Annotated in this window: 85 protein-coding genes and 1 pseudogene (1 of these 86 only partly in view); 50 read left to right on the top strand and 36 right to left on the bottom strand. The window is 41.8% G+C overall.

Annotated features, from left to right (window positions below; translation table 11 throughout):
* Nucleotides 1–201 precede the first annotated feature (201 nt).
* Complete coding sequence (locus ABMY41_RS03465) at nt 202–1,434, top strand: divalent metal cation transporter (RefSeq protein WP_349274141.1); 1,233 nt, start codon at nt 202–204, stop codon at nt 1,432–1,434.
* Between the two features lie 120 nt (nt 1,435–1,554).
* On the opposite strand, the gene ABMY41_RS03460 is transcribed toward ABMY41_RS03465, so the two are convergent.
* From ABMY41_RS03460 to ABMY41_RS03450, 3 genes are read right to left on the bottom strand one after another with little or no spacing between them, the layout of a single operon-like run.
* Nucleotides 1,555–2,742, bottom strand: coding sequence for a VWA domain-containing protein (locus ABMY41_RS03460; RefSeq protein WP_349274140.1), 1,188 nt, complete (start codon nt 2,740–2,742; stop codon nt 1,555–1,557).
* Between the two features lies 1 nt (nt 2,743).
* Complete coding sequence (locus ABMY41_RS03455) at nt 2,744–3,592, bottom strand: MoxR family ATPase (RefSeq protein WP_135926022.1); 849 nt, start codon at nt 3,590–3,592, stop codon at nt 2,744–2,746.
* Nucleotides 3,593–3,644: 52 nt separating this feature from the next.
* Nucleotides 3,645–3,863, bottom strand: coding sequence for a DUF1653 domain-containing protein (locus ABMY41_RS03450; protein ID WP_055021017.1), 219 nt, complete (start codon nt 3,861–3,863; stop codon nt 3,645–3,647).
* Between the two features lie 78 nt (nt 3,864–3,941).
* On the opposite strand from ABMY41_RS03450, the gene ABMY41_RS03445 reads away from it, so the two are divergent.
* Genes ABMY41_RS03445 through rpoS form a run of 11 tightly spaced genes read left to right on the top strand, consistent with a single transcriptional unit; the run spans nt 3,942 to nt 11,518 of the window.
* A complete protein-coding gene (locus ABMY41_RS03445; protein ID WP_062564834.1) occupies nt 3,942–4,424 on the top strand; it encodes a DUF2947 domain-containing protein in 483 nt (160 codons plus the stop codon).
* 59 nt (nt 4,425–4,483) lie between these two features.
* Nucleotides 4,484–5,116, top strand: coding sequence for a hypothetical protein (locus ABMY41_RS03440; protein ID WP_054560904.1), 633 nt, complete (start codon nt 4,484–4,486; stop codon nt 5,114–5,116).
* 22 nt (nt 5,117–5,138) lie between these two features.
* Nucleotides 5,139–5,429 carry a cell division protein FtsB gene (ftsB, locus tag ABMY41_RS03435; protein ID WP_054560903.1) on the top strand — a complete coding sequence of 97 codons (291 nt, stop codon included), beginning with the start codon at nt 5,139–5,141 and terminating at the stop codon, nt 5,427–5,429.
* Nucleotides 5,419–6,120, top strand: coding sequence for a 2-C-methyl-D-erythritol 4-phosphate cytidylyltransferase (ispD, locus tag ABMY41_RS03430; protein ID WP_289097834.1), 702 nt, complete (start codon nt 5,419–5,421; stop codon nt 6,118–6,120). Before ftsB ends, ispD begins: the two co-directional genes overlap by 11 nt.
* Nucleotides 6,117–6,599 (top strand): 2-C-methyl-D-erythritol 2,4-cyclodiphosphate synthase, encoded by a 483-nt coding sequence (gene ispF / locus ABMY41_RS03425; RefSeq protein WP_055198208.1) that lies wholly within the window; start codon nt 6,117–6,119, stop codon nt 6,597–6,599. The genes ispD and ispF overlap by 4 nt, the downstream gene beginning before the upstream one ends.
* Complete coding sequence (locus ABMY41_RS03420; RefSeq protein ID WP_349274139.1) at nt 6,596–7,624, top strand: tRNA pseudouridine(13) synthase TruD; 1,029 nt, start codon at nt 6,596–6,598, stop codon at nt 7,622–7,624. The genes ispF and ABMY41_RS03420 overlap by 4 nt, the downstream gene beginning before the upstream one ends.
* On the top strand, nt 7,625–8,389 hold the full coding sequence (gene surE, locus ABMY41_RS03415; protein ID WP_287245921.1) for a 5'/3'-nucleotidase SurE: 765 nt from the start codon (nt 7,625–7,627) through the stop codon (nt 8,387–8,389). It abuts the gene before it with no gap.
* Nucleotides 8,379–9,017 carry a protein-L-isoaspartate(D-aspartate) O-methyltransferase gene (locus ABMY41_RS03410; protein ID WP_054551144.1) on the top strand — a complete coding sequence of 213 codons (639 nt, stop codon included), beginning with the start codon at nt 8,379–8,381 and terminating at the stop codon, nt 9,015–9,017. The genes surE and ABMY41_RS03410 overlap by 11 nt, the downstream gene beginning before the upstream one ends.
* Nucleotides 9,018–9,028: 11 nt before the next feature.
* A complete protein-coding gene (locus ABMY41_RS03405; RefSeq protein WP_054551145.1) occupies nt 9,029–9,607 on the top strand; it encodes a YqaA family protein in 579 nt (192 codons plus the stop codon).
* A gap of 42 nt (nt 9,608–9,649) precedes the next feature.
* Nucleotides 9,650–10,474 (top strand): peptidoglycan DD-metalloendopeptidase family protein, encoded by an 825-nt coding sequence (locus tag ABMY41_RS03400; protein ID WP_251600956.1) that lies wholly within the window; start codon nt 9,650–9,652, stop codon nt 10,472–10,474.
* 60 nt (nt 10,475–10,534) lie between these two features.
* A complete protein-coding gene (rpoS, locus tag ABMY41_RS03395) occupies nt 10,535–11,518 on the top strand; it encodes an RNA polymerase sigma factor RpoS (RefSeq protein ID WP_054551147.1) in 984 nt (327 codons plus the stop codon).
* 104 nt (nt 11,519–11,622) lie between these two features.
* On the opposite strand, the gene mutS is transcribed toward rpoS, so the two are convergent.
* On the bottom strand, nt 11,623–14,196 hold the full coding sequence (mutS, locus tag ABMY41_RS03390) for a DNA mismatch repair protein MutS (RefSeq protein ID WP_349274137.1): 2,574 nt from the start codon (nt 14,194–14,196) through the stop codon (nt 11,623–11,625).
* A gap of 21 nt (nt 14,197–14,217) precedes the next feature.
* Here mutS and ABMY41_RS03385 point away from each other — a divergent pair, with 21 nt between their 5' ends.
* Together ABMY41_RS03385 and recA are read left to right on the top strand one after the other, a co-directional pair.
* A complete protein-coding gene (locus ABMY41_RS03385) occupies nt 14,218–14,715 on the top strand; it encodes a nicotinamide-nucleotide amidohydrolase family protein (protein ID WP_054560895.1) in 498 nt (165 codons plus the stop codon).
* Between the two features lie 58 nt (nt 14,716–14,773).
* Nucleotides 14,774–15,820 carry a recombinase RecA gene (recA, locus tag ABMY41_RS03380; RefSeq protein WP_054560894.1) on the top strand — a complete coding sequence of 349 codons (1,047 nt, stop codon included), beginning with the start codon at nt 14,774–14,776 and terminating at the stop codon, nt 15,818–15,820.
* A 243-nt stretch (nt 15,821–16,063) separates the two neighbouring features.
* On the opposite strand, the gene ABMY41_RS03375 is transcribed toward recA, so the two are convergent.
* Both ABMY41_RS03375 and ABMY41_RS03370 read right to left on the bottom strand, forming a co-directional pair.
* Nucleotides 16,064–18,187, bottom strand: coding sequence for a TonB-dependent siderophore receptor (locus ABMY41_RS03375; RefSeq protein WP_175078419.1), 2,124 nt, complete (start codon nt 18,185–18,187; stop codon nt 16,064–16,066).
* A gap of 191 nt (nt 18,188–18,378) precedes the next feature.
* The gene (locus ABMY41_RS03370; RefSeq protein WP_130050708.1) at nt 18,379–19,545 is read right to left on the bottom strand and encodes a DcaP family trimeric outer membrane transporter; all 1,167 of its coding nucleotides are present in this window, start codon (nt 19,543–19,545) and stop codon (nt 18,379–18,381) included.
* Nucleotides 19,546–19,827: 282 nt separating this feature from the next.
* Between ABMY41_RS03370 and acs the strand changes: the two genes are divergently transcribed.
* Together acs and ABMY41_RS03360 are read left to right on the top strand one after the other, a co-directional pair.
* Nucleotides 19,828–21,768, top strand: a complete 1,941-nt coding sequence (gene acs / locus ABMY41_RS03365; RefSeq protein WP_175078418.1) for an acetate--CoA ligase — start codon at nt 19,828–19,830, stop codon at nt 21,766–21,768.
* Between the two features lie 96 nt (nt 21,769–21,864).
* On the top strand, nt 21,865–22,515 hold the full coding sequence (locus ABMY41_RS03360; protein ID WP_054551155.1) for a response regulator transcription factor: 651 nt from the start codon (nt 21,865–21,867) through the stop codon (nt 22,513–22,515).
* Between the two features lie 52 nt (nt 22,516–22,567).
* Here ABMY41_RS03360 and purU read toward each other — a convergent pair whose 3' ends face one another.
* Nucleotides 22,568–23,398 (bottom strand): formyltetrahydrofolate deformylase, encoded by an 831-nt coding sequence (purU, locus tag ABMY41_RS03355; protein ID WP_055021009.1) that lies wholly within the window; start codon nt 23,396–23,398, stop codon nt 22,568–22,570.
* Between the two features lie 340 nt (nt 23,399–23,738).
* Between purU and ABMY41_RS03350 the strand changes: the two genes are divergently transcribed.
* The 3 genes from ABMY41_RS03350 to ABMY41_RS03340 all read left to right on the top strand — a co-directional run bounded on the left by ABMY41_RS03350 (nt 23,739) and on the right by ABMY41_RS03340 (nt 27,257).
* Complete coding sequence (locus ABMY41_RS03350) at nt 23,739–24,173, top strand: hypothetical protein (RefSeq protein WP_289097822.1); 435 nt, start codon at nt 23,739–23,741, stop codon at nt 24,171–24,173.
* Nucleotides 24,170–24,547: a hypothetical protein gene (locus ABMY41_RS03345; protein ID WP_289097818.1), complete on the top strand. Its 378-nt coding sequence runs from the start codon at nt 24,170–24,172 to the stop codon at nt 24,545–24,547. The genes ABMY41_RS03350 and ABMY41_RS03345 overlap by 4 nt, the downstream gene beginning before the upstream one ends.
* 106 nt (nt 24,548–24,653) lie before the next feature.
* A complete protein-coding gene (locus tag ABMY41_RS03340; RefSeq protein ID WP_349274135.1) occupies nt 24,654–27,257 on the top strand; it encodes a DUF2339 domain-containing protein in 2,604 nt (867 codons plus the stop codon).
* Nucleotides 27,258–27,293: 36 nt separating this feature from the next.
* Here the strand turns inward: ABMY41_RS03340 and ABMY41_RS03335 are convergent, their stop codons facing one another.
* Nucleotides 27,294–30,734: a PAS-domain containing protein gene (locus tag ABMY41_RS03335; RefSeq protein ID WP_175078415.1), complete on the bottom strand. Its 3,441-nt coding sequence runs from the start codon at nt 30,732–30,734 to the stop codon at nt 27,294–27,296.
* 387 nt (nt 30,735–31,121) lie between these two features.
* Between ABMY41_RS03335 and ABMY41_RS03330 the strand changes: the two genes are divergently transcribed.
* The 12 genes from ABMY41_RS03330 (at nt 31,122) to ABMY41_RS03275 (ending at nt 44,750) form a co-directional block, all read left to right on the top strand.
* Nucleotides 31,122–31,385 (top strand): DUF4212 domain-containing protein, encoded by a 264-nt coding sequence (locus ABMY41_RS03330; protein ID WP_054551160.1) that lies wholly within the window; start codon nt 31,122–31,124, stop codon nt 31,383–31,385.
* Nucleotides 31,386–31,395: 10 nt separating this feature from the next.
* A complete protein-coding gene (locus ABMY41_RS03325; protein ID WP_251600946.1) occupies nt 31,396–33,120 on the top strand; it encodes a sodium:solute symporter family protein in 1,725 nt (574 codons plus the stop codon).
* A gap of 119 nt (nt 33,121–33,239) precedes the next feature.
* A complete protein-coding gene (locus ABMY41_RS03320) occupies nt 33,240–35,078 on the top strand; it encodes a DUF294 nucleotidyltransferase-like domain-containing protein (protein ID WP_349274134.1) in 1,839 nt (612 codons plus the stop codon).
* A gap of 8 nt (nt 35,079–35,086) precedes the next feature.
* Entirely contained in the window at nt 35,087–35,710 is a 624-nt protein-coding gene (locus ABMY41_RS03315; RefSeq protein WP_349274133.1) for a 3'-5' exonuclease, read from the top strand.
* Entirely contained in the window at nt 35,707–36,168 is a 462-nt protein-coding gene (locus ABMY41_RS03310; protein ID WP_252949012.1) for an isoprenylcysteine carboxylmethyltransferase family protein, read from the top strand. Before ABMY41_RS03315 ends, ABMY41_RS03310 begins: the two co-directional genes overlap by 4 nt.
* 451 nt (nt 36,169–36,619) lie before the next feature.
* Entirely contained in the window at nt 36,620–37,636 is a 1,017-nt protein-coding gene (gene epd, locus ABMY41_RS03305) for an erythrose-4-phosphate dehydrogenase (RefSeq protein ID WP_054551164.1), read from the top strand.
* 42 nt (nt 37,637–37,678) lie between these two features.
* Nucleotides 37,679–38,854: a phosphoglycerate kinase gene (locus tag ABMY41_RS03300; protein ID WP_349274132.1), complete on the top strand. Its 1,176-nt coding sequence runs from the start codon at nt 37,679–37,681 to the stop codon at nt 38,852–38,854.
* A 197-nt stretch (nt 38,855–39,051) separates the two neighbouring features.
* Nucleotides 39,052–40,116 carry a class II fructose-bisphosphate aldolase gene (gene fba / locus ABMY41_RS03295; RefSeq protein ID WP_252949010.1) on the top strand — a complete coding sequence of 355 codons (1,065 nt, stop codon included), beginning with the start codon at nt 39,052–39,054 and terminating at the stop codon, nt 40,114–40,116.
* A 399-nt stretch (nt 40,117–40,515) separates the two neighbouring features.
* Nucleotides 40,516–41,466, top strand: a complete 951-nt coding sequence (locus tag ABMY41_RS03290; protein ID WP_287243528.1) for a porin — start codon at nt 40,516–40,518, stop codon at nt 41,464–41,466.
* A gap of 146 nt (nt 41,467–41,612) precedes the next feature.
* Nucleotides 41,613–42,302 carry a phosphate regulon transcriptional regulator PhoB gene (gene phoB, locus ABMY41_RS03285; protein ID WP_054551169.1) on the top strand — a complete coding sequence of 230 codons (690 nt, stop codon included), beginning with the start codon at nt 41,613–41,615 and terminating at the stop codon, nt 42,300–42,302.
* A 56-nt stretch (nt 42,303–42,358) separates the two neighbouring features.
* Entirely contained in the window at nt 42,359–43,690 is a 1,332-nt protein-coding gene (gene phoR / locus ABMY41_RS03280) for a phosphate regulon sensor histidine kinase PhoR (protein WP_287243527.1), read from the top strand.
* 91 nt (nt 43,691–43,781) lie between these two features.
* Nucleotides 43,782–44,750 carry a phosphate ABC transporter substrate-binding protein PstS family protein gene (locus ABMY41_RS03275; protein WP_054560880.1) on the top strand — a complete coding sequence of 323 codons (969 nt, stop codon included), beginning with the start codon at nt 43,782–43,784 and terminating at the stop codon, nt 44,748–44,750.
* 52 nt (nt 44,751–44,802) lie between these two features.
* Here ABMY41_RS03275 and mdoH read toward each other — a convergent pair whose 3' ends face one another.
* From mdoH to sfsA, 10 genes are all read right to left on the bottom strand, one after another.
* On the bottom strand, nt 44,803–46,785 hold the full coding sequence (gene mdoH, locus ABMY41_RS03270) for a glucans biosynthesis glucosyltransferase MdoH (RefSeq protein ID WP_252949007.1): 1,983 nt from the start codon (nt 46,783–46,785) through the stop codon (nt 44,803–44,805).
* A complete protein-coding gene (locus ABMY41_RS03265) occupies nt 46,757–48,475 on the bottom strand; it encodes a glucan biosynthesis protein G (RefSeq protein ID WP_349274129.1) in 1,719 nt (572 codons plus the stop codon). Before ABMY41_RS03265 ends, mdoH begins: the two co-directional genes overlap by 29 nt.
* A gap of 346 nt (nt 48,476–48,821) precedes the next feature.
* On the bottom strand, nt 48,822–49,061 hold the full coding sequence (locus tag ABMY41_RS03260; protein ID WP_058585751.1) for a hypothetical protein: 240 nt from the start codon (nt 49,059–49,061) through the stop codon (nt 48,822–48,824).
* 57 nt (nt 49,062–49,118) lie between these two features.
* Nucleotides 49,119–49,970: a pantoate--beta-alanine ligase gene (gene panC, locus ABMY41_RS03255; protein ID WP_175082962.1), complete on the bottom strand. Its 852-nt coding sequence runs from the start codon at nt 49,968–49,970 to the stop codon at nt 49,119–49,121.
* Nucleotides 49,971–50,765 carry a 3-methyl-2-oxobutanoate hydroxymethyltransferase gene (gene panB / locus ABMY41_RS03250; protein ID WP_063530220.1) on the bottom strand — a complete coding sequence of 265 codons (795 nt, stop codon included), beginning with the start codon at nt 50,763–50,765 and terminating at the stop codon, nt 49,971–49,973. It lies immediately after the preceding gene.
* A gap of 29 nt (nt 50,766–50,794) precedes the next feature.
* Nucleotides 50,795–51,283, bottom strand: coding sequence for a 2-amino-4-hydroxy-6-hydroxymethyldihydropteridine diphosphokinase (gene folK / locus ABMY41_RS03245; RefSeq protein ID WP_251600927.1), 489 nt, complete (start codon nt 51,281–51,283; stop codon nt 50,795–50,797).
* A gap of 2 nt (nt 51,284–51,285) precedes the next feature.
* Nucleotides 51,286–52,572, bottom strand: coding sequence for a polynucleotide adenylyltransferase PcnB (pcnB, locus tag ABMY41_RS03240; protein WP_287243535.1), 1,287 nt, complete (start codon nt 52,570–52,572; stop codon nt 51,286–51,288).
* Nucleotides 52,573–52,864: 292 nt separating this feature from the next.
* Nucleotides 52,865–53,809 carry a tRNA glutamyl-Q(34) synthetase GluQRS gene (gene gluQRS, locus ABMY41_RS03235; RefSeq protein WP_252949002.1) on the bottom strand — a complete coding sequence of 315 codons (945 nt, stop codon included), beginning with the start codon at nt 53,807–53,809 and terminating at the stop codon, nt 52,865–52,867.
* A gap of 20 nt (nt 53,810–53,829) precedes the next feature.
* A complete protein-coding gene (gene dksA, locus ABMY41_RS03230) occupies nt 53,830–54,273 on the bottom strand; it encodes an RNA polymerase-binding protein DksA (protein ID WP_135925983.1) in 444 nt (147 codons plus the stop codon).
* A 240-nt stretch (nt 54,274–54,513) separates the two neighbouring features.
* Nucleotides 54,514–55,233, bottom strand: a complete 720-nt coding sequence (gene sfsA / locus ABMY41_RS03225; protein ID WP_251600923.1) for a DNA/RNA nuclease SfsA — start codon at nt 55,231–55,233, stop codon at nt 54,514–54,516.
* Between the two features lie 149 nt (nt 55,234–55,382).
* On the opposite strand from sfsA, the gene pepB reads away from it, so the two are divergent.
* Nucleotides 55,383–56,678 carry an aminopeptidase PepB gene (gene pepB, locus ABMY41_RS03220; RefSeq protein WP_349274128.1) on the top strand — a complete coding sequence of 432 codons (1,296 nt, stop codon included), beginning with the start codon at nt 55,383–55,385 and terminating at the stop codon, nt 56,676–56,678.
* A 462-nt stretch (nt 56,679–57,140) separates the two neighbouring features.
* On the top strand, nt 57,141–57,707 hold the full coding sequence (locus tag ABMY41_RS03215; protein ID WP_054560872.1) for a phosphoribosyltransferase family protein: 567 nt from the start codon (nt 57,141–57,143) through the stop codon (nt 57,705–57,707).
* A 37-nt stretch (nt 57,708–57,744) separates the two neighbouring features.
* Here ABMY41_RS03215 and ABMY41_RS03210 read toward each other — a convergent pair whose 3' ends face one another.
* On the bottom strand, nt 57,745–58,401 hold the full coding sequence (locus tag ABMY41_RS03210; protein ID WP_054560870.1) for a Crp/Fnr family transcriptional regulator: 657 nt from the start codon (nt 58,399–58,401) through the stop codon (nt 57,745–57,747).
* A 268-nt stretch (nt 58,402–58,669) separates the two neighbouring features.
* On the opposite strand from ABMY41_RS03210, the gene ABMY41_RS03205 reads away from it, so the two are divergent.
* The gene (locus ABMY41_RS03205) at nt 58,670–58,900 is read left to right on the top strand and encodes a YgjV family protein (RefSeq protein ID WP_054560869.1); all 231 of its coding nucleotides are present in this window, start codon (nt 58,670–58,672) and stop codon (nt 58,898–58,900) included.
* Between the two features lie 2 nt (nt 58,901–58,902).
* Here ABMY41_RS03205 and ABMY41_RS03200 read toward each other — a convergent pair whose 3' ends face one another.
* The 5 genes from ABMY41_RS03200 to ABMY41_RS03180 form a co-directional block, all read right to left on the bottom strand.
* Nucleotides 58,903–60,543 (bottom strand): amidohydrolase, encoded by a 1,641-nt coding sequence (locus ABMY41_RS03200; RefSeq protein ID WP_289097790.1) that lies wholly within the window; start codon nt 60,541–60,543, stop codon nt 58,903–58,905.
* 93 nt (nt 60,544–60,636) lie between these two features.
* Entirely contained in the window at nt 60,637–60,870 is a 234-nt protein-coding gene (locus ABMY41_RS03195; RefSeq protein WP_063703288.1) for an EF-hand domain-containing protein, read from the bottom strand.
* Nucleotides 60,871–60,874: 4 nt separating this feature from the next.
* On the bottom strand, nt 60,875–61,108 hold the full coding sequence (locus ABMY41_RS03190) for an EF-hand domain-containing protein (protein WP_063703291.1): 234 nt from the start codon (nt 61,106–61,108) through the stop codon (nt 60,875–60,877).
* Between the two features lie 98 nt (nt 61,109–61,206).
* Nucleotides 61,207–61,434 (bottom strand): hypothetical protein, encoded by a 228-nt coding sequence (locus ABMY41_RS03185; protein ID WP_063703293.1) that lies wholly within the window; start codon nt 61,432–61,434, stop codon nt 61,207–61,209.
* Nucleotides 61,435–61,443: 9 nt separating this feature from the next.
* Entirely contained in the window at nt 61,444–61,671 is a 228-nt protein-coding gene (locus ABMY41_RS03180; RefSeq protein ID WP_349274127.1) for an EF-hand domain-containing protein, read from the bottom strand.
* 312 nt (nt 61,672–61,983) lie between these two features.
* On the opposite strand from ABMY41_RS03180, the gene ABMY41_RS03175 reads away from it, so the two are divergent.
* The 4 genes from ABMY41_RS03175 to ABMY41_RS03160 are packed head-to-tail and all read left to right on the top strand — an operon-like array spanning nt 61,984 to nt 65,825.
* Nucleotides 61,984–63,441 (top strand): HAMP domain-containing sensor histidine kinase, encoded by a 1,458-nt coding sequence (locus tag ABMY41_RS03175; RefSeq protein WP_287242405.1) that lies wholly within the window; start codon nt 61,984–61,986, stop codon nt 63,439–63,441.
* 1 nt (nt 63,442) lies between these two features.
* Nucleotides 63,443–63,970 (top strand): hypothetical protein, encoded by a 528-nt coding sequence (locus ABMY41_RS03170; protein WP_349274126.1) that lies wholly within the window; start codon nt 63,443–63,445, stop codon nt 63,968–63,970.
* 2 nt (nt 63,971–63,972) lie between these two features.
* Nucleotides 63,973–65,316 carry a sigma 54-interacting transcriptional regulator gene (locus ABMY41_RS03165; RefSeq protein ID WP_349274124.1) on the top strand — a complete coding sequence of 448 codons (1,344 nt, stop codon included), beginning with the start codon at nt 63,973–63,975 and terminating at the stop codon, nt 65,314–65,316.
* A gap of 8 nt (nt 65,317–65,324) precedes the next feature.
* Complete coding sequence (locus ABMY41_RS03160; protein ID WP_138558369.1) at nt 65,325–65,825, top strand: DUF1543 domain-containing protein; 501 nt, start codon at nt 65,325–65,327, stop codon at nt 65,823–65,825.
* Nucleotides 65,826–65,989: 164 nt separating this feature from the next.
* Here the strand turns inward: ABMY41_RS03160 and ABMY41_RS03155 are convergent, their stop codons facing one another.
* The 4 genes from ABMY41_RS03155 to pdsR all read right to left on the bottom strand — a co-directional run bounded on the left by ABMY41_RS03155 (nt 65,990) and on the right by pdsR (nt 69,349).
* Nucleotides 65,990–66,199, bottom strand: coding sequence for a hypothetical protein (locus ABMY41_RS03155; protein WP_054560860.1), 210 nt, complete (start codon nt 66,197–66,199; stop codon nt 65,990–65,992).
* A gap of 50 nt (nt 66,200–66,249) precedes the next feature.
* Nucleotides 66,250–66,420: a hypothetical protein gene (locus ABMY41_RS03150; RefSeq protein WP_158685596.1), complete on the bottom strand. Its 171-nt coding sequence runs from the start codon at nt 66,418–66,420 to the stop codon at nt 66,250–66,252.
* Nucleotides 66,421–66,533: 113 nt separating this feature from the next.
* Complete coding sequence (gene pdsS / locus ABMY41_RS03145) at nt 66,534–68,660, bottom strand: proteobacterial dedicated sortase system histidine kinase (RefSeq protein ID WP_349274123.1); 2,127 nt, start codon at nt 68,658–68,660, stop codon at nt 66,534–66,536.
* Nucleotides 68,660–69,349, bottom strand: a complete 690-nt coding sequence (pdsR, locus tag ABMY41_RS03140) for a proteobacterial dedicated sortase system response regulator (RefSeq protein ID WP_063527939.1) — start codon at nt 69,347–69,349, stop codon at nt 68,660–68,662. The genes pdsS and pdsR overlap by 1 nt, the downstream gene beginning before the upstream one ends.
* Nucleotides 69,350–69,568: 219 nt before the next feature.
* Here pdsR and pdsO point away from each other — a divergent pair, with 219 nt between their 5' ends.
* The 3 genes from pdsO to ABMY41_RS03125 are packed head-to-tail and all read left to right on the top strand — an operon-like array spanning nt 69,569 to nt 72,908.
* Nucleotides 69,569–70,306, top strand: a complete 738-nt coding sequence (pdsO, locus tag ABMY41_RS03135) for a sortase-associated OmpA-like protein PdsO (protein WP_199526284.1) — start codon at nt 69,569–69,571, stop codon at nt 70,304–70,306.
* A 26-nt stretch (nt 70,307–70,332) separates the two neighbouring features.
* A complete protein-coding gene (locus ABMY41_RS03130) occupies nt 70,333–72,333 on the top strand; it encodes a marine proteobacterial sortase target protein (protein ID WP_349274120.1) in 2,001 nt (666 codons plus the stop codon).
* Nucleotides 72,321–72,908 carry a class GN sortase gene (locus ABMY41_RS03125; protein ID WP_138558366.1) on the top strand — a complete coding sequence of 196 codons (588 nt, stop codon included), beginning with the start codon at nt 72,321–72,323 and terminating at the stop codon, nt 72,906–72,908. Before ABMY41_RS03130 ends, ABMY41_RS03125 begins: the two co-directional genes overlap by 13 nt.
* Here ABMY41_RS03125 and ABMY41_RS03120 read toward each other — a convergent pair.
* Nucleotides 72,815–73,762, bottom strand: a complete 948-nt coding sequence (locus tag ABMY41_RS03120) for a DMT family transporter (RefSeq protein WP_138558365.1) — start codon at nt 73,760–73,762, stop codon at nt 72,815–72,817. The genes ABMY41_RS03125 and ABMY41_RS03120 overlap by 94 nt on opposite strands.
* A gap of 122 nt (nt 73,763–73,884) precedes the next feature.
* Between ABMY41_RS03120 and proB the strand changes: the two genes are divergently transcribed.
* The 4 genes from proB to gltX all read left to right on the top strand — a co-directional run bounded on the left by proB (nt 73,885) and on the right by gltX (nt 78,016).
* Entirely contained in the window at nt 73,885–74,988 is a 1,104-nt protein-coding gene (gene proB, locus ABMY41_RS03115; protein ID WP_135925964.1) for a glutamate 5-kinase, read from the top strand.
* A gap of 64 nt (nt 74,989–75,052) precedes the next feature.
* Complete coding sequence (locus ABMY41_RS03110) at nt 75,053–76,024, top strand: GGDEF domain-containing protein (protein WP_135925963.1); 972 nt, start codon at nt 75,053–75,055, stop codon at nt 76,022–76,024.
* 66 nt (nt 76,025–76,090) lie between these two features.
* Nucleotides 76,091–76,450, top strand: a complete 360-nt coding sequence (locus tag ABMY41_RS03105; protein WP_349274119.1) for a glutathione S-transferase N-terminal domain-containing protein — start codon at nt 76,091–76,093, stop codon at nt 76,448–76,450.
* An 81-nt stretch (nt 76,451–76,531) separates the two neighbouring features.
* The gene (gene gltX, locus ABMY41_RS03100; protein WP_349274118.1) at nt 76,532–78,016 is read left to right on the top strand and encodes a glutamate--tRNA ligase; all 1,485 of its coding nucleotides are present in this window, start codon (nt 76,532–76,534) and stop codon (nt 78,014–78,016) included.
* A 61-nt stretch (nt 78,017–78,077) separates the two neighbouring features.
* Here the strand turns inward: gltX and ABMY41_RS03095 are convergent.
* Together ABMY41_RS03095 and ABMY41_RS03090 are read right to left on the bottom strand one after the other, a co-directional pair.
* A pseudogene (locus tag ABMY41_RS03095) lies at nt 78,078–78,917 on the bottom strand (IS3 family transposase); the annotation flags it as partial.
* Nucleotides 78,918–78,919: 2 nt separating this feature from the next.
* The gene (locus tag ABMY41_RS03090; protein ID WP_349274117.1) at nt 78,920–79,420 is read right to left on the bottom strand and encodes a transposase; all 501 of its coding nucleotides are present in this window, start codon (nt 79,418–79,420) and stop codon (nt 78,920–78,922) included.
* Between the two features lie 419 nt (nt 79,421–79,839).
* Between ABMY41_RS03090 and ABMY41_RS03085 the strand changes: the two genes are divergently transcribed.
* The gene (locus ABMY41_RS03085) at nt 79,840–80,682 is read left to right on the top strand and encodes a MipA/OmpV family protein (protein WP_349274116.1); all 843 of its coding nucleotides are present in this window, start codon (nt 79,840–79,842) and stop codon (nt 80,680–80,682) included.
* Here ABMY41_RS03085 and ABMY41_RS03080 read toward each other — a convergent pair.
* Genes ABMY41_RS03080 through ABMY41_RS03070 form a run of 3 tightly spaced genes read right to left on the bottom strand, consistent with a single transcriptional unit; the run spans nt 80,666 to nt 82,943 of the window.
* The gene (locus ABMY41_RS03080; RefSeq protein ID WP_287242855.1) at nt 80,666–81,856 is read right to left on the bottom strand and encodes an ATP-binding protein; all 1,191 of its coding nucleotides are present in this window, start codon (nt 81,854–81,856) and stop codon (nt 80,666–80,668) included. The two genes, ABMY41_RS03085 and ABMY41_RS03080, sit on opposite strands and share 17 nt — an antisense overlap.
* Complete coding sequence (locus ABMY41_RS03075; protein WP_054560845.1) at nt 81,853–82,542, bottom strand: response regulator transcription factor; 690 nt, start codon at nt 82,540–82,542, stop codon at nt 81,853–81,855. The genes ABMY41_RS03080 and ABMY41_RS03075 overlap by 4 nt, the downstream gene beginning before the upstream one ends.
* Nucleotides 82,542–82,943: a DUF3019 domain-containing protein gene (locus ABMY41_RS03070; protein WP_289097765.1), complete on the bottom strand. Its 402-nt coding sequence runs from the start codon at nt 82,941–82,943 to the stop codon at nt 82,542–82,544. The genes ABMY41_RS03075 and ABMY41_RS03070 overlap by 1 nt, the downstream gene beginning before the upstream one ends.
* Before the next feature lie 538 nt (nt 82,944–83,481).
* Between ABMY41_RS03070 and ABMY41_RS03065 the strand changes: the two genes are divergently transcribed.
* The 3 genes from ABMY41_RS03065 to ABMY41_RS03055 all read left to right on the top strand — a co-directional run bounded on the left by ABMY41_RS03065 (nt 83,482) and on the right by ABMY41_RS03055 (nt 86,531).
* Complete coding sequence (locus tag ABMY41_RS03065) at nt 83,482–84,183, top strand: DUF3581 domain-containing protein (RefSeq protein ID WP_130166539.1); 702 nt, start codon at nt 83,482–83,484, stop codon at nt 84,181–84,183.
* A gap of 95 nt (nt 84,184–84,278) precedes the next feature.
* Nucleotides 84,279–85,514 carry a DEAD/DEAH box helicase gene (locus ABMY41_RS03060; RefSeq protein ID WP_175082938.1) on the top strand — a complete coding sequence of 412 codons (1,236 nt, stop codon included), beginning with the start codon at nt 84,279–84,281 and terminating at the stop codon, nt 85,512–85,514.
* A gap of 48 nt (nt 85,515–85,562) precedes the next feature.
* Nucleotides 85,563–86,531: a sensor domain-containing diguanylate cyclase gene (locus tag ABMY41_RS03055; protein ID WP_175082937.1), complete on the top strand. Its 969-nt coding sequence runs from the start codon at nt 85,563–85,565 to the stop codon at nt 86,529–86,531.
* On the opposite strand, the gene ABMY41_RS03050 is transcribed toward ABMY41_RS03055, so the two are convergent.
* Complete coding sequence (locus ABMY41_RS03050) at nt 86,528–87,484, bottom strand: hypothetical protein (RefSeq protein WP_175082936.1); 957 nt, start codon at nt 87,482–87,484, stop codon at nt 86,528–86,530. The two genes, ABMY41_RS03055 and ABMY41_RS03050, sit on opposite strands and share 4 nt — an antisense overlap.
* Nucleotides 87,485–87,731: 247 nt before the next feature.
* On the opposite strand from ABMY41_RS03050, the gene ABMY41_RS03045 reads away from it, so the two are divergent.
* Complete coding sequence (locus tag ABMY41_RS03045) at nt 87,732–90,617, top strand: insulinase family protein (protein WP_349274115.1); 2,886 nt, start codon at nt 87,732–87,734, stop codon at nt 90,615–90,617.
* Between the two features lie 35 nt (nt 90,618–90,652).
* Here the strand turns inward: ABMY41_RS03045 and ABMY41_RS03040 are convergent, their stop codons facing one another.
* On the bottom strand, nt 90,653–91,538 hold the 3' portion of the coding sequence (locus tag ABMY41_RS03040; protein ID WP_349274114.1) for a sensor domain-containing diguanylate cyclase. 56 nt of this gene lie beyond the right edge of the window; 886 of the gene's 942 nt are visible here — the last part of the coding sequence; the start codon falls outside the window, past its right edge — the gene reads right to left on this strand; its stop codon occupies nt 90,653–90,655.

Genomic DNA, 91,538 nt, shown 5'->3' with positions numbered 1-91,538 from the left:
CTAACTTGCTAACTTGCTAACTTGCTAACTTGCTAACTTGCTAACTTGCTAACTTGCTAACTTGCTAACTTGCTAACTTGCTAACTTGCTAACTTGCTAACTTGCTAACTTGCTAACTTGCTAACTCTAACTTGCTCAGCTTCCAATCTCACCCAAAACGCTGTAAGTTGCTTGTTACTAAGAATAAAACACACACAACTTATGCAATCAGCAGTATCAAATTGGCAGTCTAAATTAAATGCATTAGGGCCGGGGATTTTAATGGCTACAGCCGCCATTGGTGGCTCACATCTAGTAGCATCAACACAAGCAGGATCGTTATTCGGCTGGCAGCTATTTTGGCTAATCATTGTAGTAAACGTATTGAAGTACCCATTCTTTCGATTTGGCATGGAGTACACGCTCGCGACTAAACAAAGTTTAGTTGAAGGCTACAAGCAAAAAGGGCCGGGGTATTTCTATAGTTTTATTGCGCTTAATATTGTCGCTGCGGTAGTAAATACTGCAGGGGTTTTATTATTAACGGCCAGTCTGCTGCACTATGCATTACCTGTCACTGTCTCTGTAACCTTATTATGTTGGCTGATTTTAGCTGTGTGTTTGCTTATTTTGTTGTTGGGGCACTTTAAGGCGCTCGATAATGTTTCAAAGCTCATTATGGGGCTGCTAACGGTTACAACCGTGGCTGCGTTGGTTGTGGCAATTAATAATGGCCCAATGGCACCGGTTGACTATGTAGGCCCGTCGCCGTATGAACTTGCCATGCTTGGCTTTATGGTCGCGCTCATGGGCTGGATGCCTGCACCCATTGAAATATCAGCAATCAGCTCACTGTGGCTAAAAGAAAAGCAGCATCAACAAGCCGTGACAAAGCAACAAGGCTTGTTTGATTTTAATTTGGGCTACTGGCTTACCGCAGCACTTGCGTTAGTGTTTTTTTCATTAGGTGTGTTAGTGCAATATGGCCAAGCACAAGCTGTGCAATTAGGTGGAGTCGCCTTTGCAAAGCAGCTAATTGATATGTATGCCCTCACTATGGGCGAGTGGGCAAGGCCACTGGTTTCAGGTATCGCTTTCTTATGTATGTTTGGCACCACGCTAACAGTGCTTGATGGCTACGCTAGAACATTAAATGAGTCACATAAACTGCTACCGATTAAACAATCTAAATACAGTTTAAATATGTGGTTATTACTGCAAGCATTTGCTGGCATGGCAGTGATTTTATTCTTTAAATCAGCCCTTGGCCCAATGCTTACTTTTGCTATGACCCTCGCTTTTGTAACCACTCCTGTATTTGCATGGCTTAACTTTAGTTTAGTGCGCTCAGAAGCCAGCATTCATCACTCAACCTTACTTCGCATATTGAGCTGGTTAGGCTTAGCTTATTTGGTGAGCTTTGCGCTAGTGTTTTTGGTTTGGAAGGTAATGTAATGGGAGCTGTCAGCTTTCAGCCGTCAGTTTTTAGCTGATCGAGAAGGTGCTTAGTTATTTGCGTTTATAAACAATTGTAACTTTACATTCATTTCTCAGTTTTTATGCTGTTTGACGGCTCTAACTCAACTCCCTAATCGCATTACTAATCCCATCTAGCGTGAGTGGGTACATGCGGTTGTCCATTAACTGCTTTATAAAATCAATTGATTGATAATAGCGCCAATGTTCAACGGGTTGTGGGTTGAGCCAAGCGACTTTATCAAAGTGATTGGTTATGCGGTTTAACCAAGCGCTGCCGGGTTCTTCATTCCAATGCTCAACGCTGCCACCGGGGTAGGCGATTTCGTAGGGACCCATGGTGGCATCACCAACAAAGATCACCTTGTAGTCGCTGGTGAACTTGTTAATCAAGGTCATGGTATCAATGACGTTAGAGTGACGACGTTCGTTGTCTTGCCAAACATGCTCATACAAACAGTTATGAAAATAGTAAAACTCAAGGTGTTTAAACTCGCTGTGAGCGGCGCTAAATAGCTCTTCGCAGGTATGAATGTAATCATCCATTGAACCGCCAATATCAAACAGCATCAATACTTTTACCGCATTATGGCGCTCTGGTGCCATTTTTACATCGAGCATGCCGCCTTGTTTTGCGGTTGCGCGAATGGTTTCGGTTAAATCGAGAGTATCGCTTGCACCAGTACGGGCAAATTTACGCAGTTTTTTTAGAGCGAGTTTAATGGTGCGCGAGCCGATTTCACGGTCACTATCAAGGTTTCGGTAGCTGCGTTTATCCCATACTTTTACCGCACGGCGATGTCGGTTACCGTCTTGACCAATACGCACACCTTCAGGGTTATAACCATAGGCGCCAAATGGTGAAGTGCCACCGGTGCCCACCCACTTATTACCCCCAGCATGGCGCTTTTGCTGCTCTTCAAGGCGTTGCTTGAGGGTTTCCATGAGTTTATCAAGGCCGCCCATGGCTTGTAATTGCGCTTTTTCTTCTTCGCTTAAGTGTTTTTCAAACTCTTTGCGTAGCCAATCATTAGGCAAGTCGTGTTGCTGTTTTAAGCTTTCGAGCAGATCAAGGTCGGTCACACCACTAAAATAATCTGCAAAGGCTTTATCAAAACGGTCAAAGTGGGTTTCATCCTTGACCATGATGGTACGCGCCAAATAATAAAACGCGTCAACGTCGGCAAAAATAACCCCTTGCTTGAGCGCATTGATCAAATCAAGTAGCTCTCGCAAACTAACAGGTAAGCGGTACTCGCGAAGCTTAAAGAAAAACGCAATTAACATCTTAACGGCGGCTCATAAACGCAAGTTTTTCGATTAAGCTAATGTCTTGCTCGTTCTTTAATAGTGCGCCAAACATGGGCATTAAGCCGCCTTTTTGGCTTTTATCATGCAGTGTTTTAGCGTCTATATCTTCGGCCATCAGTAGCTTTAACCAATCAAGCAATTCGCTGGTTGATGGTTTTTTCTTAATGCCGTTTACTTCACGTAGATTAAAGAACACCTCAAGTGCTTGGCGAACTAGGTCTTGTTTAACGTGAGGGTGATGTACATCGATAATTTGTGCCATTTCTTCACTACTTGGAAAATCAATGTAATGGAAAAAACAACGACGTAAAAAGGCATCTGGCAGCTCTTTTTCGTTATTTGACGTGATGATCACAATCGGACGTTGCTTAGCAACCACGCGCTCGCCGGTTTCATAAACATGAAACTCCATTTTATCGAGCTCTAATAGCAAGTCGTTGGGAAATTCAATATCGGCTTTGTCGATTTCATCAATCAATAGCACAGGGCGCTTGTTATGTTGCTCACCATAGGTAAAGGCTTGCCATAATTTCCCCTTTACAATGTAGTTGCTGATATCGTGCACACGCTCATCACCTAACTGGCTGTCGCGAAGGCGCGATACCGCATCATATTCATACAGGCCTTGCTGCGCCTTAGTGGTTGATTTGATGTGCCATTGAATTAGCGTGGTGTCTAAACTTTTTGCAAGCTCCTCGGCCAGCATGGTTTTACCTGTGCCGGGCTCACCTTTTATTAGCAGCGGCTTTTCGAGCAAGATCGCTGCGTTAACCGCTTGTTTTAATGAGTTACTGGCAATGTAGTTGTCGGTTGAATTAAAAAGCACGATGTCACCTTATCTGGTCTGAGCAGTGATTAATAGCGTCATGATGCCACAGTTAGTCGGCGTCTGAAAGGTATGCAAAACGCGGTATCGTTTTACCCTCGACAGTGACGGTTTCTGTAAACATACTAAGCGGGCGTGCCCACATGCCAAATTCGCCGTATAGCGCTTGATAAATTACCAGTGGCTCATTCGTTTCGCTATGAGTAGCAACATATTCAACTTTGTATTTTGGACCTTTGTAATGTTGGTAAATACCGGGTTTGATTGTCATGTGTTTATCTCGCATCTTGGAGTCATTTGGGTATAATTGCAGTTTGCACATTTTACGCTGAAACAAACTGCCTAAACTATGAATTATATTTCGTTAGATGAATACAAAAAAGCCTGGGTTTTTCGTCATAAAGATATGCCGATAAGCAGCGAAGACGCAGCACAAATTAAACCAATGAGCGCTGAACGCGCTGCGGTTTTATGGACTACTATGGTGAGCCGCGAGCATGATCACCCTGACTTTTTTGATAAAACAGATTGGTGCGGCAAAGACGACAGCTTTTCAGAGACCATTAACTGGGAAAGTGCATGGGAAGCGGGCGATGAGCAGTTGCCAGAAGAAATCCTTAACCACTTAGAGTGGGAAGCAAACACCACTGTTTATTTTTGCATGGCTCGCGACAATATTATTGAAACCAGCTTTGCCGTTTTTAAACGTTGTTGGCAAAACTTTATGTTTTTAGCTGATGGTAGTTTGTTATTAGGTAAAAAGCGTGATGCAGTGGTGCAGTTTTTAGAAACTGGTAACGCAAAATTGGGTAAAAAAGGCGCAGTAAAGTAGCGCTCAATAAACGCTCTATGCTATAAAACAGTCAAGCAATTGTTTTATAAGAGCGCGCATTGTCTAAACCAACTTCACAGAGCGAACACTCGCAACAAGCCGAAATTTGGCAAACTGATGCCGAGCGAGCTTTGTATGCGCAGTTATGTAATGCATTTTATGCTCGTGAGATCCCGCGTTTAGTTGATGAACCTGATACAGCAAGGCTAAAACGTTTATTAGCAAGCCTGCCTTACTATATTGAGCGTTTAGCTATGCGTATTGTCAGTGGTGATGCGCCACTACAGCTCGATTCACAAAATGGCAGTTGGCTTGAAAAACAAAAAACAACGCCGCCTGTTTATAATAAAAAAGACTCAAAAGACTTTTATAGTCAACATGCTAAGCGCGGGTTAATTGTTCCCGTGCTAATTAATGACGAGCAATGTACAACCGTGCGCATAGACAGCTTAGATCAAGTAAGCGACAATAAGGTACATTGCAACGAGCTTGGTTGGTTTGATACTTCCGGTGAATCGCTAGAAAACACGCATATTCAATTGCTTAAGCCTGCAAAGGCGGTGATGGCAGCGGCGTGTTGCGGTCATCAATGGCAATTTAATAAACGCATCACACCTAAGCGTTTGTCATTAAGAGAAATGCTGCTAGCAAGCAATATAAATTGGCGTAATTTAAAACGCCCTTTGACTTAATTTAACCGCGAAGGAGTGTTCAATGCGGGTTTTTCAATTCGCCTTGTTGTGTTTGGCTTTATTTATTCAGTACCGCTTATGGTTTGGCCATAATGGGGTGCAAGATTACACTCGTTTAAAACAAGCGGTTACCTCTCATCAAGACACCAATGCTAAATTGTTAAAGCGCAATAAAGTGCTCAAAGCCGATATTGAAGACTTAAAACTCGGTCAAGAGGGCATCGAAGAGCGGGCGCGTAATGAATTAGGAATGATTAAACCTGGCGAAACCTTTATTCGCGTATTACCAGGTCAACAGCAAAATGAACACTAAGCAAACTATCACCGCCATTGTTCCCGCTGCGGGAGTAGGGAGTCGAATGCAGCATTCGGCGCCAAAGCAGTATATTGAACTTGCGGGTAAAACTATTTTAGAACATACCCTAAGTAAACTTGCAGAACTTAACGAATTAAACACCATCAAAGTAGCAATTAGCGATGATGACGGCTACTTTGCTGATTTACCACACATAGATAAGCGTATTGAGTGTGTGAGTGGTGGTAAAGAGCGCGCTGATTCTGTGCTTAACGCCTTACTATCACTTGCTGACAACCCACCTGATTGGGTACTTGTTCACGATGCGGCAAGGCCGTTAGTGTGTCTGGCAGATATTCAGCGTTTAATGACTGAATGTATTGCTGCCAATGAAGGCGGTATTTTAGCGTCAAAAGTAAAAGACACCATTAAGCGCGGTCATACCCACAGTGAGCAAACGGTGCCACGTGATGATTTATGGCAGGCACTCACCCCTCAGCTTTTCCCTTATCAAGCGCTGACTAATGCGCTATCAAGTGCCCTTAAAAATGGTGTGACTATCACTGATGAGGCATCGGCAATTGAATGGGCTAAGCAACCTGTTAAGCTGGTTGCAGGTCGCAGTGACAACATTAAAATCACCACCCCAGAAGATTTAGATTTAGCAGCATTTTTACTGCAAAAACAACAAAACGAGAGTACTTCATGATTCGAATTGGCCATGGCTTTGATGTACACAAATTTGGCGGCGAAGGCCCGTTGGTAATTTGTGGTGAAAAAATAGATTACCCACAAGGCTTTTTAGCTCATTCAGATGGTGATGTTGCCATTCACGCATTGTGTGATGCCATTTTAGGCGCATTGGCAATGGGTGATATTGGTAAGCATTTCCCTGATACTGCGAGCGAATACGAAAATATTGATAGCCGAATTTTACTACGCCACGTGGTTGGGCTTGCTAAAGAGCAAGGTTATGTACTTGGCAATGCCGATGTGACGATTGTTGCGCAAGCACCAAAAATGTTGCCGCATATTCAAGCTATGCGTGAAAACTTATGCCAAGACCTTGAAGCTGATATTTCACAAGTTAATGTGAAAGCAACAACCACTGAGAAGCTTGGGTTTGAAGGCCGCAAAGAAGGTATCTCAAGCCACGCAGTGGTGATTATGAGCAAACAAAGCGCATGAGTGAGTTAAACTACCTTTACGGTAAACCTCTTTCTAAGGCTGACTTTAAAACTCATGCCGAAGACTTCATGGTTGATGAAGACTTAGGTATTGAGTTTACCGGTTCTGGTGAACATGTTTGCTTGCAGGTTGTAAAAAAAGGCGAAAATACTCAGTTTATTGCGAAACGCATTGCCGAAAAAGCAGGGGTATCTCCACGTGATGTGAGTTATGCAGGCTTAAAAGACCGCCATGGCGTGTGTACCCAATGGTTTAGCGTGCCAGTTCCAATTAAAAAGCATATAGAATTTAGTGAACTGAATAACGAGCAATTTTTTGTAATATCGCAACAGCGCCATAATCGTAAGCTCAGAACTGGCTGCCATAAAGGCAACCGCTTTACCATTACATTACGTAATGTCACTGAGCCGCTGGATATTTTGTGCCGTATCAACGCGGTGCGTGCAGGTGTGCCTAATTACTTTGGTGAGCAGCGCTTTGGCCATGGTGGTCACAACCTTGAAATGGCAAAGCGCATGTTTGCTGGAGAGCGTATCCGCGACAAAAAATTGCGTGGCTTAGTTATTTCAGCTGCACGCTCTTATGTGTTTAATGAAATCGTGAGCATGCGAGTTGCCGAGCATGGCCTTGCGAAAACAATGCACCGCGAAGTGTTTATGCTCAGCGGCAGTAATGCATTTTTTGAAGACAATATTAGTGATGACAATATTGCGCGCTTAGCGTCTGGCGATATTGTGATGTCGGCACCTATGGTTGGTAAAGGCGAAAAAGGCCTGACCGAAACCGAAAAAGTGTGGCTCGAACCTTATCAGTCTTGGATAGAGGGCCTTAGCGAACTTGGCCTTAAGAATGAGCGTAGAATGTTACGACTTATTCCTGATTCATTAGCTGTTGAAACGATTGATGAAACTACTTTAAAGTTAAGTTTTGGTTTACCAAAAGGCTGTTTTGCTACCGCCCTGCTGCGTGAGCTGGTGGACTATCGAGATGCAAGCCCCAGAGAACAAAAACAAAAGGATGCGTAAATGAAAATCTTATTGAGCAATGATGATGGCGTACATGCTAAAGGGATTGCGGTTTTGTATCAAGCATTGACGCAAATAGCAGATGTGACCTTAGTAGCGCCAGATCGTAATTGTAGTGGCGCAAGTAATTCATTAACGCTCATGAACCCATTGCGTGCAACCACCCTTGATAATGGCTTTATTTCGATTAATGGCACGCCGACTGACTGTGTGCATTTGGGAGTTAATGAATTAGTCGAGCAGCAGCCAGATCTAGTGGTTGCAGGAATAAACCACGGCGCCAACCTAGGTGATGATACCTTGTATTCAGGTACAGTAGCAGCGGCCACTGAAGGGCGCCACTTAGGACTGCCGGCGATTGCTGTGTCGTTATGCTCTAAAGAAGGAAATCACTTTGAAACTGCAGCTGCGGTCGCGGTGAGTATTATCAAAGAGTTGGCATCGCACCCATTACCGAAAGATCAAATCATCAACTTAAACGTGCCAGATATTCCGCTTACTGAGCTAAAAGGAGTTAAGGTAACCCGTTTAGGTTCGCGTCATAAAGCTGAAACCATGACGAAACAACAAGACCCATGGGGACGTGACATTTATTGGTATGGTACCCTTGGTGCTGAAAGTGATGCAGGTGAAGGCACTGATTTTTATGCCATTAATAATGGTTATGCATCAGTGACCCCACTTAGTGTTGATATGACGGCGAAAGAGAGCTTACAAGCCGTCGATAGCTGGTTAGCAAATATGGAGATTAATAGTGCTGACTAATTATAATCGCAGTGCACTGGCATTAGCTGAACTATTAAAACGCGAGGGTGTAGAAGATAGTACTGTGCTTGAAGCGATAGCCTCAACGCCCAGACACATTTTTATCGATGATGTTTTGCAACACAAAGCTTATCAAAATACCGCACTGCCAATCGGTCAAGGACAAACGATTTCGCAGCCATATATTGTCGCACGCATGACTGAGCTGCTTCGCTTAGCTGGCGTACGTGATAAAGTGCTCGAAATTGGCACAGGCTCTGGCTACCAAACGGCAATATTGGCAAAAACCTTCACTAAAGTGTGCTCGGTAGAGCGTATTAAAGCATTGCAATGGCAAGCAAAACGCCGTTTGCATAAGCTTGATTTATATAATGTCACCATGAAACACGGTGACGGTTGGCAAGGCTGGCAGTCGCAAGCTCCATTTGAGGGGATTATTGTTACTGCCGCTGCGGCCACTATGCCACAAGGACTTCTGGCACAACTTGCTGATGGGGGCGTTATGATTGCACCTATCGGTGAGCAAGATCAGCAATTAATGATGGTCGTTAGAAATGGCGATACATTTACAGAACATAAAGTTGCACCAGTAAGATTTGTACCTTTGGTACCTGGTGATATTGAATAGGACGTTAAACTTTGAAGTTGTTTACTAAGTTATATGATATGGCGCTGGTATGGGCTAAACATCGTCATGCGGAGCGTTATTTAGCAGGGATGAGTTTTGCTGAATCTGTTTTTTTTCCGGTGCCACCGGATGTCATGCTAGCCCCTATGTCGCTTGCTCAGCCAGATAAAGCATGGCGCTTTGCCAGCTTTACGACTATTGCTTCAGTGATTGGCGGTATTTTAGGTTACTTACTTGGCTTTTGGTTATTCGAACCAGTAGTCGAACCGCTGATTGCGCAAATGGGTTGGCAAGCCAAATTTGACACAGCGCTAAGTTGGTTTGAAAACTATGGTGTATGGGTTGTGTTTTTAGCGGGCTTCTCTCCTATACCTTATAAGGTTTTCACCATAGGTGCAGGTTTGATGCAAATGGCATTCTTGCCATTTTTAATTGCCTCGGCAATAGGTCGTGGCGCGCGTTTCTTCTTAGTGTCGGCTTTAATGAAGTGGGGCGGCGTTAAAATGGAGCAAAAATTACGTCAATATGTTGAAGCGCTTGGCTGGGGATTAGTTGTTTTAGTTGTGGTTGCGTACTTTTTACTGCGATAACCCGCAAAACCATTAAACTAGTACGATAAGGAGCATTTTACGATGAGCAGGCAGTTAACAGTCTATGTTACTTTGTTTCTTAGTATTTTGCTCTTTGGTTGTACTTCTCGCGAAGCACCGGCACCGGTTAGTAGTTTAGATAATAAAGTTAAACCCGCCACACGCAAAGTAAATATCTCTGGCTCAAAATATGTAGTCAAAAAGGGCGATACTTTGTATTCAATTGCTTTTAGCGCTCAGCAAGATTTTCGAACGCTCGCAAAAATAAACGATATTCCAGTACCTTATACCATCTTCCCTGGGCAGAGTATTTCGCTCACAAAATCGGCACAAAAATTAAAAAAGACGAAAAAATATACGAATTCGAGTAAAAAGTCTACTGTTTCTATACAAAAAAATAACAAAAAATTAAAGAAAGGGCTTGATCAGCCAAAACAACGAGAGTATGTTCAGAAACAAGCCAACAAAATAATTAGTGAAAAAAGCAGTAATTCTAATGCCAAAGTTGTATGGGGCTGGCCTGCAAAAGGTAAAGTCACAAAACGCTTCTCTAATAAAGAGAACGGCTTTAAAGGATTACAGATCACTAATAAACAAGGGGCTTCTGTTTTAGCTGCTGCACATGGAACTGTGGTATACGCGGGCAACGCATTGAGGGGGTACGGTAATTTAATCATATTGAAACACAATGATGATTACCTAAGCGCTTACGCGCACAATTCAAAGTTGCTTGTAAAGGAAAAACAGGAAGTAAAGGCAGGGCAGAAAATAGCAGAAATGGGCAGTTCAGACTCTTCGGTTACGGCTTTGAGATTTGAAATTCGTTATCGGGGTCAAGCAGTCAATCCTGCTAAGTATCTACCTTAGCCATTTAGGGTATTGATAAAGTGATTTAGCTCAATCACATATTTGCTCGGGAGGACGCTTATGGGTCACACAGCAAAACTTGAGAAAAAAACTGACGCGATTGACGATAAATTTGATGACACGGTAGTTGAAGAAGAGTCTTCTGAATTACTTGAAGAAGTCGACAACGAAGATGAAATTTTTGCAAAAGAAGAAGTTGCCAAGAATTTAGATGCTACACAGCTGTATCTTGGTGAGATTGGTTTTTCTCCGCTGCTAAGCGCAGAAGAAGAAGTTTATTTTGCTCGAAAAGCACTGAAAGGCTGCGAAGCCTCTCGCAAGCGAATGATTGAAAGTAATTTACGTTTAGTGGTGAAAATTGCCCGCCGCTACAACAACCGTGGCCTCGCGCTACTAGACCTTATTGAAGAAGGTAATTTAGGCCTTATCAGAGCCGTTGAGAAATTTGACCCAGAACGAGGTTTTCGTTTTTCAACTTATGCAACTTGGTGGATACGTCAAACCATTGAACGTGCCATCATGAACCAAACACGTACGATTCGTTTACCTATTCACGTGGTTAAAGAGCTAAATGTTTATTTAAGAACAGCCCGTGAATTAACGCAGAAACTTGACCATGAACCAACCGCAGAAGAAATTGCAGAGTGCTTAGATAAGCCGGTTGAAGATGTTACTAAGATGCTGCGTTTAAACGAAAAAATCACCTCGGTGGATACACCTATCGGCGGTGAAAATGACAAAGCGTTATTAGATATTATCGCCGATGAAAAAGACTATGGTCCAGAAGGCGAAGTACAAAATAATGACATCAACAAGCACATTGTTGATTGGCTTGGAGAGTTAAACCCGAAACAGCGTGAAGTACTTGCTCGTCGTTTTGGTTTACTAGGCTATGAGCCATCAACCCTTGAAGATGTTGGTCGTGAAATAGGCTTAACACGTGAACGTGTAAGACAAATACAAGTGGAAGCATTACGTCGCTTAAAAGACATTTTGCAACACGAAGGGTTAAGTACAGATAGCCTATTCGACCAATTCACCTGATTTGACAACAATGTATACCTGATCAAGGGTATAGAACCCACGGGTTCAGAACACACAAAAAAGCTGACGTTTACGTCAGCTTTTTTTATGCCTCTTTTATTGCACTACAGTAAATCTTTTAATTGATACAGTAGTTGGTGTGCTTGTCTTGGCGTTAAGCTATCTGGATCAAGCTGTTTTAAGGTTAATTCAAGCTCAGAAGGCTCATCATCAAAACTTAATGTTTGCTGTTGTTGCTGAATAGGGGTAGTAACAGGTTGATGGTTCTCAAGCATTTTAAGCTTTTGTTTTGCTTGTTGGATCACCGCTTTTGGTACACCCGCTAAGGCAGCAACTTGTAAGCCAAAGCTCTTGCTTGCTGCGCCTTCAAGCACGGTATGCATAAAGGCAATGGTGTCGTTGTGTTCAATGGCATCTAGGTGCACATTAACCAATCCCGTTTTTTGTTCGGCCAGTTCGGTTAACTCAAAATAGTGAGTTGCAAATAAGGTTTTAGCGGCAATTTTTGATGCTAAATAATCAGCCGTTGCATAGGCAAGCGATAAGCCATCATAAGTCGAAGTACCGCGACCAATTTCATCCATCAGTACCAGTGATTGTGCTGTGGCGTTATTTAAAATAGTTGCTGTTTCGGTCATTTCAACCATGAAGGTTGAGCGTCCTGATGCTAGGTCATCACTTGCGCCAATACGCGTAAAAATACGGTCAATATTACCAATTTCTGCGCTATCAGCAGGAACGTAACAACCAATGTGAGCCATTAGAACAATAAGTGCAGTTTGGCGCATATAGGTCGATTTACCACCCATATTTGGACCTGTGATAATCAGCATTTTACGGTCGTTATTAAGCTCCACAGGGTTAGCTATAAACGGGTCTTTCATTACCTGCTCTACTACCGGGTGGCGACCTTGCTTAATACTGATATTATCGTTATCGCACAGAGTTGGCTTAGCATAATTAAGCGCTTGCGCACGTTCGGCTAAATTGTTCAGTACATCTAAATCTGCTAGGACAGCTGCCATTGTTTGTAGCTGCTCAATGTGCGGAGCAATAAACTCAAAGAGTTGCTCGTAAAGCTGTTTTTCAAGCGCTAGCGCTTTTGACTGGCTACCAAGTACTTTATCTTCGTGCTCTTTAAGCTCAGGGATAATATAGCGCTCATTATTTTTTAGCGTTTGGCGGCGAATATAATCCGCAGGAACCAAGTGCGAGTTCGCGCGGCTTACCTCAATAAAAAAGCCATGCACCTTGTTATAGCCAATTTTTAAGGTGCTAATGCCTGTGCGTTCACGCTCACGTTCTTCAAGCTTTTCGAGAATATCGGTTGCACCTTGGCTTAGGGCACGCCATTCATCAAGCTCGCTGTTGTAACCTGGTGCAATAACACCCCCATCACGAATAAGCACCGGTGGGGTTTCGATTACAGCACGCTCTAGTAAGTCTTGTAGTTCAGGTAACTGTTGCGACTTAGCAATAATTTGACTAATACGCGGATCGTTAGCATCCAGTAATAGTTCGTGAAGTGGCGCGAGAGCTTGCAGTGCGCTACGCAGGCGCGTTAAATCACGCGGGCGTGCTGTGCAAAGCGCTAAACGGGCGATAACACGCTCAATGTCGCCAATTTGCTTTAATGACTCTTGTAGCTCACCACATAATTGCGCATCGATAATTGCGCTAATTGCGTTTAGTCGAGAGTTGAGCTCTGTTTTGCTGCGCACAGGGGTATGAATACGACGCTTTAATAAGCGTGAACCCATAGCTGTGGCTGTTTTATCAAGTACTTGCGCAAGCGTGTTTTCGTAACCACCCGATAAATTAACCGTTAGTTCAAGGTTTTTACGAGTTGCTGCATCTAAGATCACCGCGTGTTCGTTTTGTTCAAGGGTGATTGCACGGATATGCGGCAGGGCAATACGCTGAGTGTCTTTTACGTATTGCATTAAGCAGCCTGCAGCGACTAAAGCTGCGTGTGCTTTGTCTACTCCAAAACCAACTAAATCTTTGGTGCCAAATTGGTCGCAAAGTAAATGCTGCGCAGTATCTAGATCAAATTCCCATTCCGGGCGACGACGCGCGCCTTTGATATGTTCAATTAAGTGCACATTTGCAAATGTTTCACTGTAAAGTAGCTCAGCAGGGGCTAAACGCTGTAATGTTGAGCTAAATGCTTCGTCGGTATTAACTTCTAACACATTGAACCGGCCAGAGTTAATATCTAAATAAGCAATACCATATAGGCCTTGTTTGTTTTGCCATACACTGGTTAGCAGGTTGTCTTGGCGTTCTTGTAATAATGCTTCGTCAGAAATTGTGCCCGGTGTAACAATACGTACAACTTTACGCTCAACAGGGCCTTTGCTAGTCGCTGGGTCACCAACTTGTTCACAAATAGCTACTGACTCACCCATTTGTACAAGGCGAGCTAAATAGTTTTCGACTGCGTGATAGGGTACGCCCGCCATTGGAATGGGGTCGCCACCGGCTTTACCTCGATGGGTTTGAGAAATATCAAGAAGTTGCGCTGCACGCTTGGCATCATCAAAGAAAAGTTCGTAAAAGTCGCCCATACGATAAAACAATAAAATATCCCGATGCTCGGCTTTTATTTTTAGATACTGCTGCATCATAGGGGTTTGTTGTTTTATAGTGTGCGGTGCATAAAGATCAAACGACATGTATTTACCCAAAGGCTGAATATGGAATTACATCAAGAGATTAAAACACTTGCTGCGAAATTAGGAGCTATTTTAACGGATAAACGCTTATGGATCACTACCGCAGAATCATGCACTGGTGGTGGAGTGAGTTATGCACTAACCGATACCCCAGGCAGTTCTAATTATATTGACCGAGCGTTTGTTACTTATAGTAACCAAGCAAAACATGAGCTCATTGGCGTTAGCGAGCAAACCTTAAACAGCTTTGGTGCGGTGAGTGAGCAAACCGTTGTTGAAATGGCATCGGGGGCGGCAAAAGCTGCAAACGCAGATATCGCAATAGCTATTTCGGGGATAGCAGGCCCCGGTGGTGGAACACTGGATAAACCTGTGGGATTAGTATGGTTTTGCATTCATTTTGCTGGTCAAAACTACCCAAGTCAGCAAGTTTTCTCTGGCGATCGAGCTGAAGTTAGACTGCAAGCTATTGTTTACTCATTAAAAAATATAATTGAATTGATAAAATCTGAAAATTAGCTTGATACTGTGATTTCATACAGTATACTGTCTGCATTAGCCGGATTTGGAGAACAGAATGAACGATAACAAACAAAAAGCCTTAGACGCTGCTTTATCACAAATTGAGCGTCAATTTGGTAAAGGCTCAATTATGAAACTGGGCGACAATAAAGCCCTAGATATTGAAGCAATCTCAACAGGTTCACTAGGTATCGATATCGCACTAGGTATTGGTGGTTTACCTACGGGTCGTATTGTTGAAGTGTATGGTCCTGAATCATCAGGTAAAACAACGCTTACTTTACAAGTTATCGCTGAAGCTCAAAAGCAAGGTAAAACGTGTGCATTCGTAGATGCTGAGCACGCTCTAGATCCTGTATACGCACAAAAATTGGGTGTAAACATTGATGACTTACTTGTTTCTCAACCAGATACTGGTGAGCAAGCATTAGAAATCTGTGACATGTTAGTTCGTTCAAGTGCCGTTGATGTTGTGATTGTTGACTCGGTAGCAGCTTTAACACCTAAAGCTGAAATCGAAGGTGACATGGGTGACTCACACATGGGTCTACAAGCTCGTTTAATGTCACAAGCTTTACGTAAGCTTACAGGTAACATCAAGCGTTCAAACACACTATGTATTTTCATCAACCAAATCCGTATGAAAATTGGTGTTATGTTTGGTAACCCTGAAACAACAACAGGTGGTAACGCACTTAAATTCTACTCTTCAGTACGTATCGATATTCGTCGTATTGGTTCTGTGAAAGAAGGCGACGAGGTTGTAGGTAACGAAACCCGCGTTAAAGTTGTTAAGAACAAGGTTGCTCCGCCGTTTAAACAAGCTGAGTTCATCATCATGTATGGTGAAGGTATTTCTAAACAAGGCGAGTTAATTGACCTAGGTGTTAAGCATAAGATTGTTGAAAAATCAGGTGCTTGGTACAGCTACAATGGCAGCAAAGTTGGTCAAGGTAAAGCAAACTCAATTAAGTTCTTAAAAGACAACCCAGAGATCGCAGATGAGATCGAAGGTAAGTTACGTGAGATGCTATTACTTCAGGCAACAGAACAACCAGAAGATGGTGAAGATGCAGGCCTATTAGCTGAAGACGAGCTATAAACACCGAAAAAGAGTACAGTTAAGCGTGATTTGACCCGCACTTAACACAAAAAAGACCGCTACATAGTTAGCGGTTTTTTTATGGGTGAAAGTTAGCAATGGTAAAGTTAGCGAAAGTAAAGTTAGAAAGAGTAAAGTTAGAAAAGGTAAACTTTACTCTTGCAACTCTTTCATGAAAAAGCCGCATATGATGCGGCTTTTCATGTACTTAAAGCTTAAAACTTTCAGCTTCTAGCTCAAAGCTTACAGCTGCCAGTTGAAAGACACTGAGTAGTTACGCGGTGCGCCGTAATAACCTTGAGCCCAGAAAAGACTGTGGATGTACTTTTCGTTGGTCACGTTATTAACGTTCAAGTTAACGCTCATATTGTCGTTAATATCGTACGTTGCCATTAGGTTTAATAGGCCGTACGCATCTTGCGTTGTGGTGATAAGTGCAGTATTCGTAGCCGCATCACGCACTTGTACGCGCTTTGTATCGTCTTGCCAACGATAGTTTAGGCCAAAGGTTAAACCATCAATCTCAGGCACTTTATGAGTTACAGCAAGTTTGAACTGGTTTTCAGGTGTGTAGTCTTTTACTAACTCATCACCATCAATGTTTAGGTTGCTGTAGCTGAAGCTTGCACTTAGTGTTTCGTTGATTTGACCACTAAGTTCTACTTCAATACCATCGCTGTTAATACCATCTGCGCCATAGTAGCGAGTGTCATCAGGTAATGAATCAGGGATAGCAACAGCAAGGCCAACTTGTTTAGCGTCAAAGTAAGCAACTGTTACAAATAAGTCGTCATCAAGTAGCTGTGCTTTCACACCAACTTCGCTGCTTTTACCTGTGATTGGATCTAAGTAATCACCATTGATGTCACGCTCTGTTTGCGGTACGAAGGTTTCTGTGTAGCTTGCGTAAGTTGAGAAGTTTTCGTTGATATCATATACAGCACCGAAGTATGGCACTGTTTGGTCGCTATCTTTGTCTTTTGCAACGCCGTAAGAGGCACCTTCAGTTTCCCAATTTACTTGGCTCACACCTGCTAAAATGCTGAATGCGTCAGTTGCACGAATGCGTGTCGAAATATATGCAGAGCGTTGACGGCTAGTGATATCAGCTCCTGTTAAACCATCAGTAAGTGTTGGTACTGGCGCTACACCGTCCCAACCACCTAGCTCTGGCATTGCAGGGAAACCATTGCCTGTGGTGTAGTCATACAATGATTTATCTTTGTTATCCATATCTGCTTGGTTTACACCAAACGATAGATCATGTTCCATACCAAATAAATCAAATTTACCCGTTGCGTAGATATCTAAAATGTCGTGCTTATCTTTGTGATCATATTCACTGGCATAACCAGTTAGGCCAAGACCTGTTTCTCTATCTGGTGTGCCGTAAACATAGAAAAGCTCAGAATCTTGCTCATTTTCTAAGTGCGCGTAGCTTGCTTTTAAGAACCAAGTATTGGTGATTGCTTGCTCAATTGATAAGAACAGCTGCTCAGTTGTGTTATTCCAGTATGACCAATCAGACGCTGTGCTAGTTGAAGCGTCAAAGTTTGTTGCTGAACCATCGCTGTAATAAAGCGGTAAGGCACCCCAAAGTGGGCTGTCAGCATCTTTCTTTTGATTTACATAGTTTGCAGTTACTACTGTGCTGTCAGTTAGCTGACCTTCGTAGGCTAGGTAATAAATTGTTTTATCTTGCTCGTAACGGTCAAGGTATGACTCGGTTTTGTGCTTGGTGAATACAGCACGTACAGCGTGGTTTTCGTTGATAGCAGTTGAAGCGTCAAGCTCTAAACGCTTGTTGTCCCAAGAACCATACGATACAGACGCATTTACTTGCGTTTGATAAGTAGGGCGCTTTAGAACCATGTTGACGGTTGCAGATGGGTTACCAGCACCTGTCATTAAACCATTGGCACCACGTACAATTTCAACACTATCGAAAATAGAAGTATCAAGAGTACCTTGGATTGAACCGTTGTCTTGCGGCATACCCATGCCATTAACTTGGAAGTTGGTGATCTCAAAACCACGAGCTTTAAAATAAGTACGGTCAGTTTCGATTTGCTCAACAGTCACACCCGGAGTGCTTTCAAGTACAGCGTTTAAATTATCGAGTGAGAAGTCATCCATTAGCGCACGTGATACAACAGAGATTGACTGTGGTGTTTCTTTAATTGTTAGCCCTAATTTGGTTGCTGACTGTGCTTCTTCAGTGATGTAGTTTTTATGATGCTGGCCATACACGGCAATTTTTTCAATTGCTTGTTCTTCTTTTTGTTGTTCTGCAAAAGCGTGGCCACTTAAAAGTGCTGAGGTCACAAGGCTTAATTGAGATAAGCGCAAAAATTTTGTTGATGACATGCAAAGTTCCAATTAGTTCAATGAATAGTGAAATTAATGCGTAATTTAATCTAAATGAAAATAATTTGCAATTAGGTCTTTCTGTTTTGGTGAGTAATTGTTTGCAAAAAGTTTAAAGGGCACAGAAATATAAAAAGGAGATATAAAAAAAGCGGCCGAAGCCGCTTCAGGAAGTAAAATAAGTTTAAATCTTAAAATACGTATTTTGCAGAGAACTGCAGACGGTCCATATCGCCGTCAGCACCGCTTTCTAGTTCACGCTCAGCATGTTTAAACTCAACACCAAATGTAAGCTTTTTAACAGGCGAATATAAAAGGTTAGCACTATAGCTTTGGCTCATTTCTGTAGGGTCGCCAGTCACAGCAAGTAAATCTGTGTTGTTATCTGCCGAGAAGAATGAATAAAGGAAAGTTGAGCGCCATTGGCTGTTCCAGTGTTGTTGATAGGCAATGAAACCTGATGTTGAATCAATTGCATCTAAATCATCACCATCAAGCACAGCACCATTTGCTACGTTTAAACCAATGTAGCGGCCTAAACCTGAGCCTTGAGTTAGCATAAATTTAAGGTTGTTTTGGCCAAAATTTACTTTACCTGAGGCGCTGATACCGAACGATGATGTATCTGCATCAATGCCATTTTGTTTATAAGTTAACTGGCGAGCAAGACCGGTAAATACTAATTCACCCCAGTCAGCTTTATGTGCGTAACGTGCTGTAAAGTCAGGCATCGATGCATCATCAGTAGCTACACGTGCGCCGCCAACTGTGACAGTGCTCTCTGGGTTTTCGATAGAGAATGACCAGTTACCTGTAGTGTAACGTGCCTGTGCTTGACGTACGAACACAGTACCTTCTGCAGGACCAACGAAGTCGAGTGTTTCTGGTAATGCACCTACGTTTTGAAAGTTTGACCAAGCTTGACCAAATAACCAACCATCATAAGTCACAAATGCTTGACGAATACGAGGCGCGTAAGAGTTACTAACACGTTCGTTACCGCCTGGCGCTGAAGCAATAAAGTCTATTTCAATTTTAGTTTTGATGGTTTTACCATCGTCTAATTTTGTTGCTGTACCTAGGTTAAAGCGAGATTGGCGTGCATGCATATCAAATACTGCATCGCTGTCGCTGTCTGCGCCTACCGGTGTTGTACCTGGTACATAGAAGTCACGGCCAATGCTGCCGCCAGCTGGTACGCCTGCAGAGTAATCACTCCACATAGCATCAAGTTTTACATAGCCACCATAAGAGACGTCTGTGTTACCAATGGTTGCGGCGTTAGCGGTACCTGCAAGTGCACATAAAACAGCTGAAGCTGTGAGCGTTTTTAATGCGGTTACTTTTGTTGTTGTCATAATGTGTATTCCTGTCGAAGCTACTTGTTGATTGCATTAATGTTGTTGTATCACTGTTGTTTAAGAAATGACTTCTCTCAATTATCTATTGGTCTATTAGACTAAGGTGGAATGGGTAGTTAAATCGCATCCAACCTAACATTGGACTAGATTATAGAAGGCAATTTTAAAGTTTTTTGTTAAATGACAAGATATACAACTAAGGTCTAATACTTTCAGGGGCTTTGCTGAGTGATCCTTGAAGCAGGCCGTAGGCAAGTAATTAAAATGGAGACGACAACAATGTCAGAAAGTATCTATCCAGTACCAGCGCATATCAAGAATGCAGCACTAGTTGATAACGATAAATATAATACACTGTACAAGCAATCTATTGATGACCCTGAAGGATTTTGGCGAGAGCACGGTAAACGCCTTGATTGGTCAACTCCTTATAACAAAGTAAAGAACACCTCATTCGACAAAGGCCACATCAGCATTCGCTGGTATGAAGACGGCCAACTTAACGCATCTTACAACTGTATTGATCGCCACCTTGCCACTAAAGCCGATAAAACAGCTCTTATTTGGGAAGGCGATAACCCTGAACACAACGAAAATATTAGCTACCAACAGCTTCACGACGAAGTAGCTAAGCTAGCCAACGGCCTTAAAAAATTAGGTGTATCAAAAGGTGACCGTGTTGCTATTTATATGCCAATGACACCGCAGGCTATTTACGCTATGCAAGCGTGTGCGCGTATTGGTGCTATTCACTCTGTAGTATTTGGTGGTTTCTCTCCATCAGCGATTGCTGACCGAATTAATGACTCAGGCGCTAAAGTGGTAATTACTTCAGACGAAGGTCGCCGTGCTGGCAACTGCGTACCACTTAAAGCAAATGTTGATGAAGCGGTATCACAAGACTCAGTAACCACAGTTGAGCACGTTATTGTTCATCAGCTAACGGGTGGTGAAGTTGAGTGGAATAGTCATGATGTTTGGTGGCATGAGCTTGTCGCTGACTTACCAGCCGAGTGCGAACCAGAGCCAATGAATGCAGAAGATCCGCTTTTCATTCTTTATACTTCAGGTTCAACGGGTCAACCAAAAGGTGTGGTTCATACTACCGGTGGTTACCTTGTTTATGCATCAATGACACATGAATATGTGTTTGATCTTAAAGAAGACGATATTTTCTGGTGTAGTGCCGATGTGGGCTGGATCACTGGTCACAGCTACATTGCTTATGGCCCATTAGTGAATGGCTGCACGCAAGTCGTATTTGAAGGTGTACCAACTTACCCAACAGCGGGCCGTATGGGTGAAGTAATTGATAAGCACAACGTGACTATTCTTTACACAGCACCAACTGCTATTCGTGCTCTAATGGCGAAAGGCGATGAGCCAACAGCGACTTCAACTCGTAAAAGTCTTCGTGTTATGGGTTCTGTAGGTGAGCCAATTAACCCAGAAGCGTGGGCATGGTATTACGAACATATTGGTAACGAAAACTGCCCAATCGTAGATACTTGGTGGCAAACAGAGACTGGCGGCATCATGATCACACCATTACCAGGTGCGACAGATATGAAGCCAGGCTCAGCAACACGTCCATTCTTTGGTATTGCACCAGCACTATTTGATGCTGAGGGTAATACACTAGAAGGTGCGGTTGACGGTAACCTTGTTATTTTAGATAGCTGGCCATCACAAGCACGAACAGTTTATGGCGACCATGAACGCTTTGAACAAACCTATTTCTCAGCATACCCAGGCGTGTACTTCACAGGTGATGGTTGTCGTCGTGATGAAGATGGCTACTACTGGATCACAGGCCGTGTAGATGACGTACTTAACGTATCAGGTCACCGCCTAGGTACTGCAGAAATCGAAAGTGCATTGGTTGCTCACGAAGCAGTAGCAGAAGCTGCAGTCGTAGGTTACCCACATGATATTAAAGGTCAGGGCATCTATGTTTACATCACTCCAAATGAGGGGATTGTAGTAAGCGATGAACTAACAAAAGAGGTACGTAACTGGGTTCGTAAAGAATTAAGCCCAATTGCTTCACCAGATATGATCCAATGGTCTCCAGGTTTACCGAAAACTCGTTCTGGTAAGATCATGCGTCGAATTTTACGTAAAATTGCGGCAAATGAGCACCAACAGCTTGGAGATACTTCTACACTAGCCGATCCGAGCGTTGTTGATGAGCTAATCGAAAACCGATTAAATCGTTAAAATCGCGTTAAAAACTTGATTAGAAGTTGATTCTAAACGTAGTATATCGGCTGTCACTTAGAAATAGGTGTCAGCCGAATTTATTAGGAGTGAACCATGAGTCAGTTTTTAATAGCGGACGATCATCCGTTATTTCGTGAAGCGCTGAAAGGGGCATTGAGTGCTAAGTTCGCTGATTTAGAAGTGTTTGAATCGGAAAACTTTGATACCACCTTGCAGGTGCTGAGCGAACAAGAAGATCTTGATATCTTACTACTAGACCTTCACATGCCAGGCAATGGCGATTTATACGGCCTTATTCGCATTCGCGAAGACTATCCAAGCTTACCAATAGCTGTTGTTTCTGGCAGCGAAGACATCAATGTAGTTTCTAAAGTAATGGGTTATGGTGCGATGGGATTTATTCCTAAATCATCTTCATCAGATGATATTGCGCTGGCAATTAACCACATTCTTGAAGGCGATGTTTGGCTTCCACTTGAACTCAAAGATAAAGTGGCTGCCGTAGATGGCGAAGACAAGGAAATTGCAGCGCAAGTGGCTTCACTGACGCCGCAGCAATACAAGGTGTTGCAATACTTGCACGAAGGCTTGCTAAACAAACAGATTGCTTACGAGTTACATATTTCTGAAGCAACAGTCAAAGCACACATTACAGCAATTTTTAGAAAGCTAGGTGTGTATAACCGTACTCAAGCGGTATTAATTGCCTCTAAGTTACAATTAGAGCCTATTGAGTCGGCATAACAAACGATAATAAAAACAATAAAGAGGCCACTCAGCCTCTTCATTTTATTGCCTAAGCGAACACCACGGTTCGATTTCCATTGATAAACAGTTTATGTTCAGATGCGAGTTGCAACGCTTTGCAGAACACTGTTTTCTCTACATCTTTACCCATTTTTGCCATCATCTCTGCGGTATCAGCATGACTGACATGCGTCACATCTTGTAAAATAATTGGCCCTTCATCGAGCTCATTATTAACAAAGTGAGCGGTCGCACCAATAATTTTTACACCGCGCTCAAATGCCTGATGGTAAGGCTTCGCACCAATAAAGGCAGGCAAAAATGAATGGTGAATATTAATAATCTTACCTTCAAAGCGCGCCACAAATTCAGGGCTTAAAATACGCATATATTTAGCAAGGCCGATGATATCAGGCTGATAGCTGGCTATTAAATCACCGACTTGTTGATCATGCTCTGCACGGCTTAAACCTTCGTGCGATACCACATGAAATGGTACACCAAAGCCTGCAGCCAGTGGCGCTAAGTCGGCGTAGTTGGCAATCACTGCCAGTACTTCGATGTTTAAGGCTTTTTCGAATTGCTTTAGTAATACCCCACCTAAACAGTGCGCTTCTTTAGTTGCAAGCAATACCACTTTCGTTTTTTCGCTGCTGTGCAGGGCAAGCTCTGCGCCATCAGGAAGTAGCTCAGCAAGGCTAGGTAAAAAGTCATCTGAAATAACGCCGCTTAACTCTGTACGCATAAAAAAGCGTTTAGCGTCTTTATCTACAAATTCGTTATTACGTGTAATGTTTAAATTATGCTGATGACAAAGGCCGGTGATCTTGGCAATTAGACCAACATCATCATCGCATTGTGTGGTTAAAATCGTGTTCATAGTCCTCATTCTAATCCCGTTTGTGTGAACACCATTATTTGCTAATTTTTTTGTGCTGCATAGCGCAAATTTAACTATCTAATAATTTATCTGATTTGATTGCATAAGCGCCTAAAATGTAATCATTATTTACTTTTCGTGTAAAAGTAAGCTGCTTTCACTATAAATGTGATTTTCTGTCCATAATTATGATTAACTAAGTGCTTTTCTACATCATTTTCTACACTTTTTAACCTTATCGTAAGTAACTGTAATTGAAGGTAATAGTTTGTAAAACATAGAATTTTTTCGCACTATTCGAGTCAGAATGGGGTATTACAAACAATAAGGAAAAAATTCCATGAAAAGCACTCTGCTTAAAACAATTGTTGCCTCAAGTTTGCTTTCGGTACTGGCTGCCTGTTCAAGCGATGACAGCAGCAGTAGCAACAGTGGCTATGTGCAACTGTACAATGGCTCTTACAACAGCCCATACACACGTTTATTTGTTGATGACACTGAACGTTCGGGCGCAGATTTTGGTGATGTATCAACTCGTCATAACTACAGTTCGGGGGAGTATGAACTCAGTTTTGAATATGTTGATGCCAATGATAGCTATATCACCATCGATGAAGAAACCATCAAAATTAAAAATGATCAAACTCAGTTGCTAGTAATGAATGGTGATTTTGCTGAACCAATTTTTACTGAGCTCAGTGTGCCGACGTCAAGCGATGAAGATGAATTCAATGTTGGCTTTTCTACAATGACAAAGATTACGGGCCTCGTATGATGACCATTGAAGAAAACCTAACTCCAAGCAGCTACAGCCACGCAGTTACTGTGGTTAACTTAATTGATAGTTATGCAGGGCAAGAGATTGACGAAGTTGATGTGTACTTCACCCTCAATGGTGAAACGGTTGAAGATACTAGCAATGTTGTAGAAGGGTTAGATCAATACGACCAACAAGAGCAGGTGGTTGATAACGAAGTTTATACAACTTATGTGGTGTTTGAAGATAACGGTCAACAGATTGTGTTATTACAACAAAGCGATATGGATTTTACTGAAGAAGGTAACTATATCTTGGTGATTGAACACGATGAAACCACAGACTCAGGTTTTAAAATGACCTTAGAGCGTACGGTGACTGAACAGTCTTAACCGGCTAAAACGCAATATCGTTGTTTATTTACTCTTGCTAAGTGTTTATTGTATAAACAATTAAGGCTTTTTGCTTTTTTGTTTAAAGCGTACACAAGGAGAGGATATGGACGGCGGTATTGCGTTACTAATATTACTAGCACTAGTTGTTGTAGGTGGCTCAATTGCGGGTATTTTTGCCTTTTTTCAACTCTCTAGTTTAAAGCGAGAGGTAGCTGCTCTTCGAGTCAAACTTAACGCGACATATACCCAACATCCACAAACAAATACTGCAAACCAGTTTGATAATTCAAACGAAGATCTGACTGACACAGCAAAATTTGAACCAGAGCCTGTAATCATTAGTAAGCCGATTGAGGCTATCCCTAAAAAGCCCGAGCAAACAAAACCCAAGCCTGCGACTTTAAATCCGCTAGTAAGCCAACTCGTTACACAAATCAAAGCCAATTGGTTAACTTGGGTAGGAGCGGTTGCACTTGCCTTTGGCGGTATCTTTTTAGCCCGCTATTCACTGGAGGCAGGGTTATTATCTGAAACCATGCGACTCACGCTTGGCGCTATTTTTGGTTTGAGCTTAATTGTTGCGGCTGAGGTTTTACATCGTAAAGGTATTATCTTTGATGGGTTTAGCAACTATATTCCCGCGGCGCTGGCAAGTGGCGGCTTTATTAGTTGTTTTGCATTGACTTTGCTGGCCTACAGCCATTATGGCTTACTGCAAGCTTTACCTGCATTTAGCATTTTAACCTTAGTTTCTGTAGCAGCAAGCTGGATGGCTCTACGTTTTGGTCCTGTGCTAGCAGTCATTGGCATTATTGGCGCCTACAGCGTGCCGGTTTGGGTTAATACCGGGAGCAATGACTTTATAGCACTGCTAACTTATGTTGCGTTTGTTAGTGTATCGGCTTCGCTAGTCGCGCATTACGTAAAACGGCATTGGTTGTGGTATCTGTTATGGACGGGTCATTTAGGCTGGTATTACCTAGTTGCAATGAGTGCAGCTAAAAACCTGCATTGGTTTATTAATCTTTATGCTCTATTTAGCATCGTATTGTTAATTGCGATTCCGCGCCTAGGGCTGAGTATTAAACAAATAGAATACCGTCCACATCGCTTTAAAACACTACTTAAGCAACTGCCCGACAACCCTCTGTTGATAGCTGTTGTCGTGCCACTTTATCTTTTACTCATGAGCAGTAACCAACTGCTTACTTGGCAGCTTAGTATGTTGTCGTTAGTGGCTTTACTGCTTCTTTTGGTATTAAAAAACAGTGCATGGGATCACTGGCTGATACTAGCTGTTGTGAGTGTAATGTGTTTGCTCACAGGGCAATACAATGCTGTTGATTACTCTGAGCAACTTTTTGTATTTCGGCAAAATTACGGAGCAGGGCTGTTTTTTATTGCTTTGTTTGCGGGTTATGGGTTTTTGTTTGGTCGTAAATACCCCAAACGCTTAGGTTTTGCTCTAACCGCTTCACTTTCAAGTTTTGTGATTATTAGTTGCTTATATGTCATCACTCCCGATCATGCCTTGATGACGGCGTATCCGGTTTGGTGCTTTGTATTACTGGCACTGTCTGCTGGGTTATTTAAGTTATCACTTAATAGCACAAATCCAATGCGGGTATTTATTTACTGGCTTGGCGGTAATGCCAATATTAGCTTAGCGCTAACCATGCTCCTTGAAGGCAGCAGCTTGACCTTAGCGCTTGCTGTGCAGGTGTTGTTGATCAGTTTTTATGTCAATAAACAGTCACTCAGCATACCTACTTGGCCGCTTAAGGGCTTAGTTGGCGCTTTACTAGTTAGGTTAAGCTTTGCACCTTGGTCAGCTGATTACAGTGGTGCGTTGCTGCTCGGTGTGCACTGGAGTTTGGTTGTATACCCAGTATGCGCTTGCTTATTTTACTTTGCAGCGAGGCACTGGCAGCAGCAATCTGTTCGGGTGTGGCTAGAAGGTGCAACGCTTCATTGTATTGCTTTATTTATTACCACAGAGACGAGCTATCAGTTGGTGGGGCACTACCCAGACTTTGAGAACTTGTCTGTGTATGAGCATATTTTATTAACCTGTAACTGGGGTATATTAGGTTGTGTTTATTTACTGCGTTCACGCTTTACTGCGCAATTGGCAAAACTCTATCAAGTAGCAGGTTTTGCGTTATTAACACTGAGTGGCTTACTAATACAGAAAAGCTTTACTGCTGTAAATCCGTTTTTTGAGCCGATAAATATAGGCAGTTGGCCGATTATTAACTGGTTACTATTACTTTGGTTAGTCCCCGCCTGTATTGCAATTTGGGCAAGCCAACTGACTCAATCTCAGCACTATTTACAAAAGCTGTTTACAGCACTTGCAGGTGTGATGAGTGTTTTATATATCAATGCGGAAATTCGCCATAACTGGCAAGGTGAGTTTATAAATATTGCTTTGCCAACCTCAGATGCCGAGCTTTACAGTTATTCTTTAGTTTGGCTTGTTATCGGTGCCTTGGTGGTTGTGGTGGGGCAGTTAAGAACCATTACGGTATTACAAAAGCTCGGCCTTGGCTTATTGGCGCTGGTGGTGTTAAAAGTGTTCTTGATTGATATGGCAAACTTAACCGGGTTGCTGCGGGCTATTTCGTTTATCGGCTTAGGCTTGTCGTTAGTGGCGCTTAGTTGGTTGTTCCAAAAATTTAAGGCAAAGCCTACTGCTTTGCCTTAAATCGGTGTTGTTAAATACGTTGGTTAAGCACTATTGTTAAGTACTGTGATTAAGCAGTGCTTTGAGTTTTGCAGGCTTAACGGGTTTACTAAGGTAATGAATTTGTTCTTCTTTGGTTTGCTGTTTTAGGGCTTCATCACGCACCGCTGTGATTAAAATGGCAGGCACTGGACTTTGCCAAATTTCTCTTAGGGTTTTAATAAGGGTTATGCCATCGCAATCATGACCCAGCTGGTAATCCATTAAGATCACATCGGGCGCTCGGTGCTCTTTGGCATAGGCCATCACGGTTTCAACTTGATCAAAGAGCTGATAATTTGCCTGCCACTTTTGCAATAGGCTTGCCATGGCATTAAGGTTTTCAGGGTCATCATCCACTGCAATAATGTTCATCGCACTGCGGTTCTCAACCCCTTTTTTAGGCGTATCTTTTTGTTGAATAAATTGGCTTTCACCATAAGGTACTTCAATACTAAAGCGGCTACCTTTGCCAGGCGTTGAACTGACATCTAAACGTAAAGAGAGTAAGTCGGCCATTCGTTTTACAACACCTAAGCCAAGGCCAACCCCTTTGTTATCTCCCGCTTCAATACGGTAAAAGTCATTGAAGATTTTCGCTTGCTCTACTTCTGTAATGCCGGGGCCTGTGTCCCATACTTCAATCCGTAAATGATGTTTTCGTTTGCGACAAGCAATTAAAACTCGGCCACTATCGGTGTATTTAACCGCATTTGACACCAAGTTTTGAATAATTCGTCGTAAATAAGTGATATCACTGTGAACGATAACTCCCTTTGAACGTACCGTCAGTTTTAAGCCTTTTTCGCTCGACATAATGGCGTATTCATTTTTCAGCGGAGCAAGTATATCATCAATACTAAAGTGACGCGGAGTAGGGGTCATTGCTCCTTGTTCGAGCTTGGCAATTTCTAACAGCGCCGACATCAAATGCACCGTTGAATCTAAGCTTGCACCCAGCTTTTCAAAGTTATTTAAGTTGTTGCTCGAAAGGGTTTTATCATCAATAGCTGCAAGATATAGGCGCGCCGCATTCAGCGGTTGTAAAATATCGTGGCTAGCCAAGGCTAAAAATCGCGTTTTACTGTCATTAGCTTGCTCAGCCTCTTTTTTGGCTAAAGTAAGTGCTTGCTCAGTTTGTACTCGGCTATCGATTTGTGCTTGTAAATCTTTATTGATAGTACGGATTTCTTGAGTACGCGCTTCAATACGGTTTTCAAGATCCATATTTACTTCTTCAAGCGCATTTTGCGTTTCGATATGCGTGGTAATATCAGAGAAACTTGTCACAAAGCCGCCATCAGGCAGTGGGTTACCAATCATTTCGAACACTTGGCCATTACGGCGGTGACGAATAAAGTGATGGGGCGTGCCGTTTTTAAGATGCTGCACGCGCTTTTCTACATGGCGTTCAACTTCACCGGGGCCACATTCACCGCGCTCGGCATTGTATCTAAGCACATCTTCAATTGGTTGGCCTACTTCGAGAAAGTCATCTGGGTAAGCAAACATTTCTGCGTAGCGCTTATTCCACGCCACTAAATTAAGTTCTTTATCAACAACCGAAATACCATGGCTGAGGTTTTCGAGAGAGGTAAATAATAAGTTTTGATTAAATTGCAGGGCTTGTGTGGTTTCATCAAAAAAGTTAACCACTTCTTCAAAGGCCATACGTTTACCAGAAGCAACCGTGTGGATCAGCGCTTGTGCTGAAGAGGCGCCAAGTACACCGGTTAAGGCGCGCTCACAATAAGCAATAAACTCAGGTTCTGGGTGCGCGTTGTTGTCATCTAAGTTATGCGACAACGCAAAGTGAGCCAGCACTTGCTGCGAGCGCTGCACACCTAAGAAGGTTTGTAGCAGTACTTTAAAGTCGTAAACAGTGGCTTTTACGTTTTTGTTTAAACGTCTGGCGAATACCGCTTGCTCTTTTGGATTAACAAAAGCAGCTGCTTGAATTTTATCAATTAAACGCTCATCTGCACCGAGCGAAAAACTTATGTAACAGCCAATATTGGCAAATAAGGCGATTAGGGTGCCACGAGTAATAAGTGTTTGTTGCAGCTCTGCGTTTAATGTATTGCCTGCATCTAAAATAGGCAGCATTAAGAACAAAACCCAGCAAATAAAGCCTGCTAATAACCCAGCATAAACACCATAAGCATGGCCTTTTCGCCAGTATAAGCCGCCAACAATAGCTGGGAGTAATTGCGATACCAAAGAAAAGGCCACTAAACCCATACTAGCCAGCGCTTTACCATGGCCAAACCATTGCTGGTAGAAATACGACAAAATCAAAATGCCAGCAATTGTGAAGCGTCTCACTAACAGGATTTGCGACTTATAGCTGCTAGTAATGAGGTTACGTTTAAACTTACGACGCAGCATTAACGGCAACACTACATCGTTTGAAATCATGGTACTGAGCGTGAGTGTGGCTACAACAATCATCGCCGTAGCCGCTGATAGACCGCCGATAAATACAAAGGTCGTTAAAAAGGCGTTTTCGTGCATCAGCGGTAGGGCTAATACAAAACTATCTGGTGAGAAGCCACTGCCAATGCCTGGGTGAATAGCTGCCGTTGCAATAGGGAAAATCATTGCAGCAGTTAGTAACAAATACAGGGGGAATGCCCAGCGGGCTGTATAAAGGTGGCGTTTATCTTGGTTATCGACCACAGTTACGTGGAATTGCCTTGGCAAACAGATAATCGCCGCTGCGGCCATTAATGACTGACCGATAAAGTTAAAGCTAAAAAAGTCGAAGTTCTGCCAATGTTGCCAAATTGAGCCCGTTAGCTGCTCGGTCTGCACCGTAGTTAAATTAAATAATGTGTATAAAGCAAGCCCAGCAACGGCCACCAAAGCTAATAACTTAATCATAGATTCAAAGGCGACAGCGAGCATTAGCCCTGAGCGATATTCGGTTACATCGACTTTACGAGTACCAAAGAATATCGCAAACATCGCCATAATGAGTGTTGCCGAAAGGGCCAGCACAGAGCCAGAAATACGATCGTCGTTTTGCAGCAGTAAGAAGCTGCTACTCAGTGCTTTTAATTGCAGAGCGATATACGGAATCGTCGCCAATAAAGCGATAATTGTCACCATAATGGCGGTGGTTTGCCGTTTACCATAGCGAGCTGAAATAAAGTCGGCGATGGTCGTAATATTTTGTTTTTTACTGACCAGTACTAATTTGCGTAAAAACCCTTGGCCAAAGAAAAAAAGCAACGCAGGGCCGATTAAAATAGGTAAGTAATTCCAACTGCTGGTGGCTGCTGTACCAACTGAACCGTAGTAGGTCCAAGACGTACAGTAAATCCCTAATGAAAAAGAATAAACAAATGGGTGGTGACTAATTCTTTTAGCAAGAGGAGTGGTTTTGTCTCCCCAATTTGCCAACCAAAACAACACGCCAATATAGGCGAGTGCAACAAATAAAAGCGCAGCTGTCATGTTTAAATTCAGTAATTATTGTAATAACACTACCTTACCAGAATTATGCGCGATTTCGATGGCAAGATTTTTTGTAATAATAATTATTGAAATGCAAGTTATTGAAAATTAATGAATAGTACTGTTTTATGTATCTTTATTAGACTAATGTCGCAGATCATTCGTTTTTACTATTTTCGCTATTTCGCAAATTTATCTTTATAGGTTAAGTTGTTGTTAACTATTGTTTTTTACCATCCATTAACAAATGGTGTTTTGCAGTTTACGTAAACGTAAACTAGCTGTTACGACTATGGTCTCAATTCCATAAATCAGAACCCTTGCTAACTTAGTTAATGACAACTAATACCACTCATTACTTTCTTGTAATGCATAAGGGGATAAAAAATGGCTTTTAAAGATGAAGAACAAGCAAAAGCTTATTGGGCGGAAAACCTCGCACTGCTATTTAAATTATTAGCAATTTGGTTTGTCGTGTCATTTGGCTTCGGCATTTTACTGGTAGACGTACTTAACGAGATACGTTTCTTTGGGTTTAAACTCGGCTTCTGGTTCTCCCAGCAAGGCGCTATTTACACCTTTGTTGCTTTGATTTTTGTTTACGTTTTCAAAATGAATACGTTAGATAAAAAATATGGCGTAGACGAATAGGAGCTAAGCAATGGATGTTCAAACACTCACATTTATTATCGTCGGTTTAAGCTTCGCGCTTTATATCGGCATCGCAATCTGGGCTCGTGCTGGGTCAACAAATGAGTTCTACGTTGCAGGGGGCGGTGTACCGCCGCTAGCAAATGGTATGGCAACTGCTGCTGACTGGATGAGTGCGGCATCGTTTATCTCAATGGCGGGTATTATCTCGTTTGCGGGCTATGACGGTGGTGTATATCTAATGGGTTGGACAGGTGGTTATGTACTACTTGCACTTTGTTTAGCTCCTTATCTACGTAAGTTTGGTAAGTTCACGGTGCCAGATTTCATCGGTGACCGTTATTACTCACAAGCTGCACGTGTTGTTGCAATTTTATGTGCCATCTTTATCTGTTTCACATACATCGCAGGTCAAATGCGTGGTGTGGGCGTAGTTTTCTCTCGCTTCTTAGAAGTAGATATTGAGACCGGTGTTTACATTGGTATGGTGATTGTATTCTTCTACGCTGTATTAGGCGGTATGAAGGGGATTACATATACGCAAGTCGCTCAGTACTGTGTACTAGTATTTGCTTACCTTGTTCCAGCAATCTTCATTTCAATGATGATGACAGGTCACTTCTTCCCACAAACAGGTTTTGGTGCAACGCTTAGCGATGGCTCAGGACAGTTTGTACTCGATAAATTAGATGGGCTCAGTACTGAGCTTGGCTTTGCGCAGTACACCGAAGGCTCGAAGAGCATGATTGATGTATTCGCAATCACAGGCGCGCTAATGGTTGGTACTGCAGGTTTACCGCACGTAATCGTTCGTTTCTTCACTGTTCCACGTGTTAAAGACACGCGTATCTCAGCTGCATGGACACTTGTTTTCATTGCAGTTGTTTATACAACAGCACCTGCTGTAGCGTCATTCGCTCGTGTAAACATGATTGATACAATTAACGGTAAAGATGGTAGCGGTACAGAGTACGCAGAAGCACCAGCTTGGGTTAAAAACTGGGAAAGAACAGGCCTAATCACCTTTAACGATAAAAATGGTGACGGCAAAATGTTCTACTCAGCAGGTAAGATTGATGATCCAAACAGCGCAAACGAAGTTAAAGTTGACCGCGACATCATGGTACTTGCAAACCCTGAGATTGCAGACTTACCAGCATGGGTGATTGCATTAGTAGCAGCAGGTGGTATCGCAGCAGCGCTATCAACAACAGCAGGCTTACTATTGGTGATCTCGACCTCGGTATCGCATGACTTATTAAAACGCACCTTAAAACCAGATATAAGTGACAAACAAGAGCTACTAGCAGCGCGCCTAGCTGCGATGATAGCGATTGTAATTTCAGCTTACTTTGGTATTAACCCGCCAGGGTTCGTGGCCTCGGTTGTTGCCTTTGCCTTCGGCTTAGCAGCGGCGAGCTTCTTCCCAGCCATCATTATGGGTATCTTCTCTAAGAAGATGAATAAAGAAGGTGCGATTGCTGGTATGGTGACAGGTATTACATTCACAGCGGCTTATATTATCTACTTCAAGTTCGTAAGCCCTGAATTGAATACACCTGCAAACTGGTTATTTGGTATTTCACCTGAGGGTATTGGTCTGGTTGGTATGATTGTTAACTTTGTGGTTGCAGCTATCGTACTTAAACTAACGGCTGAAACACCAGTTGAAATCCAAGAAATGGTTGAAGGTATCCGTAATCCTAAAGGTTCGAGCGCAGCACACGCGCACTAATAAAACCATTTTATAAGAACACACTCTTGAAGTTCAAAAGCCCGACTTAAGTCGGGCTTTTTATTTATTTCAAACAGGGGTAGTGTAGATATTGTCTCTATTTTATAGCGAGAATGACCATGAATACCGAGCAACAGGAAGTCGCCCAATTTGTGATGCAACAAACGCCATTTAATCAGCTTGATGGCGTTGCCAGTGAGTATTTTGTAAACCATCTCGATATTATTTATCTGACCCGTGAGAATCAAAATCAGTGGTTAAGTTCAGATAATCTCAGATTATTTTTAATTCGCTCTGGCGATTATGATTTAGTCGACCCAAAAGGCGATGTGATTACTAAGTTATCGAGTGGCGATTACTTTGGTTTTCCTTCACTGTTAACTGGCGAAGCGATTCAAAATAGCATTTCAGTGCAAAAGGAAGGCATTGTTTACATGCTAAACCAAGCGGCATTTGATTACTTACGCCGTGAGTATAAAGTGTTTGAGCAATACTTTGTTCGCGCCCACAAAAACCGTTTATTGTCTTCTCATTATAAAAGTCAAAACGATAGTTGGTCGGAGAAGAAAATTTGCGAATTGATGAATCGCAAAGCCGTCACCTTGGCGCCAGATGCAAGTATTCGTCAAACCGCTAAAAAAATGAAACAACAGGGTGTTTCGTCGATTATGCTAACTGAACATGATCGCCTCGTTGGGGTTGTCACCGACAGAGACTTGCGCAATCGCGTATTGGCCGATGAGGTTGACCCTCAAGAGTCAGTAAGTAGCATCATGACGTGTAAACCCAAGTTTATTTTTGAAAATAACCGCGTGTTTTCGGCGCTACACTTAATGCTTAAGCACAATATTCACCATTTACCTGTGCTTGATGAACATCACAAACCGCTTGGTATGCTCACCAGTACTGATTTACTGCGTCAGCAAAAAAGCGACCCAGTACAATTAATTGGGCGAATTTATAAAGCGCATAGCGTGGTTGACTTAAAACGTTATTCGCAAGAGATACCCGGTTTATTAAAAGGCTTTTCGAACAATATTGATGACATCTCCTTGATTGGTAAATTATTAAGTGGTTTAACCGATGCACTGACTTCGCGTTTGATCCGTTTATTTCAAGAAGATAATGGCGCGGCACCAACCAGCTTTAGTTTTATTTGTTTTGGTTCACAAGCAAGGGAAGAACAAACGCTGCACTCAGACCAAGATAATGGCCTGTTGCTACCTGATGATTTAACAGAAGAACAACAAGATTACTTTAAACGCATGGGCGAGTATGTCTGTGAGCATTTAATTGAGTGCGGTATAAAACGTTGCCCTGGCAATATTATGGCGAGCAATGCAGCGTGTCGAATGGGCATTAACGATTGGATAGAAAAGTTTCATAAGTGGATCACCTCACCGACACCAGAGGCGATGCTCAATTGTAAGATATTTTTTGATCTACGCTTCATTGAAGGCTCAACCATCTTATATGCGCGCTTTTGTGAGCAGCTAAAGCGCATTTCTAAAAATGACTTATTCTATGCAGCTATGGCCAGCGACATTAAAAATACGCCAGTGCCCATTGGTTTGTTTAATCAATTTAAATTAGAAACTGACGAAAAACAGCATAAGTACCTAGATTTAAAAAAACGCGGTGTGGTGATCATCAACGACATAGTACGTTTATATTCGCTTAAAGCGGGTATTCAGCGTGCTAATACGCAAGAGCGTATTGATGCGTTAATGAAATTTTCGCTACTCAATAAAGATGACTTATATAACCTAAAAGACTGTTGGCGCTTTTTAACCCAGCTTCGTTTAGGCACGCAAATTAACGAAGAGGGATTGCCTAGCAACTGTATTAACCCAAATGCGTTGAATTCATTAGAGCGACATCAATTAAAAGAAGCATTTTATTTGGTTAAACAGGCACAGCAAGCGGCCGCCTTTAAGTTTGCTCGTGGTAGTTTATAGGAGGCGTTATGGTTAAACGCTGGTTAAATCGGTATTTAGCGCGCAAGCAACTTTTGGCAGCCGATGCCTATAAAGAGCGCTACGTAGTGATAGACATGGAATTAACGGGCCTTGACCCTCGCCAGCACGAAATTGTCTCGGTGGCGTGGGTAATGATAGAAGATCAATGCATTAAGCTCAGCGGTGCGCAGCACTTAATAAATAAAGACGTGCAAAGCTTAGAACAAAGCCCGATTTACCACGGTATTGCAAAACAAGACATAGATACAGGTGAAAGCCTCGAAAGCATTCTTGGCAAGCTGCATCAGCATTTTGGTGAGTGCATTTTAGTGTTTCATAATGCGGCACTTGATTGGGGGTTTTTAAAACAGGCTTGCAGAACGCTTGGCTTAGATGCAAAAGCGCGTTTAATTCTTGATACCTTTGTTATTGAAAAAAAACGCCTGCACCAGCAAGGCCACGAAATTGGCCACGATGATTTAACACTTAGCGAATGCCGTAAACGCTACAACTTACCGCATTACAGCTCGCACCATGCCCTTACTGATGCCATGGCAACGGCCGAATTATTCTTAGCACAGTGTCATCAAATTAGTCGTGGTAAGGCATTGAAAGTAGGGGAGCTAGTGTGAATCAGTTAGAATTAAAAGTGCCCCCAGTTTTGCTGCTGCTGATCATTGCGTTGATGATGTGGGGCATAGCAGACTTGTTTACGAGTTTTAGCTTCTCGTTTTTCGCATCATCTTTTGTAGCACTACTCATTGCATTTTTAGGTGTGGTGTTTGCTTTATTAGGGGTTTATCAATTTCGTAAACAAGGTACGACCGTTGACCCTCGAATTCCAGAAAAGTCGGCGAGTCTTGTTACAAGTGGTGTTTATCAAATTAGCCGTAACCCAATGTATGTTGGTATGTTATTAATGCTAATCGGTTGGGGTATTTATCTTGGTAATGTTACGATTTTTATAATGCTGCCGGTATTTATTCTCTATATGAATCGATTTCAAATTATGCCAGAAGAAACGTTTATGGCAGAGAAGTTTGGGTCAGCATACCAGCAATACCAAAAATCTGTTCGTCGCTGGCTATAAAGGAATAAAGAGAGGCAGAAGTTGCTATGGCAATTGCATTAACTTTGCTCTCATATAAAAAAGTGAAAGGTCGATTACCAAAATTGAGCCATCTAGGGTTGTTAAAGTAGTTTTATTTACCTTGCCCTCTTATAAAAATGTGTAAGGTCGATTACCAAAACTGCGCCATCTAAAACATGCTAAGCAACTTTTATTTCACCTGACCTCTTATAATAATGTGTAAGGTCGATTACCAAAACTGCGCCATCTAATACATGCTAAGCAATTTTTATTTTTGCTGACCTCTTATAAAAACTTCAAAGGTTGATTACCAAAATTGAGCCATCTAGGGTTGTTAAAGTAGTTTTATTTACCTTGCCCTCTTATAAAAACTCTTCAGGTCGATTACAATACCGCCATCTAAAAGGCAGCTGCCTTTATCTGCAAGCAAATAGAGTGGATTTTCTTCTTCATGGCAATCAAACTTGCAATTAATGGTTTTGGTCGAATCGGGCGCAACATCGTCCGAGCTCTGTATGAATCAGGGCTTGAAGATCAAATCAAAATTGTCGCTATTAACGAATTAGCCGACCCTAAGGGCATTGCCCATCTCCTTAAATACGATACATCTCACGGCCGCTTTTCATTTCCAGTTAATCTTGGCGAAGATACTTTAACGGTTGCAAACGACTCTATAGCCTTATTTGCAGAAGAAAACCCTGCAGAACTACCTTGGCAAACTCTTGATGTTGATGTAGTTCTTGAATGTACAGGGGTGTATCACTCACGTGAACATGCAGAACTACACTTAGCTGCTGGTGCAAAAAAAGTATTGTTTTCACAGCCTGCAGATGCTGATGTTGATGCCACAATTGTGTATGGTATTAACGATGATGAGCTAAAAGCTGAACATACGATTGTTTCAAACGGTTCATGTACCACAAACTGTATTGTGCCAGTAATTAAAGTGCTGGATGACGCATTTTCGATTGAATCTGGGGCTATTACAACGATTCATGCCTCGATGCATGATCAGCAAGTGATTGATGCGTATCATCATGATTTACGTCGTACTCGCGCTGCAAGCCAGTCTATTATTCCGGTAGATACAAAGCTTGCTCGTGGTATTGAGCGTATTTTGCCTAAGTTTCATAGTCGCTTCGAAGCCATTGCTGTTAGGGTACCAACGATCAATGTGACGGCGATGGATTTAAGTGTAACAGTGAATACCGATGTGAATTTAGCGACTGTCAATCAGGCACTTAAGTTAGCTGCAAAAGACCGCCTTGACGGTATTTTAAGCTACACAGAAGAGCCATTGGTATCGGTAGATTTTAATCATGACCCACATTCTTGTATCATAGATGGCACTCAGACACGTGTTAGTCATAAACGACTGATAAAGTTGTTAGTGTGGTGCGATAATGAGTGGGGCTTTGCGAATCGTATGCTCGACACTGCGCGTGCGATGATGGCTGTAAGCCAATAATTTATAAATATAATATTAGTATCGTTAACTAAGGAGAAGTCCATGTCGGTCATTAAAATGGCAGATTTAGATTTAAACGGCAAACGCGTGTTAATTCGTGAAGATTTAAATGTGCCTGTAAAAGAAGGTAAAGTGACCTCTGATGCGCGTATTCGTGCAGCATTACCAACTATCAAATTAGCGTTAGAAAAAGGCGCTAAAGTAATGGTGATGTCACACCTTGGCCGCCCTATGGAAGGGGAATATGAAGAAGCGTTCTCACTTGCCCCTGTGGTTAATTATTTAAATGATGCCCTTGAGCAAACAGTTCGTCTTGAAAAAGACTACCTAGAAGGCGTAGACGTTGCTGATAACGAAGTGGTTGTTTTCGAAAACGTGCGTTTTAACGCTGGCGAAAAGAAAAACGACGAAGCACTGTCTAAAAAACTAGCTGCATTATGTGATGTTTACGTAATGGACGCATTTGGTACGGCTCACCGAGCACAAGCATCGACTCACGGTGTAGGTTTATTTGCTGATGTTGCATGTGCAGGTCCACTACTTGCGGCAGAGCTAGACGCACTAGGTAAAGCGCTTGATAACCCAGCTCGTCCTTTGGTTGCTATCGTTGGTGGCTCTAAAGTATCGACTAAGTTAACTGTACTTGATTCACTTTCTAAAGTGGTTGATCAACTTGTAACGGGTGGTGGTATCGCTAATACCTTCATCGCAGCGGCAGGTCACCCAGTAGGTAAATCTTTATTTGAAGCTGATTTAATTGATGAAGCAAACAAATTAAGTGCTGCGGCAAAAGCTAATAACGGTGAAATCCCGGTACCAACTGATGTTGTTGTAGGTAATGAGTTCTCAGAATCTGCAGTGGCAACATTAAAAGATGTGAATGAAGTAACAGACGAAGACATGATCTTCGATATTGGTCCTGATACAGCAAACCAATTAGCAAAAATCATTGCTAATGCGGGCACTGTTGTATGGAATGGTCCAGTTGGTGTATTTGAATTTGACCAATTTGGTAATGGCACACGTGCTATTGCTGATGCGATTGCTAACTCAAGTGCATTCTCGATTGCTGGTGGCGGTGATACGCTTGCAGCGATTGATAAATACGGCATTGCCGATAAAGTTTCTTACATTTCAACCGGTGGTGGTGCTTTCCTTGAATTTTTAGAAGGGAAAAAATTACCAGCAGTTGCTATGCTTGAAGAACGTGCTAAGTAATTAGTGCGTATGCCAGCGTAGTTATTAGGTAATTACGCTGGTTTAGCTGTTAATAAAATACCTCTCACCCTCGTTTTATTTACAGCTGTTACGGTAGGCGCGAGCTTTTCGTGATGCAGTGATGCATCAAAAAAATAACTTATCCGTTCAAACTAGATAGTAGGAAACTACTGTCGATACAATTTGGAGAATACCAAATGGCTTTAATCAGTATGCGACAACTTCTTGATCATGCAGCTGAAAATGGTTACGGCGTACCTGCGTTTAACGTTAATAACCAAGAGCAAATGCGTGCAATTATGGAAGCGGCTGACAAAACAAACAGCCCGGTAATTGTACAAGGTTCAGCAGGCGCACGTGCCTATGCTGGTGCCCCTTTTATTCGTCATATGATTTTAGCAGCCGTTGAAGAATGGCCTCATATCCCAGTTGTAATGCACCAAGACCACGGTACTTCACCAGGTGTATGTCAGCGCTCAATCCAGTTAGGCTTTTCATCAGTAATGATGGATGGCTCATTAATGTCTGATGGTAAAACTCCTTCAAGCTACGAATACAATGTTGATGTAACTCGTCAAACCGTTGAAATGGCTCATGCTTGTGGTGTGTCTGTTGAAGGCGAGTTAGGTGTTTTAGGTTCACTGGAAACAGGTGAAGCAGGTGAAGAAGACGGCGTGGGTGCAGAAGGTAAACTGTCTACTGATCAAATGCTAACAGATCCTGAAGAAGCCGCTGATTTCGTTAGTAAAACTAAGGTTGATGCACTTGCTATTGCTTGTGGTACATCACATGGTGCGTACAAGTTCACTCGTCCACCAACAGACGATATCTTAGCGATTGATCGCATTAAAGAAATCCACGCGCGTATTCCTAACACACACTTAGTAATGCATGGTTCTTCTTCTGTTCCACAAGAGTGGTTAGAAGTGATTAACCAATACGGTGGCGAAATTCCTGAAACGTATGGCGTGCCAGTAGAGCAGATCATCGAAGGTATTAAGCACGGTGTTCGTAAAGTTAATATCGATACCGATCTTCGTTTAGCATCAACAGGTGCAATTCGTCGTCACTTAGCTTTAAACCCAGCTAACTTTGATCCACGTAAATACTTAGCTGAAGCAACGAAAGCAATGACAGAGATCTGTGTTGCTCGCTACGAAGCATTTGGTACGGCAGGTCAAGCTGGTAAGATCAAGCCTATCTCTTTAGATGATATGCATCTAAAATACTTATCAGGTGAACTTGATCCACAAATCAAGTAATTGATAGTAAAGTGAAAAAGCCGGCTTTATGCCGGTTTTTTTATGATTCGATCAAGGCGGATCAGCGATATACTTACTCGTGTTTTTCAGGATCACTGTTTTACTAACCTTCGCTTTCACGGATCATTATTTTACTAGTTGTATACTGATCACAGGCTTTTCTTTGCTCATCTTTTAAACGAAATGCTGAGCGCCTTAACATTAAATCAACAAGTTATCTTATTCTCTAAGTAAAAAACTGATCTGAAGTTGATCTTCTTAGTAAAAATCTGATCCTGATCTGATTAAGTTGGTAGATCAGTGATCCGTGATTTTTATGTGAAATATCTCCTCCTCGCCTTGACCAAAAGCCCTTTATGTTCGATTTTTAAGTTATTGCTTAAATTGAGGATCGCTACCATGAATAAACCTGCCATGATGTTGTCGAGCTTTGCAATGTGCATTATTTCTTTTCATAGTGCTGCCGAAGCTGTAGATGTGTATGGTCGGGCCCATTTAGGGGTTGCTAATAGCGACACTGGCGATGGCAGTGAAACTTCTATTGAGAGCTATAACTCACGTATGGGGATCAAAGGCAGCGGTGAAATAAGCGATGGGTTAAAAGCCGTATATAAGTTTGAATTTGCAGTAAATGCGGCGGATCAAGATAGCGATGGTAAAACAGAAGAGAATATTACCGCGCGTAATCAATATGTTGGTCTACAAGGCAGCTATGGGCAGGTAGTGCTTGGTCGTCACGATACCGCGTTAAAAGTATCGCAGGGTAAAATTGATTTAATGAACGACTTTAATGGTGATGTTAAAGCCTTATTTAATGGTGAAAATCGCCTTGGTGATGTAGTTCATTACAGTTCGCCAATTGTTGGCAATATGCAATTTGTGGTCACCTATATTGCTGAAGATAACTCCAAACAAGATGAAGAAACCGGTGTCTCTGCGGCATTTATGTATGGTGATAGTAAATTTAAAAAAGCGCCTTACTTTGTAAGTGTTGCCCACGACAGTAAAGTAGCCGGTTATGATACAACACGGTTTACGGCGCAAGGCAAATTAGGCGATTTAACCTTAGGCGGTATGTATCAACAAAGCGAAAAAGTCACCGGTTCTGACAAAGAAGATGGCTTTTTAGTGAGCGCATCTTACAAAATAGATAAATATAAGTTGCTGGCGCAATATCAAGATACTGATGGCAGCTTTGGTAAATTGAAAGATTCGGGTAGCGGTACTTCTGTTGGTGTTGAACGAAGCCTGTCAAAACAAGCACGTATGTACATGTGGTATACGCAATTTTCACTAGATAATAATGCTGATGAAGATCATCTTGCAGTCACTTTAAGGTATGACTTTTAATCCGAAATTTACTATTTAAGCGTAAAAAATGGCTATTTTTGCATTGATTTTTTTGCGCTTTTTCAATTACTCGTTAGACTTTCATAAAAATGTCATACTTAGTCATAATAATGAAACCAGTTCGCTAACGAAAGAGATAAATTGGAATGTCACGTAAAGTACTAGTCGTCGATGACGAAGCGCCTATCAGAGAGATGCTGGTTTTTGTTTTAGAGCAAAATGGTTTTCAAGCAATTGAAGCAGAAGATTATGACTCTGCGATTGAAGCTATGGTTGAACCATACCCAGATATGGTTTTATTAGATTGGATGTTACCTGGTGGTAGCGGTATTCAAATTGCTAAGAAATTTAAGCAAAACGAATATACTCGTCAGATACCTATCATTATGCTGACTGCTCGCGGTGAAGAAGAAGACAAAGTACGCGGCCTTGAAGTAGGTGCTGATGATTATGTAACCAAACCATTTTCTCCTAAAGAATTAATGGCGCGCATTAAAGCGGTTATTCGCCGTGTTTCACCAACCTCATTAGAAGAAGCCATTGAAGTTCATGGCTTACGCCTTGACCCAATCTCACACCGTGTAACATCAGAAGGTAGTGAATTAGATATGGGGCCTACTGAATTTAGATTACTACATTTCTTCATGACGCATCCTGAACGTGTTTACAGCCGTGAACAATTACTTGATCATGTATGGGGAACAAATGTATATGTAGAAGACCGTACTGTTGATGTACATATTCGTCGTCTACGTAAAGCGATTGCACCATTAGGGCATGACCGTTTAGTGCAAACCGTTCGCGGTGCAGGCTACCGTTTTTCAAGTAAATTATAAGTGTCATTGCAATGACCTTAACAAGCTAATTTACATACTTAAGGTAAAGTGAGTGTATGTATCGAGTAGTGAATAAACAGGCGTTAGCAAAACGCCTGTTTATGTATTTCTTACCCTTGTTATTAGTTGGCGTACTTGTAGGTGCGCCTTTTTTGCTTTTATTTTTAGGCTCTTTTGCACTTTTAATTTGGCATTATCATCAATTATATCGCCTCAGCGATTGGCTTCTTAATCAACGTAGTTTTAACCCACCCGAAGGGGAGGGAGCATGGGAGCAAGTCTTTGAAGGGATCTATCACTTACAGCATCGAAACCGTAAAAAACGCAATGAATTGGCAGACTTAATACGCCGCTTTCGTGACGGCGCCGAGGCTGTGCCTGATGCGGTTGTCGTATTACAAAAAGATCTTAGCATCATTTGGTGTAACCAATTGGCTTTAAAAGTTTTAGGGTTACAGTGGCCTACTGATCATGGGCAACGCTTAGATAATCTTATTCGCGATCCTAAGTTTGCAAAGTACATGCATAAAGCCTGTTTCGATGAACCGCTCGAGCTTGATGGTGGCCACAGCTACGATCAAACCTTAGAGTTTCGTGTTATGCCCTATGCAAGTTCACAGTTGATGATGGTGGTGCGTGATGTTACTCGCTTAAAGCAACTTGAGCAGATGCGTAAAGACTTTGTGGCCAATGTTTCTCATGAGCTGAGAACACCGCTTACTGTGGTAACCGGTTACTTAGAAATGCTTGATTCAGATAGCTTACCACCTCCTGCAATGTGGCAAAAAGCGCAAACAACCATGCTTGAACAATGTAAGCGTATGGATAGCTTGGTCAATCAATTACTTTCGTTGTCGCGTATTGAAGGGGCACGTCGTCAAGATAACGATAAACCTGTCAATGTGCCGCAGCTTCTTACCTATATTCAAACCGAAGCACAGTCATTGAACCAGGACAAAGGCCATGAGCTTATATTTAATGTTGATGCGAGTTTAGACATTAAAGGGGCCGAAGACGAATTACGTAGTGCTTTTTCTAACCTTGTTTTTAATGCCATTCATTACACCAAGCCAGGTGGCAAAATTGTGGTTGATTGGCAGCTTAAAGATAACCAAGCCGCATTTAGTGTGACCGATAATGGTGATGGTATTGCCGCAGAGCATATTAACCGTTTAACCGAGCGTTTTTATCGTGTCGATAAAGCTCGTAGCCGTACGACAGGTGGGTCTGGGCTAGGTTTAGCAATTACAAAACACGTACTTACAAGGCATGATAGTCGTTTAGATATCAGCAGTAAATTAGGACAAGGCTCGACCTTTGCGTTTGCATTTGGTAGCGAAAAAGTCGTGCGTATTGCAGAAAAAATTGAAAAAACTGCAAAGTCATAAAAATGTCATTTAAGGGTAATCTAACTGTCATCTAGTGTCATTAGAGTAGACCGCAGTTAGGAAATGGGACGAACAAATCGGAGTAACCCCTATGAAATTCAAAAATCTCGTTGCCGCAATGGGTGTGGCTGTAACAACATTTGTATCAGCACAAGCAGCTGCAGTTGATAAAGATATGCCTGAGTACACTAAAACAAGTGGTATCTCTGGTAACTTCTCATCTGTTGGTTCTGACACTCTTGCAAACATGATGACGTTCTGGGCAGAAGAGTACAAACGCTTCTATCCAAACGTAAACATTCAAATCCAAGCAGCGGGTTCTTCAACTGCTCCTCCAGCATTAACTGAAGGTACAGCAAACTTCGGCCCAATGAGCCGTCGTATGAAGTCAAAAGAAATCGAAGCATTCGAAAAGCGTTACGGCTACAAGCCAACTGAAGTTCGCGTTGCAATCGATGCTCTAGCTGTATTCGTACACAAAGATAACCCAATCAAAGGTTTACGTATTGACCAAGTTGATGCGATTTTCTCTTCTACACGTAAATGTGGTGCAAGTGAACAAGTTAATCGTTGGAGCGAAGTAGGTCTTGAGGGGGATTGGGCTGCAAAAGATATCCAGCTTTACGGTCGTAACTCAGTATCAGGTACTTACGGTTACTTCAAGAAGAAAGCACTTTGTAAAGGTGACTTCCGTAACAACGTAAACGAACAACCTGGTTCTGCATCTGTAGTACAGTCAATCTCTTCTTCAGTGAACGCGATTGGTTACTCAGGTATCGGTTATAAAACATCAGGTGTACGCACAGTTCCACTTTCTAAGAAAGGCGACAACTTTGTTGATGCAACATTAGAAAACGTAGCAACAGGTAAATACCCACTATCTCGTTTCTTATACGTTTATGTGAACAAGCACCCTAATAAGCCACTTTCACCAATCGATGCAGAGTTCTTAAAAATGGTTCTTTCTGTAGACGGTCAAAAAATTGTTGAGAAAGATGGTTATGTGCCACTTTCAGGTAAAATGGCAATGGCTGAACTTAAAAAGCTAGGCCTTCTGTAACAACCATACAGACATAGATGAAAAAACCGCTCATTGAGCGGTTTTTTTTCGTTTAGCTTTTGGCAAAGAGCTTGGCTTTAATACGTTGCTGAGCAATACGTACTTGCTTGCGCTTTTTACCCGAGGGTGCCTTAAAGCTTTGAATAGGCATTACCGTTGGGTATTCATTAGGTAATGCTGGCACACTAAAGTCAGCGTGTTCATCTTTTGGCAAGCCAATTTCTTGTTGATGTACACGAAGTGCCGCTAAGGTATCATCGTTTTCAACTTCACTTGGGCATAAAAATAAACCCATTTTACGCATTTTAACTCCTAAGCCGATGCTGCTTGAATAGCGTACAATTGGCGCTGCTAAAATAAGGCCTACTAAAATAGGTGATAACCACCAAAAGAAAGTCGGTGTGTAATAGTAGGCAACTGAGCCCCAGATAATCGCAGTAATAGTCGAAAATAACGTATAACCAATCGCTTCTTTCCACGGCACCATTCTGCCTTCGCGAGGCTGTGCATCCCAGCTAACTTTTTTACCTAAAAATACGCACACTACAAAGTAGCTATGAAACACCATCATTAAAGGGGCAATCACAATCGCAAAAATAGTTTCGATGAGTGAACCGGCAATTAACTTCATCGTACCGCCAAAGGCTTTATTACGATGCACTAAAGTCACAATTACGCCCATTAATTTAGGCAGTAACAACAATACAGCTGTAATAAATAACAACGAATCAATTAAATCCGTTTTGGCAATTTGCCAGGTTGGGAAAAGTTGATAAGCATGGTTAAAGTACACGTCGCTATTAAGTGCACGAGTTACTGCATCTAAGGTACTTAATGCCAGCATAGATAACCAAATTAACGATGAAATATATGCTGTGGCACCAAATAAAAAATGCATTTTACTCATTAGCTTAAGACCTGATTTAGGCAGTAAACCTAAATGCTGGATATTACCTTGCACCCAGCGTCTATCACGAATCGCGTAATCGAGAATGTTACTTGGTACTTCTTCGTAACTGCCTTCAACATCGCTAAGCAGTAACACATCCCAACCACTGCGGTGTAGCAGAGAAGCTTCTACAAAGTCATGACTTAAGATCTCACCACCAAATGGGGCATTACCTTTTAGAACAGGTAGGCCGCAGCACTTTGTGAATGCTTCAACGCGAATAATCGCATTGTGGCCCCAGTAGTTTGCTTGGTTTGTTTGCCAAAAAGCAGAACCAGTTGCCAGCATTGGGCTATATAAAATTGATGCAAACTGTAAAAAGCGACCAAAAAACGTGTCTTGGCGAACCGGAATCGGGATCGTCTGGATCAAGCCTGATTTTGGATTGCTGACCATGCTAGAAGTCAGTTCAAGCATACATTGACCCGTCATAATGCTATCGGCATCAAGCACAATCATGTGATCGTATTGGCTGCCCCAACGTTCACAAAAATCAGTTAAGTTACCCACTTTACGGTGTTTATTATCTTCACGGCGACGATAAAAAGTATGCTTTGCTAAATCACCTAAGCGCTCAGTAAGTGCATTCCACGCTTTAAGTTCATTACGTGCAATTTCAGGGTCTTGCGTATCACTTAGCAAGTAAAAGTCGTAATGCGGCATTTGCCCTGTTTTAGCCAGCGAGCGTAAACTTACTTCAAAACCGGCGATGACACGCTCTGTATCTTCGTTGTAGATAGGCATAACAATGGCTGTTTTAGTTTGGCTCAAGGCATGCTGATTAATCTCGATTGGCTTTTGACGTTTTAAGGTCAACGGGTCAATACGAAATAATTGCAGGATGAAGCCCATACAGCCACTACAAAAGGCTGTAACAATCCACGCGAAGGTAACTGTAAATAATGCCAGTAAAGCGTACTCAAGCGGTGTCATGCCGTTAGAATTTAAAATATCGAACATGATCCACACGCCATAGGCAGTAATGGTAAGCGCTAGGCTTGAAAAAAGCCAAGCGCGGGTCTTCTTAAATGGCATTGCTGTTGCCTTTAATGCTTTACTATTGGACGTCGTTTGGATACCAGACATAGCTCCATACCTCGCTGATTTCTTTATCACGTAGTTTTAACGATAAGCGCATATCAACAGGCTTATCTCCCTCTGGCGCCACTTTAAATGCTACGCGCCATCCTTGATTGTTTGGTAACTGCTGTACCGTTTTATCGCTTATTTGCCCAGCAGAGAGTGTAAGATCCGCCTGCATGGCAAAATTAGCTGATAGTTGATTAATGGTTTCGCCACTAAAATCAACGGTAAATTGGCGGTGGCTTTTTGGTGGTGGATTGTCTTCACCAGGTAATGCTGCACTACCAATTCGGGTTCTTAACACACTCGCTTTATCTTGAGTTGCAAGCCTGGCATTGAAAGTCGAAAGCTTGTAACTAAAGCTTAAGCTGTCACCAGCTTTCATAGGCTGCTCTGGCACCCAATAGCTAACAATATTGTCGTTAGTTTCGGTATCTGTAGGGATTTCTACTAACTCAACACGCCCTTTACCCCAATTACCCACTGGCTCAATCCACATGCTCGGACGGTTGTGATAATGCGCTTCGGTATCAAGGTAGTTATTAAAGTCTCGGTCTCGCTGTGCAAGGCCAAAGCCTTTAGGGTTCTCGTAGCTAAACGAAGTGACACTTAATTTTTTTGGGTTATTCAGTGCACGCCAAATCCATTGACCTTGTTCTGATTGCATTAATAGGCCATCAGAATCATGTACTTCAGGGCGGTAATCATCAAAAAACTTAGTACTATTTTCACCGTGGTAAAACATACTTGTTAGCGGGGCTATGCCGAGCTTTTTAATGTCTTTACGGGCAAAAATTTGCATCTCGGTTTTTACTTCAGTGTTAGTAGAAGGTGTTAGTTCAAAACGATAGGCTCCCGACACTGAAGGGCTATCTAATAATGCATAAAGCACGATGGTAGTATCTTCGGGTGCAGGTTTTACTAACCAGAACTCTTTGAAAACAGGAAATTCTTCGCCTGAGCTCAGTGCTGTATCAACTGCAAGACCTCGAGCTGACAGACCATATACTTGATGCGGGCCAACTAAACGAAAATACGAAGCACCTTGGAACACAGCTACTTCGTCTTTGTACTGGTTGTTGTTCAGTGGAAAATGCAAACGAAAACCTGCATGGCCAAGTTGTGTATTGGCAATAGCGGTGCTGATCTCTTGCTCTAACGGGGCAGCAGTTGCATCGTAACGATAGTAATCTGTTTTAAAAGGTAAACTTTTTACTTCGGCATTTTGCTCAAGAGTATTGATTGCAACTGGTGAGCGATATAAAAAGCCAGGGTGGAATAACTGCACTTCATACAGGCTTTGATCTTTCCAAATTGCTTGCTCAGTACGAAAACGAATCGCACGGTAGTCCTGATAACCAATATTAGTTAATGCTTCAAGCTCTAACTCTTTAGGCGCTACATACGGCTCAGAGGCTAATTTTTTCGCACGTGCAGTGATAACTTCAAATAGCTTTTCTTCTGGAATCGTGATCATTGCAGGCTTAAGCTCAACAGCAGCAGTATCCTCTACTTGCTGTTTTTCATTTGCGGTTGCTTGAACCTCAGCGGCTGTTTGTTCTGTTTCAGTTGCTTTTGGCTGCTCTGGGTCTTCAACTGCGTAACTATGACCTGCGCTCATGGCTAATAATACGCCCAAGAAGGTCTTCTTTTTAATAGCGCTGAAGAGCTTAGTTCGGGTTTCTGGTTTCATTCAATTTTCCTTTAGCCGTAAATCACGTTAATTCTTTCATATCTCATAGCAATTGCTGGGCCCAAAATAAAAACTAATAATCTCAATGGCTTTGAGTTGGTGCAGCTAAATGCGAAGAGTAAAATTTTGAAATTAGTGAGAAACAATTACACAGTTGCAGTTGTTTATTCGTCACCAATATGGAGAAGTTTAATGAACGAAAGCTTGCCCTAATATGAATAGCTTAAAGGGTAAACAAAAATATGAACAAAATTACCAGAGGCTTAATTGTGAAAGCGAAATTGTTATCGGGAGGGGGAGTGCAGGCACCGAATAGGTTATCAGTGCCTTAAAAAGCGAGCTGTTGTTATTTAACTTCGCCTAACTTTTCTGCATTAGCTTTACATTGGTTGTAAGCTTCAATGCACTTGTTGCTACAGACTTTATGAACTAAGCCATCAGCAGTGCTTTGTTGCTCACAGCTTGCTTCGCATTGATAGTTTTGCTGAGCACATTGCTGCATTTCTGGGTTGTCAATTTTGCTTGAGCAGGCAGACAGTAATGTCATAGCAAACAATGTTGCTGCAATTGCTGGTAGTTTTTTCATGCTTATCCCTAGTTTATGTCTTTTCTTTGCAATCCATCTTACCCAGATTGTTGCTATTTAATCCAGCTCAACTTGTAAATTGTCAATTAATCGTACTGAGCCCAAATAAGCAGCAGCTAAAATAACAAGTTGTTTATCAGCCGCGGTGGCTGGTTTTAGTGTTGAGCGCTCTGCAATCGAATAATAGTCAGGTTTTAGTCCAGCCTTTTCAAGCTGTACTTTTGCATCTGCCTCAAGTGCAGCAATGTCTGCGCTGCCTTGTTTAAGTGCCGTTGCAGTATTATTTAGTGTGGCAAACAGTACTTTTGCGGTGTCTTTTTGCTCATCAGATAAATAGCCATTACGAGAGCTCATTGCTAAACCAGAGATTTCGCGGCAAGTAGGTACGCCAATAATTTCAACTGGAATAGATAGGTCGCGCGTCATGGTTTTAATAACCTGTAGCTGCTGAAAATCTTTTTCACCAAAACAAGCAAAGTCAGGTTGAACCAAATTAAATAGCTTAGTGACAACGGTTGCAACGCCTTTGAAGTGGCCAGGACGCGAGCCTCCACAGTAACCCATAGAAACACCCGGTACATCGACAAAGCTTTGCTCGCCTAAACCATTTGGGTAAATCGTTTCAACGGATGGGGTAAACACGATATCAGTACCAAGATCTGCTAAACCTTGTTTATCTTCGTTTAGTGTGCGCGGGTAACTATCAAGGTCTTCATTGGCACCAAATTGCATCGGATTTACAAAGATACTCACAACCACTTTATCAGCCAATGTTTTGGCTTTTTCAACAAGTGAAAAGTGACCTTGGTGTAAATTGCCCATGGTAGGCACTAGTGCAATGCTCAGGCCCGCTTGACGCCAAGCTTTGATTTGGCTGCGTAACGATTTAATTTCAGTGATTGATTGCATTTATTTAAACTCGTGTTCGGTACTTGGGAAAGCACCACTTTTTACATCTTCACAATACTTTTGCACTGCTGCTGGCATATTGCCGGTTTCTAATAAAAAATTCTTTGAAAACTTAGGGATATAACCTGCCGAAATACCAACTAGGTCGTGCATTACTAAGATTTGCCCATCAGTTTGATTACCTGCACCAATACCAATGGTAGGAATGTTTAGCTCATCAGTAATACGTTTAGCAAGCTCACTTGGAATACATTCTAAAACAAGTAACTGTGCACCTGCCGCTTCAAGTGCTTTCGCATCGCTGACCATTTTATCGGCTTGAGATTGCTCACGACCTTGAATTTTAAAACCGCCAAAAACATGCACTGACTGAGGTGTTAAGCCTAGGTGGCCACATACTGGAATACCTTGTTGGGTCATCGCACGAATGCTGTCGTGCAGCCATTCGCCACCTTCAAGCTTAACCATGTTTGCCCCAGCACGCATCAGCTCTGCTGCATTTTTACAGGCATCAGTTGGGTTGGCATAGGTCATAAAAGGTAAGTCAGCAATCACAAATAATTCGCGGCTACCGGCACGCACACAGCGAGTATGGTATGCAATATCTGTGTTGGTTACAGCAAGGGTGTCATCAGCACCTTGCAATACCATGCCTAGTGAGTCACCGACTAAAATCACCTCGACGCCATTATCATGAAACAATTTAGCAAAGCTGGCGTCGTAAGCCGTTAATGCGGTGATTTTTTGTTGTTCTTGTTTCATTTTATTGAGAGTTGAAACGGTGATTTTAGACATAATTTCCTCTAAGGCTTAGCCTTGGTTGATTACTGCTGAGGGAGTTGTTGTAAATCGTTTAAAGGCAACGTTTTTGTTATATCAGCAAGTGATTGATTATTCGGTAATACAAGTGTTGGTGCAATTTCTAACAAGGGATAAACAACAAATTCTCGCTCTGTTAAGCCGTAATGAGGCACAGTTAAGCGAGGGGTGTTTATCACGTCATTACCGAACAATAAAATATCTATATCAAGGGTACGCGGACCCCAGCGTTCTTCTTTTCTAACACGGCCATGCTCAAGCTCAATGGCTTGAGTTAAATCAAGCAACTGCTCTGGCTTAAGTGCAGTTTTAACACACGCGACTGCATTTACATAATCGGGTTGATCTTGTGGCCCCATTGGTTTGCTTGCGTAATCATGGGATACACAAACAAACTCAACATCTTTTAATGCTTTTAGGGCAGTGACAGCAGCATGAATTTGTTTACGTGGTGTGTTTAAGTTGGCACCTAAACCTAAATAAACGGTATGCATACTTAGTCTACTTTTTTCTTGCGTGGGCGACGACGGCGCTTAGGGCCACCTTGATGTCCTAAACTTTTAACCATCTCTTTTTGGCCATTGATGTCTTGGCTTAGGTAGGTTGTCCACCAATCAGCAAGCTCTTTTTGTTGCTCTTCGCCAGCTTGCACACGCAGTAATAAGAAATCATAAGCGGCTTTGAAGCGAGGCTGTTGAGTGAGCCTATAAGCGCGCTGACCACCTCGTTTATCAAGGCGTTGCTGAATATGCCAAATATCGCGTGCACCCAAGGTGAAGCGTTTTGGTACTGCTACCTGTTGCGCGTTTTCACTCAGTACTTTGTTCATTGCTTGTGCAAATGCATCGTACTCTGAAAGTTGATCGCGTTGTTGTAACTTCTTCGCAATGCTCTGCAATGGGAACCACAATAAGGCTGCAAAAATAAAGGCTGGGGTGACTTTTTTATCAGCATTAATACGTTTATCGGTGTTTTTAAACATTTGCAGGATAAATGTATGTTCGAAGCCTTCAGGGTTAGCATCTAAGATTTTATCAAGCGCAGGAAATAATGCTTTGAATAAACCATACTGGCGTAGCATTAAGTAGTTTTCTTCAGCTTTGCCGTTTAAAAACAATTTGAGTGATTCTTCAAATAAACGAGCAGGCGGAATATGATCAAGTAAGTTAGCAAGGCCTTTAATTGGCTTTTCGGTGCCAGGTGCAATGCTCATTCCTAGTTTGGTGGCAAAACGCACTGCACGTAACATGCGCACAGGGTCTTCACGGTAACGTGTTTCTGGGTCGCCAATTAGCTCAATTTGTTTTGCTTTTATCGCGCTAATGCCATTGGCATAGTCATAAATACAAAAGTCATTAATTGAGTAATAAAGTGCATTAATCGAAAAGTCGCGGCGCTCAGCATCTTCTTCAATACTGCCATAAACATTGTCGCGCAGGAGTTGGCCGTGTTCACTTGATTGGCTAATTTGATTTTTGCTTTCTTCAGCTTCGTGATGGCCACGCATGGTTGCCACTTCAATAATTTCTCGACCAAATACAATATGCGCTAAACGAAAGCGACGACCAATTAAGCGACAGTTACGAAATAGCTTTTTGATTTGCTCTGGGGTTGCGTTTGTTACAACGTCGAAGTCTTTGGGTTGTTGGCCTAACAATATATCTCGAATACAACCACCTACAAGGTAGGCATCAAAACCACCTTCTTTAAGGCGGTACAATACTTTGATTGCATTTGGGCTAAATTGTTTGCGCGAAATACCATGTTCACTGCGTTCGATCACCAAAGGTAACTCGCTCGTTGGCAAAGCATCACTTGATGTCGTGGCATTTGGGCCAATAATCTGCCGACAAAATTGAAAAAGCTTAGAAATAATAATCTGTCTCCTACGACGCGGACTTTGCGACTCATCAAGTATAGCGTTTGTTTGATACTTCGCCGATGTGAGATTGACGTGTAATCAGTGTGTTTTAAATGGCGCTAAATTAAGGTGTTGATGATTCGCACACTTTGGGTCGCTATCATATACCAGCAGGGCTGAAAAATTAAGTTACTCGGCCTTTAAAATTGGCAATTTATTTTTCAATAGTAACAAAGTTACAAAAAGGAGAGTTTGGATCCTCGCTAACTTGTATTTCTTGCACCTTTGGTATGTGTTCAAGGCGGTAAGTTTCAATAGCCCAAGCTAACATCTGATCGATATTTAACGATAAAAGTGAGCTTTCTGGCTTTAAGCCTAAAAAGCGCAAGGCATCGAACAACGCGGGCTTTGGATCTGATTTTGCTATTGCCGGAGCGTAATTTTGTTTTGATAGCTTAAAACCGGGTTTAGCTACTGCTAAAGGTAGGTGGGCGTATTCTGGGGCCGGTTTATTTAGCTGCTTAAACAAACTGAGTTGTCGTGCGGTCGGTTCGAGTAAATCAGCTCCGCGAACGACTCTTGTAATACCTTGTGTAATATCATCGGCGACTACGACCAGTTGGTAAGCAAATAAACCATCGCTGCGCTTTATTAAGTAATCTTCTTTGGCAAGTTGGCTATCAACATACACTTCACCTTGAATTAAATCATGGTAGTGACTGGTTGCAAATTGCTGGGTTAAACGTAGCGCTGAATCAGTTAAAGCGTAGTTTTTATACCGGCAGTGGCCTTGGTATATTCCACCGATTGCTTTAATTTCTTTGCGCGTGCAATGGCATGCATAAACAAGGTTTTGCGAAATTAACTCGTCAACAATGGCTTGGTATTGCTCATGACGCTGGGTTTGGTATATGACAGGCTCGTCCCAGTAAAGACCGTAAGCCTCTAAGGTATGTAATATATCGTCGCTAGCACCGCTTACAACACGCGTTGTGTCGATATCTTCAATGCGTACTAACCATTTTCCTTGATTGGCTTTTGCATCAAGGAAGCTACCCACAGCCGCTATAAGTGAGCCAAAATGTAATGGCCCTGAAGGGGATGGCGCAAAGCGGCCACGATATTCACGCATTGGCGTGTTAACGGCTGTGGTAGACATGGGCTAATTAAAGGATGTAATTAACCGCGTCCAGATTGCTTTTCTTTAATTTCCGCAAGCGTTTTACAGTCTACACATAAATCAGCTGTAGGACGCGCTTCTAGGCGGCGGATACCAATTTCGATACCACATGATTCACAGAAACCAAAGTCATCTTCTTTGATTAATTGAATCGTTTTTTCAATTTTCTTGATCAGTTTACGCTCACGGTCACGAGTACGAAGTTCTAATGAGAATTCTTCTTCCTGTGCTGCACGGTCTACTGGATCCGGAAAGTTAGCTGCTTCGTCTTGCATATGCGATTTAGTACGGTCTACTTCGTTACGTAAATCGTTACGCCAAGCTTCTAAAATTTTTTTGAAATGAGCACGTTGTGCTTCATTCATATACTCTTCACCTGGTTGTTCTTGGTATGGTTCCAACCCGGCCTGAGCCAATAACCCTAGTCTTTTTTGGTCTGGCATAACTTTCTCCTAAATCCTTAATATTTTGCCCAGCGTTAGCCGGCGGCTATAAATAGCAGAATCATTAGATTGAGGCAAATTTATTTTAGCTTAATTTATATGCCTCGACCCCTGATTGCATAAATTGCCATGAGTAGAGCCACTACCCATAATTTTAATAAATTTGCTAAGTTATATAGGCAAAAAAAAATAATACAACTTAAATCGTGTTTTTTATTGTCTTTTTAGTAAAAGAGTTGCTTAGCTAATAAAATCACATTTTTCTTGCAGTTTAATTTCTTCTGCAGAAATTTTTGCTTTGTAAGCAATGACTTCAACACCGTTTTCTATAGCTTCAGTTAATAGTTGGGCATATTTTGGATCGATATGTTCTGCCGCACGTACGTGATTGATACCTTCATGTAAAACGGCAAAAAATAGCACTGCACGATGCCCTTGCTGCACCATTTCTATTAACTCTCGAAGATGTTTTTGGCCTCGCTCAGTTTTTGCATCTGGAAAATAACCTTGCCCAGAGTGTGGGTCTGTTTGTGAAAGTAATGTCACAGATTTTACTTCTACATAGCAATGGGATTTATGTTCATCTGTTAATAAAAAGTCGATTCGGCTATTTTCTTGGCCGTATTTTACTTCTGCAGCAATGGTTTGATAGTCAACAAATTCAGCAATCGTGCCTGCATTTAAGGCTTCTTGTACAACCTTGTTTGCAATCGCGGTATTAACACATATTAAGTGATCGAATTGGTTCTGAGTTAATTGCAAGGATTGAGGGTACTTGCGTTTGGCGTTATCACTGGTTGAATAAAAAGCCTTAAACCCTGGCTCTGCACAGCCCGTCATTTTGCCAGTATTGGCACAGTGAGCTGTAAACTCTGCGCCATCGGCAGGTTTTAAGTCGGCTAAAAAACGTTTGTAGCGTTTAATCAAGGTGGCTGATTGTAATGCAGGAGTAAACTTCATGGCTTTTATAAATTCGTTTTTCTTTATTGTATGTGATTCATTACGAGGATTGAACCATGCTGCATAATGCTATTTATCGCAAGCTGTTGGGAACTGACGTTGGCTGTAGTAAACTCAAGTAACATTTTTAGCGCAAAGAGTATTCTAACATGTCAGAAAAATTTCTAGTTCAACTTAGCGAGCAGGGCGCTGCCGCACATTGGGGCGAAAAAGCCGCTCTTTCTTTTACTGAACAAGGCGCAACTGTTCATTTAACTGAGCAAGATACACTTAAAAACGTACAAAAAGCAGCACGTACGTTAGCTAATCAAGGCTTAAAAAACATTGCCTTAGTGGGCGATGTTTGGTGTACAGAAACACAGTGGGCTTTTTACCAAGGCTTTGCTTCACCAAAGAATTTAGATGCTATTGAGTTTGTTGAAAATGCAAAAACAGACGGCAAAGAACTGGCTTCATTAAAACAAGCTGCGACGTGGGCTCGTCAAATGATCAATGGCACTGCGGATGACATTTTCCCTGAGAGTCTAGCTGGTAAAGCGGCAGAATTTATTCAGTCATTAGCGCCAGAGCACGTAAGTTACCAAATTATTAAAGGTGATGCTTTATTAGAGCAACAATGGATTGGTATCCATGCGGTAGGCCGTGGTAGTGAGCGTCCACCGGTATTATTAGCATTAGATTACAACCCAACTGGCGACGAAAATGCCCCTGTTGCGGCCGCTTTAGTTGGTAAAGGCATTACGTTTGATTCAGGTGGTTACTCAATCAAAGCAAGTGAAGGCATGTTAGGCATGAAGTGCGACATGGGCGGTGCTGCTACAGTAACTGCAGGTTTAGCACTTGCTATTAGTCGTGGTATCAACAAACGTATTAAATTGTTTTTATGTTGTGCTGAAAACTTAATTTCAGGTCATGCCTACAAACTTGGTGATATCTTAACGTATAAAAATGGCACCACAGTTGAAATCGTTAATACCGACGCTGAAGGTCGTTTAGTGCTAGCTGATGGCTTAATGGCTGCAGGTGAGTCTGGCGCGCCATTAATCATTGATGCAGCAACGCTAACAGGCGCTGCGCTTGTTGCTGTTGGTCAAGAATACAATGCATTGTTCGGTCTTGATAAAGAGCTTGTACGTGACGTACAAGACTTTGCAGAGCAAGAAATGGAAGCTGCATGGCCATTACCTCTTGAAAAGTGGCATCAACAAAACTGCCCGTCGCCATATGCCGATACCGCAAATAGTCGTCCACAAAAAGGTGGTGGTTACGGTGGCGCTTCTAATGCGGCTGGTTTCTTATCACGCTTTGTGCCAAATGAAGGCAAAGGTTGGGTTCACATTGACCTTGCTGCTGCATTTAACATGGGTAGCACAAGCGAGTGGGCTGCAGGCGCAACAACTCAAGGTATGCGTACCGTTGCAAGAACTTTACTAGAAAAAGCATAAGCAATTATCTATAGGGCGTGTTGACCTTTTATGATTAACTTTGCAGCAGTGTGTTTGGTATTTAGGCAAGGCAGAGCCTATGTAGTGTGGTTGTTCCACATAAATAGGCGATAACGCAGCATTAATGCCAAACACGTGCTGCCCTTCGGGTTCTTCCTAGGGGCGATTAACTCTTTGTTGCTCGATTTTTACTTAGCCCACTAGGTTACAAATCTCGCGCCGTGATTAAATCGCCCCTAGAGTGAACAAATTTAATCCACAAAGGTCAACACGCCCTTATTAAGCCCCTTAACTTTATCTAAGTTAAGGGGCTTTTTTGATCTAACAGGTAATTTTACAAACTGATACAAGCTTTTTTGAGTAAATTAGTATAAAATCCCGCCCCACATTTTCTCATCCTGTGGTTAGTTTTTATTAAATTAGCTACACTTGAATGATCAATTCACACTGGGGTCTCTATTTATGTCAGATAAGTGCTATATCACTGCGCAGCAGCTTCTTGAAGATTCATTTCGTGTTGCGGCACAAGTTTATGAAGATGGTTTCCGTCCTGATTTCATCATTGGTATTTGGCGTGGTGGTGCTCCAATTGGTATCGCAGTTCAAGAATATTACGATTACAAAGGTATCGAAACTGACCATATCGCAGTGCGTACCTCTTCGTATTACGGTATTAACCAGCAGTCGAAAGAGATCAAAGTTCACGGTTTGCATTACATCATTGAAAATGCCAATGCAGATAACTCATTACTAATCGTTGATGATGTTTTTGATTCTGGCCGCAGTATTTTTGCATTAAAAGAAAAGCTATCGGAGTTAATGCGTTTAAACCTACCACGTGATATTCGCGTTGCTTGCCCATACTATAAGCCGAAAAACTCAAAAGTAGACATGGTGCCAGATTACTTCATTCATGAGTCTGAAGAGTGGTTAGTGTTCCCTCATGAGCTTTCAGGCCTAACGCCAGACGAAATTATCGAAGGTAAGTCTGATTTAGCCAATATTCATGACATACTTTTAGAAAAGTAAGTTTGAATATTTTTGCAGTTATGAGTGTGTTCTACACTTATAACTGCGCAAAACTTTCGACGTAGTCGCTAAGCTTGTCAATATCTACCACTTGTAAACCTTGATTACTTCTCTGCACTAAACCTTTTTCAACTAGTTCTGTAACTACGCGTCTATACGCTCTTTCTGTGGTGGCAAAGCGCTCTGCTTCAGCATTTACGGTAGGGTAGGCACGCAGTAGTGTTGGGTTGCTGTTTTCAGCTCTTAATAAGCAATCTTTAGCTATATTGTAGCTAAGTGGTAATAGCAGCTTATCTAAGTTTATTTTTTGGTTTTCTTGGAATTTAGCGGCAATTGTTTGTGCTGTGTATAAGCTTAACTCAGGCTTTTCTAAGAGTAGTGCGCGCCAATGTTTAAGCTCAATTAGGTTATAACTTACATCGCTAAAGCACGTAACTGTGTAAATACACGGGTAGTTATTTAGTGCTTCAATCTCACCAATCAGTGTGTTGTTACAATCAAGCTGGCCCAAAAGAAGGCGTCGGCCATTACCCACGTCATAGCTGAACGACACCGTGCCGCTTCTAACTAATACAAGCTTTGACAAGGGTTGATCTTGATGGATCAGCACTTCTTTTTTAGCTTGTTGAAAACTGCTGCCAGCAAATGTCAGCAATTGGTCAACAAGATAGCTTGAAAAATGATATTGAAACATTAACGCCGCTCTTCGGACAATTGTCCTATTTATTACATCTTAATGACGCTAGCATTAAGATTCTAAGAATTTACGCTAACTTGCTAGTAAGGTGATTCACGTTACTGATACCTTCATTTCCCGTGTAATGATTTTAAAGCTAAGATTATTCTTAAGCTTTACAAGGTTTTTAGTAAGTTAGCTTTTTTATTTTATTGTCAAACTAGCACTGAGTGCGTCAAAAAAAATGACAAGCTCCAATGCTAACCTAAAGCCTAGGAGAGAACAATTGAGTTGGGAATATTTAGGCTATTTAGCGTCAGCACTTTTGGTTGCTTCTTTGACAATGAGCGATGTAGTAAAACTACGCTGGCTCAACCTAGCAGGATGTATTGCATTTACCTTCTACGGGCTGGCAATTGGTGCCGTTCCGGTGGCCTTCACCAATGGTTTACTGGCGTTTGTGAATATTTACCACATCATTAAATTAAAGCGTCAGCAAAAAGCTGACGCCGAGTAATATTATTCCTCTTTTTTATATTTTAGCTCGCCCGCAATCCAAGTTTGTGTCACGTTTATATCGTGGATCTCAGAAACTGGGGCTTTGTAATAGTCTTTATCAATCAAAATAAAGTCAGCCCACTTTCCTTGCTCTAAACTACCTACCTTAAACTCTTGATGTGCAGCATAAGCACCACCTAAAGTAAACGCACGCAAAGCTTCATCACGCGATAGCAGCTCTTGTGGTCGCCAGCCGCCTTCAGGAAGTTGATTATGATCCATTCGTGTAATGGCTGAATATAAGCCATCAAACGGATCAGCAAGCTCTACAGGAAAGTCAGAACCTGCGGCAATTACTGAGCCTTGTGCTAAAAAGGTTTTCCAAGCATACGCCCCTTCAAGTTGTTTTTCAGTTAGGCGTTGCTCTGCCATATGCATATCAGAGGTTGCATGAACAGGCTGCATTGATGGAATAATTTTTAACGTTTTAAAACGAGGGATATCTTCAGGAGTCACAATTTGTGCGTGTTCAATTCGATTACGCAGTAAAATCCCACCGGTTTTTTTAAACACATTTTCATAGGCATCGAGTACAACATGATTGGCTTTATCACCAATGGCGTGGGTGTTCGCACTAAAACCATGAGCAAAACTTAGGTTAAATAGTTGCTCAAGTTTTTCTTGGGTTTCAAGCATTAAGCCGTGGTGATTTTTACGATCTGCGTACTCCTCGATAAGGGCTGCGCCTCGACTTCCTAAAGCACCATCCGCATACACTTTGACACTTCGAATCGACAGCATGTCATTCATGTCTTTATATTTGCCCGCTTTGAGCATGGTTTCTAGCTGAGGGTCAGCTGCACTTAGCATGGCAACGATTCTAACCGGAAGGGACTTTTGCTCAGAGCGCTGCTTGTACACTTGCCATGTATCATAATCAATACCGGCATCATGGGTTGATGTAATACCCAAACTTAGTAGATGTTTACCTGCATTATCTAATGCCGTATTAATGCTGGCATGGCTTGCTTTTGGTACATGTTGGGTAACAAGCGTTTCGGCTTTATCAATGAATACCCCAGAAGGTAACCCTGAATCTAACTTTAAAATTTCACCGCCGGCAGGAGAGGGAGTTTGTTTATCAATACCTGCAAGTTCCATGGCTTTTGAGTTAACCCACACAGCATGGCCATCAACGCGAGAAAGTACCACTGGTTTGTCTTTTACATATTTGTCTAAATCAGCGGCAGTTGGAAACTCACCGCCAGGCCATTGCTCTTGATTCCAACCGCGACCAATGATCCAACCTTGTTTATCTTTGGCAAACTCAGCCAGCATTTTGCCAACCTCACCTGCCGAGCGCGTGTTCCTGACATCAAGTTGTGAGAGGTTATTCCCTAAACCAATTACATGGCCATGAGCATCGACTAAACCAGGTAATAACGTGGCTTGCTTACCATCAATAGAGGTGGCGTCAGGGAAGCTGTTTTTAATTGAGTCATTGCCTGTTTTTACGACTTTACCGTCTTTAAAAACCAGTGCTGAAAAGTGTTGGGTTTCGCCCTTGTAGGTAGGCGTGTAGCCATTTACATTGTAAATAACTGTGGTGTTGGCAAAACAGCTAAGCGAAGCTGTTGCTAGTAGGCTGATGATAAGTTTCATAATCTTCTAATAGTTTTTATTGATTTATGAAAACAGTATCAGAGTTGCAGTAAACTGCAACTCAGCAGCAATTAAATAGTTAACCTGGACTGTTTATTTGCTTGCGTAGACCTTAAATTCACTAAGCGATAATTTATTATCTTTATCGCTGTCATAGTTTTTGAAACGTGACCATAGAGCAGGGTCTCTCGCAGACTCTGAGCGAGTCAGGTAACCATCGTCATTACGATCAAGTTGTTTAAATTTTTCACCAATACTATCTGCAGCAAAACTCACTGTGCTAGTTACACAACATAAAATTAGGCTGGCAAAGGTTAATTTTGACATTACTTTAACTCTTGTTTGTTAAATAGTGTTTAAATTCAAGGAGCGATATTTGTTGATCTTTATCTGTATCCCACTGCGCCATGCGTTTTTGCAAGTGCGGTTGCGATGACAGTTCCTGCACAGATAAAAAGCCATTTTTATCTTTATCAAGGTGATCAAATCGTTGTTTTACATCCAATGCTAAGCTATTGAAGCTTATAGTAATTAAGGTACATGAAGCAAGCCAGAAAATTCTCATAATTACTCTCCAAATAAAAGTGCTTGCCATAATTTAACTCCCAAAATTTAAATCCGTTTACACATTCCCTCTGGGATTATGGCAAGCACTTTAAGCCGTTAAGGTTTGAATTTTTCAAACTCTTGTTCAGACAGAACCTGATCGCCGTTTTCATCCAGATCGGCAAATTGCTTAAGTAGGTTATCGTGTTTGGTTGCTTCAGTTAATGAAATCTCGCCGTCGGCGTTAATATCAAACTTAGCAAATCGAACATCCATTTGTGATGCTAAAACGGTGGCGCTGATAACTAAAAACATCAGCGAGAATGCAGCTAATAGTTGTTTCATTACAATCTCCTATTGAATAAACGACTGAAACTCAGAAAATGAAATTTGGCCATCTTGGTTACTATCAATTTGCGTAAAGTTGCCATGTAATAATGCATCTTCAGATGCTTCTGCTTCATTCAAAAAACCATTACTGTCTTTATCTAGTTCGTTAAACGTTGTTTGCAAATCAAGTGCATAACAACTTAACGAGATGAGACTTATAAGCAGGGTGGCTGCCAAGGCCGTTACTTTCATTTTGTGTCCTAAATAACTAATTTGCTTAGTACTAATCAAAATCAGTGCCAACATTAAAAGGTTTTAATTATCAATCGCTTATATTTATTATGTGGTTTTGAATGCGAAATAGTTACAGGGTATTGTGTCTTTTTTGCAACGATTTTCAGGTGTTAAAAGTTTATCCTTATTATTTCAATTAGTTAGCATGTTGCCAAATAGCAACTTTGTATCGGTTTTTGGGTGAAAATCAGTCCTTTTTAAGGTCGGATTCAGCGAGTGTCTAAGTTTGTTCACTAATAATCAGCATCTGCAATTATGTTGAGAGTGAATATGCAAAATAAAGTAGCGATAAAAATAAAACAGTTACTCAATTGGCGACCTAGTCTTATTGGCCAGTTCGTCTGTAGCATTTTGCTGTCTTTGCTGCCGTTATCCTTGGTGGTGATTTTATTTTTAAATGCGCTCAATAAGCAGCTTGCAGTGACTCAAGAAATCGTCGGTGACAATTACGAAATCACTAAAGCATTTAATAACCTCAAACAAGACTTAAATAGCTTAGAAAGGGCAACTCGACAAAATTGGGTGCTTAAAAGTGAATCCCTCGATAGCTTGATTGCCAATAAGTGGCAATCTTCACTGCAAAGTATTGATGAGCTTATATTTTTAAGCCCAACCGCTGATTATGTCTCGCAGTGGCGGCAACTGGCTGAGGTATTACAATTTGCACAACAGCACTTGTTGATAGAGCAAAAGCAAGACGGTGAGTTATTTGCTCCTGCCAGCAAGCTTATCAGTGAGCAAACAAATTGGCTCAAAGAGCAAAATGAATTACGCATCACAAAAAATCAGCAGCAATTAAAAGCACTTCAAACTTCATTCATTAATTGGTTAGTTGCGTTAATTCCTCTCACGTTATTGGTTGGAGGCGGGTTTCTTTGGCGGATCAGCGGACGCCTGAGAGAGCTTACACATGTGATTGATAAACTAGGGCAAGGCCATTGGCAGCAAAAAATTCAAGTTCGCGGCTCGTCAGAGTTAGTTGAATTAGGTAATAAATTAGAGTGGGTTCAAGCACAGCTACATATGCTTGAGCAGCAAAAAGATACGTTTTTACGCCATGTGACACATGAATTAAAAACCCCCCTTGCTTCGATGGTTGAAGGCACAGACTTACTTACAGATGAAATTGTTGGTCCAATCAATAGCGAGCAACAAGCCGTCCTCGAGTTAATAACACAAAGTATGGTGCGGCTCAGAGCCATGATTGAAAGCTTATTGAGTTACAACGCCATTCGCACGAGTAAGCAAAGCCTAAGCGAGCTTAACTTTAACTTGATGATGAATAAAATTGAGCGTCATTTTGAGCACCGATTATCAGCGCGTGACTTATCCATTGTTTGGGTGAATGAATTACCAAATAAAGCTTTGTTTATCTCAATTGAGCTACTTGAAATGGTGCTCATTCAGCTTACCTCAAATGCGCTGAAGTTTTCGCCAGAACATGAGTCAGTGACAATAAAAGCAAGCTTAAAGCAGGGACAGTTAATTTTGAGTGTCAGCGACTTAGGTGTAGGGATAGAGGATACTGAAAAAGCCGCTGTATTTGGGGCTTTTTACCAAGGTAAGAATGCAAAACAACATACTGAAATGGGCAGCGGACTCGGTTTAACTATCGTTAAAGAAACTGTTGAACAATTAAACGGTAAGCTCTCTATTACAGATAATGAGCCACAAGGGTGTGTATTTACAGCCATTTTACCAATTCAATTAACCCAAGGAGTTAACTGATATGGGCTTAGCGAATAAAGCCAGTTTTATGCTTGTTATAGGCACACTTTTTATAACAGGGTGCACGATCACGCAAAAGCATGTTGAGCCAGAGCAAGTAGAGCCGACAACAGATGTGAAACCTCAAGGGCAACCTAATCCAAAGCCTCGGCCGAAAAGTGAGCCGCTATACCCGCCTGCAAGTAAAGTCATTGCTTGGCATGCAGCCAAGTGTGGTGGCTTTAAAGCGGGTTCTGATAAAGCAAATTATGTCGGCGAAAATGAGCTAAAGCGTCTGTTTGAGTCAATTTGTTTACTCGGTGCTTCTGAGCCAGAAAAAGCCCTTAATCAGCTTGAAAAAAGTGACCATGCTTTTTATTGGCCAGATGATATTAAGCAGTATCTATGGTTACAAAAGCAATATTTACAACAGAATTTAGCAGCAAAACAAGCAAAGCAAGCACTGAGTGATGAAATGGAAAAAACCTTATCGTCGCTTGCGACTATCGAACAACAACTTCTGCTACGTGAAGAAACCAAGGAGCAGTAATCATGAATGAAGTAACAAAACCACGGGTTTTATTAGTAGATGATGATGCGAGTTTATTAAAGCTACTGGCAATTAGAATTGAGTCAAAAGGTTATTTGGTTAGTACCGTTGAAAGTGGCATTGAGGCATTACAAACGCTAAAAAACCAAACCTATGATGCGGTGATCACCGACTTAAGAATGGATGAAATGGACGGCATGGCTCTACATCGCCAGTTACAAAGTCGTTATCCTTCAATGCCGGTGATTATGATGACAGCACATGGTTCGATACCTGATGCAGTGGAAGCGACGAAGCAAGGTATATTTGCATTTATTACCAAACCGGTTGATAAAGATGAGCTGTTCGACAGCCTTGCTAAAGCTATCGAAATTCATGGTGTACACGGCGATGAAACACCGACACAAACCAATATAGTCACCCGTAGCGGGGCGATGTTGCATTTACTTGAGCAAGTTAAATTGCTTGGTCCAACGCAAGTGAATGTGTTGATCTCTGGTGCCAGCGGCACAGGTAAAGAGTTGCTTGCACAAGCAATACATCAACACAGCCATGTTAGTGACGGGCCATTTGTGGCAATTAACTGCGGCGCTGTGCCGGGGGAGCTTTTAGAGTCTGAATTATTTGGGCATAAAAAAGGCGCGTTTACAGGTGCAGTCAAAGACCATCAAGGTTTGTTTCAACAAGCACAAGGTGGTACCCTTTTTCTAGACGAAATTGGTGATATGCCGCTAAATTTACAAGTAAAACTGCTTAGGGTTTTACAAGAGAAAACCATTCGTCCTGTGGGCTTTCAAGAAGAGATCCCAATTGATGTGCGAGTGGTGTCGGCGACCCATAAGAACCTCCCTGAGGCAATCAATAATCAGCAGTTCCGTGAAGATTTATATTACCGATTAAACGTGGTGAACTTAAAATTGCCTCCGCTTTGTGAACGCCGAGAAGATATTAGTTTGCTAGCACAGCATTTTGCAGGTCTTATTGCTAAACGTATGGGGCAAGAGCAAAAGCAGTTTGCTAATGATGCGATGCATGCCTTGGTGCGCTATGACTGGCCGGGTAATATTCGTCAATTACAGAATGTGATAGAGCAGGTAGTAGCTCTTACACCGGGTAAAGTGATTGCAGCTCAGTTGGTAGAGAGTGCATTAAACAGTAATATTAGTATTGCTGAACCGCTTTCGTTAAATGATGCAAAAAAAGAATTTGAGCGAGATTATTTAATTAATACGCTGAAGATGTCAGCAGGTAATGTTGCCGAAGCCGCAAAACTTGCGAAACGTAATCGCTCAGATTTTTATAAATTAATTAAAAAGCACAACATTAATGTTGAAAGTTTAATATAAGGAAAAACATGGCGCTTTTTTTAGTCTATCTGGGCGGTCGTATTCAAGGTTGCCACATTGAAATGCACGACGTTCGATTTGTCGTAGGCGATAACATTGAGCAAACCTATTCAAAACTTAAAGCGCAATGGGTGGGTGATAAAAGCAATGTGCACATGGATAGCTATATGCAAATTCAGCATATTGATGGCTATCAGGTCGAAGTGGTTGATACCCAGTATAATCAAGCTGAAAAACTATACTTTGTAAATTTAGGTGCTTACCGAGCAGATAGCCTTGCTGAGCAACATGATTTTGCGTTGTATGTTGCGCGTAGTAGTGAAGAAGCTAAACAACGCGCTAAAGAGTCTTTATTGGCTGGGTTGACTCATCTTCATAAAGATGATTTACACGATGTAGACGATTGTTTTGCGATTGATTTGTTAGATAGTAACTTATCAATCAAATTAACGCCAAGCGGGCAAGCACAAGCAATGAAGCCCGATTGGTTTGGCTATCACGTTCTGTAATACCAATCCGCAATAATACTTAATCATTTTGAGGGATTAAACCTGTCGCTAGCTGCGTTAAAAATTTCTGATTTAGAACAACTAAATAATGAAATTTTTGCCTTGCTATCAACGAGGTTTTCTTGCCTCAAAATAGACCACTTAATTAAGCGAATTGGTATAAGCTAATCTTGGTTATCGTTTTTACTGGCAACTTTAAAGGCGATAATCACCAACCCAAACAAGGCAAATGGCAGTGCAGCGAGTAAATACTCAACGGTATGGCTGTCTTGGTAGTTAGGCTGGAGTAGGAAGTGACCTGCAACACAAAGTAAAATAGCCACGAACAAAACGGGCAGTAAAATCAGTTCTTTTTTAGGTGAGTGTTTTTTCATTACAAGGCGTTATATTCCAAAGGTGCGCCATTGTAATGAGCTACCCTTAGCTAGGTCAAATAAGTTGCTTTGTAGTTTGCTTTATATTGCGCTGTATCAACTTTTTTAGTGTCAGCTTTAACAGGCTGCTTTTTTGGAGCTGCTGGTTTATCAGTTGTTTCATTATAGCTAAATAGCCCCATAATGAATTCAATCTCTTCACGTTGTAATCCAGATCGCATGATGCCCTCCAAAAAATAATTTGCCGTTTGTATTACAAATATTACGTCCTGTAATCTGAATTATCGGTGAATATCGCGCCACTAAACTGTAATCATATGTAACGCAAATGTGCTTATTTAATAGGCAGTTCCACAGTAAACACAACACCTGTGCCATCATCTAAATTTTCTGCTAATACTTTACCGTGATGGTAATCGCAAATAAGCCTTACAATATAAAGACCTAAACCCAAGTGGGGCTGCTGCTGATGTTGCTGACTTCTCACTGAGACCATTGAGTCGAAGATATGTTCAACTAATCCATCAGGTAATAGAGGACCTTGGTTGCTAATTGTTAGTACTGCGTGTTGATCTTGCTTGGTTAAACTCACGGAAATTGTGCTTTGTGGGGTTTTAAACTCAAGAGCATTGTTGATGAGCTTATCGAGCAATTGGGCAATAAACTCTGGTGCGCCTATAACATTTAACGGCTCTTTATCAAGCGACAAAGTAAATAGACTTTCACCATAGGTTATTTGATAGCCCTGCATGCAGCCGGTGATCACCTTGGTCAGGTCAAACTCTTCAGCCTCGGCACTTTGAATACTTTGTTCAAGGCGCGTTGCTTCACTCATGGTGGTAATTATTTTGCCTAACCGCTCAACCCCTTCACTGGCACGGTCGAGGTATTTTTGACTCACTTCAGATTGCGGCTGCATTTGTAGGTTTTCAAGCGATGACCGCACAACAGCCACAGGCGTACGTAGTTCATGGGAGAGTCGTGATGACATATTTTCTAAGTAATCAGTATAACCACTCAAGCGACTAACAATGTTAGCAAAACTGCGAGAAAGGTCGCCAATTTCGTCATTCGAATCGGCATAAGTAATTTTGCCGGTGATGCGCCCTTGAGCATCAATAGCTTGCTCGGCATTGTCACGTAAGCGGCGAATACGGCTAGAAATTCTAGAAGCAAAAAAGAACAGTGTCACAGTGCCAACAAGCATCACCGCTAAAATGACATTAAAGAGCTTCTCTAACGATTTATTACGCAGAGTGCGCACGCCGTTGGTGGTTTCTTCTGCGATTACTGCACCAATGACTTTATCTTGGATCCAAATAGGGTAGGCCGCCGATAAAATAACGGCTTTGTTATCTGGGGTTAAGCGCCATGATGATGCGGGTTTACCATTTAAAGCACTGGCTATGTGAGTACCTTGCATCGCTGCGACATCATGTAAGGTATCAATAAACTCATTTTCTGGGCGAGTTAAAATTTTATAGTAAAGTGGGTGTAAGTAATCTTGCTCAAAGCGTTGCCACCAGGTTGTTGCTGGCTCCTCTTTTAGGCCGTCAGCCCACACGCCATCGGCATGATGAATTGAGCCTGATTGCGCAAGTACACGATGATGGTTATCGACGACCCAAATCCGACTACCACTGTGGCCCATGCCTTTCAAAATACGGTTAATTTCTGGCGAAGGCACCAAAACAGAGCCGATATCATTGGGATTTTGCAGGTTTGAAGTCGACATAAGCTGAGGCTCAACCTTGTCTTCATCCCAGTCTTCAATAGCAAAACCGAGCTTATTACCTAACATCGAAAGCGGAAAACGCAGCTCTATGTTGTAACCCGTGTCGGTGCTTTTAAAGTAGCCTTGGATTTTCGTGACCGGCTCTTGTGTTGTGGCATCAAAAGCATTGACCCAGCCATCTTGACGGGCAGCCACCACATAACTTTTAAATTCACCTTCAGGTGTTTTTAACATGATCTGTAAGTGATCATTGCGGGTAAAGCTAAGCACATTTTTAGCACGATACACCAGTGAGCTGTCAGTGACTTTAAATGCTGCATAAAGGTAGTTTTCGTATTTGCCCACCATGTGATCAAAACTTAGATCACTTGGTTGATGATCATTGCTTAACCCCTGTAAATAGCGTTTGTCATAATGCCAAAATAAGCTTTGATAAGGCTGCCATTCCGACAATTTGCCATCAAGTTGAATCGGGTTATTTAGGTTATAGGCGTATAAATCTCGACCTTTTACAACTTGATCTAAAAAGTTGGTTTGCGAGTCAAACAAAGCAGGGCGTTCATGTAATGCGGTAGCGAGTGCGCGGGTGGTGCCCACTAAGGTTTTTTCTTGCCCTTGTCTTAAGAACTTTTCCATTTCCCAAACATACTCATAGCCAAGCCAAGGCAATAAAAATAAAAAGCAGGATAAGAAAATAAACTTTGTTCTAAGCCCCAAACGCAGCATTAAGCTTGCTCCCAGCGATAACCCATACCGTAAACGGTATCAATGCAGTCAAATGCATCATCTAAAGCAATAAACTTTTTACGAATGCGTTTTACATGCGAGGTAATAGTGCTGTCATCAACATAAATTTTCGCATCACTCATTAATTCGTTGCGGCTTTTTACATGGCCTGGGCGCTGTGCAAGCGAATGTACCATCCAAAACTCTGTCACGGTTAAATCAACCAGTTGCTCTTGCCAAAACACCTGCATGCGCTGGGTATCTAACTTTAATGGGCCGCGATGCAAAAGAGCGGTTTGATCGGCGGGTTGATCGAAGGCATCAAGGCGTCTAAACAATGCGCCAATGCGAGCAGCAAGATGCGCCATACTGATGTCTTTGGTTAAGTAATCGTCGGCTCCCATGCGCAGACCGCATACGGTATCAATTTCGCTATCGCGGGCGGTTAAAAATATAATCGGTAAGGTTTTAGAAAGACTGCGTAATGTTTGGCAAAGTAAAAAACCACCATCCACTTCATGGCCAAGGCCAATATCAACAATGGCTAAATCTGGTAAAGATTGACTAAATGCCAGTTCAGCACTGGCTCTGTCAGCAAAGCCTACAACTTGATAGCCCTGAGCACTGAGCATTTCTGTGTAGTTTTCGCGGATTGCTGTTTCATCTTCAACGATTGCTATTTTCTTCATTGTTAATACTTACTTAAATTCTTTCTATAGCGAACTATACCTAATTTTTTGCCTTGCGTACTGGCAAAAACGCGATTGCCATTTTTCTGCCACAATTGCTCAGCAGTTTGCCTTTTTTGATCCCCTTTATTGCCATTTCGACTTGTTTTAATAGCTCCATACCAAGTTCGCAACATCAACCAATGTTGCCAAGCAATTAAGTAGAAAAAGGATTAAACCATGAAAAAATTAATTATCGCCGCTGTCATCACGTCTGCTGTATCTGTAGCCCCTTTTGCAGACGCTGCGAGTAAAACAAAACAAGAAACACCAAAAGAAACAGCCATTGGCTTAGGTGCTGGCGCAGTTGTCGGTGGTTTGTTAGGTGGCCCAGTGGGCGCATTTGTTGGCGCGTTTGCTGGCGGTTTAATTGGCGAAAAAGAAGCCGCAGACAACACTATTGATGAACAAGCCCACGCATTAGTTGTAATGAAAGAGCAAACCGCAGATTACCAACAAGTAATTGCCGATAACGCAGCCCTAAGTGAGCAGCTTGAATTATTAGCTGACGAAAAAGAGCAGTTATTACAAGCCCAATTAAACACCTTACTGGCTATGACGGTACAATTTAAAACAGGCTCTAGCGAAATAGCCCCGCATTTTGCTAATCAACTCGACAAAGTCGCGCAGTTACTGATTGCCCAGCCAAATCTGGCTATCGACTTAAATGGCTTTGCAGATCAACGTGGTGATGAATTGGCTAATTTAATGCTTTCAAAACAGCGTGTAAATGCTGTGCAAAGCTACTTAATTAAACAAGGCGTACCTCATACGCGCTTAACCGCAACCGCCTTTGGTGAGCAGCAAAGTGTTGCCGATTCAAATAACTACGAAGAAAACGTGTTTGATCGCCGCGTAACTTTAACGACACGCCCTGTGTCACAAAGCAGCTTACGCACAGCGCAAAGTAACCACTAATTCATCTGTCGATGGAGTGACATATTATGTTGAGTAACCGTACCAAAAGGCTCCTTTTTGGGAGCCTTTTTATCCTCTTATTAGGTTATGCAGTTAACCCTGCATTTGCAGCCAATGCCAGTGCCGAACTGCGTTTTTATGATGACTCAAATAGCCAAGTATCGTCGGGTTTATTAGTGAAAAACGACGTCACTATGACGCTCACTGGGCTTATCAATCATGTTGTGGTTAAACAACGTTATCAAAACCCGCACCCGTTTGCGGTAAATGCCCGTTATGTGTTTCCGTTACCTGATGAAAGCGCAGTTCATGCCATGCAAATGCAAATTGGTGAGCGCATTATCACCGGTAACATTGCCCTTAAACAGCAGGCTGAGCAGCAATTTGAGCAAGCTCAAAAACAGGGTAAACGTGCCGCTTTAGTTCGTCAGCAACGTGCGAACATTTTCTCTACTGATGTGGCAAACCTTGGAGCTGGGAAAGAGATTGAAATTACCTTGCAATACCAAGAGATAATCGGTTTTCGAGATGGTGTATTTTCACTGCGTTTTCCTACCACTATCACGCCGCGCTACGAACCTTTAACGGCAGAACTGCAGCAAAAAGCGTATCTAGAAAATAAAGACACAGATCAGCAGAACGACGCAACAGCTAACAAAGCGCAAGTGGCATCAGCGTGGCTAAAACCTGTTTTTCATCGTGCACAAAGCCAAGAGTCTGATGCGAGCCTCAACCTTGCTATTTCGATGGATATTGGCCTTGAGCTCAGTGATATCAGCGCTAATTTAGTGGGTCTGCAAATTGATAATCCAAGTTTTGGTCGGTACCAGTTATCACTTAATCGTGATGTTCCAATGGATAGAGACTTTGAGCTTACATTTAAACCCCTTGATAAAGCCCACTCACAGGCTGCATTTTTTACCGAAACAGTAGCAGGGCAAGAATATGGTTTACTGATGTTAGTACCGCCAAGCGATCACTTTACCTCGCAAGCTCGTCTGCCTCGCGAAATGGTATTTGTTGTTGATACCTCTGGCTCAATGCATGGCCAATCAATGGAGCAGGCCAAACAAGCCTTGTTTTATGCTTTATCGTTATTGGATGAAAATGACAGTTTTAACATCATAGGCTTTGATAACGAAGTGTCGGTATTAAGTGATACGCCAATGATTGCCAATGACTTTAACATTCGCCGTGCAGAGCGCTTCATTTATGGCCTACAAGCCGATGGCGGCACCGAAATCGCAAAAGCATTGACTCAGGTACTAGATGGTAAGCAGCATGATGGCTTTGTACGCCAAGTGGTGTTTTTAACCGATGGCAGTGTGGGTAACGAAACGCAGCTATTTAAACAAATTCAAACAGATTTAGGTGACAGCAGGCTCTTTACCGTCGGTATTGGTAGCGCGCCTAATAGCTTTTTTATGACCAGAGCTGCTGATATTGGCCGTGGTTCATTCACTTTTATTAGTAGCACCAACCAAGTACAGCCCAAAATGCAGCTGCTCTTTGATAAGCTGGCGCATCCTGCAGTTACAGAGCTTGCTCTTGAAGGCGACAAAGCAGCACTTGAATATTGGCCATCGCCATTACCTGATTTGTATTTTTCAGAGCCGGTTTTGGTTGCCGTAAAGCTTGATGGCAGTCAGCACTTAACGTTAAAAGGGCAAACAAACACAGGGCCACTCACCATTAATTTAGCAACCGCCAATGCTGCACAAGGCGAAGGTATCGCTAGACTCTGGGCCAGACAAAAGATTAAGTCGTTGCTGCTTTATAACGAAAAACAGGCGGTACGCGCAGAAGTCGAAGCACTGGCACTTCAGCATCATTTACTTAGCCCTTTTACAGCCTTTATTGCAGTTGATAACTACGCGGGTAATGAGGTTGCAGAGCGTTCAATGCAAGTGCGAAACAAACTTCCTAACGGCATGACGCTACCGCAAACCGACGGACAAAGCCGAGTGTTTATGCTACTTGGGTTGCTGCTGCTTACATTCTCATGGTTATGGCAATGGCGGCGCTAAAAAAAGCGCTGCCAGTTTGCAGCGCCTTACTTGGCATCGCATTGTTTGTTAATGGCGGATATATGCAGGCGAAAGCGTGGCTGGCACAGGCTCTGATTGAGTCTGCTTGGCAGCAAGCTTTGCAAAGTCCTAATGAGCAAGTAAGGCCTTGGTTTTACGCCGATGGTTATGTCACTGCACATATAAATTGGCCAAGTCAGCAGCAAGAGGTGACTGTACTTGCTGGTGCATCGGGGCGAAACCTCGCGTTTGCCCCCGGGCATTTTTTGCCAAGCGGTGAACTTGGCAGCTCAAAAGGGGTGTTAATAGCTGGCCATAACGACACCCACTTTGCATTTTTAAAACATGTCGCAGTGGGTGAGCAGTTCAGTATGCAGTTGCAAAATGGCCAGATTGAGCACTATCAAGTTCGTAGCATTGATATTATTCATCAAAGCGAACAGGGCTTCTTAGCACAATCAGGCCTTTATTTATTAACCTGTTACCCTTTTGACTCGTTAGCTTCAGGGACAGAGTTTAGGCTATTGGTGTCGGCTGATAAATTATCGTCGTCTACGTCAACTTTCAGCTCTTGATGACGTTGACTAACAATAACACCGGCGAATACCACTGCAATACTCACCCATTGCCATAGTGTGAGTACTTCGCCAAGTAAAATAGCTGACAAAATTAACGCAAAAATTGGAATGAGGTTTGAATAAGCAGCAGCAGTTAATACCGACACCTTACTAATGGCGTAGTTGTACATGCCATAGCCGCCTAAAGTGACACATGAGCCTAAATATAAAATGCTCAATAGGGCACTTAAATCGTGCTGATTTTCGCTGGGTAGTTCGATGAAAAATAAAAAAGGCGCAAAGAACAAACTACCACTAAACCCTTGAATTGCAATTAAAGTAAGTGGTGAATAGCGGGTCACTAAGTGCTTTACACTGACGGTATAAAAGGCGGCGCACACCATCGCCATCAATTCTAAAAAGTTACCGAGCAGTGGGTTAGGGGCTTGCTCTGTGCTTGGTGATAATAGCGTTAATAAAATACTGCCACCAATACACAAGGTAAAACCAACGACGATGGCTTTACTGATGTACTCTTTTAATATTAAGAACGCCAAAATAGCGACGATAATTGGTAAACAAGAGACAATTACCCCAGCTTGCGATGCCGAAGTATATTCAAGAGCATGCCCTTCAAATAAATAATAAAAACAAGGCTCAGCCAGTGACATACCAATTAAATACTTCCAGTCACCTTGTTTGAACTTAAAGCGGATCACATAGCGCCATAAACATAAGCTAATCAATAATGTGGTTAGCATTCTTAAAAAAATGACTAATACGGGATCATAAACATTGATTGCATGCTTTAAAGCAATGTATGAGCTACCCCATAAAAAGGTCGCAATAATTAAGCATAAACTGGCTGGCATAGGTGTCGCTATTGAGTAAAAAAACGAGAGCGCGATCCTAGCATGAATTTTTTTAACTTGTTCAAAAACTGTTAGCTGGTATATATAAATTCTCTATTTTAATTACAGAATATAAGAATCAAATGCAAAGGCCACACGTCGTTGTTGTAAAGCTGGGCACAAGCGTGCTGACAGGCGGTACCGACAAATTAGATAAAGCACACATGGTTGAACTTGTTCGCCAATGTTGCGAGTTAAAAAAGCAGGGTTATCAGGTTGTTTTAGTATCAAGTGGCGCGGTTGCCGCAGGTCGCGAGCAACTTATTACTCCCTGTGGTCGTTCTTTGATTGAAAAACAAATGCTTGCCGCTATCGGCCAAGGGCAGCTTATTCATATTTGGCAGAGCTTGTTTGCTTTGTATGGAGTGAATGTTGGGCAAATGCTCTTGACCCGCGCCGATGTAGAAGACCGTGAACGTTACTTAAATGCCCGCGATACCTTAAATGCGCTACTCGCTCATAATGTGGTACCAATTATTAACGAGAACGACGCCGTGGCCACCGCCGAAATTAAAGTCGGCGATAACGATAACTTATCTGCTTTAGTCGCAATTTTAGCAAATGCAGAAAAGCTGTTACTGCTAACTGACCAAGAAGGTTTATTTACCGGTGATCCGCGCTCTGATGTGAATGCCACACTCATCAATGAAGTGACGCATATTAATGATGAACTCAGAGAGCTCGCTGGTGGCAGTGGCACAACCCTAGGTACCGGAGGTATGGCAACCAAACTGCAAGCGGCCGATATTGCACGTCGCGCCGGTGTTGAAGTCATTATTGCCAAAGGCGCTGGCAAAAATGTGATTTTAAATTGCATGGCCGATAAGCTCCCAGGTACACGATTTTTAAAACTCACCGCACCAAAAGATGGCCGTAAAAAGTGGCTTCTTGCTGGGCCTAAAAGTAGCGGACAATTAGTGATTGATGATGGCGCAAGCGCCGCGCTTAAAGAACGTGGCGCAAGCCTTTTGGCTAAAGGCGTAAAAACAGTGCGAGGGCAATTTGAACGTGGTGATGTGATTGAAGTAGTGACGAGTCAAGGCCAGTGTATTGCTAAAGGTCTCGTTAATTTTAATCATCAAGAAATTGATCAAATTAAAGGTTGCCATTCATCGCAAATCACCCAGTTGCTTGCGTTTGCGCCGAGCAGTGAAGTTATTCACAGAGATGATATGATTTTGTTATAGTTTTTTAGTATTTCTGATAAAGTTAACTAAACTAAAGTTATATATAGTTTTGGGGACTTTATAGATGGCGTCTAACGCTTGCGGACATGACTGGGTTGTAGAAATTACGCAACAAGAAGAAGAGGCTGGACTTGACGAGGCGCTTATAAAATCTGTGAGCGAATTGGAAGAGTTTTCGCGCTATGCAATCTATATTAACAAAGTCTTCAAACCCGGTTTCCCAGCCCGTCTACTAAATAAAGACTCGTTGATAGAAGAGCTTACTGAGTCTGAAGTTAATGAACTTATTGATAAGGTTAGCCGTAACAAAATTCGTATAAGTCGAAACTATGGCTTTATTTCGACTTACATACCTGTTTATTACATGGGTAATGTGGTTGGCGTGCTTGTTGTTGAGTCAGAAAAAGAGTTGTCAGAGAGATGTAGTATGTTGGCAATTTATATGCTCAACATTTATGCCAACCAACTAGCGCTGCTTTATAAATCACAATTGGATCCCCTCACTGAGTTACTTAACAGGCAAACTTTTGATAAAAAAGTCATCGATATCGCATCAACTACTGTAAAAGGACAAAGCGAATTAGATCCCCATCATCGCCAATGGTATCTTGCTATTGTTGACATTGACCACTTTAAAAAAGTGAATGACAACTATGGCCATGTTATCGGTGACGAAGTGATTTTGTTAGTCGCTCAACTGTTAAAAAATAACTTTCGTATTGAAGATTACGTGTTTCGTTACGGTGGTGAAGAGTTTGCAGTGCTATTTCAAGCAAGCGACGAGTTAGATGCACGTAATGCACTCAATCGTTTTCGCGGATGTGTTGCCGAATACCCGTTCCCGCAAGTGGGTAACTTAACCGTGAGTAGCGGTTTTATGCCGATTTATGAGTTTGAAATGGTTGCCAGTCTTGTGCAAAAAGCCGATCAAGCCTTGTATCACTCAAAAAACAAAGGCAGAAATTGTGTTACAGCCTATTCTGAATTAGATATCCCAGATTCTCAATGCAGTGATGACTCAATAGAGCTGTTTTAGCCTGTTGCAGCGTCTCTTGCTGTGTTAAAATTGGCCACTATTTTTAGAACCCTATGAGAAGGTGAGATGAAGTTTGTTCGTTGGTTGTTAGGCCGCATCATTTTGTTTTTTGATTTTGTATTCACGCCACGTAGTAAAAAGCGTCCGGCTGCTGAGCAAGCGGCGCTTGATTCAGTGACATCACGATTTAAGTTATATCAATTTAAGGCCTGCCCATTTTGTGTGAAAGTTCGTCGTGCAATTAAGCGTCAAGGTCTTTCAGTTGAAACTCGTGATGCCAAAAGTAACGAGCAATTTCGCCAAGAGCTTTTAGAGCAGGGCGGAAAAATCAAAGTGCCTTGTTTACGTATTGAAGAAAACGGCCAAGTAACTTGGCTGTATGAATCAAACGATATCATTGCTTATTTAGATAAAGTCGCTGCATAAAGCGGCTTTACACTTCGATTATAGCCCGTGCTGTGCTAGCATTTGGGCAAATTTTTTAATTGTCTTTTGAGAGATATAACCATGACAATTCGCACCCGTGTTGCTCCGTCACCGACAGGTGACCCGCACCTAGGTACAGCATACATCGCATTATTTAACTACTGTTTTGCTAAGCAGCAAGGCGGTGAGTTTGTGTTACGTATTGAAGATACAGACCAAGTTCGTAGTACGCCAGAATCAGAGCAAGCTATTATGGATAGCTTGAAATGGTTAGGCTTAAACTGGGATCACGGTCCCGATGTTGGCGGTGAGTTTGGTCCATACCGTCAGTCTGAGCGTAGCGATTTATATAAGAAATTCGCGCATCAACTCGTTGAACAAGGTAAAGCGTTTTATTGTTTTGCTACGAGCGAAGAACTAGATCAAATGCGTGAAGAGCAAATGGCCGAAGGTCTGCGCCCTAAATACGATGGTCGTGGTTTAAACCTTTCTGAAGATGAAATTAAAGCAAACCTTGAAGCGGGTAAGCCTTACGTAATTCGTATGAAGATCCCAAGCGAAGGCACGTTTAAGTTTAACGACTACTTACGTGGCGACATTGAGATCCCATGGGAAAATGTAGACATGCAAGTGCTACTTAAGGCCGACGGTTTCCCAACTTACTTCCTTGCCAACGTTGTTGATGATCACCACATGCAAATTAGCCACATTTTCCGTGGTGAAGAGTGGATCAACTCAGCGCCTAAGCTATTAAAATTATATGAAGACTTTGGTTGGGAAGCGCCAGTACTTGGTCACTTACCGCTTCTTCGTAACCCAGATAAGTCAAAATTATCGAAGCGTAAAAACCCAACTTCAATCAACTACTATAAAGAAATGGGTTACCTACCAGAGGCACTATTAAACTATTTAGGCCGTATGGGTTGGTCAATGCCAGATGAGCGTGAAAAGTTCACTTTAGATGAGATGATTGAGCACTTCGATATGAAACGTGTGTCGCTTGGCGGCCCTATTTTCGATATCGATAAGCTTAGCTGGTTAAACGGTATGTGGATCCGTGAAAACTTATCTGATGCTGAACTAATGCAACGTTTTGTTGATTGGAAATTTAATACTGAGCTATTCGCCAAAGTATTGCCAGAAGCAAAAACGCGAATTAATACGCTTTCTGACATGGTTGACCTTGCCGGTCACTTCGTGGGTGGTATTCCAAGCTATGATCCTACGCTATTAACAGCGGGTAAAGCTGATGAAGATGTAATCCGTCAAGCATTACAGTTCTTCATCTGGCAATTAGAAGGTTTACGCAGTTGGGAAAAACCAGCGATTTTTGCTATCGCAAAAGAAGTTGCAACTTTCCATGAGTTGAAGATTAAAGACTTCCTTGAGCCAATTTTCGTGGCTATCACAGGTAAGACATCTTCAACATCAGTACTTGATGCAATGGAAATTTTAGGTTCAGACCTTTCACGTGCTCGTTTACGTGTAGCATTAGCGCATATTGGTGTGTCTAAAAAGCAAGCTAAAAACATTGAGCGTGCCTATCGCGATTATCCACAAGCATAATCGTGATAAAACTTCCAAAAACCGAGCTCTATGAAGTGACCCCATAAAGTTGGACTCTTTGCTAAGCGGTTGCCAAGGCCTGATTTCGATACTGTATCGGACTCAGGCCTTTTAGTTTCAGCTTAATACGCTCATTGTTGTAATAGTGGATATATTCTTTGATGCTTTCAATAAGATCATTCACGTCTTTAAACGTTTCGTTGTGGTACATCTCACTTTTCAATATGCCGAAGAAGTTCTCAGCAACCGCATTATCTAAACAATTTCCTTTTCTAGACATACTTTGTTTCAACCCTTTTTCCTTGAGGTGATTTTGATATTGTTTGTTTTGATATTGCCACCCTTGATCTGAGTGTACTACTGGCTTTTCATTTGGCTTTAACCTAGCTGTTGCTGTTTTAAGCATGTCAGTTACCAAAGGGAGTGCAGCGGATTTTCTGACTTCGTAACTGATGACCTCTTGGTTGAATAGGTCAATCATAGGCGATAAATATACCTTCTCATTATCCACTTTAAACTCCGTCACATCCGTCACCCATTTTTGATTTGGCTTCTGCGCAGTAAACTCGCGGTTAAGCATATTTTCTGCGATTTTACCCACTTCACCTTTATAGGATTTATAGCGCTTAGGCCTTACTTTTGACTTGAGGCCTAACTCATTCATCAGCCGTTGCACGCGCTTATGATTAACAAGTACCCCCATTGCTCTTAGGGCACTCGTAATTCTGCGATAGCCATATCGTCCTTTATGCGCGTGATAAATATCACGTATTTTTACCAGTAAATCATTGCTTGCACAGGGTTGCTTACAGGTAGTGCGATGATAATAGTAAACACTCTTTGATAGCCCAGTGGCCTTTAATAGGTGTTGTAAGCTATGTTTTGCCTTGAACTCTTCGACGACTACCGTCTTGTCTTTGCTTTTTTCTTTCTGGCTTGAGCCAAGGCTTCTAACTTTTTTAGCACATCATTCTCTGCTCGTAAGTAGGCTAATTCTTCTCGTAACTCCTCCTCAGTCATTTGCTCTACTGGTTTTGATGAAGAAGAATTATTTGTCATGACTGGCTTACCTTTTTTCTGTGGTTTGAGACGGGATATACCATCACGAGCATAAAGCTTTTGCCATTGGAAAAGAATACCTGGAGACGATAAATCGAAGAAAGCACTGGTATAACCGAGAGACCAACTGTTTGCTGTCATCGTTTTTAACACTTCAGCCTTAAATGCTTGAGAATAAGGTTTGTGAACAGACCTGAAGCTTTCAGCGCCATGAATTCGATAAATAGCGGTCCAATATCGGACCTGCCTATCTGTAACATTAAATCTGTTACTTACCGCCGAAGAGCTTTCAGACAAAGCGAGTTCAGCTATTTTGAGCTTGAATGCTCGGTGATGTTTGGACATAAAAAGACCCCCAGTAATTGGAATGTCCAACTATTGGGGGTCACTTCACTATGCTCGGTTTTTTTATGTTTGATTGACAGGTTAGGTGGTTTTTAAGCAAGCTGAGTTAAATGTAATACCTTTTACAAAACAGGTTTGGAAGTTAGCTCTCATATTTGGCTACTGAAATAACCAAAAAAAACTAAAAACTGAAAAGCAATGTAGCAAAATGTACATACTATTTTATATTTCATTCAATATGTTAGATTTAATTGATAGGGGATCATAAGCTATTTTTAACAGTGTAGACTGGAAAATAATTATACAAAAATGTAGGCAAACGATATGATCGCACCTGTAAGCGTTAAGAGTAGGCTATTGTTAGTGTTATATAGTTGCCATAACTGTTTTTAATTATGGTATCGAGGTGAATCAAGTTAATGAATAAATTGTTTGGCTTAGTATGTTGTTTAACTGCATCAACTGCGTTTGCGCAGGCTGATGATAAACAGCCGCAATTAATTAAAAAGTCGACAATTCATGCCAGCATTACGCTGGGCTATGGGGGAATCGAAAACCCTGTTCTTGATGCTGATGATATTACTTCACCAATTTTACCTAGCTTTGCTTACTATGGTGATAATTGGTATTTCGATGATTTCTCTGTTGGCTACAGCCTCTATGAAACTGAGAACTTCTACGTTGATTTACTTGGGCGCTTTAATGATGATGGTTTTTTCTTTGAGCTGGATGGGGTAGATAAACTCTATGCCATCGGTGTTGTTCGTTCGAGCTCTGGGCGACCTACATTACCTACCGCATCACCGATTAACCTAACGCCTATAGAGCGTGACCTTTCTTACATGGCGGGGCTTTCATCTGCGGTAAACGTCTACGATGGCATGTGGTTAAGTGCTGCGTATGTGCACGATGTAACCAATGTTCATAATGGTTATGAAATAATGTTCAACGGCTATCATGTATTTGAATTGCTTTCTGGTACTGCAGGTTTTGAAGCGGGTATTAATTACAAAAATGAAGAGCTGATCGATTATTACTACACGGTGAGTCCATCAGAAAGCAAAACGCGTTTACTAAGCTACAACTTAGAAAGTGCCACTAACTACTACTTAAAAGTAAGTTACGAATATCCTATTAGCGACAGTTTCAGCCTTGACTTCAAACTTAAACATACATGGCTTGATAGCAACTTAGCTAACTCACATATGATCAATAAAAACGGTTATTTTTCAGGTTTCACGGGAGTTACTTACCACTTCTAGGCCAACGAATGGTGATCTCTGCACCGCCTGTTTGCGAACTATTAGCCAAGCTAATTTTACCGCCATGCCAACTGGCAATACGATGCACGATATATAGTCCTAATCCATAACCACTCGCTAGTTTATCTCCTTCACCTTGTTTAAAAGGCTCAATCAACGCATCCGCATTAATTGGTAAGCCAGGTCCATCGTCTGTAATGCTTATACTGTAATAGCCCGCTTGTTCTGTGCTACTTATATGGATAGTGTGTTTTGCGTATTTTGTGGCGTTGATCAGTAAGTTTTGTACCGCGATTGCCATAAAGCTTGCTTCGCAATAGGCTGTGTCTACTTCAAAGGCTGGAATGAATTTGAGTTCTTTGTATAAATCGAATTTAGCAATTTCTGTGTTGATCAGTTTAGCTAAGTTAACTTTCTCCTGATTAAACACACTTTGTTGGTGCTCTAAGCGAGCGAACGATAGGTATTGCTCCAAGCGTAATTCAATCTCATCGATATCGCGTTCTATTTGGCTACTTTCTTGAGATTCCAAATCGGCAATCGTCAAAGCAAATCGCATACGGGTAAGGGGAGTGCGAATTTCATGAGAAATTATACGCGATAAGTCATTATGTAGCTGAACAAACTTATTGATGCGCTCAGACATATGGGTGAAGGTGCTGGCTAATGGCGCAATAGATGAATTTGGTTTTATATCAAGCTCTATGCGCTGCGGTTTTTTACTAAAGCGATGAGCTGCGCGTTGTAATAAGCTCAAATCGCGAAATACTGGGCGAATGAATAATAAGATCATCGCACCAAGTAAAAAGTAAAATGCAAAAAATGCAAGCCAGTCAGTTTTTGCTTGCGAAATCAAAGAAATGGGGCCAACTTTTTGGATGCTGCCGTTATTGCCTTTGAGGTATATAAACTGCTGATTGTTTTCGGTGACGCTGATAATGCCATCTTTATCGAATTTAGCTTGTAATGAATCAGGTAAAACAAGCTCGTTTTGGTTAAAGGAGCTGATCCTCGTTTCTTTTTGCTCAGCTATTTGAGCAAGTTCAGCAACACTTATTTGCACACTCGGTATGTGCTCAGAAAAAAACTGATTATAAAGCTGGCCAAAAGCTAAAACTAAGGCAATTAAGCTTACCGTGATAATTAAGTACAGCTTAAAAAATTGTTGCTTCATATTTTTGAAATATCCAAGCTGTATCCTTTACCTCGTACAGACTTGATATCTAGCGTTTCTTTTTGCTCGCTAATGGTTTCTTTAAGCTTTTTACGTAAACGGCTAATTTTTAAATCAATCGCTCGGTCAAGTCCGTCATACTCACGGCCAATAACATGCTTGAATAATACCTCGCGAGAAACCGGTTCAGGGGTGTTTTTCGCAAGGTAGGCAATGATCTCAAATTCACTTTCATTGAGATTCAATGCTGTGTTATGAAAATAGATATCACGTTTTTTACTATCGATACGCAAGATATCAATTTGGTGTGAAAAGTTATCTTGGCCGACGGTGTGGGCGATAATCGTTTTAACTTTGGCGAGTAACAGTTCAGGCTTAATGGGTTTTACAAGGTAGTCGTAAGCACCTAGGTTTAAGCCCTTAATTTGTGATTGCACGGAATCCAGTGCCGTTAGAAAAATAACAGGGCAACTGTACTTTTCTTTCAATTGAGATATTAACTCAAAGCCATTGCCATCCGGTAGCATCACATCACAGATGATCAGTGAAGGCATAAAGGTGATTTCACTGCTACGGTACGCCTCGGCAGTATTAAATACATCTATGGTATAGCCATGCTTTAACAAAAACGTTTGTATTAAGCTTGCTAATTTCACATCATCTTCAATTAAAAAAATATGCTGCATTATAAACTCCAGCCAAAGCGCCGTTTTATTCGGTAATCTTTAGCTTCATAGCTTGCTATTGACAGTAGTTGTTGCTTAACAACTTGATTGCTCAATGGATCAATTAATTTCACTGTAAGCGGATGCTCAGTCTTAACCGTTAATTTCTCGATAATTAAACCACCTTGTTTGTAACACTGCGTATACTGAGGACGCTGAGTTACTTCTAAACAAAGTTCTTTAAAGGGAGCAACACGAAAATGAATCTGTATATTAAACTCACAGGCTTTTTGTTTTGCATCTGTCACACACACAGTGGGTGAGACTTTAAAAAAAGGTTGCTCGGGACTGTCATCGCTTAAACAAAGCGACGAAAAACAAAGACAAAAAAACAGTAATAGCCAACTAAATCGGTTTATCATTTAACCAAGTCTCTGTTTTTTAGAAGTCTTTTCTTCAAAGTAACAATAACCATCGAAAGCTGATGTAACCTGCCCAACTCACTTTGAGTACTCATTTTTTTGCCGTTTATTATAATTATTATTTATGCAGCCTATGAGTGGCGATTACACGATAAAAAAGCGGGTCTATCATACCTCATTTATCGTTATAGCTACAAATAGGTGCTATGCAAAGCCAGTAATTTCAACCTATTGGCGTATTTTCTTTATATTCTAAAGTTAGCTTGTTGTTTTAAAAGGGAAACTGAATTTATATTTAGTTTTAGCTAATAGTTTTTCACTAAATTTAGTTGGGCCTTAGTCTTTACTATTCTGCGTTATTTGTTAATTGTTTCGTACAAATTGATACAATTTAAATTTAGCCTATCAAAGCCACTATTTTAGCTGGTGCATTTAAACACATGCTGAGCACGTGATTAATAATTAACAGATTCGACCTCTATTTTCATTTTATCTGGTAGTATAGTCAGGTTATAAGTAGTTTAAGCAGTGAACAATTATGTTAAGTCCTTATTATCAGCAACATGCTGATTACGTTTCTATCTCACGTGAGCAAGGCTGTCGTTTTGCCAAGTTAGTGGCTGATGATTTCAATCCGTTACATGATAAAGATGCCAAAAAGTTTTGTGTGCCGGGCGATTTACTTTTTTCGCTGGTTTTAAACCGCTATGGCATCAGTGAAAAAATGGAATTCACGTTTGCAGGCATGGTTGATGAAAATTCAAAGCTGACTTTCCCAGAAGGTGCTGATGAGTTTGCGATCACCGATGGCGAAAAAGTCATGCTAAAAGTGAAACGCGAAGGGGCTGTTAGCCAATGTCCTGAGTTAACAAATAGCTTAATCAAAAACTATGTTGAGTTCTCTGGCACGACCTTCCCGCATGTGATTATTCCATTGATGGGTAAGCAAGATGTAATGATCAATCCAGCGCGTCCAATGGTGATTTACGAATCAATGCTGATTAACCTTGATCGCCTTGATATCAGCGCACCTGAATTACAATTTGCTGAGCCTGATTTTGAGTTTACTGGCAAACGCGGCAAAATCACGCTTCGCTTCAACCTCTTAGAAAATGGCGAAAAAGTAGGGTCGGGTGAAAAACACATGCTTGTGTCTGGCATTCGTGATTATTGCCAAGCAACAGTTGATGACCTAATTAGTTTTTATAATCAACGTAAAGAATCACTTAAACCAGCGTAATCTTTACAATTGCTACAAAGGGCGCTCATTGCGCCTTTTTTGTTGCTGATGTTCCGCGTACAATAGCGCTTTTATAGCCAAATGTACTTCAGACTATGTCAGTAGCGACCTTTTCAGAATTAAATCTTGCCCCTGCATTGCTAACAGCCTTGCAAGAAGAGAATTATCACACACCTACAGCAATTCAAGCGCAAACAATCCCACTTATTTTAGCGGGCGCTGATGTAATGGGTAGTGCGCAAACGGGAACGGGCAAAACCGCCGCGTTTGTTTTACCACTACTGCACAATTTGCTATCTGCTGAAGTACTCCCTGATGCCGTTAAAGTCCTAATTTTAACGCCGACCCGAGAGCTCGCTCAGCAAGTATTTGCAAGTGTAGAGCGTTATGCTGCGCATACTGAAATAAAAGCTGCACTGGCTTATGGTGGTGCTAGTATAGGCCCACAAATTAAAGCCATAAAAGGGGCGCAGATTGTGGTAGCAACACCCGGGCGCTTACTTGATCATGTGATCAAAGGCAGTATTAAGCTTTCAAGTATTAATGCCTTGGTATTTGACGAAGCTGATCGCATGCTTGACATGGGCTTTATTGACGAAATTAAACGCATCTTGCGCCATGTGCCAAAAGAACGCCAAACCTTACTTTTTTCAGCCACATTTGACGACAGCATCTTTAAACTCAGTAAGCAGTTATTAAATGATCCTAAATTAGTTGAAGTGAATAAACGCAACTCAGCAGCGGTTGAAGTTGAGCAGCTAGTATATGCGGTTGATGAAGACCGTAAACGCGAGCTGGTATCACACATGATTGGCATGAAAAATTGGCAGCAAGTACTTATATTCACTCGTACTAAACAAACCGCCGATGTGCTTGCTAAAGAAATGTGTAAAGACGGCTTAAAAACCGAATCTATTCATGGCGATAAAAGCCAAGGTGCGCGTGATAAAGCACTGCAAAATTTTAAATCAGGTGCTACAAGAGTACTGGTTGCGACAGATGTTGCTGCGCGTGGTCTTGATATTGCCTCACTCAAGTATGTGATTAACTATGAGTTGCCTTATGTGGCTGAGGACTACGTACACCGTATTGGTCGAACAGGACGTGCTGGCGAGAAAGGGATGGCGATGTCGCTGGTTAGCATCGATGAGCAGTGGCTATTGGACGAAATAGATATCTTACTCGACACAAGACTCACGCCGCAGTGGTTACCAGGGTATGAGCCTGATTTAACCAAAGAGCCAAAGCAAGTTCGTAAAAATACTAATAAGGCACGCCGCTCTCGTGATAAAAAACGTATTTTAGGGCAAAAAAGTAGGAGACGTTCCTAAATCTGGCATATATTTATACTATCCTCCGGCTAAAGTTGAGAGTTTAGTATGTTAGAAGAGAATAAATGGACGTTCCGCCGCGCTGATAAACAGTTCTCCTTAGAAAAATGGCAGAAAACAATTGATCTCATGACCGAGTTGTTTTCTGCTCCCGCAGGTTTTATCGTTCATAAAACAGATGATGTCTATCGTATTATTGTTTCCAGTGAGCAACAAGAAAACCCTTACGATGCAGGGGCTGAATTAAGCGCTGACGATAATATTTTTTGCAAAAAAGTACTGCGTGATATGGCACCGCTTTATGTTGATCACGCCAGTCAAGATAGTCAATGGGATGACAGCCCACTGGTAAAAGATGGTTTTGAGTCTTATCTTGGGGTGCCAATTAGCTGGCCAAGTGGCGAGCCCTTTGGCACCTTTTGTGTTATGGATTTTAAACAAACCCATTATCAACAGAGCTTTTTAGAACTAATCGAGCAGCTTCGCGATATGGTTGAAGATGACCTTGCACTGTTAGACAACTTTACGCAGATGCGTGAAATTGCCATGCTCGATTCACTCACTAACATTTATAACCGCCGTGCAATAGATCTGCTTTGCCAACATAAATTAAATATATCGAAACGACTTGGTTTTGATATTAGTTGTCTATTTATCGATATAAATAGCTTTAAGCCACTCAATGATACGTATGGCCATGAAGTGGGCGATCTCGCGCTGATTTGTTTAGCTGACACCATGAAAGAATGCCTACGTGAAACCGATATTATCGGCCGCTTAGGGGGTGATGAGTTTATTGCGTTATTGCAAGTTCAGCCCGGTGATTGCATAGACAGCATCACTGATAAGCTCAACACCACCTATCAATCTAATTTAGAAAAGCGGGGCATTCCTGTTACGAGCTTAAGTATTGGTACAGGGGTAATAGCTCAGCCAAAAGAAAACTTTGCTGAGCTATTAAAACGAGCAGATGAAGATATGTATGAGAAAAAGCAAGCCTCTAAGGCTGCACGTTAAGCTATTTGCTTCTCAGCTAGGTTTAATTCCATGGTTGCTTTAAGTAAACGGTAAAGGTTAATTGACGCATCAATTTCTTCTTTACGATTGGTTAAGCTCTCAATATTTAAACCTAGTGGTACATCTAAATGTGCGCAGCTTTGTAAAATTAAATCGAGATTTTCGCGGCAAATACGCACTGATTCACTCAATGTATTTGCCGAATCTAACATACGGTACTTAGTTGCTTCTGGTACTGAGATACCTAACCATTCCATAAATTCCAAGGTCTTTTCACCACCACACGGGGTAAACGTTAGAATAATGCGTTTTGGTGTTGTGCCTTGTGCTTTACAGCTACGCGCATAGCTAGTGATTAAATCAATCGTTGCTTGAGCATTGTAAACCGCTTGCGAGATGAAAAACTTACAACCTTGTGCTGTTTTTTCAACTAAACGCTCATGTTCATTGCGTTTGCTGGCATGACGCTCGGCAATCGTAACGCCACCTAAAAATACATCACTGTTCTGTTTTGCCAGCGTTTTATATGCATCAGGTAGGCTTAATTTGATGTCGCCATGAGATGATGGACTACCCACCAACACTAAGTTTTTTAGTTCAAAGTCGTTACGTGTTTCGTTTAACCACTCGGTAAATTCTGCTTCACCACGCTGGGCTACGCTCTTATATGTGATCACATCAAGTTGCGACAAGCTGCGAAGTAATTGACTGTATTCACGTGGATCTACCGTTTCTTTAAACGGAAAAGGACGCGGCTTTGCAATGCGGCTACTTTCATCTTGAATGTCGTAGATGATTACACCGTCGTATTCAATTTCGTGTAAACGACCGAGTAGCTTCTGAGCAATGGTCTCAAGCTGTGCTTTATCAGTACCTGACTTTGGTGGTGTGGTACCAATTAGGTAGACACCTTGATTTGTGTCTTCAATTTTCTCTTGTAATGATAAAGCCATAATCCTCATTCCAGCTCGTGCTAATGTCTATGCCAAACAATATAGCAGCCATTTAGACGTCTAGATAGATTTTTTTCTTGAAAGTTTTTCAATCACTATGAATTTTACTCAAGTTTAAAGCTGAGCGTTTCGCAAAATTGACACACCTGTTTACATAAATTATTGCTCTGACCCTCATATTTTCTGGTGCTTTGATGCATAATCAAGCAGCAATGATTATGAGAAAAATAACTAACAAGGGAACATTATGAAATTTAGATTATTAGCAACCAGTGTTGCTGTAACACTTGCTTTAAGTGGCTGCGCAAGTAACTCACAGTCAACTATGGTTAAAGAAGTCGAAATTGAGCAGCTAGTAAGCCAAGATGATAACCGTGTATTTAGCCAAGATTATCTATTAGAAGAGCTTGAGAATGGCCTTCGCGTGATGGTAGTTAAAACAGATTACCCAGATGTTGTGTCACTGCAAATTCCGGTATCGGTTGGTTCACGTAATGAGGTTGAAGCAGGTAAAACCGGTTTTGCACACTTCTTTGAGCATATGATGTTTAAAGGCTCTGAAAAATTCCCACAAGATGTGTATTCAGATATTTTAAAAAACTCGGGTGTTGATAATCGCGCGTATACGACCAACGATTACACTAACTATCACTTAAACTTCTCAAAAGAGCACTTAGATAAAGTGCTCGAAATTGAAGCTGATATTTTCCAAAACCTGACTTACAGCGAAGAGCAGTTCCGCACCGAAGCGCTGACTGTAAAAGGTGAGTATTTAAAGAATAATGCTAGCCCAATTCGTAAGTTACTTTCTGCCGTTCGTAACGAAGCATTCGAAAAGCATACCTATAAGCACACCACCATGGGCTTTTTCGAAGACATTGAAGCCATGCCTGATCAAATGGCCTATGGTAAAGAGTTTTTCGCTAAATTTTATAAGCCAGAGTATGTATCTTTAGTCATTGTTGGTGATGTTGATCCACAAGAGACCATGGCAATGGTGAAAAAGCATTGGGGTAATTGGAAAAAAGGCGATTACCAAGCAGATATTCCTGTTGAACCAAAGCAACAAGCCGCAAAATATGTACATGAAAAAAATGATGGTTTACCAGGCCACTGGTTGCTTGTGTCTTATAAAGGCACTGCATGGGATCCTACTCAAAAAGACCGTGCCGCTCTTGATTTGATCTCACAGCTGTATTTCTCTAACAACTCGGCACTTTATCAAGAGCTTGTTGTTGATAAACAAATTGCCAGCCAAATGTTTACTTATAACCCAGATACTAAAGATCCGGGTTTACTGCATGTTTTTGTAAAAGTCGAAAACGAAGCTGACCTGGCTAAAGCCCGTGATGCGATTAACCGTACTTATGCGCAAGCACGTACTGAGTTAGTTGATGCACAAAAGTTAGCTGATCTAAAATCAAACTTAAAGTATAGCTTTATCAATGGCCTTGATTCATCGCAGTCAATCGCTTCAACACTTGCAAGCTACATGCATTTTGAGCGAGACCCTGAAGTGATTAATCAACTTTATGCCACTGCTGACAGCATCACGCCAGAAGATATCAAAGCGGTAGCAAACAAGTACTTTGTTGATCCAAGCCGTACTACGGTGACAATGTCGGCGCTTGATAAAGTGGCTGGTTTTGAGCAAGAAGTTGATTTAAATGCCTTGGTTGCCAGTATCGAGCAAGCCCCTACAGAGCGTCACTTTAAAGTACTTGATAAAACCAATAGCTCACCACTGGTTGATGTTAACTGGTTATTTAATACCGGCGCAGCGGCTGATCCACATGGTAAAAAAGGTTTAGCAGCACTCACTGCAGCGATGCTAGCGCAAGGTGGCTCAGAAACTATGAGTTACAAAGATATTCAAAAAGCGTTATATCCACTAGCGGGAATCTTTGGCTATCAAATCGATAAAGAGATGATTTCACTACGCGGCCGTGTACATAAAGACAATGCCGCGCAGTGGTATGCACTTGTTAGCGACCAGTTGTTAAACCCTGGCTTTAGAGAAGATGATTTTAAACGCCTGAAAAAAGAGCTTATTGATAGCATTAAAGCAGGTCTGAAAGCGTCAAATGACGAAGAGCTAGGTAAAGAAGTGCTATATCATCAGCTTTATAAAGGCCATCCGTATGAAAGCTATAACTATGGCGATTTATCAGATCTTGAAGCACTGACACTTGACGATGTAAAAGCGTTTTATGCTAACCAGTTTACTCAATCTAAGTTAACAGTGGGTCTAATTGGTGCGATCCCGGGTGATGTTAAATCGACTATGCTGAAAGATTTAACATCGCTTCCACAAGGTAAAGAAAGCCGCTTAACGATCCCTGATGCGCCAGAACTTAAAGGTCATCATGCAACGATTGTTGAAAAATCAGCGCAATCTACCGCTGTGTCATTTGGTTTCCCAATCGATACAATTCGTAGTAGCGATGACTGGACAGCGCTTTGGTTGGTGCGCTCTTACTTTGGTGAACACCGCAGCTCAAACAGCTTCTTGTATCAGCGCATTCGTCAAACCCGTGGTATGAACTATGGTGATTATGCATACATTGAGTACTTCCCACGCGGTATGTTCCAAACTAAACCTGATGCTAACTTAGGTCGTTCAGAGCAAATTTTCCAAGTGTGGTTACGTCCGCTTCGTTCAAATAACGATGCGCACTTTGCAACGCGTACGGCATTATTTGAGCTTGATAAGCTAATTAAAAATGGCATCAGCAAAGAAGACTTTGAAGCGACTCGTAACTTCTTAATTAACTTTGTGCCACAAATGGTTGCAAGCCAAGATCGCCAGTTAGGCTATGCACTTGATAGTGAGTTCTATAACACTGAGAGCTTTGTTGACTATGTGCGCGGCAAGCTTGAAAAGCTAACCCTTGATGATGTTAACCGTGTTATTCGCGATAACCTGCAAACAGAGAATATTCATTATGTGTTTATTACTGGTGATGGCAAAGACATGCAAAAACGCCTAGCTTCAGAGCAAACATCACCTATGGTGTATAACGCTGAAAAACCAGCAGCACTTGTTGATGAAGATAAAGTGATTGCAGACTATAAGCTTGCAATACCAGCGAAAAACATTTCAGTACTTGATGTCGAAAAAGTATTTCAGTAATAACTGAGTAAACAAGCTTTAATCAATGCCCCTTATTAGGGGCATTTTTCTATGTTTAATGGCTCGATGTTATCAGCAACCACAAGCTGATTTCGGCCAGCTTCTTTTGCTTGATAAAGCGCACTATCAGCCATTTCAATAAGTAACATGGCATCATCACTGCTATTTGGGTAAATAGTTGCTAAACCAATACTAACCGTCAAGGGATGACCGGCAAGCTCTGGTAGTTGAATCGTGTTCAGCGTTGCCATAAAACGCGTCATGAGTTTTTGTGCTTGATGGCTTTGAGTATTACCAAGTACCAGTACAAACTCTTCACCGCCGTATCTAGCGCACAAGTCACCAGGTCTGCGAGTATAATCAGGTAATAGTTTTGCCACTTCTTTCAAGCAAATATCACCCACCAGATGACCAAAGTTGTCATTAAGAGACTTAAAGTTATCAAGGTCGATCATGGCTAACGACAAGGGGTGTTTTAAGCGGGCACAGCGGCTCCACTCTTGCTTATAAAAATCATCAAAATGACGTCGGTTAGCTATTTGTGTGAGACCATCGATACGAGCAAGTTCTTGTACTTGCTGCTCGGCGATTTTACGTTCGGTAATATTTATATGGCTAATGACGATAAAGCGTTTTGATGCATGCTCGAAGGGCACTGCTCGCATTAAAAACCAACGCTTGTCGGTATTGCTATGACATGGATATTCTAGGTAATACTCGGTTAGTTGTTGGTTTATAACCTGACTAATACCAGATAAAGCTTGTGCACCAAACTCATCACCTTGCTGTGCAGCTGATTGACATATTGCGAGGTAGTTTTGCTCTTCCCACTGGGTATTACACTGGCAATTATTTTCATCGCCAAAAGTTTGCCAACTGCGATTCACAAATTGAATATCACCTTTCTCATCAATTACAACA

The sequence above is a fragment of the Pseudoalteromonas sp. BZA4 genome, from assembly GCF_040104395.1.
GTDB lineage: Bacteria > Pseudomonadota > Gammaproteobacteria > Enterobacterales > Alteromonadaceae > Pseudoalteromonas.
The sequence above is the reverse complement of the archived record's forward strand: the minus strand, read 5'-3'. Positions and strand labels throughout refer to the sequence as shown.

Bases quoted from the DNA above. Each gene is read 5' to 3' on its own strand.
- ABMY41_RS03465 (WP_349274141.1), top strand. From the start codon at position 202: ATGCAATCAGCAGTATCAAATTGGCAGTCTAAATTAAATGCATTAGGG.
- ABMY41_RS03460 (WP_349274140.1), bottom strand. From the start codon at position 2,742: ATGTTAATTGCGTTTTTCTTTAAGCTTCGCGAGTACCGCTTACCTGTT.
- ABMY41_RS03450 (WP_055021017.1), bottom strand. From the start codon at position 3,863: ATGACAATCAAACCCGGTATTTACCAACATTACAAAGGTCCAAAATAC.
- ABMY41_RS03445 (WP_062564834.1), top strand. From the start codon at position 3,942: ATGAATTATATTTCGTTAGATGAATACAAAAAAGCCTGGGTTTTTCGT.
- ftsB (WP_054560903.1), top strand. From the start codon at position 5,139: ATGCGGGTTTTTCAATTCGCCTTGTTGTGTTTGGCTTTATTTATTCAG.
- ispD (WP_289097834.1), top strand. From the start codon at position 5,419: ATGAACACTAAGCAAACTATCACCGCCATTGTTCCCGCTGCGGGAGTA.
- ispF (WP_055198208.1), top strand. From the start codon at position 6,117: ATGATTCGAATTGGCCATGGCTTTGATGTACACAAATTTGGCGGCGAA.
- ABMY41_RS03420 (WP_349274139.1), top strand. From the start codon at position 6,596: ATGAGTGAGTTAAACTACCTTTACGGTAAACCTCTTTCTAAGGCTGAC.
- surE (WP_287245921.1), top strand. From the start codon at position 7,625: ATGAAAATCTTATTGAGCAATGATGATGGCGTACATGCTAAAGGGATT.
- ABMY41_RS03400 (WP_251600956.1), top strand. From the start codon at position 9,650: ATGAGCAGGCAGTTAACAGTCTATGTTACTTTGTTTCTTAGTATTTTG.
- rpoS (WP_054551147.1), top strand. From the start codon at position 10,535: ATGGGTCACACAGCAAAACTTGAGAAAAAAACTGACGCGATTGACGAT.
- mutS (WP_349274137.1), bottom strand. From the start codon at position 14,196: ATGTCGTTTGATCTTTATGCACCGCACACTATAAAACAACAAACCCCT.
- ABMY41_RS03385 (WP_054560895.1), top strand. From the start codon at position 14,218: ATGGAATTACATCAAGAGATTAAAACACTTGCTGCGAAATTAGGAGCT.
- recA (WP_054560894.1), top strand. From the start codon at position 14,774: ATGAACGATAACAAACAAAAAGCCTTAGACGCTGCTTTATCACAAATT.
- ABMY41_RS03375 (WP_175078419.1), bottom strand. From the start codon at position 18,187: ATGTCATCAACAAAATTTTTGCGCTTATCTCAATTAAGCCTTGTGACC.
- ABMY41_RS03370 (WP_130050708.1), bottom strand. From the start codon at position 19,545: ATGACAACAACAAAAGTAACCGCATTAAAAACGCTCACAGCTTCAGCT.
- acs (WP_175078418.1), top strand. From the start codon at position 19,828: ATGTCAGAAAGTATCTATCCAGTACCAGCGCATATCAAGAATGCAGCA.
- ABMY41_RS03360 (WP_054551155.1), top strand. From the start codon at position 21,865: ATGAGTCAGTTTTTAATAGCGGACGATCATCCGTTATTTCGTGAAGCG.
- purU (WP_055021009.1), bottom strand. From the start codon at position 23,398: ATGAACACGATTTTAACCACACAATGCGATGATGATGTTGGTCTAATT.
- ABMY41_RS03350 (WP_289097822.1), top strand. From the start codon at position 23,739: ATGAAAAGCACTCTGCTTAAAACAATTGTTGCCTCAAGTTTGCTTTCG.
- ABMY41_RS03345 (WP_289097818.1), top strand. From the start codon at position 24,170: ATGATGACCATTGAAGAAAACCTAACTCCAAGCAGCTACAGCCACGCA.
- ABMY41_RS03340 (WP_349274135.1), top strand. From the start codon at position 24,654: ATGGACGGCGGTATTGCGTTACTAATATTACTAGCACTAGTTGTTGTA.
- ABMY41_RS03335 (WP_175078415.1), bottom strand. From the start codon at position 30,734: ATGACAGCTGCGCTTTTATTTGTTGCACTCGCCTATATTGGCGTGTTG.
- ABMY41_RS03330 (WP_054551160.1), top strand. From the start codon at position 31,122: ATGGCTTTTAAAGATGAAGAACAAGCAAAAGCTTATTGGGCGGAAAAC.
- ABMY41_RS03325 (WP_251600946.1), top strand. From the start codon at position 31,396: ATGGATGTTCAAACACTCACATTTATTATCGTCGGTTTAAGCTTCGCG.
- ABMY41_RS03320 (WP_349274134.1), top strand. From the start codon at position 33,240: ATGAATACCGAGCAACAGGAAGTCGCCCAATTTGTGATGCAACAAACG.
- ABMY41_RS03315 (WP_349274133.1), top strand. From the start codon at position 35,087: ATGGTTAAACGCTGGTTAAATCGGTATTTAGCGCGCAAGCAACTTTTG.
- epd (WP_054551164.1), top strand. From the start codon at position 36,620: ATGGCAATCAAACTTGCAATTAATGGTTTTGGTCGAATCGGGCGCAAC.
- ABMY41_RS03300 (WP_349274132.1), top strand. From the start codon at position 37,679: ATGTCGGTCATTAAAATGGCAGATTTAGATTTAAACGGCAAACGCGTG.
- fba (WP_252949010.1), top strand. From the start codon at position 39,052: ATGGCTTTAATCAGTATGCGACAACTTCTTGATCATGCAGCTGAAAAT.
- ABMY41_RS03290 (WP_287243528.1), top strand. From the start codon at position 40,516: ATGAATAAACCTGCCATGATGTTGTCGAGCTTTGCAATGTGCATTATT.
- phoB (WP_054551169.1), top strand. From the start codon at position 41,613: ATGTCACGTAAAGTACTAGTCGTCGATGACGAAGCGCCTATCAGAGAG.
- phoR (WP_287243527.1), top strand. From the start codon at position 42,359: ATGTATCGAGTAGTGAATAAACAGGCGTTAGCAAAACGCCTGTTTATG.
- ABMY41_RS03275 (WP_054560880.1), top strand. From the start codon at position 43,782: ATGAAATTCAAAAATCTCGTTGCCGCAATGGGTGTGGCTGTAACAACA.
- mdoH (WP_252949007.1), bottom strand. From the start codon at position 46,785: ATGTCTGGTATCCAAACGACGTCCAATAGTAAAGCATTAAAGGCAACA.
- ABMY41_RS03265 (WP_349274129.1), bottom strand. From the start codon at position 48,475: ATGAAACCAGAAACCCGAACTAAGCTCTTCAGCGCTATTAAAAAGAAG.
- ABMY41_RS03260 (WP_058585751.1), bottom strand. From the start codon at position 49,061: ATGAAAAAACTACCAGCAATTGCAGCAACATTGTTTGCTATGACATTA.
- panC (WP_175082962.1), bottom strand. From the start codon at position 49,970: ATGCAATCAATCACTGAAATTAAATCGTTACGCAGCCAAATCAAAGCT.
- panB (WP_063530220.1), bottom strand. From the start codon at position 50,765: ATGTCTAAAATCACCGTTTCAACTCTCAATAAAATGAAACAAGAACAA.
- folK (WP_251600927.1), bottom strand. From the start codon at position 51,283: ATGCATACCGTTTATTTAGGTTTAGGTGCCAACTTAAACACACCACGT.
- gluQRS (WP_252949002.1), bottom strand. From the start codon at position 53,809: ATGTCTACCACAGCCGTTAACACGCCAATGCGTGAATATCGTGGCCGC.
- dksA (WP_135925983.1), bottom strand. From the start codon at position 54,273: ATGCCAGACCAAAAAAGACTAGGGTTATTGGCTCAGGCCGGGTTGGAA.
- sfsA (WP_251600923.1), bottom strand. From the start codon at position 55,233: ATGAAGTTTACTCCTGCATTACAATCAGCCACCTTGATTAAACGCTAC.
- pepB (WP_349274128.1), top strand. From the start codon at position 55,383: ATGTCAGAAAAATTTCTAGTTCAACTTAGCGAGCAGGGCGCTGCCGCA.
- ABMY41_RS03215 (WP_054560872.1), top strand. From the start codon at position 57,141: ATGTCAGATAAGTGCTATATCACTGCGCAGCAGCTTCTTGAAGATTCA.
- ABMY41_RS03210 (WP_054560870.1), bottom strand. From the start codon at position 58,401: ATGTTTCAATATCATTTTTCAAGCTATCTTGTTGACCAATTGCTGACA.
- ABMY41_RS03200 (WP_289097790.1), bottom strand. From the start codon at position 60,543: ATGAAACTTATCATCAGCCTACTAGCAACAGCTTCGCTTAGCTGTTTT.
- ABMY41_RS03195 (WP_063703288.1), bottom strand. From the start codon at position 60,870: ATGTCAAAATTAACCTTTGCCAGCCTAATTTTATGTTGTGTAACTAGC.
- ABMY41_RS03190 (WP_063703291.1), bottom strand. From the start codon at position 61,108: ATGAGAATTTTCTGGCTTGCTTCATGTACCTTAATTACTATAAGCTTC.
- ABMY41_RS03185 (WP_063703293.1), bottom strand. From the start codon at position 61,434: ATGAAACAACTATTAGCTGCATTCTCGCTGATGTTTTTAGTTATCAGC.
- ABMY41_RS03180 (WP_349274127.1), bottom strand. From the start codon at position 61,671: ATGAAAGTAACGGCCTTGGCAGCCACCCTGCTTATAAGTCTCATCTCG.
- ABMY41_RS03175 (WP_287242405.1), top strand. From the start codon at position 61,984: ATGCAAAATAAAGTAGCGATAAAAATAAAACAGTTACTCAATTGGCGA.
- ABMY41_RS03170 (WP_349274126.1), top strand. From the start codon at position 63,443: ATGGGCTTAGCGAATAAAGCCAGTTTTATGCTTGTTATAGGCACACTT.
- ABMY41_RS03165 (WP_349274124.1), top strand. From the start codon at position 63,973: ATGAATGAAGTAACAAAACCACGGGTTTTATTAGTAGATGATGATGCG.
- ABMY41_RS03160 (WP_138558369.1), top strand. From the start codon at position 65,325: ATGGCGCTTTTTTTAGTCTATCTGGGCGGTCGTATTCAAGGTTGCCAC.
- ABMY41_RS03155 (WP_054560860.1), bottom strand. From the start codon at position 66,199: ATGAAAAAACACTCACCTAAAAAAGAACTGATTTTACTGCCCGTTTTG.
- ABMY41_RS03150 (WP_158685596.1), bottom strand. From the start codon at position 66,420: ATGCGATCTGGATTACAACGTGAAGAGATTGAATTCATTATGGGGCTA.
- pdsS (WP_349274123.1), bottom strand. From the start codon at position 68,660: ATGCTGCGTTTGGGGCTTAGAACAAAGTTTATTTTCTTATCCTGCTTT.
- pdsR (WP_063527939.1), bottom strand. From the start codon at position 69,349: ATGAAGAAAATAGCAATCGTTGAAGATGAAACAGCAATCCGCGAAAAC.
- pdsO (WP_199526284.1), top strand. From the start codon at position 69,569: ATGAAAAAATTAATTATCGCCGCTGTCATCACGTCTGCTGTATCTGTA.
- ABMY41_RS03130 (WP_349274120.1), top strand. From the start codon at position 70,333: ATGTTGAGTAACCGTACCAAAAGGCTCCTTTTTGGGAGCCTTTTTATC.
- ABMY41_RS03125 (WP_138558366.1), top strand. From the start codon at position 72,321: ATGGCGGCGCTAAAAAAAGCGCTGCCAGTTTGCAGCGCCTTACTTGGC.
- ABMY41_RS03120 (WP_138558365.1), bottom strand. From the start codon at position 73,762: ATGCCAGCCAGTTTATGCTTAATTATTGCGACCTTTTTATGGGGTAGC.
- proB (WP_135925964.1), top strand. From the start codon at position 73,885: ATGCAAAGGCCACACGTCGTTGTTGTAAAGCTGGGCACAAGCGTGCTG.
- ABMY41_RS03110 (WP_135925963.1), top strand. From the start codon at position 75,053: ATGGCGTCTAACGCTTGCGGACATGACTGGGTTGTAGAAATTACGCAA.
- ABMY41_RS03105 (WP_349274119.1), top strand. From the start codon at position 76,091: ATGAAGTTTGTTCGTTGGTTGTTAGGCCGCATCATTTTGTTTTTTGAT.
- gltX (WP_349274118.1), top strand. From the start codon at position 76,532: ATGACAATTCGCACCCGTGTTGCTCCGTCACCGACAGGTGACCCGCAC.
- ABMY41_RS03090 (WP_349274117.1), bottom strand. From the start codon at position 79,420: ATGTCCAAACATCACCGAGCATTCAAGCTCAAAATAGCTGAACTCGCT.
- ABMY41_RS03085 (WP_349274116.1), top strand. From the start codon at position 79,840: ATGAATAAATTGTTTGGCTTAGTATGTTGTTTAACTGCATCAACTGCG.
- ABMY41_RS03080 (WP_287242855.1), bottom strand. From the start codon at position 81,856: ATGAAGCAACAATTTTTTAAGCTGTACTTAATTATCACGGTAAGCTTA.
- ABMY41_RS03075 (WP_054560845.1), bottom strand. From the start codon at position 82,542: ATGCAGCATATTTTTTTAATTGAAGATGATGTGAAATTAGCAAGCTTA.
- ABMY41_RS03070 (WP_289097765.1), bottom strand. From the start codon at position 82,943: ATGATAAACCGATTTAGTTGGCTATTACTGTTTTTTTGTCTTTGTTTT.
- ABMY41_RS03065 (WP_130166539.1), top strand. From the start codon at position 83,482: ATGTTAAGTCCTTATTATCAGCAACATGCTGATTACGTTTCTATCTCA.
- ABMY41_RS03060 (WP_175082938.1), top strand. From the start codon at position 84,279: ATGTCAGTAGCGACCTTTTCAGAATTAAATCTTGCCCCTGCATTGCTA.
- ABMY41_RS03055 (WP_175082937.1), top strand. From the start codon at position 85,563: ATGTTAGAAGAGAATAAATGGACGTTCCGCCGCGCTGATAAACAGTTC.
- ABMY41_RS03050 (WP_175082936.1), bottom strand. From the start codon at position 87,484: ATGGCTTTATCATTACAAGAGAAAATTGAAGACACAAATCAAGGTGTC.
- ABMY41_RS03045 (WP_349274115.1), top strand. From the start codon at position 87,732: ATGAAATTTAGATTATTAGCAACCAGTGTTGCTGTAACACTTGCTTTA.